The sequence below is a fragment of the Jiella avicenniae genome, from assembly GCF_021390325.1.
In the GTDB taxonomy this organism is placed as follows: domain Bacteria; phylum Pseudomonadota; class Alphaproteobacteria; order Rhizobiales; family Rhizobiaceae; genus Jiella; species Jiella avicenniae.
On sequence record NZ_JAJUWU010000019.1, the window covers coordinates 57672 to 159751 of the forward strand.

Annotated in this window: 86 protein-coding genes, 2 tRNA genes and 1 pseudogene (1 of these 89 only partly in view); 66 read left to right on the forward strand and 23 right to left on the reverse strand. The window is 66.0% G+C overall.

Features of this window, described 5'->3' with window-relative positions; translation table 11 throughout:
- The 21 genes from LZD57_RS18065 to LZD57_RS18165 all read left to right on the forward strand — a co-directional run.
- Positions 1-345, forward strand: the final stretch of a protein-coding gene (locus LZD57_RS18065) for an ABC transporter ATP-binding protein (RefSeq protein ID WP_233720883.1). Its footprint begins 648 nt before the window's first position; only the last 345 of its 993 coding nucleotides appear in the window; its start codon lies off the left edge, out of view; the stop codon is at positions 343-345.
- A 50-nt stretch (positions 346-395) separates the two neighbouring features.
- Positions 396-1679 (forward strand): ABC transporter substrate-binding protein, encoded by a 1284-nt coding sequence (locus tag LZD57_RS18070; RefSeq protein WP_233720884.1) that lies wholly within the window; start codon positions 396-398, stop codon positions 1677-1679.
- Positions 1680-1695: 16 nt separating this feature from the next.
- The gene (locus LZD57_RS18075; RefSeq protein ID WP_420844832.1) at positions 1696-2646 is read left to right on the forward strand and encodes an ABC transporter permease; all 951 of its coding nucleotides are present in this window, start codon (positions 1696-1698) and stop codon (positions 2644-2646) included.
- Between the two features lie 4 nt (positions 2647-2650).
- Positions 2651-3550 (forward strand): ABC transporter permease, encoded by a 900-nt coding sequence (locus LZD57_RS18080; RefSeq protein WP_233720886.1) that lies wholly within the window; start codon positions 2651-2653, stop codon positions 3548-3550.
- A 163-nt stretch (positions 3551-3713) separates the two neighbouring features.
- Positions 3714-4466, forward strand: a complete 753-nt coding sequence (locus tag LZD57_RS18085; protein WP_233720887.1) for an aspartate/glutamate racemase family protein — start codon at positions 3714-3716, stop codon at positions 4464-4466.
- Entirely contained in the window at positions 4463-5332 is an 870-nt protein-coding gene (locus LZD57_RS18090; RefSeq protein WP_233720888.1) for a GNAT family N-acetyltransferase, read from the forward strand. The genes LZD57_RS18085 and LZD57_RS18090 overlap by 4 nt, the downstream gene beginning before the upstream one ends.
- Positions 5333-5357: 25 nt before the next feature.
- Positions 5358-6605, forward strand: coding sequence for an amidohydrolase family protein (locus tag LZD57_RS18095; protein ID WP_233720889.1), 1248 nt, complete (start codon positions 5358-5360; stop codon positions 6603-6605).
- A gap of 84 nt (positions 6606-6689) precedes the next feature.
- On the forward strand, positions 6690-7862 hold the full coding sequence (locus LZD57_RS18100) for an amidase (protein WP_255700033.1): 1173 nt from the start codon (positions 6690-6692) through the stop codon (positions 7860-7862).
- 69 nt (positions 7863-7931) lie between these two features.
- Complete coding sequence (locus tag LZD57_RS18105; RefSeq protein WP_233720890.1) at positions 7932-9689, forward strand: sensor histidine kinase; 1758 nt, start codon at positions 7932-7934, stop codon at positions 9687-9689.
- A 7-nt stretch (positions 9690-9696) separates the two neighbouring features.
- On the forward strand, positions 9697-11088 hold the full coding sequence (locus LZD57_RS18110; protein ID WP_233720891.1) for a sigma-54-dependent transcriptional regulator: 1392 nt from the start codon (positions 9697-9699) through the stop codon (positions 11086-11088).
- Between the two features lie 172 nt (positions 11089-11260).
- Entirely contained in the window at positions 11261-11656 is a 396-nt protein-coding gene (locus LZD57_RS18115) for a hypothetical protein (protein ID WP_233720892.1), read from the forward strand.
- Positions 11657-11660: 4 nt separating this feature from the next.
- Complete coding sequence (locus tag LZD57_RS18120) at positions 11661-12230, forward strand: type II toxin-antitoxin system VapC family toxin (RefSeq protein ID WP_233720893.1); 570 nt, start codon at positions 11661-11663, stop codon at positions 12228-12230.
- Positions 12231-12709: 479 nt separating this feature from the next.
- Positions 12710-13723, forward strand: a complete 1014-nt coding sequence (locus tag LZD57_RS18125) for a DctP family TRAP transporter solute-binding subunit (RefSeq protein WP_233720894.1) — start codon at positions 12710-12712, stop codon at positions 13721-13723.
- A gap of 148 nt (positions 13724-13871) precedes the next feature.
- Positions 13872-14552, forward strand: a complete 681-nt coding sequence (locus tag LZD57_RS18130; RefSeq protein ID WP_233720895.1) for a TRAP transporter small permease — start codon at positions 13872-13874, stop codon at positions 14550-14552.
- A 7-nt stretch (positions 14553-14559) separates the two neighbouring features.
- On the forward strand, positions 14560-16185 hold the full coding sequence (locus tag LZD57_RS18135) for a TRAP transporter large permease (RefSeq protein ID WP_233720896.1): 1626 nt from the start codon (positions 14560-14562) through the stop codon (positions 16183-16185).
- A 249-nt stretch (positions 16186-16434) separates the two neighbouring features.
- Positions 16435-17493 carry a sugar phosphate isomerase/epimerase family protein gene (locus LZD57_RS18140; protein ID WP_233720897.1) on the forward strand — a complete coding sequence of 353 codons (1059 nt, stop codon included), beginning with the start codon at positions 16435-16437 and terminating at the stop codon, positions 17491-17493.
- A 14-nt stretch (positions 17494-17507) separates the two neighbouring features.
- A complete protein-coding gene (locus LZD57_RS18145) occupies positions 17508-18677 on the forward strand; it encodes a Gfo/Idh/MocA family oxidoreductase (protein ID WP_233720898.1) in 1170 nt (389 codons plus the stop codon).
- Positions 18678-19218: 541 nt separating this feature from the next.
- Positions 19219-20760 (forward strand): sugar ABC transporter ATP-binding protein, encoded by a 1542-nt coding sequence (locus LZD57_RS18150; RefSeq protein WP_233720899.1) that lies wholly within the window; start codon positions 19219-19221, stop codon positions 20758-20760.
- Entirely contained in the window at positions 20750-21748 is a 999-nt protein-coding gene (locus tag LZD57_RS18155; protein ID WP_233720900.1) for an ABC transporter permease, read from the forward strand. Before LZD57_RS18150 ends, LZD57_RS18155 begins: the two co-directional genes overlap by 11 nt.
- 25 nt (positions 21749-21773) lie before the next feature.
- A complete protein-coding gene (locus tag LZD57_RS18160; protein WP_233720901.1) occupies positions 21774-22739 on the forward strand; it encodes an ABC transporter substrate-binding protein in 966 nt (321 codons plus the stop codon).
- 163 nt (positions 22740-22902) lie between these two features.
- Positions 22903-23541: a protein-L-isoaspartate(D-aspartate) O-methyltransferase gene (locus LZD57_RS18165; protein ID WP_233720902.1), complete on the forward strand. Its 639-nt coding sequence runs from the start codon at positions 22903-22905 to the stop codon at positions 23539-23541.
- 202 nt (positions 23542-23743) lie between these two features.
- On the opposite strand, the gene LZD57_RS18170 is transcribed toward LZD57_RS18165, so the two are convergent.
- The 3 genes from LZD57_RS18170 to LZD57_RS18180 all read right to left on the reverse strand — a co-directional run bounded on the left by LZD57_RS18170 (position 23744) and on the right by LZD57_RS18180 (position 26866).
- A complete protein-coding gene (locus tag LZD57_RS18170; RefSeq protein WP_233720903.1) occupies positions 23744-24232 on the reverse strand; it encodes a chemotaxis protein CheW in 489 nt (162 codons plus the stop codon).
- Positions 24232-26019, reverse strand: coding sequence for a methyl-accepting chemotaxis protein (locus LZD57_RS18175; protein WP_233720904.1), 1788 nt, complete (start codon positions 26017-26019; stop codon positions 24232-24234). The genes LZD57_RS18170 and LZD57_RS18175 overlap by 1 nt, the downstream gene beginning before the upstream one ends.
- A gap of 571 nt (positions 26020-26590) precedes the next feature.
- Positions 26591-26866, reverse strand: coding sequence for a hypothetical protein (locus LZD57_RS18180; protein WP_233720905.1), 276 nt, complete (start codon positions 26864-26866; stop codon positions 26591-26593).
- A 121-nt stretch (positions 26867-26987) separates the two neighbouring features.
- On the opposite strand from LZD57_RS18180, the gene LZD57_RS18185 reads away from it, so the two are divergent.
- Entirely contained in the window at positions 26988-27890 is a 903-nt protein-coding gene (locus LZD57_RS18185; RefSeq protein WP_233720906.1) for a LysR substrate-binding domain-containing protein, read from the forward strand.
- Positions 27891-27962: 72 nt separating this feature from the next.
- Here LZD57_RS18185 and LZD57_RS18190 read toward each other — a convergent pair whose 3' ends face one another.
- On the reverse strand, positions 27963-28748 hold the full coding sequence (locus LZD57_RS18190; RefSeq protein ID WP_233720907.1) for a cell wall hydrolase: 786 nt from the start codon (positions 28746-28748) through the stop codon (positions 27963-27965).
- Positions 28749-29006: 258 nt separating this feature from the next.
- Here LZD57_RS18190 and LZD57_RS18195 point away from each other — a divergent pair, with 258 nt between their 5' ends.
- Positions 29007-29453, forward strand: a complete 447-nt coding sequence (locus LZD57_RS18195) for a host attachment family protein (RefSeq protein ID WP_233720908.1) — start codon at positions 29007-29009, stop codon at positions 29451-29453.
- A 63-nt stretch (positions 29454-29516) separates the two neighbouring features.
- Here the strand turns inward: LZD57_RS18195 and LZD57_RS18200 are convergent, their stop codons facing one another.
- From LZD57_RS18200 to LZD57_RS18210, 3 genes are read right to left on the reverse strand one after another with little or no spacing between them, the layout of a single operon-like run.
- Complete coding sequence (locus LZD57_RS18200) at positions 29517-29975, reverse strand: GNAT family N-acetyltransferase (RefSeq protein ID WP_233720909.1); 459 nt, start codon at positions 29973-29975, stop codon at positions 29517-29519.
- Between the two features lie 8 nt (positions 29976-29983).
- Positions 29984-30448, reverse strand: coding sequence for an NUDIX hydrolase (locus LZD57_RS18205; RefSeq protein WP_233720910.1), 465 nt, complete (start codon positions 30446-30448; stop codon positions 29984-29986).
- A gap of 5 nt (positions 30449-30453) precedes the next feature.
- The gene (locus LZD57_RS18210; protein WP_233720911.1) at positions 30454-31290 is read right to left on the reverse strand and encodes an AAA family ATPase; all 837 of its coding nucleotides are present in this window, start codon (positions 31288-31290) and stop codon (positions 30454-30456) included.
- A gap of 353 nt (positions 31291-31643) precedes the next feature.
- Between LZD57_RS18210 and LZD57_RS18215 the strand changes: the two genes are divergently transcribed.
- A complete protein-coding gene (locus LZD57_RS18215; protein WP_233720912.1) occupies positions 31644-32840 on the forward strand; it encodes an MFS transporter in 1197 nt (398 codons plus the stop codon).
- Here the strand turns inward: LZD57_RS18215 and LZD57_RS18220 are convergent.
- Together LZD57_RS18220 and LZD57_RS18225 are read right to left on the reverse strand one after the other, a co-directional pair.
- A complete protein-coding gene (locus LZD57_RS18220; RefSeq protein WP_233720913.1) occupies positions 32810-33490 on the reverse strand; it encodes a DapH/DapD/GlmU-related protein in 681 nt (226 codons plus the stop codon). The two genes, LZD57_RS18215 and LZD57_RS18220, sit on opposite strands and share 31 nt — an antisense overlap.
- Positions 33465-34655, reverse strand: coding sequence for an OpgC family protein (locus LZD57_RS18225; protein ID WP_233720914.1), 1191 nt, complete (start codon positions 34653-34655; stop codon positions 33465-33467). The genes LZD57_RS18220 and LZD57_RS18225 overlap by 26 nt, the downstream gene beginning before the upstream one ends.
- Positions 34656-34779: 124 nt before the next feature.
- Here LZD57_RS18225 and LZD57_RS18230 point away from each other — a divergent pair, with 124 nt between their 5' ends.
- From LZD57_RS18230 to LZD57_RS18245, 4 genes are all read left to right on the forward strand, one after another.
- Positions 34780-34998: a hypothetical protein gene (locus tag LZD57_RS18230; RefSeq protein WP_233720915.1), complete on the forward strand. Its 219-nt coding sequence runs from the start codon at positions 34780-34782 to the stop codon at positions 34996-34998.
- A gap of 79 nt (positions 34999-35077) precedes the next feature.
- A complete protein-coding gene (locus LZD57_RS18235; protein ID WP_233721004.1) occupies positions 35078-35668 on the forward strand; it encodes an SCO family protein in 591 nt (196 codons plus the stop codon).
- Between the two features lie 149 nt (positions 35669-35817).
- Entirely contained in the window at positions 35818-37728 is a 1911-nt protein-coding gene (locus LZD57_RS18240; RefSeq protein WP_233720917.1) for a cation:proton antiporter, read from the forward strand.
- 2 nt (positions 37729-37730) lie between these two features.
- Positions 37731-38618, forward strand: a complete 888-nt coding sequence (locus tag LZD57_RS18245; protein ID WP_233720919.1) for a 50S ribosomal protein L11 methyltransferase — start codon at positions 37731-37733, stop codon at positions 38616-38618.
- A 123-nt stretch (positions 38619-38741) separates the two neighbouring features.
- On the opposite strand, the gene LZD57_RS18250 is transcribed toward LZD57_RS18245, so the two are convergent.
- Positions 38742-38945: a hypothetical protein gene (locus LZD57_RS18250; protein ID WP_233720921.1), complete on the reverse strand. Its 204-nt coding sequence runs from the start codon at positions 38943-38945 to the stop codon at positions 38742-38744.
- A 253-nt stretch (positions 38946-39198) separates the two neighbouring features.
- Between LZD57_RS18250 and LZD57_RS18255 the strand changes: the two genes are divergently transcribed.
- A complete protein-coding gene (locus LZD57_RS18255; protein WP_233720923.1) occupies positions 39199-41019 on the forward strand; it encodes an aminopeptidase P family protein in 1821 nt (606 codons plus the stop codon).
- A gap of 134 nt (positions 41020-41153) precedes the next feature.
- On the opposite strand, the gene LZD57_RS18260 is transcribed toward LZD57_RS18255, so the two are convergent.
- The gene (locus LZD57_RS18260) at positions 41154-41579 is read right to left on the reverse strand and encodes a BA14K family protein (RefSeq protein WP_233720925.1); all 426 of its coding nucleotides are present in this window, start codon (positions 41577-41579) and stop codon (positions 41154-41156) included.
- A 272-nt stretch (positions 41580-41851) separates the two neighbouring features.
- Here LZD57_RS18260 and LZD57_RS18265 point away from each other — a divergent pair, with 272 nt between their 5' ends.
- Positions 41852-42490: a DsbA family protein gene (locus LZD57_RS18265; RefSeq protein ID WP_233720926.1), complete on the forward strand. Its 639-nt coding sequence runs from the start codon at positions 41852-41854 to the stop codon at positions 42488-42490.
- Between the two features lie 603 nt (positions 42491-43093).
- On the opposite strand, the gene LZD57_RS18270 is transcribed toward LZD57_RS18265, so the two are convergent.
- The gene (locus tag LZD57_RS18270) at positions 43094-43999 is read right to left on the reverse strand and encodes an ATP-binding protein (RefSeq protein WP_233720927.1); all 906 of its coding nucleotides are present in this window, start codon (positions 43997-43999) and stop codon (positions 43094-43096) included.
- 267 nt (positions 44000-44266) lie between these two features.
- Between LZD57_RS18270 and yajC the strand changes: the two genes are divergently transcribed.
- The 5 genes from yajC (at position 44267) to LZD57_RS18295 (ending at position 50613) form a co-directional block, all read left to right on the forward strand.
- Entirely contained in the window at positions 44267-44611 is a 345-nt protein-coding gene (yajC, locus tag LZD57_RS18275) for a preprotein translocase subunit YajC (protein WP_233720928.1), read from the forward strand.
- A 125-nt stretch (positions 44612-44736) separates the two neighbouring features.
- Complete coding sequence (secDF, locus tag LZD57_RS18280; RefSeq protein ID WP_233720930.1) at positions 44737-47334, forward strand: protein translocase subunit SecDF; 2598 nt, start codon at positions 44737-44739, stop codon at positions 47332-47334.
- Positions 47335-47337: 3 nt separating this feature from the next.
- Entirely contained in the window at positions 47338-47721 is a 384-nt protein-coding gene (locus LZD57_RS18285; RefSeq protein ID WP_233720931.1) for an Mth938-like domain-containing protein, read from the forward strand.
- 124 nt (positions 47722-47845) lie between these two features.
- Positions 47846-48700, forward strand: coding sequence for a phytoene/squalene synthase family protein (locus tag LZD57_RS18290; RefSeq protein ID WP_233720933.1), 855 nt, complete (start codon positions 47846-47848; stop codon positions 48698-48700).
- 92 nt (positions 48701-48792) lie between these two features.
- Complete coding sequence (locus LZD57_RS18295) at positions 48793-50613, forward strand: DUF4153 domain-containing protein (RefSeq protein ID WP_233720935.1); 1821 nt, start codon at positions 48793-48795, stop codon at positions 50611-50613.
- A gap of 64 nt (positions 50614-50677) precedes the next feature.
- Here LZD57_RS18295 and trmFO read toward each other — a convergent pair whose 3' ends face one another.
- Together trmFO and LZD57_RS18305 are read right to left on the reverse strand one after the other, a co-directional pair.
- The gene (gene trmFO / locus LZD57_RS18300; RefSeq protein WP_233720937.1) at positions 50678-52099 is read right to left on the reverse strand and encodes a methylenetetrahydrofolate--tRNA-(uracil(54)-C(5))-methyltransferase (FADH(2)-oxidizing) TrmFO; all 1422 of its coding nucleotides are present in this window, start codon (positions 52097-52099) and stop codon (positions 50678-50680) included.
- A gap of 608 nt (positions 52100-52707) precedes the next feature.
- A complete protein-coding gene (locus LZD57_RS18305) occupies positions 52708-52851 on the reverse strand; it encodes a DUF1127 domain-containing protein (protein ID WP_163461090.1) in 144 nt (47 codons plus the stop codon).
- 409 nt (positions 52852-53260) lie between these two features.
- Here LZD57_RS18305 and LZD57_RS18310 point away from each other — a divergent pair.
- The 7 genes from LZD57_RS18310 to LZD57_RS18340 all read left to right on the forward strand — a co-directional run bounded on the left by LZD57_RS18310 (position 53261) and on the right by LZD57_RS18340 (position 62849).
- A tRNA-Leu gene (locus LZD57_RS18310) sits at positions 53261-53345 on the forward strand.
- An 86-nt stretch (positions 53346-53431) separates the two neighbouring features.
- On the forward strand, positions 53432-54793 hold the full coding sequence (gene tig / locus LZD57_RS18315; protein ID WP_233720938.1) for a trigger factor: 1362 nt from the start codon (positions 53432-53434) through the stop codon (positions 54791-54793).
- 183 nt (positions 54794-54976) lie between these two features.
- Positions 54977-57391, forward strand: a complete 2415-nt coding sequence (locus LZD57_RS18320; protein WP_233720939.1) for a mechanosensitive ion channel domain-containing protein — start codon at positions 54977-54979, stop codon at positions 57389-57391.
- A gap of 214 nt (positions 57392-57605) precedes the next feature.
- Positions 57606-58238 (forward strand): ATP-dependent Clp protease proteolytic subunit, encoded by a 633-nt coding sequence (locus tag LZD57_RS18325; protein ID WP_233720940.1) that lies wholly within the window; start codon positions 57606-57608, stop codon positions 58236-58238.
- Between the two features lie 233 nt (positions 58239-58471).
- Positions 58472-59740, forward strand: a complete 1269-nt coding sequence (gene clpX / locus LZD57_RS18330) for an ATP-dependent Clp protease ATP-binding subunit ClpX (protein ID WP_233720942.1) — start codon at positions 58472-58474, stop codon at positions 59738-59740.
- A gap of 239 nt (positions 59741-59979) precedes the next feature.
- The gene (gene lon, locus LZD57_RS18335) at positions 59980-62400 is read left to right on the forward strand and encodes an endopeptidase La (RefSeq protein WP_233720944.1); all 2421 of its coding nucleotides are present in this window, start codon (positions 59980-59982) and stop codon (positions 62398-62400) included.
- Positions 62401-62573: 173 nt separating this feature from the next.
- Entirely contained in the window at positions 62574-62849 is a 276-nt protein-coding gene (locus LZD57_RS18340; RefSeq protein ID WP_233721006.1) for an HU family DNA-binding protein, read from the forward strand.
- Between the two features lie 606 nt (positions 62850-63455).
- On the opposite strand, the gene LZD57_RS18345 is transcribed toward LZD57_RS18340, so the two are convergent.
- A tRNA-Val gene (locus tag LZD57_RS18345) sits at positions 63456-63531 on the reverse strand.
- A gap of 512 nt (positions 63532-64043) precedes the next feature.
- Between LZD57_RS18345 and LZD57_RS18350 the strand changes: the two genes are divergently transcribed.
- The 6 genes from LZD57_RS18350 to LZD57_RS18375 all read left to right on the forward strand — a co-directional run bounded on the left by LZD57_RS18350 (position 64044) and on the right by LZD57_RS18375 (position 71139).
- Complete coding sequence (locus tag LZD57_RS18350) at positions 64044-64982, forward strand: PDR/VanB family oxidoreductase (RefSeq protein ID WP_233720946.1); 939 nt, start codon at positions 64044-64046, stop codon at positions 64980-64982.
- On the forward strand, positions 64972-66162 hold the full coding sequence (locus LZD57_RS18355; RefSeq protein WP_233720947.1) for a Gfo/Idh/MocA family protein: 1191 nt from the start codon (positions 64972-64974) through the stop codon (positions 66160-66162). The genes LZD57_RS18350 and LZD57_RS18355 overlap by 11 nt, the downstream gene beginning before the upstream one ends.
- On the forward strand, positions 66159-67151 hold the full coding sequence (locus LZD57_RS18360; RefSeq protein WP_233720949.1) for an ABC transporter substrate-binding protein: 993 nt from the start codon (positions 66159-66161) through the stop codon (positions 67149-67151). Before LZD57_RS18355 ends, LZD57_RS18360 begins: the two co-directional genes overlap by 4 nt.
- A gap of 10 nt (positions 67152-67161) precedes the next feature.
- Positions 67162-67608, forward strand: coding sequence for a hypothetical protein (locus LZD57_RS18365; protein WP_233720950.1), 447 nt, complete (start codon positions 67162-67164; stop codon positions 67606-67608).
- A gap of 263 nt (positions 67609-67871) precedes the next feature.
- Positions 67872-69353, forward strand: coding sequence for an aldehyde dehydrogenase family protein (locus tag LZD57_RS18370; RefSeq protein ID WP_233720952.1), 1482 nt, complete (start codon positions 67872-67874; stop codon positions 69351-69353).
- Between the two features lie 22 nt (positions 69354-69375).
- The gene (locus LZD57_RS18375; RefSeq protein WP_233720954.1) at positions 69376-71139 is read left to right on the forward strand and encodes a thiamine pyrophosphate-binding protein; all 1764 of its coding nucleotides are present in this window, start codon (positions 69376-69378) and stop codon (positions 71137-71139) included.
- 358 nt (positions 71140-71497) lie between these two features.
- On the opposite strand, the gene LZD57_RS18380 is transcribed toward LZD57_RS18375, so the two are convergent.
- The 4 genes from LZD57_RS18380 to LZD57_RS18395 form a co-directional block, all read right to left on the reverse strand.
- Entirely contained in the window at positions 71498-71677 is a 180-nt protein-coding gene (locus tag LZD57_RS18380; RefSeq protein WP_233720956.1) for a putative antibiotic biosynthesis monooxygenase, read from the reverse strand.
- A 256-nt stretch (positions 71678-71933) separates the two neighbouring features.
- Complete coding sequence (locus LZD57_RS18385) at positions 71934-73790, reverse strand: TRAP transporter permease (protein ID WP_233720957.1); 1857 nt, start codon at positions 73788-73790, stop codon at positions 71934-71936.
- A gap of 50 nt (positions 73791-73840) precedes the next feature.
- Positions 73841-74824, reverse strand: coding sequence for a TAXI family TRAP transporter solute-binding subunit (locus tag LZD57_RS18390; protein WP_233720959.1), 984 nt, complete (start codon positions 74822-74824; stop codon positions 73841-73843).
- A gap of 391 nt (positions 74825-75215) precedes the next feature.
- On the reverse strand, positions 75216-75746 hold the full coding sequence (locus LZD57_RS18395; RefSeq protein ID WP_233720960.1) for a MarR family winged helix-turn-helix transcriptional regulator: 531 nt from the start codon (positions 75744-75746) through the stop codon (positions 75216-75218).
- A gap of 310 nt (positions 75747-76056) precedes the next feature.
- Between LZD57_RS18395 and LZD57_RS18400 the strand changes: the two genes are divergently transcribed.
- Complete coding sequence (locus LZD57_RS18400; RefSeq protein WP_233720962.1) at positions 76057-77346, forward strand: Rieske 2Fe-2S domain-containing protein; 1290 nt, start codon at positions 76057-76059, stop codon at positions 77344-77346.
- Between the two features lie 172 nt (positions 77347-77518).
- On the opposite strand, the gene LZD57_RS18405 is transcribed toward LZD57_RS18400, so the two are convergent.
- Positions 77519-78079, reverse strand: a complete 561-nt coding sequence (locus LZD57_RS18405; protein WP_338034719.1) for a MarR family winged helix-turn-helix transcriptional regulator — start codon at positions 78077-78079, stop codon at positions 77519-77521.
- A gap of 162 nt (positions 78080-78241) precedes the next feature.
- Here LZD57_RS18405 and LZD57_RS18410 point away from each other — a divergent pair, with 162 nt between their 5' ends.
- From LZD57_RS18410 to LZD57_RS18420, 3 genes are all read left to right on the forward strand, one after another.
- Positions 78242-80152 (forward strand): FAD-binding monooxygenase, encoded by a 1911-nt coding sequence (locus tag LZD57_RS18410; protein WP_233720964.1) that lies wholly within the window; start codon positions 78242-78244, stop codon positions 80150-80152.
- Positions 80153-80259: 107 nt separating this feature from the next.
- Entirely contained in the window at positions 80260-81714 is a 1455-nt protein-coding gene (locus tag LZD57_RS18415; protein WP_233720966.1) for an aldehyde dehydrogenase family protein, read from the forward strand.
- A gap of 11 nt (positions 81715-81725) precedes the next feature.
- On the forward strand, positions 81726-83468 hold the full coding sequence (locus LZD57_RS18420) for a thiamine pyrophosphate-binding protein (protein ID WP_233720968.1): 1743 nt from the start codon (positions 81726-81728) through the stop codon (positions 83466-83468).
- On the opposite strand, the gene LZD57_RS18425 is transcribed toward LZD57_RS18420, so the two are convergent.
- Positions 83426-84475, reverse strand: a complete 1050-nt coding sequence (locus LZD57_RS18425; protein ID WP_233720970.1) for a LysR family transcriptional regulator — start codon at positions 84473-84475, stop codon at positions 83426-83428. The two genes, LZD57_RS18420 and LZD57_RS18425, sit on opposite strands and share 43 nt — an antisense overlap.
- On the opposite strand from LZD57_RS18425, the gene LZD57_RS18430 reads away from it, so the two are divergent.
- From LZD57_RS18430 to LZD57_RS18470, 9 genes are all read left to right on the forward strand, one after another.
- Entirely contained in the window at positions 84474-85220 is a 747-nt protein-coding gene (locus LZD57_RS18430; RefSeq protein WP_233720971.1) for a class II aldolase/adducin family protein, read from the forward strand. The two genes, LZD57_RS18425 and LZD57_RS18430, sit on opposite strands and share 2 nt — an antisense overlap.
- A gap of 62 nt (positions 85221-85282) precedes the next feature.
- A complete protein-coding gene (locus tag LZD57_RS18435) occupies positions 85283-86236 on the forward strand; it encodes a TAXI family TRAP transporter solute-binding subunit (RefSeq protein WP_233720973.1) in 954 nt (317 codons plus the stop codon).
- 10 nt (positions 86237-86246) lie between these two features.
- The gene (locus LZD57_RS18440; RefSeq protein ID WP_233720975.1) at positions 86247-88226 is read left to right on the forward strand and encodes a TRAP transporter permease; all 1980 of its coding nucleotides are present in this window, start codon (positions 86247-86249) and stop codon (positions 88224-88226) included.
- Between the two features lie 331 nt (positions 88227-88557).
- Complete coding sequence (locus tag LZD57_RS18445) at positions 88558-89361, forward strand: DeoR/GlpR family DNA-binding transcription regulator (protein ID WP_255700036.1); 804 nt, start codon at positions 88558-88560, stop codon at positions 89359-89361.
- 104 nt (positions 89362-89465) lie between these two features.
- Entirely contained in the window at positions 89466-90965 is a 1500-nt protein-coding gene (gene glpD, locus LZD57_RS18450) for a glycerol-3-phosphate dehydrogenase (protein WP_233720977.1), read from the forward strand.
- A 39-nt stretch (positions 90966-91004) separates the two neighbouring features.
- Positions 91005-92081: an ABC transporter ATP-binding protein gene (locus LZD57_RS18455; protein WP_233720979.1), complete on the forward strand. Its 1077-nt coding sequence runs from the start codon at positions 91005-91007 to the stop codon at positions 92079-92081.
- 12 nt (positions 92082-92093) lie between these two features.
- Entirely contained in the window at positions 92094-93170 is a 1077-nt protein-coding gene (locus LZD57_RS18460; RefSeq protein ID WP_233720981.1) for an ABC transporter ATP-binding protein, read from the forward strand.
- A gap of 11 nt (positions 93171-93181) precedes the next feature.
- On the forward strand, positions 93182-94069 hold the full coding sequence (locus LZD57_RS18465; RefSeq protein ID WP_233720982.1) for a carbohydrate ABC transporter permease: 888 nt from the start codon (positions 93182-93184) through the stop codon (positions 94067-94069).
- A gap of 77 nt (positions 94070-94146) precedes the next feature.
- A complete protein-coding gene (locus LZD57_RS18470) occupies positions 94147-94959 on the forward strand; it encodes a carbohydrate ABC transporter permease (RefSeq protein ID WP_233721010.1) in 813 nt (270 codons plus the stop codon).
- A gap of 269 nt (positions 94960-95228) precedes the next feature.
- Here the strand turns inward: LZD57_RS18470 and LZD57_RS18475 are convergent, their stop codons facing one another.
- Positions 95229-95585, reverse strand: coding sequence for a helix-turn-helix transcriptional regulator (locus LZD57_RS18475; protein WP_233720984.1), 357 nt, complete (start codon positions 95583-95585; stop codon positions 95229-95231).
- 602 nt (positions 95586-96187) lie between these two features.
- Between LZD57_RS18475 and LZD57_RS18480 the strand changes: the two genes are divergently transcribed.
- The 5 genes from LZD57_RS18480 (at position 96188) to LZD57_RS18500 (ending at position 101927) form a co-directional block, all read left to right on the forward strand.
- Positions 96188-96472 carry a DUF2160 domain-containing protein gene (locus LZD57_RS18480; protein WP_233720986.1) on the forward strand — a complete coding sequence of 95 codons (285 nt, stop codon included), beginning with the start codon at positions 96188-96190 and terminating at the stop codon, positions 96470-96472.
- Positions 96473-96559: 87 nt separating this feature from the next.
- Positions 96560-98371: an ABC transporter substrate-binding protein gene (locus tag LZD57_RS18485; protein WP_233720987.1), complete on the forward strand. Its 1812-nt coding sequence runs from the start codon at positions 96560-96562 to the stop codon at positions 98369-98371.
- Between the two features lie 81 nt (positions 98372-98452).
- Positions 98453-99940 (forward strand): glycerol kinase GlpK, encoded by a 1488-nt coding sequence (gene glpK, locus LZD57_RS18490; protein ID WP_233720989.1) that lies wholly within the window; start codon positions 98453-98455, stop codon positions 99938-99940.
- 254 nt (positions 99941-100194) lie between these two features.
- Complete coding sequence (locus tag LZD57_RS18495) at positions 100195-101226, forward strand: LacI family DNA-binding transcriptional regulator (RefSeq protein ID WP_233720990.1); 1032 nt, start codon at positions 100195-100197, stop codon at positions 101224-101226.
- 149 nt (positions 101227-101375) lie between these two features.
- A complete protein-coding gene (locus LZD57_RS18500; RefSeq protein WP_233720992.1) occupies positions 101376-101927 on the forward strand; it encodes a DUF3291 domain-containing protein in 552 nt (183 codons plus the stop codon).
- 16 nt (positions 101928-101943) lie between these two features.
- Here the strand turns inward: LZD57_RS18500 and LZD57_RS18505 are convergent.
- Positions 101944-102080 (reverse strand): annotated as a pseudogene (locus LZD57_RS18505) (IS5/IS1182 family transposase); the annotation flags it as partial.

Sequence of the window (102080 nt, forward strand, 5' to 3'; positions counted from 1 at the left end):
GAGCAGGTCGGATCGCCGCGCGAGGTCTTCAACGCGCCGAAGACGACCTTCGTCGCCAAGTTCATGGGCGGCCACAACGTCGTGCCGGAGGGCGGCCGGAAATACGCCGTCAGAGCCGATCGCCTGAAGCTCGCCGCTCCGGCGTCCGCCGGGGCCGCCGACACCGCGACGGTCACCGACGTCGAATATCAGGGCATGACCGTCCATGTGGCGATGACCCGCAGGGACGGCACCGAACTTCTGGCGACCCTGCCGGAAAGCGAATTCGACCGCGCGCCGGTCAAGGTCGGCGACGAGGTCCATGTCGCCTGGCAGCCGTCCGACAGGCACGAACTGGCCGCCTGACCTTCATCCCCTCCCAGTTTTCCAACCATCAGACGGAGTAACCCCGAATCATGACTATCCTGAAGGAAACCCGTGGCGGCATCACCCGCCGGTCGATCCTGAAAGCCTCGGCGGCGCTCGCCGGGGCCGGGGTCGTCACCAAGGTCACCGGCTTTCCGGCGATCGCCCAGGAGAAGGTGACGCTGCGCTATCTGTCGACGGCGGTGAACCAGTCGCCGGCCATCGCCGCGAAGGCCGGCGAGGATCTCGGCATCAACATCGAATACATCGCGGTGACGACGGACGACGTCGCCAAGCGCGTCATCACCCAGCCGAACTCCTTCGATCTCGTCGACACCGAATATTTCGCCCTGCCGAAGCTGCTTCCCTCCGGCAACATCATGGGTCTCGACGCCTCGAAGATCAAACTGTCCGACAAGATCGCCTCGGTGATCCGCAACGGCACTGTCGACGGCAAGAAGGTCGGCCTCGACGGCACGGCGCCGACGGAGGTGCTGTATCTGCCGGACGAGGAGGCGACCGAGTTCGCCGGCGAGGAGACCGGCTTCCTCACCCTCATCCCGACCACCTACAACGCCGATACGCTCGGCATTCGGCCCGATCTCATCGACGGACCGGTCGACAGCTGGGCGGCGCTGCTGGATCCGAAGTTCAAGGGCAAGGCGGCGACGCTGAACATTCCCTCGATCGGCATCATGGACGCGGCGATGGCGATCGAAGCCCGCGGCGACATGAAATACGGCGACAAGGGCAACATGACCCGCGAGGAGATCGACAAGACCATCGCGGTCCTGATCGAGGCCAAGCGCAACGGCCAGTTCCGGGCCTTCTGGACCGACTTCAACGAGAGCGTCAACCTGATGGCCTCCGGCGAGGTGGTCATCCAGTCGATGTGGTCGCCGGCGGTGACGGCCGTGCGCACGCAAGGGATCGAGTGCAAGTACCAGCCGCTGAAGGAAGGGTATCGCGCCTGGGCGTCCGGCTTCGGCCTGCCGGTGGCGATCGGCGACCGCGAGAAGGACGCCGCCTACGAGTTCATCAACTGGTTCCTCTCCGGCTGGGCCGGCGCCCATCTCGCCAAGCAGGGCTACTACACCGCCGTCCTCGAGACCACGAAGGAGGCGATGGAGCCTTATGAGTGGGCCTATTGGTTCGAGGGCAAGCCGGCCGAGAAGGACATCATGAGCCCCGACGGCAAGCTTCTCGAAAAGGCCGGCGCCACCCGCGACGGCGGCTCCTACGACGAGCGCATGGGCGCCGTCGCCTGCTGGAACGCCGTCATGGACGAGAACATCTACATGATCCGCAAGTGGAACGAGTTCATTGCCGCCTGAGGTCATGACCGACACGATGGACGCCTCGACCCGGGTCGGGGCGTCCAATGCCGAAAAAGGCATTTCGAGCGGCGCGAGGAAGCGCCGCACGAGCTGGACTCCTGCCTGGGTGCCCTATGCCCAGGCGGCGCCGCTGGCGCTCGTCTTCTTCCTGTTCTTCATCCTGCCGCTGGTCGCGACCTTCGTCGTGTCCTTTTGGAACTACACCGAATATTCGATCGAGCCGGCCTTCGTCCTGTCGAACTACCAGGACGTGTTCTATGGCTGCTTCTCGGGTTCTCCGGCCCTCTGCACCACCTTCGCGACCTATCTCTCGACGTTGAAATTCGTCGCCATCGTCTGGGTGGCGACGCTTCTGATCGGCTTTACGGTGGCCTATTTCCTGGCCTTCCACATCCGCACCCTGCCGATGCAGATCGCTCTCTTCATGGTCTGCACCATCCCGTTCTGGACCTCGAACGTCATCCGGATGATCTCCTGGATTCCGCTTCTCGGCCGCAACGGCCTCGTCAACGAGATGCTGACCTCGATCGGTCTCGTCGATGCGCCGATCGAGTGGCTGCTCTATTCGGACTTCGCCGTCGCGCTCGCCCTCGTCCACCTCTACACGCTGTTCATGGTGGTGCCGATCTTCAACTCGATGATGCGCATCGACCGCTCGCTGATCGAGGCGGCCTACGACGCCGGCGCCTCCGGCTGGCAGACGCTGACCAACGTCATCATCCCGCTGGTCAAGCCGGGCATCCTGATCGGCTCGATCTTCGTCGTCACCATCGTGACCGGCGACTATCTGACCATCGGCATCATGGGCGGCCAGCAGATCGCCTCGGTCGGCAAGACCATCCAGACCCAGATCAACTTCCTGCAGTTCCCCATCGCTGCCGCCAACGCCATCGTGCTCCTCGCCGTGGTGCTTCTGACGATCTGGGGCATGCTGCGGCTCGTCGACATCCGCAAGGAGCTCTAGAGAGATGACTGCGGGATCCGCTTACCGCGAGGAGAGAAGGCCGCGCTCGTTCTATGCGCTGGCGGTGTTCTTCGCACTCTTCGTGGTCTTCCTCTACGGGCCGGTGGTGACGATCCTCACCCTGTCCTTCCAGGGGCCCTCGGGCGGGCTGACCTTCCCGATGAACGGCTTTTCCTTCTACTGGTTCGAGCGCCTGTGGAGCGGGCGGGGCACGGTCGACATCGGCAGCGCCTTCGAGCGCTCGCTGATGCTGGGGCTGACGGTGATGGTGCTGACCGTCGTCGTCTCGGTGCTGGCGGGGCTCGCCTTTCGCAAGAAGTTCGTCGGCGCGACGCCGCTCTTCTATGTCGCGATTGCCAGTCTCATCGTTCCCTCGATCGTCGTTTCGCTCGGCATCGCGCTGGAATTCCGCATTCTCGACGACGTCTTCCGGCCGGTCCTCGCCTCGATCGGCCTGGTCTCCCGGCGCGGCAATTCGCTCGGCCTGTTCACCTCCGGCCTCGGCGCGCATCTGTCCTGGACGCTGCCCTTCGGCCTGCTGATCATGTTCGCGGTCTTCAACCGGCTGGACAAGAGCTACGAAGAGGCGGCGCGCGATCTCGGCGCCTCGAACTGGCAGAGCTTTTGCCATGTCATCCTGCCGATGATCGCGCCGTTCCTGATCGGCATCTCGCTCTTCGGCTTCACGCTGTCCTGGGACGAGATCGCCCGGTCCAGTCAGGCCATGGGCTCGACGAACACGCTGCCGCTCGAACTGGCGGCGCTGACGACGACGGTGACCACCCCGGAAATCTATGCTCTCGGAACGTCCGTCACCGCGGTGTCCTTCACCGTCATCTTCGGGACGCTCGCCGCCTTCGTGCTTTTGCAGAGGCGCAGACGGCTGCGCGCGCTCGCCGAATGAGCGTGCGACCGGGTCTTTGCGAAATCGGATCGCCCGCGTGACAAATTCGCCGCCCCGAAATCGTGCGGATGCCGTATGAGTTTCCTCGTCGCGACTTGCCGGCGGGCCTAACGCCTTGGCGGCGAAGGTCGGACTGGGACCATCAGCCATCTGAGGAGGCCCCTTGCGGATCTCGATCGTCAATCCGAACTCCACCCGGTCGATGACCGAGACGATCGCCCTCGCGGCGCGCCAAGCGGCGGCGCGGGGCACTGAAATCCTCGCCTATCAGAACGACGCCGGGCCTGTCTCGATCGAAGGCCACGTCGACGGCGCGCTCGCCGTACCGGGGCTCCTCCACGCCCTCGCCATCGCCGAGCGGGACGGGGCCGACGCCCATATCATCGCCTGTTTCGACGACACCGGCCTCGAGGCGGCACGCTCGGTGCTCGAATGCCCGGTGATCGGCATCGGCGAGGCGGCGGCGCGGATGGCGACGCTGGTGGCCCGGCGCTTCTCGGTGGTCACCACCCTGTCGGTCTCCGTGCCGATCCTCGAAGACAACCTCGTTCGAGCCGGCCTCGCCTCCCTCTGCGCCAGCGTGCGCGCATCGGAACTCCCGGTGCTCGCCCTCGAAGCCGATCCCGGGGCGGCGATGGCGAAGATTTCCGAGGAGATCGCCCTCGCCATCACCGAGGATGGCGCGGAGGCGATCGTGCTCGGCTGTGCCGGAATGGCGGACTTCGCCGAAGCCTTGTCGCGGGAGCATGGCGTGCCGGTGGTCGAGGGCGTTTCGGCCGCGGTCAAGCTCATGGAGGGGGCGGCGGCCCTCGGCCTGAAGACCGCCAAGCGCGGCGGCTACGGCGCGCCACGCGAAAAGCACCAGGGATTCGCCTATCCGGAAGGCATGGTCGCGCAGGCGAGGGAGCCCGCATGAGAGCGGTCGAAGCGGGCTCGCCCCGCCTCGACGTCCGCGTCATGAGCGAGGCCGAGGTGGCGCTCGCGGTGGAATGGGCCGCCGCCGAGGGATGGAACCCCGGCCTCTGCGACGCCGAAGCCTTCCGCGCCGCCGATCCCGACGGGTTCCTGATGGCTTTCCTCGACGGCCAGCCGACCGCCGCGATCTCCGTCGTGGCCTATGGCGAAACCCATGGCTTCCTCGGCTTTTTCATCGTCCGTCCGGAGCTACGCGGTCGCGGCATCGGCTTTTCGCTCTGGCAGGCGGGCATGGCGCGGCTGGCCGGACGCTCCGTCGGTCTCGACGGCGTCGTCGACCAGCAGGCGAATTACGCAAGATCGGGCTTCGTCTTCCGGCATCGGAACGTCCGATACGAAGGCCCGGTGCCGCGTGCCGTCGAGGCGCCCGATGATACGCGGCCGGTGACGCAGGACGATTTCGAGCGACTGGCGCACTTCGACGCCGCTCGTTTCGGCACCGAGCGCCCGCAGTTTCTGGCGGCCTGGCTCGCCGCTCCCGGCCACGTCGCCAGGATCGTCGAGCGACCGGATGGCGCGTCGGCCGGCTATGGCGTCATCCGTCCATGCCGTGTGGGTTTCAAGATCGGGCCGCTCTTCGCAGAGACGCCCGAAATCGCCTCCAGCCTCTTCGATGCGCTGGTGCGCAGCGTCCCGCCCGACGAGGCGGTCGTCCTCGACGTTCCCGAGCCGAACGGCGCCGCCGTCGCCTTGGCGGAGACACGCGGCCTTGCACCGGTCTTCGAGACGGCCCGCATGGTCAGGGGCGCGGCGCCGTCCCTGCCGCTCGACGAGATCTTCGGCGTCACCAGTTTTGAGCTCGGCTGAGCGTCCGGCGGGCCAGGCGGAGAGAATGGCGACGTTCGACTTCATCCTCAGAAAGGCCCGGATCGGCGGACGCGACGAGCCGGTCGACATCGGCGTCGCGAAAGGCCGGATCGCCGCGATCGAGACGGCCCTGCCGCAGGGCGCGCCGGAGCGCCCGGCGAACGGACGGTTCGTCTGCACGGGCCTCGTCGACGCCCACATCCATCTCGACAAGGCCGGGATTCTCGGCCGCTGCCCGATCTGCGACGGGACGCTGAAGGAGGCGGTGTCGCTCACCGCCGAAGCCAAGGCCGATTTCACGCCGCAGGACGTCTACGCGCGGGCCGAGACGGTCCTCGAAGCGGCGATCGTCAACGGCACCGTGGCGATGCGCAGCTTCGTCGAGACCGATCCGCGCGTCGGCCTCGCCTCCTTCGAAGCGCTCGTCCAGCTGAAGCGCGACCATGCCGCGATGATCGACCTCGACCTCTGTGCCTTCGCGCAGGAGGGGCTCACCCAGGAGATGGCGACCCACGACCTGCTGATCGCCGCGCTGGAGCAAGGGGCGTCGAGCGTCGGCGGCTGCCCCTATACCGATCCCGATCCGGTCCGGCACATCGATCTGATCCTCGACCTCGCCGAGCGGTTCGACGTGCCGGCGGACTTTCACATCGACTTCGATCTCGATCCGGACGGTTCGGACCTTCCGAGCCTGATCGCGGCGACCCGCCGGCGAGGTCTTCAGGGCCGCGTCTCGATCGGCCATGCCAGCAAGCTGTCGGCGATGGCGCCGGACGAGTTCCAAGACCTCGCGGAGCAACTCGCCGGGGCGGATATCGGCGTCGTCGTCCTGCCGGCGACGGATCTCTATCTGATGGGTCGCGGCGCCGACCGCCTCGCCCCCCGGGGCATGGCGCGCGCGGATCTCCTCGCCGCCGCAGGCGTCCGCACCGCGGTCGCCACCAACAACGTCCTCAACCCCTTCACGCCCTTCGGCGACGCCTCGCTGATCCGCATGGCCAATCTCTTCGCCAACGTCGCGCAGATCGGCGCCGACGAGGAGATCGCCCGGAGCTTTGCCATGGTGAGCGACGGCGCCGCGTCGGTGGTCGGCCTATCGCGGCCGTCGGCACCGGCGGTCGGCGCCCCGGCCGATCTCCTCATCCTCGACGCGGCGAGTGCGGTCGATGCGGTCCGCCGCATCGCCCAGCCCGTCGCCGGCTGGAAGGCCGGCCGGCAGACCTTCGAACGGCCGCTGCCGCGACTGTTTCGCGGCGACGCCGACGGTGGGTGACGGCCGGCCACGGCGGCGGTCCGACGTCCTTCCCGCCGCCACTTCCCATCCTCGTCTTCCATCCCCATGAAAGGTTGCCCTCAGATGCTCATCGACGCCGATCCGGTCCGTGCCTTCATGCCCTATCCGGCGGTCGCCGTGCCGTCCGCCGAAGCCGGGCCGCTGGCTGGGCTGCGACTGGCGGTCAAGGATCTCTTCGCGGTCGCGGGCTACCGGACGAGCTGGGGCTGCCCGACGAAGCTCGCCATGAGCGAGGCCGAGAGCGGGACGGCTCCGGCCGTGCAGGCGCTGCTCGATGCCGGCGCGAACTTCGTCGGCAAGACCCATACCGACGAACTCGCCTGGGCGCTCTACGGGCTGAACGCCCATTTCGGCGCGCCGATCAATCCGGCGGCGCCGGACCGCATTCCCGGCGGCTCGTCGTCGGGTTCGGCCGCGGCCGTCGCCGCGGGCCTCGCGGACATCGGCATCGGCACGGACACCGGCGGTTCGGTGCGGGCGCCGGCGAGCTTCTGCGGTCTGTGGGGCATCCGGCCGACCCACGGGCGGGCGTCGCTCGCGGGCTGCATGGAACTCGCCGCGAGCTTCGACACCGCCGGGCTCTTCGCCAGGGATGCCGGGACGCTGGAGCGCGCGGCGGCGGTTCTGCTCGGGCCGGACGTTGCCGACGCGCCGGCCGAGCCGCGCTGGCTGATGCCCGTCGACATGGTGGCGCGACTGGGTCCCGAACAGCGTGCGATCTACGACGCGTCCTTCGGGTCCCTCGTGGCCGAGCCGGTCTCGGTCTATCCCGACGGCGGAGCCGAGGCGCTCTACGACGGCTTCCGCGTCCTGCAGAGCTGCGATGCCAAGCGCTCCATCCTGCCCTTCATCGATGCGACGGGGATGCCGCTCGCCGCCGGCCTCGACGAACGCGTCGCTTTCGCGCGGGGGCTGACCGAGGCCGACGAGGCGGCCGCCAATGCCGTGCGGGAGCCCTTCGCCGCCGCCATGGACGCGATTCTCGGTGCCGACGGCGTGTTGCTGGCGCCGGTGGTGCACGACGCGCCGTTCCGGCGCGACGCCGGGCGGGCGGTGTTCGATGCCTTCCGGCACGAGGCGATGAAACTCCTTGCCGTCGCCGGCATGGCCCGGCTGCCGCAGGTCGTCTTCCCGGCCGGCACCCTCGACGGGGCGCCGTTCGGCCTGTCGCTGATCGGGCCGCGCGGCTCCGATCGCCGGCTGCTGGAAATTGCCGGTCGCTTCTTCCGGCGGTAGATCACCGAGGGCCTGTGTCGGAGCGGCGTTCTTCGCTAGGATCGCGCGCAGAACGACGATCGAGACGAGATGGCGAGCAGGCGAGGGATCAGAGAGCGGTTTCGGCGCGTCCGGCTGGGCGCGGCGCTGGTGGTGACAGGCCTGTCTCTCGCCGCGATCTGGCTGGTCGCCGGCATCCAGGCCGATGCCGCGCGGATCGCGGTCGGCCGCGAGGCCGCCGAGACGCTCGCCGTGCAGCGCGAGACGCTGACCGGCGTTCTGGACAAATACCGGCTGCTGCCGCCGCTCCTGTCCCGTCAGCACGACGTCGCCGCGCTGTTTCGCCAGGAGCCCGACACCGGCGAGCGCATGCGCGCACGGGCAAAGGCGCGGGAGGTGGCGAGCCTGTCCGGCGCCAAGGACGTCGCCTTCCTCTATCCCGACGGCGAGGTTCTCGCCTCCGCCCACGGTTTCTTCCTCGACCGCTCGCCCGACCGGGAAGCGCTGATCGAGGCCGTCCGCCAGGGCCGGCTCGGCCGCGCCGCCATCGCGATCGACAGCGACGAGCGCGCCTACGCCTTCGCGTCGGGCGTCCGCGACGACTTGAGGCTGACCGGGATCGTCGTCGTCTATGTCGGTTTCGACGAAATCGAGGCGACGTGGTCGTTGTCGACCAATCCGATCTTCGTCACCGATCCGGCGGGGACGATCTTTCTCACCAACCAGCCGCAATGGCGGCTGCGGCCCCTGCATGAGATCGCCGACGACGGGCTGCCAGAGCGGCGCTTCAAGGTCGGGGCGATGGCCGTTCCCTATCTCGATCTCGTTCGCGATCTGCCGCTTCTCGACTGGCGGCTGCACGTCCTCGCCGACGCCCGGCCGGTGATGGAGGCGCAGCTGACCGGCGGTCTGATGGCGGCGCTGGCGGCGCTGCTGGCCGCAGCCCTCGTCGCCCTCGTCGTCTGGCGGCGGGAGCGCGCCGTGCTCGGCCGGCGGGCCGAGCGGGTGGCGGCGCTGCGGCTCGAACGGTTGGTGCGCGACCGCACCCGGGCCCTCAATGCCACCAACCGCTCGCTGTCGTCGGAAATCGCCGAGCGGCGCCAGGCCGAGGAAAGGCTGCGCAAGGCCCAGGCCGATCTCGTCCAGGCCGCCAAGCTCGCCGCGCTCGGCCAGATGTCGGCGGCGCTCAGCCACGAGTTCAACCAGCCGCTGGCGGCGATCGCCACCTATGCGGAGAATGCCGGCGAGTTTCTCGCCCGCGGCCGGGACGACCTCGCGGGCGACAATCTGAAGCGCATCGGCCAGATGGTGGAGCGCATGGCCGAGCTGTCGCGCACGCTCCTGTCCTTCGCGCGCAAGCCGGGGACGAGCACCATGCCGGTGCCGCTCGCGGCGGTGCTCGACGAGGCGATGATCCTCGTCGGCCCCCGCGCCCGCAAGGAAGGCGTCGCGCTCGTCGTCGACGAGCGGCTGCGGGCGATCGACGTCGTCGGCGGGCGGACTCGGCTGTCGCAGATCTTCGTCAACCTCGCGAACAACGCCATCGACGCGCTGGCCGGGCGACCGGGCGCCGAGATCCGCGTCGAACTGGAGGGGGCCGGCGACGTCGTCGTCGTGCTGGTGTCTGACAACGGCCCCGGAATTCCGGCGGAGATCGGCGGCACGGTGTTCGAGCCGTTCTTCACCACCAAGGAGGTGGGATCGGGTATCGGCATCGGCCTGTCGATCGCCTACAGCATCGCCAGGGATTTTGGCGGCAGCATCGCGCTGCGCGACGGCCCGCAGGGCGGCTGCGTCTTCGCCGTCTCGCTGCGGGCCGCCGCGGCCGGGCGCCAGGCGGCGGAGTGAGGGTTTCGTGGCAGAGGATTTCGAACGGGCGGTCGTTCACCTGATCGAGGACGACGAGGATCTGCGCCATGCCCTGGAGCAGGGGCTGGAACTCGGCGGCTTTTCCGTCTCGCCCCATCGCACGACCGAGGAGGTGCTGACGCGGATCGGCACCGAATCCTATGCGGTGATCGTCAGCGATATCCGCATGCCCGGCATGGACGGGCTGTCCTTTCTCAAGGCGGCGCTTTCGATCGACCCGACGATGCCGGTCATCCTCATCACCGGCCATGGCGACGTGCAGATGGCGGTCGATGCGATGCGCGCCGGCGCCTACGACTTCATCGAGAAGCCGTTTTCGGTCTCGCGGCTGATGGCGGTGGCCGAGCGGGCGCTGGAAAAACGCCGGCTCGTCCTCGAAAACCGCATCCTGCGCTCGACACTCGACGGGGGCGACGAACTCGCCGGGCGCCTCGTCGGGCGCACGCCCGGCATCCAGCGGCTGCGCCAGCAGATCCAGGCGCTCGCCGACACCGACGTGGACGTCCTCGTCCTCGGCGAGACCGGCACGGGCAAGGAGGTCGTGGCCCGGGCGCTGCATGATTGCGGCGGCCGGGCGAAGGGCAATTTCGTCGCCATCAACTGCGCGGCGCTGCCGGCCGACATCATCGAATCGGAGCTGTTCGGCCACGAACCCGGCGCCTTCACCGGTGCGGCGAAGCAGCGGATCGGCAAGCTCGAACACGCCAATCGCGGCACGATCTTTCTCGACGAGATCGAATCCATGCCGCTCGACCTGCAGGCCAAGCTCCTGCGCGCCATCGAGACCCGTTCCGTGGAGCGCCTCGGCTCCAACCGGCCGATCCCGCTCGACGTCCGCTTCGTCGCCGCGACCAAGACCGACCTCGCCGAGGCGGGGCTCCGCGGGCGCTTCCGCCTCGATCTCTATTACCGCCTCAACGTCGTCACCCTGACCATCCCGCCTTTGCGGGAGCGCCGCGAGGACGTGCCGCTGCTGTTCTTCCATCTCGCCCGCGAAGCCCGGGCACGCTTTCGCCGCGAGATCCCGGCGGTCGGCCACGCGCTGGAGATGCAGCTGATGGGCAGAGACTGGCCCGGCAACGTCCGCGAACTCAGGAACTATGCCGACCGCTTCGTCCTCGGCATGTGGCCGGGCTTCGAAGAGGACGAAGGGCAGGGGCCGCGGCAAGCCGCCGGGCCGGCGACAGGCGGGAACGGCGCCTCCGGATCGCTGTCCGATCGCCTCGCGGCCTACGAGCGCTCCGTCATCGAGGCCGAACTCGCCCGCAATGGCGGCGCCCTGAAGCCGACCTACGAGGCGCTGCAGATCTCCCGCAAGGGCCTCTACGACAAGATCAGGAGGCTCGGGATCGAAGGCGGCGACGGGTTGGAGGATTGAGGTGGAGGTCATGCAGAGCGTGAGAGAGGATGCGGTGAAGGTGTTTCGAGCGTTCGGTAAACGGCAACTGGGACCGCTTGCCCGTCTCGGAGCGAAAACACTCGCGTTGAACGCCAAGAAAGAGTCTTTATGTTAAACGAAATCCGAAACGGTTGAACAAGGAGGCTGTGAAATGACGAAGAGCCACCGGACGTCCGGTTCGGGCATGGCATCCGGGGGAATTGGGAAGCGCGGCCGTCCCGCCGAGACCGAGGTCAGTGGCCATCGAGTCATCGGCGAGCCGGTTGTCGATGAAGACCGTCTCGTTCGGCCAATCAGGAGCGGCAAAATGGTCGAGGCCGTCATGCAAGCCGCGACTGACGAAGGTCTTACCGTGGCCAAGGACGGACGCATCGCGGGCCGCATTAGCAGCGAACTGATCGCGAAGGCGAAGGCCAAGACGGGGCTTACCTCCGACACCGAGCTTCTGGAATTCGCGCTGGCGACCGTCGCGATCGAGGACGACTTCGCCGAAGCCTTCCATGCCGTGCGCGGAACGATCGATCCCACCATCGACTTCGGATCCTGACTTCGTGGGCTTCGACTTCGGCACGGCGGAGCGTGTCAAGAAGATCGACCCGGGCCGGACGCTTGCCCGACGCCCGGACGACCGGTTGCCTTACCTTGGAGACGAGGCCGTCGCCGGCGGTCCGCTGCTCCTCGATACCTGTGTCTACGTCGACCAGATGAAGGGCATCGCCCCCGACGCTGTCGACAGGCTGATGGACATCCGGATCGTCAACCATTCCATGGTCGCGATAGGGGAGTTGATGTTCGGCCTCGGGCAACTCCGTGAGGACGATCGGCGCACTCCGGTGGTGAAGGCCGCGGTCGAGCGGCTCGTTCGGGGGATGCCGGAGCACCGCCAGCTCTTGCCGGACGCCGATGTGATGGGCCGGGCCGCGGTCCTCGCCGGTATTCTCGCGCGCACCCAGAGCTATGCCAATGACGACAAGATGAAAGCGTGGAACGACTGCATCTTGTGCCTTCAGGCGGAGAAGTTCGGACTTACGCTGTTGACGGCCAACGTAGCCGAGTTCGACATCCTGCTCCAACTCCGCCCCCAGTGCCGGGTGCTTCTGTACCGTTCCGCCGCATCATGACGGGCCACGTCGCAAACCCGGCCGGCTCCGCGCGAGATCATCGCGTGGATGGGCGGGCGCCTTGGGGATCCAAGCGCCGGTTCGCTATTTCATAACAGTGACGGACCATGTCACCGCCGGCACCCATCCGCATCTCGATGATGGGTAGCTGACGATACGCCGTGTCGGTTTCCCGTACATGTGCTCTCGGCCCTCGGCTGGTCGCCACGCCCCGTGGCCAGCGGGTCGCGGCATTTTCGCTGCGTTTCGTCCGGGCTGGCACGCCGCTTGCTCATCATGCGTCGTCGCGACGGCGGGAGGCGCTGCGGCGGAGGACGTGTCCGTCACGGACCCGTCGAACGGGCGTGCCCGAGGCATGTCGGCAGTTCGCTCCCGCAAACCGGAGCATTCCGGCGCCGCGTCGCGGTCCGCCATTCGGCGGATTGCAGCATCGTCCAATTCACGCGGGCCGAAACGGTCCGCCGCGGAGGAGAACACGCATGAATAAGCTTTTGCTCGGTAGCGTCTCGCTGATCGCTTTCGGCCTCGCCTCGGGCGCAGCCAGCGCCGATCCGACGGGGTGCGACGACGGCGAGATGGTCATCAAGTTCAGCCATGTCGTCGCCGCCACCGGCCATCCGAAGGGCGATGCGGCGACGCTGTTCGCCGAGCGCGTCAACAAGGAGATGGACGGCAAGGCCTGCATGCAGGTCTTCGCGAACTCGACGCTGTTCGACGACGACAAGGTGATGGAGGCGCTGCTGCTCGGCGACGTCCAGCTCGCCGCGCCGTCGCTGTCGAAATTCGAGGCCTATACGCTGAAGTACCGGCTGTTCGATCTGCCCTTCCTGTTCGAGAGCCTCGACGCCGTCGACAACTTCACCCAGTCCGACGCCGGCAAGGGCATGCTCACCCTGATGGAGGATGTCGGCTACACCGGCCTCGGCTACTGGTCGTCCGGACTGAAGCAGTTCTCCGCCGACAAGCCGCTGCTCGTTCCCGAGGACGCCAATGGCCTGAAGTTCCGCATCCAGACCTCCGACGTCGCCGAGGCGATGATCGAGGCGATGGGCGGCTCGGCCCAGAAGCTGGCCTTCAAGGAGGTCTACGGCGCCCTGCAGACCGGCGTCGTCGACGGCCAGGAGAACACCTGGTCGAACATTTACACCCAGAAGTTCTTCGAGGTGCAGGACGGCGTCACCGAGACCAACCATCAGCTGCTCGCCTATCTCCTCGTCACCTCCACCGAATGGCTGAACGGCCTCGACCCGGAGATCCGCGACCAGTTCGTCAAGATCGCCGACGAGGTGACGCAGTCGGCCAATGCCAGCGTCGCCGAAACCGAGCAGAAGAACCGTCAGAACATCATCGACGCCGGCGGTACGGTGCGCGAGCTTTCGCCCGAGCAGCGCAAGCAGTGGGTCGATACGATGAAGCCGGTCTGGGAGAAATTCACGGACGACATCGGTCAGGACCTCATCGACGCCGCGGTGGCCTCGAACTCGGGCAACTGATCGCCTCCTTTCCCGCCCCTGCAACCGGCCCTCGCGCGTCGCGAGGGCCGTCATGCGGCCGCTATCCCGCGGCCGTGGACGATTTCCCGACCCGCATTCTTCCGTCGCCCGAAGGCGCATTCGTTTCGCCGCTCGAAAGGTCCCGTCCGTGTTGAGCCTGTGGCCGTATTTCGCGATCCTCGGCCTGATCGCGCTACTGTTTCTCATCGAGCGCCGCTGGCCGGACGCCGTCACCCGCTTCGAGGAAAACGTCCTCGCCATCCTCCTGGCGACGATCACCCTCGTCTCGTTCTTCCAGGTGATCGCCCGCTACGGCTTCTCGACCGGCTGGGGCGGGGCGCTGGAATTCAACCGCATCCTGTTCGCCTGGCTGATCCTCTTCGGCATGGGCTACGGCCTGAAGACCGGCCTTCATCTCGGCGTCGATGCGGCGATCCGAACCTTTCCGAAGCCGCTGTTCCGCGTGGCGGCGATCTTCGGTGCCTTCGCGACGCTCCTCTACGCCGCGATCCTCCTCTCGGCCGACTGGCTGCAGATCTTCGGCGCCCACACCTCCGGTGGCGCCGTCTTTTACTGGGAGCGCTTCTTCAAGGTCGGCATCGGGCTCGACGACCTGCGCTATCCCGAATGGTTCCAGGAGGCCTTCGGGGTGCAGGAGCGGGTGCAGCGCTGGATCGCCTATCTGATGCTGCCCGTCGGCCTCGCGCTTCTCGGCTTCCGCGCCATCGAGGCGATGGTGGCGATCGCCACGCGCCGGCGCGAACTCGTCATCGCCGGGCACGAGGCGGAAGACCTCGTGGCGGAAAACAAAGACGTCCTGAAGGACTGACGCCACGATGGAAGCCCTCATTCTCCTCCTTCTCGTCCTCGGGCTGTTGTTCCTGGGCGTTCCCGTGGCGATCTCGCTCGGCCTTTCGGCCGTCATCATGATCGCCTTCTTCTCCACCGATTCGATGTCCTCGGTGGCGATCCAGCTGTTCACCGCGGCCCAGAACTACACGCTGCTCGCGATCCCGTTCTTCGTCCTCGCTTCGGCCTTCATGTCGACGGGCGGCGTCGCCAGGCGGCTGATCGATTTCGCCATCGCCACCGTCGGCCACTTCCGCGGCGGTCTCGCCATGGCCTCGGTGCTGGCCTGCATGCTGTTCGCCGCGCTCTCCGGCTCCTCGCCGGCGACCGTCGTCGCCATCGGCACCATCGCGATCGCCGGCATGCGCAAGGTGGGTTACACCAAGGAGTTCTCGGCCGGCATCATCGCCAATGCCGGCACCCTCGGCATTCTCATTCCGCCGTCGATCGTCATGGTCGTCTATTCGGCGGCGACGAACGTCTCGGTCGGGCGGATGTTCCTCGCCGGCGTCATTCCCGGACTTCTCGCCGGGCTGATGCTGATGGGGGCGATCTACGTCGTCGCCCGGTGGAAGAACCTTCCCTCGGAGCCGTGGCACGGCTTCCTGCCGCTCTTGCGAAGCGGCAAGGCCGCCGGCTTCGGCCTGTTCCTGATCGTCATCATTCTCGGCGGCATCTATGGCGGCGTCTTCACGCCGACGGAGGCAGCGGCCGCGGCGGCGGTCTATGCCTTCCTCGTCGCCGTCTTCGTCTATCGCGACATGGGCCCGCTGAAGGGCCGGCCATGGGTGGCGGACACCGACGCGCCGCGCGCCCGCACCGGCTTCTCGGCGCTCGCCTACGGCATCTCCTTCTTCGTCGTCGCGCTGATCCTCGTCTATTTCGTCACCGCCGGACCGGGCGGCGAGTCCACCCTGTCCTTCGCCGAGCGCAGCGTCATCTGCGGCGTGCCGGCGATCCTCCTCGCCATCGCCTACGGCCTGTGGCGGGGCGAGGGCGGCCTTGCCGCGCTGCCGGCGACGTTTGCCGCCGGCCTGCCGATCTTCGGGCGGAACTTCGCGGCGATCGGCCGGGCATTCTTCCCCGCCTGCTTCCACGGCGAGACGCGCAAGGTCCTGGTCGATGCGGCGCGGACCACGGTGATGCTGATGTTCATCATCGTCAACGCGCTGCTCTTCGCCCATGTCCTGACGTCCGAGCGCATTCCCGACGCGATCACCGCACTGATGCTCGACTACGGCTTCAACTGGTTCACCTTCCTGATCGCCGTCAACGTGCTGCTCTTGATCGGCGGCCAGTTCATGGAGCCGTCGGGCCTGCTCCTCATCGTCGCGCCGGTGGTCTTCCCGATCGCGATCGAACTCGGCGTCGATCCGATCCATCTCGGCATCATCATGGTGGTGAACATGGAGATTGGCATGATCACGCCGCCGATCGGGCTGAACCTCTTCGTCACCTCGGGCATCACCGGGATGAGCCTCGTCAAGGTGGTGAAGGCGGCGATGCCCTTCGTCGGGGTGCTGTTCGTGTTCCTGATCCTGGTCACCTACGTGCCCTGGCTGTCCACCTGGCTGCCCTATGGCCTGATGGGGCCGGAAATCGTCACGCGATAGTGACGCGGTCCGAGGGGCGAGGACGGCCCCCCGGACGCTTCCATCTGTCCTCCATGCGACCTTCGGGGCGCCCGCACCGTGCCGGGAGACCCCGGCGAGCGGGCTTGCCGATCGCATGCCGGCATCGGCCGGCCACCTGCTTCAAATCCGCCGCGGCCTATGCCACCATGACGCGCGACAAAGACGTCCGCCTCGATGCAGACGTCCTGACGGCCGGGACGAAGGTGGCCGCCAGACCGGGAGGAAAGCATGAAGACGATGAAGGGGCCGGGGATCTTCCTCGCCCAGTTCGCGGGCGATTCCGCGCCGTTCGACGATCTGAAGTCGATCGCCGCGTGGGCGGCTGGCCACGGCTACAAGGGCGTGCAGATCCCGACCTGGGACGCCCGGCTGTTCGACCTCAAGAAGGCTGCCGAATCGAAGGACTATTGCGACGAGGTCTCCGGCATCTGCCGGGAGGCCGGTGTCGAGATCACCGACCTGTCGACCCATCTCCAGGGCCAGCTCGTCGCCGTCCATCCGGCCTTCGACGAGGCTTTCGACGGCTTCGCGGCGCCCGAGGTGCGCGGCAATCCCAAGGCGCGGCAGGAATGGGCGGTCGAGCAGCTGAAGATGGCGGCGAAGGCGTCCGGCCATTTCGGCTTCGGGAGCCACGTGACCTTCCCCGGCGCGCTCGCCTGGCCGTTCCTCTATCCCTGGCCGCAGCGCCCGGCCGGGCTGATCGACACCGCCTTCGAGGAACTGGCGAAGCGCTGGGTGCCGATCCTCGACGCCTTTGACGCGGTGGGCTGCGATGTCGGCTACGAGATCCACCCGGGCGAAGACGTCTTCGACGGCGCGACCTTCGAGATGTTCCTCGAAGCCTGCAAAGACCACCCGCGCTGCCAGATCAATTACGACCCCTCGCATTTCGTCCTGCAGCAGCTCGATTACGTCGAATTCATCGACATCTATCACGAGCGGATCTGCGCCTTTCACGTCAAGGACGCCGAGTTCAACCCGACCGGCCGGCAGGGCGTCTATTCCGGCTACCAGCCCTGGCTGAAGCGGGCCGGCCGCTTCCGCTCGCTCGGCGACGGGCAGGTCGACTTCGCGGCGATCTTCTCGAAACTCGCCGAATACGACTACGATTCCTGGGCCGTCCTCGAATGGGAATGCGCCATCAAGGATGCCGAGCAGGGCGCCGCCGAGGGCGCGCCCTTCATCGCCAGCCACATGATCACCGTGACCGAAAAGGCCTTCGACGACTTCGCGAGCGGTGGCACGGACGAGGCGGCGAACAAGCGCATGCTCGGCATCGACGGCTGAGAGAGGGGCGAGAGATGGCTATCGAAGGACGCGACGAGAGACACGCTGGCCGCATCCGCCTCGGCATGGTCGGCGGCGGCGAGGGGGCCTTCATCGGCGGCGTGCACCGCATTGCGGCGCGGATCGACGACAAGTTCCAGCTCGTGGCCGGCGCCCTGTCGTCGACGCCGGAGAAGGCGGCCCGCTCGGCCGCCGCGATCGGCCTCGACCCCGAGCGCAGCTATGGCTCCTACGAAGAGATGGCCGCGAAGGAGAAGGCGCGGGACGACGGCATCGAGGCGGTTTCGATCGTCACGCCCAACCACATGCACTTTCCGGTGGCGAAGACTTTCCTCGAGGCGGGCTTTCACGTCATCTGCGACAAGCCGATGACGACGACGCTGGCCGAGGCCAGGGATCTGGCAGCAATCGCAAAGACTTCCGGAAAAGTTTTCGTCCTCACTCACAACTATACCGGCTATCCCATGATCCGCCAGGCGCAGGCCATGGTGGCGAATGGCGACCTCGGCGCGATCCGCGTCGTCGTCGCGGAATACGCCCAGGACTGGCTGGCGGAGAGGGCGGAGGACGCCGGCTCCAAGCAGGCCGGCTGGCGGGTCGATCCGGCCAAGGCCGGAGCCGGCGGGGCGATCGGCGACATCGGCACCCATGCCCACAATCTCGCCTGCTATGTCACCGGGCTGAAGGTGGAAAAGCTGTCCGCCGACCTGTCGGCCTTCGTTTCCGGACGCCAGCTCGACGACAACGCCTCGATGCTCCTGCGCTTCGAAGGCGGCGCCAAGGGGATGCTGTGGGCGAGCCAGGTGGCCGTCGGCAACGAGAACGGCCTGAGCTTGCGGATCTACGGAGAAAAGGCCGGGCTGGAATGGCGGCAGGAGGAGCCGAACCGGCTGTGGTTCACGCCGCTCGGCGAGCCGAAGCGCCTGTTGACCCGCAACGGCGCCGGCGCGACCGCCCCGTCGACGTCGGTGAGCCGCATCCCGGCGGGCCATCCGGAGGGCTATCTGGAAGGCTTCGCGACCATCTACGCGGAGGCGGCCGAGCTGATCCGCGCCGCCGGCGAAGGCCGGGAGCCGCCGGCCGGCATCGCCCTTCCGACGATCGAGGACGGTATCGACGGCCTCGCCTTCATCGAAGCCTGCGTGAAGTCGTCGAAAGAGGATGGCGCTTGGGTGACGCTCTGATTTCCATCGGCGACGTGTGCCGGGGTTTGCGGGGGCTCGACGGAAAATGTCTTGCGTTGGCGCCGGGTAACCCCGCTCTGCTCGGCCGGGCATCTCCCCCTCGAGGGGGGAGATCGGCCGCTGGCATGGCTCACCCCAGCGGGCAACCGCCGCAGGACATGCTCCCGTCGCCGGGCATGGGTGCCCGTCGATCTCCCCCCTCGAGTGGGAGATGTCGCCGAAGGCGACAGAGGGGGGTGAGCGGCGGGTCTCGTCGAACATCTGCGTGGACAGGCGGGCGAGAGCACTGCCACATCGTCGTTCTCGGGCCCCGTCCCGAGAATCCAGGAGCCCCAGCCGGAGCTTCGGCGGCTCGCGCCGAGAACGCCGAAGGAAGACGTCCGCTCGCGTCACTGTCCGGTAGACGTCCTTACCTGTCGATCTCCAGCACACGTTCTCGCCCTGCGATCCCTGCACTCTCGGGACGGGGCCCGAGAATGACGGCCGCGTGTGTAGCGGTCTTTGCGGCTCCTGCCGATACGCTCGGAAGGAACGTCGCCGCATGACGACTTCCCGTCCCGCCCCCATTCTCGAAGCCCGCCGCGTCACCAAGTCCTTCGGCCCCATCGAAGTGCTGCATGGCGTCGATTTCGCGCTCCGGCCCGGCGAGGTGCATGCCCTCGTCGGCGAGAACGGCGCGGGCAAGTCGACGCTGATGAAGTGCCTCGCCGGCTATCAGCCGGTCTCGGGCGGGGAAATCGCCCTGAAGGGCGAGCCGGTGGTCTTTGCCGACAGCGAGGCGGCGGAAAACGCCGGGGTCGTCCTCATCCATCAGGAATTCAACCTCGCCGAACAATTGTCGGCCGAGGAGAACGTCTTCCTCGGCCGCGAGCTGAAGCGCGGGCTGTTCCTCGACCGCAATGCGATGCGCGCGAAGGCCGAGAGCCTCTTGAAGGAGCTCGCGACGCCGATCGACACGCGGCTGCCGGTCTCGAAGCTCTCGGTGTCGCAGAAACAGATGGTGGAGATCGCCAAGGCGCTGGTGCGCAACGCCCGCGTCCTGATCATGGACGAGCCGACGGCGGTTCTGACCGGCCGCGAGGCGGAAGTGTTGTTCGCTCAGATCGCGCGGCTGAAGGCCGAGGGCGTCGCCATCCTCTACACCTCCCACAAGCTCGACGAGATCGCCCGGATCGCCGACGAGGTGACGGTGCTGCGCGACGGATCGCTGGTCGAAAGCGCCCCGGCCGCGACGATGAACCCGAACCGGATGGCCGAACTGATGGTCGGGCGGGAACTGAGCGATCTGTTTCCCGAAAAGCTCGGCGCCGGGGATCGCGACGTCGTGCTGGCGGTGCGGGACTTCTCCGTGCCGGGCCATGTCGAAACGGCGAGCTTCGAACTCCATCGCGGCGAGATCCTCGGCTTTGCCGGGCTCGTCGGCGCCGGGCGCACCGAGCTGATGGAAGGGATCATGGGGCTGCGCCCGGCATCGGGCATGATCAGCCGCAATGGCGAGACGGTGCGCATCCGCGACCCGAAGGAGGCGACGCGCCAAGGTCTCGCCTATCTGACCGAAGACCGGAAGGGCCGGGGGCTGCTCTTGAGATACGGGCTCAGGGAGAACCTGACGCTACTCGGCCTCGATCGCTTTTCCGGCATCTTCGTCGACGAAAAGGCCGAGGAGGAAGCGCTCGACGCGGCGATCTGCCGCTTCGACATCCGTGCCGGTTCGCGGACGATGCCGGTCGGCAATCTGTCCGGCGGCAACCAGCAGAAGCTGCTTCTCGCCAAGACCATGCTGGTCGAACCGGAGATCGTCATTCTCGACGAGCCGACGCGGGGCATCGACATCGGCACCAAGCAGCAGATCTACGCCTTCATCAACGAGTTGGCGCGCGAGGGGCGGTCGGTGATCGTCATCTCCTCGGAGATGACCGAGGTGATCGGGCTCTCGGACCGGGTGATCGTCATGCGCTCCGGCCGGATCGCCGGCGAGGTGTCGGGTGCGGATATCACGGAAGAGGCGATCGTCCGGCGGGCTATGGGACTGGAAGTGGGAGAGAGGACGGAAATGGCGGGGCAGGCGGTTCATGTCGGCTGAGACCAGGGTCGAGCCGCAGCGGCGGCGCTTTGCCGTCGACCTTCACGTCGTCGGGCCGCTGCTCGCCCTGCTGGCGCTCGTTGTGCTGGGCATGTCCCTGAACGACCAGTTCCTGTCCGCCGGCAACGTCACCAACGTGCTGGCCCGCTCGGCCTTCATCGGCGTCATCGCGGTGGGCGCGACCTTCGTCATCACCATCGGCGGGCTGGATCTGTCGGTCGGCTCGATGTCGGCCTTCCTCGCCGGGGTGACGATCATCGTGCTCAACGCATTGATCCCGAACACCGGCGGCGGCTGGGGAACGATCGTCATCGGCATGGTCGCCTGCCTGGCGCTCGGCCTCGCCGCCGGATTTCTGAACGGCATCCTGATCACCAAGGGCCGGATCGAGGCCTTCATCGTCACCCTCGGCACGCTCGGCATCTTCCGCTCGCTGGTCGTCTGGCTGGCGAATGGCGGCACGCTGTCGCTAGACTTCAACCTGCGGGAGGTCTATCGGCCGGTCTATTACGGCGGCGTCGCCGGCATCGCCTGGCCGATCGTCGTCTTCGCTCTCGTCGCCATCATCGGCGAGATCGTCATGCGCCGCACGGCCTATGGCCGGCACTGTGCGGCGATCGGCTCCAACGAGCAGGTGGCGCGCTATTCGGCGATCCATGTCGACCGGGTCCGGCTCGCCACCTACATGCTGCAGGGCCTGCTCGTCGGCGTCGCCACCGTCATGTACGTGCCGCGCCTCGGCTCGGCCTCCTCGACCACGGGCATCTTGTGGGAGCTCGAGGCGATCGCCGCGGTGATCATCGGCGGAACGGTGTTGAAGGGCGGCTTCGGCCGGGTCTGGGGGACCGTCGTCGGCGTCGTCATCCTCAGCCTCATCGACAACATTCTCAATCTGACGGACCTCGTCAGCCCCTATCTCAACGGGGCGATTCAGGGCGTCATCATCATCCTGGCCGTCGTTCTGCAACGCGGCCGGAAAGGCGCATGACGCGCCATCATTCGGGAGGAGTGACATGAAGAAACTAATGACGATCGCGGCCGGCGCGCTGTTCGCCGCAGCGCTCGCGCTGCCGGGCCAGGCGTCCGCGCAGGACGGCGAGGCGAAGGCGACCATCGGCGTCTCGATCCCCTCGGCGACCCATGGCTGGACGGGCGGGGTGAACTTTCATGCCCAGCAGGCGATCGACGAGCTGAAGACCGCCTATCCGAACCTCACCTTCGTGCTCGCCACCGCCGGTGATCCGGGCAAGCAGGTCTCCGACATCGAGGACATGATGGCGACCCGCAACATCGACGCGCTGGTCGTCCTGCCCTTCGAATCCGATCCGCTGACCGGCCCGGTCAAGCGCGTCGCCGATGCCGGCAAGTTCGTCACCGTCGTCGACCGCGGCCTGTCGCAGCCGGGCATCCAGGATCTCTACGTCGCCGGCGACAATGCCGCTTTCGGCCGCGTGGCGGGCGAGTACTTCAAGGAGAAGATGCCCGACGGCGGCAAGATCGTCGTCCTGCGCGGCATTCCGACGACCATCGACAACGAGCGCGTCGAGGCCTTCCAGGCAGCGCTCGAAGGCTCGAACATCGAGATCGTCGGCATGGAACACGGCGATTGGAACCGCGACAAGGCCTTCGAGGTGATGCAGGACTTCCTGTCGAAATATTCCGAGATCGACGCGGTCTGGGCCTCCGACGACGACATGGCGCTCGGCGTCATCGAGGCGATCAAGCAGGCCGGCCGGGAGGACCAGATGTGGGTGCTCGGCGGCGCCGGCATGAAGCAGATGATCGAGCGCGTGAAGGCCGGCGACGAGATGGTTCCGGCCGACGTCACCTATCCGCCGTCGATGATCGCGACGGCGATCCGGCTGACCGCCGACCGCTTCGTCTCGCGGGCGCCGATGGCCGGCCGCTTCGTCATCGACTCGGTGCTGGTGACGCCGGAGAATGCCGACGAGCACTATTTCCCCGACTCGCCGTTCTGAGCCGTTCCGGCCACCCGATCTTCGGGTGGCGTCATCGGATGGGGCTCGCGCGCTCATCGCGCGCGAGCCTTTCGAAACGGAAATGCCGCGGCTGTGCCGGGGGTTGTCTTCATCCGCGATCGATCTTGCGGCGTCAGCCGTAGCGAGAAGGGAGGTGGACCCCATGACGAGCGACTTCCAGCAGAGCCGCGAACGGATGGTCGACCTCATCGCCTCCCGCGGCGTCGGCGACGAGCGCGTTCTCGCGGCGATGCGCGAGGTGCCGCGGGAGAACTTCGTGCCACCGCACATGCAGGATCTCGCCCATGAGGACGCGCCCTTGTCGATCGGGGAAGGGCAGACGATCTCCCAGCCGACGATCGTCGCCATGATGATCGAAGCGGCCGGGCTCGGCCCCGCGTCCAAGGTGCTGGAGGTCGGCGCCGGCTCGGGATACGTGGTGGCCGTCCTCAGCCGCATCGCGGGAAAGGTCTACGGCATCGAGCGCCATCGCTCGCTGGGCGAGGCGGCGGCCGAGCGGCTGGAGCGGCTCGGCTACGGGAATGCCCAGATCCGCGTCGGCGACGGGTCGAAGGGTTGGGCGGAGGCAGCGCCCTTCGATGCGATCGTCGTCTCGGCCGCCGCGGCCAGGGTGCCGGAGGTGCTCCGGCGGCAGCTCGCCATCGGCGGCCGGCTGATCGTTCCCGTCGACGAAAGCATGGCCGGTCAGGCACTGAAGCGGATCACCCGCCGGGGCGAGGACGATTTCGAGGTCGAAATCCTCGCGAAAGTGCAATTCGTCCCGCTGATCGCCGAGGGATGAGGGGCGATCGGTTCGAAGTTCCGGTTCGGGACACCGGCTCCCGTCGTCCGAGACGAACCCAGCGTCTTTTCGGCCGGACGTGCCGTTCGAACGCGAAGAGACCGTCCGATACCGGTTGATCGGATGAGAAGACGTTTGCAAGGCCGTGGTCGCGATGCGAAAACGGGCGCCCGAATTTCTTGCCGACCTACGGTCGGTCCCGTCAGGCGGCCTCTTCTTCCAGGGAGAAGCCCGCGAACATCTTGCCGAGATCGAGGAAGCAGATCATGCCCTGGCCGGTGGCCAGCACGCCGGTGACGTAGCCGCCGGTGAAGCTGCCCCGCATTTCCGGCGTCGGCTGAACCATCTTCGCCTCGACCGTCAGAATGTCGGCGACCCGGTCGACGAGCAGGCCGATCACCGCGCTCTGCACCTCGGCGACGATGACGGCGCTGCGGGCATCCGGCTCCGACGGCGGCATACCGAGCTTGGAGGCCATGTTGACGATGGGAATGATCGAGCCGCGCAGATTCATCATTCCCATGATCTCGTGCGGCGAGCCGGGCAGGGGCGTCGACTTGCTCCAGCCCCGGATTTCGCGGACGGCCGTCGTGCGCACGCAGAACTGCTGGCCGCCGATTTCGAAGGCGATGATCTCGATGGCGGCGTCGCCGAGATCCGTTTGAAGTGCATCGAGGGTCTGAGCCAGCATCAGAAGTCTTCCCAGTTGTCCTGCTTGCGCGCAGCGTTTCCGTCGGTCGAAAATGCCAGATTGAGGTTGCTTTGAAGTTTACGAGCCGGCGAAGCCTTCGGCGCGGGGTTCCGGGCCGGGGTCGATGCGGACTTCGAAGAACGGCCGAGCGAAAACTGCGAGAGGAGGCGATCGAGTTCGACCGTCTGCGCTTCGAGGTTGTGGCAGGCGGCGGTCGATTCCTCGACCATGGTGGCGTTCTGCTGGGTGCCTTCGTCGATCGAGGCCACCGCCTTGTTGATCTCGGCGAGAGCGATGGACTGATTGCGGGCGCCCTCGACGATGGCGCGGACGTTCTCGTCGATCGTCTGGACCTCGGCGACGATCGTCCGCAGCGCCTTGCCGGTCTCGCCGACGAGCAAGACGCCCTCTTCGACCTGCGAGGTCGACCTCTGAATCAGACCCTTGATCTCCTTTGCCGCTTCCGCCGAGCGCTGGGCCAGCGCCCGCACTTCCTGGGCGACGACGGCAAAGCCCTTGCCGGCCTCGCCGGCGCGTGCCGCCTCGACGCCGGCGTTGAGGGCGAGGAGGTTGGTCTGGAAGGCGATCTCGTCGATGACGCCGATGATCTGCGAAATCTGGGTCGACGAGGCCTCGATCTGGCCCATCGCCGCAACGGCGCGCTGCACGACTTCACCGGACGTCTCGGCGCCGGTCTTGGTCCGGGCGACGAGCATTCCCGCCTCTTCGGCTCTGGCGGCCGATCCGCGGACGGTATCGGTCAGTTCGCCGAGAGCGGCAGAGGTTTCTTCGACCGAGGCGGCCTGCTGTTCGGTGCGCCGGGCGAGATCGTCCGAAGCCACCCGGATTTCCTCGGTCGCGAACGAGATCGTCGAAGCGGTCTCGCCGACGGCCTCCAGCGTTTCGCGCAGCACGGTCACCGCGGCGTTGAAGTCGGTCCGCAGTTTGTCGAGCGTCGGAATGAACGGCTTGGTCAGCTCCAGGGAGACGTCTCCGCCGGCAAGGCGGTCGAGGCCGTTTGCGATGGCGTTCACGGCTTCGACGCGGCCGGTGACGTCGGTGGCGAACTTCACCACCTTCAGGAGCTTGCCGTTCATGTCGAAGATCGGGTTGTAGGAGGCCTGAATGTAGACCTCCTTGCCGCCCTTGCCGATCCGCTTGAATTCGTCGGCGATAAACTCGCCGCGGCCGAGCCTGGCCCAGAACTCGCGATAGTCGGCGCTGGCGGCATGGGCGGGCTCGACGAACATCGAATGATGCCGTCCCTTGATTTCGTCGAGGCCGTAGCCGATCGCGTTGCAGAAATTGGCGTTGGCCGCGAGGATCGTGCCGTCCGGGGTGAATTCGATGATCGCCTGGGCGCGGCAGATTGCATCGAGCTTGCCGGCGTTTTCGGCGCCCTGCAGCTTGGCGGCCGTGACCTCGGTCGCGACCTTGACGACCCTGACCACCTCGTTGCCGGAAAATACCGGGTTGTAGGAAGCCTCGATCCAGATCTCCTTGCCCCCCTTGCCGAGGCGCTTGTACTGTCTGGCGTCGAATTCGCCGCGGCAGAGTTTGGCCCAGAACTCGCGATAGGCGACGGACTGGGCTTCTACGGGATCGACGAACATCGAATGGTGCTTGCCGGCGATCTCGCCGAGTTCGTATCCCATCGCCGAACAGAAATTCGCATTGGCCTTGATGATCGTGCCGTCGGGCTTGAACTCGATGATCGCCAGCGACTTGTCGAGCGCTCGCAGGATCGCCGTGGAACTCGCGCTGGCCTTGCTCTGTATTCCGAACATGCTCTCCTCCATCCCTCCGCGGGCTGTTTTTTCTTTGGCTGCTCAGACGCGCCGACGAGCGGAGCCGTGCCGGCCGTCGCGGCCGATTTCACGGCGCCGGCCGGGATCTGCGCAAACTTAGTCATTCGGTCTGAATTACGTGATGAATTTATAGGCTGCGGCTGATTAACGATTTGCGAATGGTTCAGTCATGATCGGTTTTAAGTCTATGATTGTGTTATGGTTTGAACACGACTTTATAAATCACCGCGGATTAGGTTTCCGCGCTTCGGAAAACCATGCCGTAACGGCCTCCGGTCTCGATCTACGGCATATAGCTAAAGCGCTAATTCAACTGCTAATTCCGACCTCATGAACTTGGATCTTCGCGGTCACGGTTCGAGAGATGATCAGTAATTCCATAACGCTTACCTTCCCCGGGCATTACGTCACGATACGATCAAGGGGTGTGCATGAGGTGCGTTTGCGTGCTGCTTGGCGTGGGCAGATCGATGCGATTTACGCGTGCCGCACAACCTTCGAAACCGTTTTCGAGGGTTGTGTGGCCGCCCGGCATTCGCGTCTCACCGGCTCATGGCCGTGACTGGGCCTCCTGCAGCCGCCGCAGCCGTTCGAGGGCATCCACGTCGAGAGGCAGCCGCGCCGCGGCCTCGACCTGGTGCCGCTCGAGCCCGGTGACGTCTCTGAGAATGTCGTCGTCGACCCGCAGGAGCGTCGCGATCGCCTCGCGCCGCAGCTTCTGGCGCCTGCGCTCCCGTGTCCACGAGCGAAGCCATCCCGTCCATCCACTTCGAACGCTCGTGATCGCGGTCTCCCCGACGCGCGGCAAGTAAACCCACTGAAGCATCACGCTCTCCTTCGTTTTGCGTGTCTGCATCATGAGTGGCCTTGCGCTATTGATGAGTCCAACGAAATGCACTAATCTGATTGTTGAGATTGGCTCAAATATAACGGGAAAGGTTAGCGATATGAACCAGATGGCGCCGGTGGTGACCAATCTCGACGTCGATCTCGCACGAACCTTCGTGGCGATCTGCGAGACCGGCAATTTCAGCCGAGCCGCCGAACGGGTGTTCCGCTCCCCCTCGGCGGTCAGCCTGCAGGTGAAGAAGCTGGAGGAGATTCTCGGCCGTCCGCTGTTTCGCCGCGAGACGCGGCTCGTCGAGCTGACGAGCGACGGCGAGCATCTGCTCGGCTTCGCCCGCAAGATGCTGAAGCTCAACGACGACGCGCTGGCCTATTTTCGCCGGCCGGTGATGGAGGGCCGGGTTCGCTTCGGGGCGCCGAACGATTCCGGCGTCTTTGCCGTCCCGGAGATCCTCAAGCGCTTTGCTTCGACCCATCCCCATGTCGAGGTGGAAGTCCGCCTCGACACCAGCGCCGAACTGAGACGCCGGTGTCTCGCGCGCGAACTCGACGTGGCGCTGTTCACGGGTGGGGAGGGCGGGGGCCTTCCGGTCCGCGAGGTGCACACGGAGATGCTCGTCTGGGTCGGGCTGAAGAACGGCTGTGCGGTCACGCGCGATCCCCTGCCGCTGGCGCTGGCCGAGCAGGGCTGCTTCTGGCGGTCTCTGGCACTGGAAGCTCTCGACCGTGCCGGGCTGGATTATCGCATCGCCTATTCGAGCGAGCAGTGCCAGGCACAGATCGCCGCCGTCGAGGCCGATCTCGCCATCGCCGCCTTGCCGGCGAGCGTTCTTTCGCCCCGCCTGGTGAGGCTCGACGGGCCCGGCGGGTTGCCGCCGATCGGCTCTTACCGGGTCGATATGATGACGCGGGAGGAGGCCGGTCCGGTCGCCGCGGCGCTCGCCGAACACGTCGCCGAGAGCTTCCGGGAACACGCGGGGCAGGGGATGCGGCTCTTCGCCTGACGGCGAGCCGCTCTCACGCGGCCGGAGGCCTCGGCGGCATCCGGCGATCGCCGCAGGGCATGGCGGCTGCGGTCAGAAGCCGCCATTGGCGGCGATGACGTCGTCGAGGCTGATCGGCTCCATCATGGCGTCGCCGGCGCTGGGCGGAGCGGAAGCGGCATAGCTGTCCTCGCCGGCCGGCGGGGTCGCGGGCAGCGGAACGGCCTGCGGCTGCCGGGGGGCGACGGGCGCCAGCCGCTGCGGCGCCCGGGCCTGGATCGCCTCGACGGGTGCGGAAGCGTAGCCGCCTTGCGCCGGCGTGGTCTGATAGCCCATCAGCATCACCCGGGCCGCCCGGTTCGCCGCTTCGAGGCCCGGCGGGTTGACGAAGGCCGGGTCGCTCTTGCGGCGGGCGTTCTTGCGCTTCTCGTAGAAGACGTTGCCGCCCGCTTCGACGAGGTAGTGCATGTTCGTATAGGGAAACGTCATGCCGGCGGTGTGGAAGAACTTGGCATCGCGCACGTAGCTGTGGCGGCCGCCTTTCAGCACCTTCGTGGCCATCTGCGCCGCGAGCCTGCTTCCCTTGCCCATTTCACGGGTGAGGACGCCCGGTGCGAACTGGCTCTTCTGGCCGACGACGGCGCAGACGCTGTTGGGATACTGCTTGCTCTCGACCCGGTTCATCACGACCGTGCCGACGGCGAGCATGCCCTCGGGGCTCGACCGGTTGGACTCGAAATACATCACCCGCGTCATGCACTCGTGTTCGCTCATGACGCGGCGGCCGAACAGCGACGACGAGGCGCAGCCGGACAGGCTGGCGACGAGGAGAAGGAGCGTGGTGGTTCTGAGAACGCGAACTGGCTTCGATGACGACATTGCAGAACTCGGATGGTTGTATCCATTCGGGCATTTCGAACCTGCAATATCCTCCGCGCGAGCTTAACGGGTGGTGCCGATCCGCCATGAATCGCGGTTTATTGGCAAACACGGTTAACATTTTCGCCAAAGTCGAACGACTTCTCCGCCCGGCGCCGGCGCTTTCCGGATTCGAGGAAACGCAAGTGGCCCGGTCGGCGTTGTGGGTCGAGGCCGGCCGATCGAAGCCGGTCGCGGACAGACTGAAAGGGCAATGTCATGTTGGACAAGCCGATCGACTACAAGACCTGGATCCTCGTCGCCGACGGCGAGAAGGCGCTGTTTCTGGAAAACGTCGGCGATGGCGAACTGCCGAATTTCGAGATCCGCCGCGTCGAGGAGCACGAAAATCCGCCGGCTCGCGAGCAGGGCGCCAACAAGCCGGGTCGGATGTCCGATGCCGGCTCGGGCCATCGCTCCGCCGTCGAGGACACCGACTGGCATCGTCTCGAAAAGGAGCGCTTCGCGGCCGAGATCGCCGACATCCTCTATCGCATGGCCCATCGCGGCCGGTTCGAGAAGATCGTCATCGCCGCGCCGCCGCGGATCCTCGGCGAGATGCGCCAGCACTACCACAAAGAAGTCGTGGCGAGGATCGTCGGCGAGGTCGACAAGGACTTCACCAACCATCCTCTCGACCAGATCGAGAAGCGTCTGGCGGCCTGAGCCGCGACGCGAACGCAAGGGTGCGCGCCGGCGTCCGGCGCGCACCCTTCCCGGGCCCTCGCGTCACCCTGCGGGGCGCTGATATTTGATGAAGGGCGTCTTTTCGCCGACGCGGTCGTAGAGCATGCGGCCGGCATAGTTGAATTCCTGGGTCATCCAGTAGACCGTCGGGCAGCCCGCGTCCTCGGCGACACGGTAGACCGCCTCGATCAGCGCGCGGCCGATACCCTGGCCGCGAAGGTCCTGATCCGCGAAGAGATCCTGCAGGTAGCAGACGTTCTCGATCCGCGAGCAGTGACGATGGAAGAGATAATGGACGAGGCCGACGGGCCGGCCGTCCAGCACGGCGAGCAGACCGCCCGGATCAAAGGGCTCGTCCCCCAGCAGCCGCGCGAAGGTCGAGGCATAGACGGGTTCCGGCACCTTCGTCCCGTAGAACGTCAGATAGGCGGTCCACAACCGCCGCCATTCGGGCTCGTCGGCGGCGACGATCGGACGGACTTCGAGGGCGGGACGGGACATGGGTGCCTTCAAGGTTCGAGCCGCGATGGTCGCGAGGAAAAGAATGGAGCCGACAGCGTTTCGGCCATGCCGTAGCCGAGGCGCGTTTTCGCCTCCTCGATCGAAATCCAGAACAGTCGGAAGAGGACCGGCTCGCCCTGGCTCGGCTGTCCCTCCAGATGGGTCCATTCGTCCGGCAGATCGCTCGGAGCCTCGAAGGCGAAGCAGTGGCGCTCATGGTGGATGACGCGGTCGTCGACGCGGTAGCGATAGCCCTGAATGCCGAGTTCCTCGATCGGTGCGGTGATCTCGAAACCCGTTTCCTCGGCAAACTCCCGGTGGGCCGCGGAGCGTGGGCTTTCGCCCGGCTCGACCGACCCGCCCGGGACCTGAGTCAGCACCTCGGGATAATCCGGCTCCTCGAAGACGAGCAGTTCCAGGCCACGGCGGGCGTAGACCAGGACTTTGGTCTCGTCGAAATGGAAATGCATCATCGCGGTCAGCCGCGCCGCGCCAGGAAGGCCAGCCGCTCGAACAGATGCACGTCCTGTTCGTTCTTCAGGAGCGCGCCATGAAGCTTGGGCAGGACACTGGTCGCGCTCTCGCGCAGGTCCTTCGCCTCGACGTCCTCGGCGACGAGGAGCCGGATCCAGTCGAGCGCCTCCGAGGTCGAGGGCTTCTTCTTCAGGCCCGCCTGTTCGCGGATCTCGTAGAACTGGGTGAGGGCGGCCCGTACCAGATCCTGCTTGATGCCGGGATGGTGGACGTCGACGATTTTCTGCAGGGTCTCCGGATCGGGGAACTGGATGTAGTGGAAGAAGCAGCGGCGCAGGAAGGCGTCCGGCAGCTCCTTCTCGTTGTTCGAGGTGATGACGACGATGGGCCGGTGCCGCGCCGAAACCGTCTCGCCGGTCTCGACCACGTCGAAGCTCATCTTGTCGAGCTCCTGGAGGAGATCGTTCGGAAACTCGATGTCGGCCTTGTCGATCTCGTCGATCAACAGGACGACGCGCTCCTCGGAAGCGAACGCGTCCCACAGCTTGCCGGGCCGGATGTAGTTGCGGATGTCGTGGACGCGTTCGTCGCCGAGCTGGCTGTCGCGCAGCCGCGACACGGCGTCGTATTCGTAGAGGCCCTGCGCCGCCCGCGTCGTCGACTTCACCGTCCACTGCAAGAGCCGCAGGCCGAGCGCCTCGGCGATCTGGAAGGCGAGTTCGGTCTTGCCGGTGCCGGGCTCTCCCTTGACCAGCAACGGCCGCTGGAGCGTGATCGCCGCGTTGACGGCGACCATCAGGTCCTTGCCCGCGACATATGACTGGGTTCCGGTAAAGCGCATCGAAGGTCCTGAAGATCTGTGTCTCGCGAGGGGAGATGGGCCGGTCCCGGCGAAGGCGCTCCCGCCGGCCTCGTCGACGCCGACGCCGTCACCCGCCAACGATAGGCATCGGCGGCGGGCTTGCAAGGCCGAAGGGGGAGCGGGAGTTGACTGTGTGTCGCCGCTTTCGGCGTTTTCGCTCTCTGGATTCTTTCGCACCTGCGAATAGATACCGCTGGCGCCGCTGGCGGCCCTCCCATGCCGGCGCGCACCGTTCCAAGCGGTCCCTCTCGATGGCCCTTCGGAAAGATGGCAGGCAGGCGCTCGCGCCCCGCCGCCTCGAACGGCCGATTCTAAGACGGAAACGGACATCGATGAGCCAATCCGCGACCAAAGCCGCGCCGGCAAGCGACACTGCCGGCCTCGGGCCGACGCTGACCTTCCTCTTCGCCCTGTCCTGCGGGGCGCTGGCGGCGAATCTCTACTACGCGCAGCCGCTGGTCTCGATGATGGGATCGGACATCGGCCTGCCCGTCGCGGCGGAGAGTTCGATCGTCACCCTCGGCCAGATCGGCTATGCCGTCGGGCTGGTCTTTCTCGTCCCGCTCGGCGATCTTCTGGAAAACCGGACGCTCATCCTCGCGACCATGGCGGCGAACGTCGTCAGCCTGGCGGGACTCGCCCTCGCGCCGGGGCTTGCCACACTGTTCGCCGGGATGCTGGTCGTCGGTGCGACGTCCTGCGTGGCGCAGATGCTCGTTCCGCTCGCCGCCAATCTGGCGCCGGAGGATCAGCGCGGCGCCGTCGTCGGCAATGTCGTGAGCGGTCTTCTCGGCGGCATCCTCCTCGCCCGCCCGATCTCGAGCTTTCTCGCCGATTACGTGGGATGGCGGGGTGTCTTCGGCCTGTCGGCCGGGCTGATCGCCCTTCTGGCGCTGGTCTCGGTGGCTCTGTTGCCGCGGCGCGTTCCCGGCGGCGAGCGCGGCTATTGGAGCCTCATTCGCTCGCTCGGCAAGCTGTTCCTCTCGGAACCGGTTCTGCGTCGACGCGGCCTCTATCACGCCGCGATGTTCGCCGCCTTCTCGCTGTTCTGGACGGCGACGCCGATCGTCCTCTTGCACGATCCGTTCGACTTCACGCCGAGCGGCGTCGCGCTTTTCGCACTTGCCGGGGTTCTCGGGGTCTTCGCCGCACCGGTCTCGGGCCGGCTTGCCGATCGCGGCCATTCGCGGATCGGTACGGCCGCGGCGCTGTCGATGGTGATCGTCGCCTTTCTCCTCGCCACCGACGGCACGTCGCTCATCGCCCTGGTCGTCGCCGCCGTAGCCATCGACCTCGGCGTTCAGGCGAATCTGGTGTTCGGCCAGCGCGAGATATTCCGGCTGGCGCCGGACATCCGCAATCGCCTCAACGCCGTGTACATGACCACGTTCTTCCTCGGCGGCGCGATCGGATCGGCGCTGGCGAGCCCCGTTCTGACGCATTTCGGCTGGCTCGGCGTCTGCGTGATCGGCATGGCTCTGCCGGCAGCGGCGCTCGTCTATTTCGCGTTGGCCGAATCGGGAGACTGACCTTCCCATTTGTCGAGAAACGCCTCGATCGGCAGCGCCTGCATGTCGGGGATTGCGTCGAACAGCGTCTCCAGCGGCCAGTCCCACCACGAAAGCCCCGCGATCCGCGCGGCGATCGGGCCGGGAAACCGGTCGCGGATCGGCCTCGCCGGCACGCCGGCGACGATCGTATAGGCCGGTACGTTGCCGGTGACGACGGAACCGCCGCCGATCACCGCCCCGTCGCCGACCGAAACGCCCGGCATGAGGATCGCCCCGTGGCCGATCCACACGTCGTTGCCGATCGTCACCGTGCTCGCCCTGCGGCTCTCGGCGACGCTCTGATCGACGGGAAGCCAGCGGAAATATTCGTTGGGCCGATAGCTGATCTTGTGGGTCGTCAGCCGTTCCATCGGGTGGGCGAGGGCGTTGATGCGAACGTTCGCCGCGATCGAGCAGAACTTGCCGATTCGCGTATGGGCCGCCTCGCCGCCGCGCTCGAAATAGGAAAAGTCGCCGACCTCGACGTCGCGCAGCACGACGCGCGGTCCGATTTCGGCATAACGGCCGAGCCTGGTCTTCTTCAATTCCGCCGTCGTCGCGATCCGCGGCTCGGACGGCCGAAAGCGCAGTTCCTCGAAATTTTCAGGTCGCGGGGTCTCTGGCGGCATCGCTCATCGGGTTCAGAACGCTCGGCTGCTGCCAATCGTAGTCTCGATCGCCCGACGACGCCACCAGCAGCGACCGGTTCGGGACCGTCGCCGATCTGCGCTTGCGGCGGTCCAGCCGGAAGGCCAGGGCGAGCTGAATTGTGATGCCGAGCACGACGAGCATGACCTCCAGCGGCAGCCCGAGGCCGCCCGACCCGATGACGGACGCCGCAACGACGTCGGACAGGATCGTGCCGGTAACGAAGACCGGCAGACTGTTCCGGCCGGCGGCAAACACGGGCCCCAGCCAGCCTTTGGGGTCGATCCGCTTCAGGGCGTCGAGATTGAAGACGACGTAGACCACCGCCAGCGCGTTGATCAGCCGCAAGGGGCCCTCGCTCGTCTTCGACACCAGCGACCGCAGCGGCCCTTCGGTGGCATGGCCGCCGAAATGGCTGAGGAGATTGGCCGGCACGGCGATGGCGCAGAAGGCGAGGGCAGCAAGGAACAGCCAACGCCGGTAGGGGAACGGCACCAGTCCCTGCCGGACCCGGAGACCGGCGAGAATTCCGACGAGAAAGACGATCTGCCAAGAGAAGGGGTTGAAATACCAGACGCCCTTCGGCTGGGAGAAGTCCGTCGGATCGAGGTGGAAAAACCCTGCCGCGAGCCACAGCAGGGTCGACGCCGCAACGGCCAGGCGGGGCGATCGGCCGATCAGGGCGAACCAGAGCGGCACGGTGGGAATGAGGACGATATACAGCGGCAGGATGTCGAGTTCGGCGGGCAGATAGCGCAGAAGAAGCACCTCCATGGCAAAGCGCGTCGGATCCTCCGCAAGCGGGCGCAACGACCAGTTCGACACGAGCGCGTCGCGGTTGGGAAGCGGCAGGACGAAGACGGCTGTCGCCAGCACCAGGAGCAGGGTAAGGTGGATCCGGTAGAGCTTGAAGCTTCGCGCCAGCGTGCGGGCGGCGACGGTGACGAAGTCGGCACGGCCGGTGGCGGGGTGATAGGCGAGCGCCGCCGACATCCCCGCCATCATCACGAAGAGTTCGGCGGCGTCGGAAAAGCCGCGGCTTTGCTGGAGCGCTTCGGAAAACGAGACACCGGCATGATCGACGAAGATCAGCAGCAGCGAGATGCCGCGGACGAGATCGATGCGATTTTCGCGCAGGGGCGACATCGGGTTTGGTCCGGATCAGACGATGACGTAACGTCGCTTCGCGTTACGCCGGCGTTCGCGCGAGAGACATCCTCGTCAGGTTGCACGGGCCGCGAAAATTGCTGGCAGCTTTAACGGATCGCAAATGCCGTTCGTCGATTTTTACGGAGTTTCTCGTCGCGATGACGCCATCGAAACCGTTTCCGGGACGGTGACGACCAAACCCTCCCTTCCACGCCTCGGTGCCGTTGCCGGCGTCGCCGCGCTGCTTTCGCTGGCGGCGCTCGGTTTCACGCTGTGGCTTGATCAGGGCGAGGCACTTTTCGTAAGGCTGGCGGCGGACGCCTGGGCGAGCTGCTTCTGACGCAGGCGCGGCATCGCGCCGACGGCCCGCAAGAGGCCGGTCCGCCTGGCTCATGCGAAGGATTTCCGGAGTGGCGAAGATGAAGACCGGCACGATCATCCAGGCCGGCCTCTGGGCCATGGTGGCGCTCGTCGCGGGGGCGCTCGCCTTCACCTACCTGTCGATTTCGCGGCAAGGCGGGGCGGCCGATGCGCCCTACGGGACGCCCTTCACCCTCGTCGATCAGAACGGCGAGCCCTTCGCGTCGTCGAAGCTTTCGGGCAAGCCCTTCGCCCTGTTCTTCGGCTACACCCATTGCCCCGACGTCTGTCCGACGACGCTCTACGAACTCGCTTCCCATCAGCAGGCGATCGAGGCGGAGGGCGGCGACTTCAGAATCGTCTTCGTCACCGTCGATCCCGCCCGCGATACCCCCGGCGTCCTGAAGGAATATGTCGAGGCGGTGTCGCCGCAGATCGTCGCCCTGACCGGCGATCAGGCCGACGTCGCCAAGATGGCGAAAGGCTGGGGCGCCTTCTTTCGCAAGTCGGGCGAGGGCGAGGACTATCTGATGGACCATACGGCGACGACGTTCCTGATCGACGAAGACGGTCGGCTCGCGGGCACCATCGCCTATGGCGAGGATCCCGAGACCGTGACGGCCAAGCTCGAGCGGCTGGCCGGCGTCTGAGGCGGTCAGGGGCCACCGGCCGGATCGCCCGTCGAAGACCGGAACGAGGGCAGACCATGGGCGGGTGCGGTTTCCGCCATATCTTCCGTCTTGCCGAATGACTCTGCCGGGACGAAACTTCCGCGCGTAACCGACAGGATCAGACATCCATGCACGATCTTGCCATGCAGCTCGCCGTCATCGGCGTGGCCGGCATCGCTTCGCAATGGCTGGCGTGGCGTTTCCAGATTCCCGCCATCGTCATGCTGCTCGGCGTCGGCCTCCTCTTCGGCCCGATCACCGGCCTGATGAATCCCCGCGAGGACTTCGGCGACCTCTACACCCCGCTCGTATCGACCGCGGTCGCCATCATCCTGTTCGAGGGCGGGCTGACGCTGAACTTTCGCGAGATCCGCGAGACCTCGACGGCGGTGCGACGCGTGGTCCTGGTATCGGGGCCGATGGTCTGGTTCATGACGGCGCTCGCCGCCCACTATGTGGGCGCCATGTCATGGCCCGTGTCGATCATTCTCGGCGCGCTTCTCATCGTCACCGGCCCGACCGTCATCATGCCGCTTCTGCGTCACGCGCGGCTGCGCAGCCGGCCGGGATCGATCCTGCGATGGGAGGCGATTCTCAACGATCCCGTCGGCGCGCTCTTCGCCGTCGTCGCCTTCGAAGCCTACCTGGTGCTTCGCGGCGCCCACGACGCCGAGCACCTGATCTTCACGACCGTCCTCGCTCTCGTCGTCGCGGTCGCCGGGGGCATCGTCGCGGGGCGGGCTCTGGCGCGGTTCTTCACCCATGGCCATGCGCCGGAATACCTCAAGGCGCCCATTCTCCTCGCCGTCGTCGTGGCGATGAACGCCCTGACCAACCTTCTGCTCGAGGAGGCCGGTCTCCTGACCGTCACGGTCATGGGCGTCACCATGGCCAACACCCGGCTTGCCAGCCTCACCGAGCTGCGGCGCTTCAAGGAGACGATCACCGTCCTGCTCGTTTCGGGCCTGTTCATCATCCTGACGGCTTCGCTGCAGCGCTCGGTCATCCTCAGTCTCGAATGGCGGGTGGTGGCTTTCCTCGCCCTGGTCCTCTTGGTCATCCGGCCGATCGCCATCTTCCTCTCGACCATCGGCGCGGGGCTCGGCTTCCGGGAAAGGCTGCTCGTCTCCTGGATCGCGCCGCGCGGCATCGTCGCCGTGGCGGTGGCGGGGCTGTTCGGGGCGACGCTGTCGCGCTTCGGCCTGCCGGACGCCGACCGGATGGTCGCCTACACCTTCGCCGTCGTGGCGGCGACGATCATCCTGCACGGCTTCACGCTGCAGCCGCTCGCCCGCCTCCTCGACCTGCGCGTCACCAACCGTCCGGGCATTCTCATCGTCGGGGCCTCGCGCTTCTCGATCGCCCTGGCGCAGCGGCTGAAGGCGCAGAGCGTTCCGGTGCTGATCGCCGACTCCAACTGGTCGCACGTTTCGGAGGCGAGGCTCGCGGAGGTCGAGGTCTGGTTCGGCGAGATCCTGTCGGAGGAGGCGCATCACTCGCTGGATCTATCGCGATTCGACCACATGATCGCCGCCACCGACAACGATGCCTACAATGCTCTCGTCTGCACGGATTTCGGTGCCGAGATCGGCCGGTCGGAAGTCTTCCAGATCGGCTCGGCGACCGGCAGCCCGCAGACGAGCAGCGCACGGCACACCATGCATTTCGCCCTCGGCGGCACGCCCCTGTTCAAGCCGCCGCGATCCTACAACCAGGTACGCGACCACATCATCGACGGCTGGGCCTTCCAGGCGACGCGCCTGTCCGAGGAGTTCGGCATCGCGGAGTTTCACGAGACGCGTCCGGACGGCACCCAGCCGATCCTGTGGATCCGCCCCTCGCAGGAAATCGTCTTCGCCGCCGGGGAGGGGGTCGGCGAGCCCCTCGCCGGCGACGTGATCGTCTCCTTCGGCCCGCCGCGCGCCGAGCGCGAACAGGAGAAGATCGTCCGCGGCACCCTGACCGAGCGCGAAGCACGGCGTGAAAGGGCCCGCAAGACGAGCGAAGAAGTGTCCAGACAGGCTGAAGGGACGAGTTGACCGTGCAGGTTCGATACTTCGCGACGGTGTCGCGCAGCGAGGCCGAGAGCGCATATTCCCGGTTGGAGGTCGCGTTCGAGGAGGACGGTTCGCCGGTCGCCATCACCGAGATCGACGAGGCGACGGACCGTTGGGAGATCGCGGCCTATCTCGGGGGTGGCGACGACGCCGAAGAGAGCTTCGACCGGCGAGAGGAGTTTCGCGCCGCCGCAGGGCTTGCGGCGGACGTCGAGATCGGCCGCGAGGAACTGCCGGACCAGGACTGGATGGCCTCGGTGCTCGCCGAGCTGAAGCCCGTGCGGGCGGGCCGCTTCGTCGTCCACGGGGCCCACGATCGCGACAAGATCGGCGCCCACGAACTTTCGATCGAGATCGAGGCGGGTCTCGCCTTCGGCACGGGCCATCACGGCACGACGGCCGGATGCCTGACGATGCTGGGTCGCGTCGTCCGGCTGAGAAGGCCGCGCTCGGCGCTGGATCTGGGGACCGGCAGCGCGGTGCTCGCCATCGCGCTGGCCAAGCTGGCGCGGGTCGGCGTCGTCGCCACCGACGTCGATTCGGTCGCCGTCGCCGTTGCGGCGGGAAATGTCGGCGCGAACGGCGTCTCGGCTCGGGTCGAGACCGCGCGCGCCGACGGCTTCGCGGCGGTCGCCATCCGGCGACGCGCGCCTTACGACCTGATCGTCGCCAACATTCTCGCCGGGCCCCTGATCGCTCTCGCGCCGGGCTTTCGCCGCCATGCCACGGACCGTGCGGACGTCATTTTGTCCGGAATTCTGACCGGTCAGGCCGCAGCCGTCCGGGCGGCATTCCGCTCCCAGGGCTTCGTCCATGTGGAGACCCTGACGCGCGGCGACTGGGTGACACTGCATCTGCGCCGCGCCTCCTGAGCCCCGCTGAACGACGAACGGCCCGGCCGCTCGCAAAGAGCCGCCGGGCCGCCGTTGAAAGAGTCGTTCCTGCCGCGGTGGGCGCGGCCCTGCGTCGTCGGCGCGTCGGGGCGCGCGGCCGGCTCAGGCGCGCCGCGGCGCGCTGCTCTCGAACTGCGACGGCATCTCGCCGTCGAACAGCTCCGGTCCGAAGCGCTTGCCGTAGTGGGTGGTGATGTAGCGGCGCGCCTCGCGCTCCCGGGCTTCCATCATCCGGTTGAGGACGTTGCGCATGATGCCGACGCTCTGCTGGCGCGGGCGGGTGGTGTTGGTCTCGTTGCTGGCCATTTGCTATCTCCTTCGGAAAGCTGCTTCAGGCCTCCCCTTGCATCGCAATATGCCCTTGCCGCCCGCAGGCCGGTAGCCCGTTGGCCGCATAGGACCTTTCCACTTATTGCAATGCAGCATGAGCGCCTCGTTCATCGAACGGTAAGGACCGGCTCCTGAACGTCTGCCGGCAGACAAAGGCCGCTCTTGCGATGCGGGGGAAAATGCCGGACACAGGCGGAAAGGGGCGCGGCGAGCCCCGGGAAGAGGCGGCATGTTCCAGAATTTCGACGGTTCCAGCGATTTTTCGAAAAGCGCCGAGCGCGTCGCGGCATTGCGCGCGCGCCTGAAAGACGCGGGCGTCGACGGGTTCGTGGTGCCGCGCGCCGACGAGCACCAGGGCGAATACATTCCACCCTCCGCCGCGCGGCTCGAATGGCTGACCGGCTTTTCCGGCTCGGCCGGCGTTGCCGTGGTGCTTCGGGATAGGGCGGCGATCCTGGTCGACGGGCGCTATACGCTGCAGGTGCGCGAGCAGGTCGATCTCGCCGTCATCGAACCGCTCTCGTCGATCGAGACGCCACTGTCGGCCTATCTCGAACGCGAGGCCGCCGGTCGGCGGATCGCCTACGATCCGTGGCTTCACACCATCGCCGAGGTCGAACGGCTGCGCGGCGTCATGGCGGCGACGGGCGGCGAACTCGTCGCCCTCGACCACAATCCGATCGACGCGGTCTGGCCGGAGCGTCCGGCGCCGCCGAAGGGCCGGGCCTTCCTGCATGGCGACAATCTCGCCGGCCGCGCGTCGCGGGACAAGCTCGACGCGATGCGGGCGGAGATCGGCAAGGCGAAGGCGGACTTCACGGTTCTCACCGATCCGTCCTCGATCGCCTGGACCTTCAACATCCGCGGCGCGGACGTCGAACACACGCCGCTCGTGCTCGCCTTCGCCATCGTGCCCACGGAGGGAAAGCCGCGCCTCTACGTCGATCCCGACAAGCTGGACGAGGGCGTCGCCGGGCATCTTTCGACCCTCGCCGAGATTCGCGAGCCGGGGGCCTTCGAAAGCGATCTCGGCGCCATGGCGAAGGATCGTGCCGCCGCCCTCGATCCCGGCCTTGCCGCTGCGCGGCTCGCGGAGATCGTCGAGGCGGCCGGCGGCAGGCTGGTCACGCTCGCCGACCCCGCCCGGCTGCCGCGCGCGATCAAGAACGAAGGCGAACTCGCCGGCAGCCGGGCGGCTCACCGCCGCGACGGCATCGCCATGGTCCGGTTTCTCGCCTGGCTCGACCGCCAGGCGCCGGGATCGACGGACGAGATCACCGCCGCCGAACGGCTCGAGGCCTTCCGGGCCGAGGCCGGCAAGGCCGCCGACATGGCGCTGATGGACATCTCCTTCGACACGATCTCCGGTGCCGGGCCGAACGGCGCGATCGTCCACTACCGGGTCAATCGGCAGACCAATCGGACGCTCGGCGCGGGCGAACTCTTCCTGGTCGACTCGGGCGCCCAGTATCTCGACGGGACGACGGACATCACCCGCACGGTCCCGGTCGGCGAACCGGAGCCGCTGATGCGCACCCGCTTCACCCAGGTGCTGAAGGGCATGATCGCGATCTCGCTGGCGCGGTTTCCGAAGGGAACCCGCGGCGTCGACATCGACGTCCTCGCCCGCATCGCCCTGTGGAAGGCCGGCTGCGACTATGCCCACGGCACAGGCCACGGCGTCGGCGCGTTCCTGGCCGTCCACGAGGGCCCCCAGTCGATCTCGCGGCGCGGCATGGCGGTGTTGCAGCCGGGCATGATCGTCTCCAACGAGCCCGGATATTACAAGGAAGGCGCCTTCGGCATTCGCATCGAGAATCTCCTCGTCGTCACCGAGACCGAAGCGATCGACGGCGGCGATGTGCCGATGCATGGCTTCGAGACGCTGACCCTGGCGCCGATCGACCGCCGGCTGATCGACCGGACGCTGCTCGGCGAAGACGAGCGCGACTGGCTGAACGCCTATCACGCCAGGGTTCGCGAAACCCTGTCCGCCGATCTGCCGGCCGAAGATGCACTGTGGCTGGAGGCGGCGACCCGGCCCGTCTGACGCGAGCCCGCGCAGGCAAGCCGGCCGGCCCGGGCGGCGCTCCAGCCGTCGCCGCCGTCAAGCCGGTGGCAGGTCGTTCCGTTGCCCCGGTCGGCTCCGGGCTTGCTCCGTCTCCTGTCGTCAGGGGCAACCCGTCAGCGGCAGAGGCGCCGGCGGCCGTGATGGGGCTGATAGGTTCCCGTGCGCGCGTCGAAGGAGCGGTATTTCGCGTGGCAGTAGCGGTACCACGCCCGCGTGTGGGGCCGGGGGGCGAAGCGAACCCGGTGAGGGTGGACCCGGTAGAGCGGCCGGGGGCCGTAATCGTAATACGGGTCATAATACGGCGGTTCGGCGACGGAAAGTCCGAGGCCGAGCCCGATGATGCCGCCGATCAGTGCCGCCGCCCCGGCGTCGAAGCCGCGATGATGATGGCGATGGCGCCAATGCCCGGCCTCGGCCGGGGTCGCGCCGATCATCGGCGTCCCGACTGGAAGCGTCACCGGCGCGACGGTAAGGGCGACGGCTGTCGCGAGCACCATTGCCGAAAGCCTCGACAAGAAGTGCTTCGGGGCGAATGCCATGGCGATTTTCTCCCGGTTGTTCGAGACCGGCCGCACGGTGTGCGGCGCCCGGCGATGCGGATGTCTTGCTCCCCGCGCGTGCCGGTCGCCGTTTCCAGGGCCGAAATCTCTCGAATTTTGACTGAAACGAACCTGCCGGTGCATCATGACCCATCAGATCGCCATGCGCAACCTGAGGTAGATCATTTGGCAGCTTTGCATCTCGCTCCCTTCGCCCGCGCCGCCGAGGCGCCGCGCGCCCGGTCTGGCCGGGTCCGGCGTGACGGTCGTCGATGATCCCGCATCTCGTCTACTTCGCCGATCCGATGTGCTCGTGGTGCTGGGGCTTTGCGCCGGTGATCGACGCGATCGCGGCGCGCCATCCCGATCTGCCGGTCCGCCTCGTGCTCGGCGGGCTGCGCCCCTTCACCGAGACGCCGATGGACGAGCAGGCGAAGGCGAAGACGCAGGAGCATTGGCGGCATGTCGAGGCGGCGAGCGGCCAGCCCTTCGACTACGGCTTCTTCGACCGCGAAGGCTTCGTCTACGACACCGAACCGGCGGCCCGCGCGGTCGTCGCCGCGCGGCGGCTGGATGCCGGCCACGCCTTTCCGCTGAACCGACGCATCGCCGAAGCCTTCTATGCCGGGAACCGGGACGTCACCGATCCGGACGTCCTGATCGCGCTCGCCGCCGACGAGGGGCTCGAAGCCGAGGCTTTCGCCGAGGTCCTGCACGACGATGCGACGCGAGAAGAGACCCTGGCGGATTTCGCGGTCACCCAGGCCTCCGGCGTCACCGGATTTCCGACGCTGGTCGCCGGTCCCGCCGGAAAGGACGATGCCGGCTACCTCGCCATCGCCGTCGGGTTTCGCCCGGCCGCGGCCGTGCTCGATTCGGTCGGGCAATTCCTCCGCCGCAGTGGTTCATGAAGCCGGTCGATGCAATTACAAACTATGCCATGCGGCGAAATCGACCCTCGACATGCTCGATGAACTATGCTGTCCTTACGTCAGGGCGGCTGGATGTCTGCCGCCCCCCTCCAGTCGTCGCGTCTTCTCGCGCCCCCGTCCGGCCTTGGCCGTCGAGGGCGGTGTGACCGATATCGGCCGGGCGAAAGGTCGGTTCCGGCATGTCGCGCTCGGGTCGGCGGCTTCCTGTTCGGCTCGTCGGCCCGGTGACACGACCGGGCGCGCGTCTTCAGATCCGGCGTTGGGTCAGCGGCCATTGCGGAACCCATCGTCATCGTCCGCCGGCTCCTCGGACCACCGGCGTGCCGAAGGGCTTGGCCGGCAGGTGGGGCGCCTGCCGGCCAAGCCTCCGACCGGTTGCCCGAAGAGCAAGCGCGGGGAAGCGGACTCGACGGGGCGGCCGATCCCTACCGTCCGGCACCGGTCGGGGAGCGATCGCGGTTCTGACGCGCTCCAATGCGTCCACTCATTCCCGTCGATCGAGCGGTCGAACATCTCCGGCCGATCGTTCCCGGCGTGCGGAACCTCGAGGCCGCCCGTCACGGTCGCCGCACGAAGGGATCGTCAGCCGCCGGCACCGTCCGCGATCCGCAGCGGCCGGCCGAAGCGGCCGGCGAGATCCATGATGAACTGATGGGCGACACGGCCCGAGCGGCTGCCGCGCGTGGTCGCCCATTCCAGCGCCTCGCGGCGAAGCTCCCCGTCCGCGACCATGTCCTTCAGGCCGTAGGCTTCGACATAGCCCTCTATCATCGCGAGGAATTGATCCTGGCTGCAGTTGTGAAAGCCGAGCCATAGTCCGAAGCGGTCCGAGAGAGACACCTTTTCCTCGACCGCTTCGCTGGGATTGATCGCCGTCGAGCGCTCGTTCTCGATCATGTCCCGCGGCAGCAGGTGGCGCCTGTTCGACGTCGCGTAGAACAGGACGTTCTCCGGGCGCCCCTCGACGCCGCCTTCGAGCGCCGCCTTCAGCGACTTGTAGGCCGTATCGTCGTGATCGAAGGAAAGATCGTCGCAAAACAGCAAAATCGGGTAGGGCGCCTCCACCAGGAGATGCATGAGGTCCGGCAGATGGGCGATGTCCTCGCGCGGTATCTCGACGAGCTTCAGCGCCGCACGCCCGGTCTGCCCGATCTCGGCGTTCACCGCCGCATGGACGGCCTTGACCAGCGACGACTTCCCCATGCCGCGCGCGCCCCACAGGAGCGCGTTGTTGGCGGGAAGGCCGTTGGCGAAGCGCGCGGTGTTGTCGAACAGCGTGTCGCGCGAGCGATCGATCCCCTTGAGAAGCACGATCGGCACGCGGTTGACCCGGGGCACCGGTTTCAGACCCGTCTGCGGTTCGAAGACGAAACAGTCGGCCGCGGCGAAGTCCGGCTCGGGCATCAGGCGGGGGGCCAGTCGGCCGAGCGCCGCCGCGACGGCCTCAAGGCTCGCGGCAATGCGGGCAAGTTCGCTCTCGTTGGTCATCACTCGTTCCGTCTCTTCGGGATATGGCGGGAAAAGTTGTCGGTGCCCTCGACCAGCCGGCCGGCAACGGGCGAGGGGGCGATGGGGCGATACTGATAGGCGCTCGGGCATCGCGCCGCAAATGCCGCGCCTTGTTGCAATGAGGGGGGGCGTTCGTATATTGCGGCCACGTCCGGCGGGCCTGTCGAAAGGCCATCGGGCGCCTTCCGATGGCCGTGTCCTGCCATTGCGCCCTTTGCCGAAGAACTCTTTCTAGCGAGGTTGATGATGTTCGTGTCCGAGGCTTTCGCCCAGACCCCCGGTGGTATTGCCGGCGGCGGAAGCGAATTGTTGATCAGCATTCTTCCGTTCATCGCGGTCTTCGCGATCATGTATTTTCTCATAATCCGCCCGCAGCGGACCCAGATGAAGAAGCGCGAGGAGATGCTGAAGAACATCCGGCGCGGCGATACCGTCGTCACGGGCGGCGGCATCGTCGGCAAGGTGACGAAAGTCCTCGACAACGGCGAATTGGAGGTCCAGATCTCCGAACAGGTTCGTATTCGCGTGGTGCAAGGCACGGTGAGCGACGTCCGCGTCAAGGGCGAGCCGACGGCGGCGAACAACAAATAGTCAATTGCTTGAATGAACGTCACTTCGTGGCGTAATCTTGCCGGGTCCGCCTCATCGCGGCACTCGGCACATATGCTGAAATCGGACCCGGGCACGGCGCGAGGTCCGCCACTTCCGAGACCGCCATGCTGTATTTTTCGCGCTGGAAGACGATTCTCATCTGGCTGACGGTCCTCGTCGGGCTGGTCTACGCCGCACCGAACGTGCTTCCGCGCAACGTCACCGATTCCATGCCCGGCTTCTGGCCGAAGGACTCGGTGACCCTCGGTCTCGACCTTCAGGGCGGATCCTACATTCTCCTGCAGATCGATCGGGAATCCCTGATCCAGGAGCGGCAGCAGGCCGTGCAGGACGAGGTGCGCCAGCTGCTGCGCAACGAGCGGATCGGCTATTCGGCGATCTCCGCCAACGACCGGACGGTGACCGTCCGGCTGCGCGATCCCGCCCAGGCCGATGCCGCGCGCGAGGCGCTGAGCCCGCTGACCCAGTCGATCTCGAGCGGCCTGATCTCGGGCGGTTCGGTGGCCGAAGTCGCTCTCGCCGAGCCGCAACCGGGCGTCCTCACCGCGTCGCTGACCGACGAAGGCGTTCAGTACCGGGTGTCGACCGCCGTGACCCAGTCGATCGAGGTGGTCCGCCGGCGCGTCGACGAACTCGGCACCACCGAACCGGTGATCCAGCGCCAGGGCGACGACCGGATCATGGTGCAGGTTCCCGGTCTCGGCGATCCGCAGCGGCTGAAGGAACTGCTCAACCAGACGGCCAAGCTGACCTTCCAGCTCGTCGATCAGAGCGAAAATGCCGAGCAGGTCGCCAGGGGCGGTCGCGTGCCGCCGGGCTCGCAGCTGCTCTACACCACCGATGCCACGCCGCAGCCGATCCTCGTTCGCAACCAGGTCATGGTCTCGGGCGAAAATCTCACCGACGCCCAGGCCGGATTCGATCCCCAGACCAACGAGCCGGTGGTCAACATCCGCTTCGATTCCCAGGGCGCCCAGCGCTTCGGCCGCGTGACCCAGGCGAATGTCGGCAAACCCTTCGCCATCGTTCTCGACGACAAGGTCCTGTCCGCTCCGGTGATCCGCACCGCCATTCTCGGCGGCCAGGCACAGATCTCCGGCTCCTTCACCGTCCAGAGCGCCAACGACCTCGCCGTCCTGCTCAGGGCCGGCGCCCTGCCGGCGACCCTCGACATCATCGAGGAGCGGACCGTCGGACCGGGCCTCGGCGCCGACTCGATCGCCGCCGGCGAGATCGCCGGCATCATCGGCGCGATCGCCGTCGTCGTGTTCATGCTGGCGGCCTACGGCTTCCTCGGCATCATTGCCAACATCGCGCTTGCCGTGAACGTCATTCTTCTGTTCGCGATCCTCACCGTGATCGGCGCCACGCTGACGCTGCCCGGCATCGCCGGCATCGTGCTGACCCTCGGCATGGCGGTCGATTCCAACGTCCTCATCTACGAGCGCATCCGCGACGAGCGACGACAGGGCCGGTCCTTGGTGCAGGCGATCGATTCCGGTTTCACCAAGGCGTTGGCGACGATCCTCGACGCCAACATCACCACGCTGATCGCCGCCGTCGTCCTGTTCTTCCTCGGCTCCGGCCCCGTCCGCGGCTTTGCCGTGACGCTGGCGATCGGCATCGTCACGACGATCTTCACCGCCTTCACGCTGACCCGCTGGCTGGTCGCCGCATGGGTCCGCAGCCGCCGCCCGCGCGAACTGCCGAAGGGCTGGCTCCGTCTCGTGCCGGACGTCACCCGCATCCCCTTCATGAAGGTGCGGCTCAAGATCTTCGCCCTGTCGATGGCGCTCTGCGCCGCCTCGATCGTCTCCTTGTTCGCCATCGGTCCGAATTTCGGCATCGACTTCACCGGCGGTACGCTGATCGAGGTTCAGGCGAAGCAGGGCGAGGCCGACATCGGCGACATTCGCGAGCGGCTGTCCGCCGCCGGGATCGCCGATCCGCAGGTTCAGGAATTTGGAACCAACCGCGAGGCGCTGATCCGCATCGGCTCGGCGGGTGAGGTGTCCGATGCCTCCCAGCAGGCGCTGGTCGACACCGCCAGCCAGGCCGTCGCCGCCGATTACGACGTGCGGCGGACGGAGGTCGTCGGCCCGACCGTTTCGGGCGAACTCGCCTGGGCGGCGATCCTCGGCGTCTTCGCCTCGCTGGTCGCGATCATGGTCTATGTCTGGCTGCGCTTCGAATGGCAGTTCGCCATGGGGGCGATCATCGCGACGGTCAACGACGTCATCCTGACGCTCGGCTTCATCACGGTCACGCAGCTCGACGTCAGTCTGTCGACCGTCGCGGCGATCCTGACCATCGTCGGCTACTCGCTGAACGATACGGTCGTCATTTACGATCGCGTGCGCGAAAATCTCCGGCGCTACAAGAAGATGCCGCTCGGGCAGCTGCTCGATCTCTCCGACAACGAAATGCTGTCGCGGACGACCATGACATCGGCGACGACGCTGCTGGCGCTGGCCGCCCTGTTCGTCTTCGGCGGAGAGGTGATTCGCTCCTTCGTCGCATCGATGCTGTTCGGCGTCGCCATCGGCACCTTCTCGTCGATCTTCGTCGCCGCGCCGATCCTGATCTTCTTCAAGCTGCGGCCGACCGATGCGGCGGAGGCGGCCAGAGCCGCCGAGGAGAGGGAGAAGGCCGAGGCGGAGGACCCGACCGAGCGCGTCACGGTCAATCCGGGCCGAGCCTGACCGATGCCGAAGGGAATCGAGATCCGCGAGGCTCATTTTCCGGGCCGGGCGCCGATCGAAGCCTACGGCAACGGCGGCTTCCGCTTTGCCGCCATGTCGCATCGCGGCTCGATCCTCTGCCTGCCGTCCGGGATCTACGGCTGGACTGGGACCGAAGGCGAGCCGTTCACCGGCGAGAGGCTCGACCTCGTCTTCAAGGAGGAGATCAAGTTCCTCCTCTTCGGAACCGGCAGGGATATCCGGCGCCTGCCGCCGGGGCTCGCCGAGCGGCTGAAGCGGGCGGGAATTTCCTGCGATCCGATGTCGACCGGGGCAGCGGTGCGGACCTTCAACATCATGCTGTCGGAAGGCCGGCCGGTCGGCGCCGCCCTCGTCGCCGTCGACTGACGGTCCCGCTCGGCCTGCGGGGCCTTTTCCGTGGCAGATCGAGGCGTCGTGCGATCTGGGTAGCCGTCTGTGGCCGGGCGTCTCCTGTCGCCGGCCGAGATCAATGTGTCCGCGAGGAGCTCAAATGGCTCGCATCGAGAGCGACCCCTGCCGTGACCTCGTCGAAGAGGGCGATCGCGACCGTGCGCTCTCCCTGGCCTTCGCGCCCGAGGATTGTCGGGCCGATCTCGCCGCGCTCTACGCCTTCAACGTCGAGGTCGCGCGGGTCCGCGACCAGATCAGCCAGCCGCTGCCGGGCGAGATCCGGCTGCAATGGTGGCGGGACGTGATTGCGGGCGGCGCCACCGAAGACGCCGCGGCGGGCGGCGGCGAAGCGGGTCACCCCGTCGCGAGCCGGCTCGTCGACGCGATCGCCCGGCACCAGTTGCCCGTCGCGGCCTTCGATCGGATGCTGGAGGCGCGGATCTTCGACCTCTACGACGATCCGATGCCGTCTCGGGAAAACTTCGAAGCCTATGCCGGCGAGACGGCTTCGACGCTGATCATGCTGGCCGCCACCATTCTTTCGCCGCGGGACGCGGACGCCATCGCCGACGCCGCCGGCCATGCCGGTGTCGCCCAGACGGCGGCGGGCGTGCTGCGGCTGTTGCCGATTCACCGGGCGCGGCGCCAGGTCTTTCTTCCCGCCGACATTCTGGCTGCGGCCGGATGCTCGACCGAGGAACTGATCGCCGGCGAAAGCGAGGCGGCGGCGCGGGCGGTCGCGGCCATGGTCGCTTTCGGCCGGGAACATGTGGAGAAGGCGCGCCGACACTTTGCCGACATTCCGAAGCCTGTGCGCGCGGCCTTTCTGCCGGCGCTTCTCGCCACGCCATATTTGAACCGTATCGAACGCTCAGGAGCGGAGGTGTTGCGACATCCGCCGGACGTCTCGGCTCCCCGCAAGGCATTTCACTATTGGCGGTCGATGCGCAGGTGAGACCGCGTGCAGGCGGGCTTCCGTCGGCGTGAGGCGCCGCTGTGCCTGCCTTCGGACCGACTTCTCGCAGGGACGGGCGAATGGACGGCGACATGAAGACCGACACCGAACCGGGCCGTCCGCCGCGCTGGCGGGGCCGAGCCGGCCGGCTCGTCGGATCGCTCGCACAGGGCACGGAAACGGCGCTGACGCGCTTTCCCGTGGCCTGCCTCGGCGTGTGTCTGTTCGCGCTCTTCAGCAACATGGCCGTCGCCGGCGTCGAGCTTCCCGATCCGCGGCGGCTCGTCTGGCTCCTCGCCGCGCTCTACGGTGCCTCCGCGGCGGCCGTCGCGACGACCCTGGCGGCGGAATCGCGCGGCTGGCGGCGCCCGGCGTCGCAGGTTCTGTCGCTGGGGGTGGCGCTTGTCGCGGGCGCGGCTCTCTACTGGGGCGGACGGGCCGACAGCCATCTGCCGGCGCTCACCGCGGCGCTGACACTCGCCATTCCACTCGCGCCCTATGTCCGGCACGGCGGGTCCGACCGCTTCTGGACGTTCGCCTTGTGGGCGGCGGTCGGCGCAACGCTTGCCTTTCTGTCCGTGCTCCTCTTCGTCCTCGGCCTTTCGGCGATCCTCGAGATGATCCGCTTCCTGTTCGAAGCGGGTCTGAGCTCACGCGACTACGAGCACATCTACACGACGGCCTTCACCCTCGTCGGGCCGCTCTTCGCGCTCGGTCGGCTGCCGCGCGACTTCCAGGAGCGCGCGGAAATCGCCGAAGACCGTCTCGTCGGCGGCGTCCGTCTCCTGGTCGACTGGGTGGCCGCGCCGCTGGCCCTGGCGACTGCCTCCATCCTGCATCTCTACGCCGCGAAGATCGCGCTGACCGGAACGCTGCCGAAGAACGAGATCGGCTGGATCGTGACGTTCTACGCCCTCCTCGTGCTGGCGCTCAGAATTGCCGCCGAGCCGTTCCTGGCCGGTGGAGCGATGCCGACCCGGCTGTTTTCGCGGCTCTGGCACGTCAGCCTGATCGTCCCTCTGGCCCTCGGAGCGCTCGGCATTGCCATCCGGATCGGCGCCGAGGGGGTGACGCTGGAGCGCTATTACGTCGCCCTCGCCATCCTCGCGGCCGCGCTCGTCATCCTCGTCCAGTTGCTGCCCGGCCTTCGCCGGGACGTTCGCGTCATGGCGGCGATTCCCGTCGTTCTCCTGGCGCTTTCCGCCTTCGGACCCTGGGGCGCGTCGAGCCTCGTCGGCCGCAGCCAGACGGGGCGGATCGTCGCCGAATTCGGAGAGCGCGTGCCCGGCACGGAGACCATCGCCGTCAGGTCCGGCGCCCGACGCCCGGAGGCGCAGATCCGGCTTCGATCGCGGCTTTTTGCCCTCGAAGCGGCGGATCGTCTCGGTGCGCTGGCACCCCATCTCGAACCCGAACTGGCCGAACGGCTCGAGACGGCGCTGCGCAGCGAGCCGGAGCAGGCGATCACGATCGTCAACGAAGGCCTCGGGGCGGACGTGTCCGCCTGGGCGCAGGCCCGGCCGCGCGGTTTCGCGGCGCTGAAGCCGGGCGAGATCGACATCGGCGGCTACGACCGCGTCGCCATTGCCCGCATCGCGACGGCGGATACGCCGTCCGGTGACGCTTCGTCGCCGGCGCGGGTCGAAGGGATGAGCTTCATGCTCGAGGGGGACGATCTGGTCGCGGCGCAGGCGGGAGCGCAGGACCGGTTCCCGCTCGTCGCTGCGATCGGAGAACTTCCGCAGGAACTCTTCACGGCCGACGCGCGGGAAACCGTGCCACCGGTCGTCGATCTCCGCAGCGAGGCGGGCCGCAGCCTGCGGCTCGCCATCCGCCGTCTCGCCCGGGATGACGACGGCGCCGTCACCTTCCTGGAGTTCGACGCGTGCTACCGCCGGTCGGAATGGCCGTGAAGGGGCAGCGAAGACGCCGCCGTTCATGCCCGCAAACCGGACGACGTGAGCGGCGCGGCGAAGCCTACTCCGCCGCCTGCCGCGTCTCGGCGCCCGCGAGCCAGGCGGCAAAGTCGGCCAGCGCCCGGCGCGAAAGGGCGTTCTTCTTGGCTATGGCCTTTTCCTTGCCGCGGAAGCGTTTCTGGCCTTCCGGCTTCTGGATGGCGCCGGGCTCCAGCGGGGCGAACAGGCCGAAATTGACGTTCATCGGCTGAAAGGAGCGCTTGCCTCCTTCTTCCTGGTGGGCGAGGTGGCCGCCGGTGATGTGGGCGAGCAGCGCCCCCATGGCGGTGGTCTGCGGCGGCGCCGGGATCGCCTCGCCGCGCCGCTCGGCGGCGGTGAACCGCCCGGCCATCAGACCGACGGCAGCCGATTCGACATAGCCCTCGCAGCCGGTGATCTGACCGGCAAAACGGACATGCGGCCGCGCCTTCAGCCTGAGGAAGCCATCGAGCAGCACCGGCGAGTTCAGGTAGGTGTTGCGGTGCAGGCCGCCGAGACGGGCGAATTCGGCATTTTGGAGCCCCGGGATCATCCGGAAGATCTCCGCCTGCGCGCCGTATTTCAGCTTCGTCTGGAAGCCGACCATGTTGTAGAGCGTGCCGAGCGCATTGTCCTGCCGAAGCTGGACGACGGCATAAGGCTTCACTTCGGGATCGTGGGCGTTGGTGAGCCCCATCGGCTTCATCGGGCCGTGCCGCAGCGTTTCGGGCCCCCGCTCGGCCATCACCTCGATCGGCAGGCAGCCGTCGAAATAGGGCGTTCCCTCCCAGGACTTGAACTCGGCGCGGTCGCCCTCGACGAGAGCGGCGACGAAGCGCTCGTAGGTCTCCCTGTCGAGCGGGCAGTTGACGTAGTCCTTGCCGGTGCCGCCCGGCCCGACCTTGTCGTAGCGCGACTGGAACCAGGCCTTGTCCATGTCGATCGAATCGAAATGGACGATCGGCGCGATGGCATCGAAGAAGGCCAGCGCGTCCTCGCCCGTGGCCTTGCGGATCGATTCGGCGAGCGAAGGGGCGGTGAGCGGTCCGGTGGCGACGATGGTCGTGCCCCAGTCTTCCGGCGGCAGTCCGTCGATTTCGCCGCGCTCGATCGTGACGCGCGGATGCTCGCCCAGGGCCTGGGTCACGGCAGCCGAAAAGCCTTCCCGGTCGACCGCGAGCGCACCACCCGCCGGAACCTGATGCTTGTCGGCCGTCGCCATGATCAGCGAGCCGGCGAGCCGCATCTCCGCGTGGATGACGCCGACGGCGTTGGCCGTGGCGTCGTCCGACCGGAAGGAGTTCGAGCAGACCAGTTCGGCAAGGCCGTCGGTCTTGTGCGCCTCGGTGCCGCGCACCGGGCGCATCTCGTGCAGGATGACGGGAATCCCGGCCTCGGCGATCTGCCAGGCGGCTTCGGAGCCGGCGAGACCGCCGCCGACGACGTGAATGGGTTCGTTGCTCATCAGCGGTATTTAGGCGATGCGCCGGCGAAGCGAAACCGGGCCGTTTCCCCCTGGAAGGCTTCGGGTGCCGATTTCGATCCCGAGAACGACAAAGCCCGTCGGGGGAGGACCGACGGGCTTTGCTTTTCTGACCTGCATTTGGGAGGAGGATCTGCAGGTCGTATCCGCTCCGGCCCGGGAGGAGGTGGGCCTTTGCGAAACCTTGAAACTTTCGGGTTCCGGATGAGCCCGCCGGGGGAGGACCGGCGGGCTGCATCGGATGGTCTGCCAGTTGGGAGGAGGTCGGCAGACCGCTTTCGCCTCGGCCCGGGAGGAGGTGGGCTTCGGCAAACCTTGAAACTTGGGTTCCGGATGAGCCCGCCGGGGGAGGACCGGCGGGCTGCATCGGATGGTCTGCCAGTTGGGAGGAGGTCGGCAGACCGCTTTCGCCTCGGCCCGGGAGGAGGTGGGCTTCGGCAAACCTTGGAACTTTCGGGTTCCGAATGAGCCCGCCGGGGGAGGACCGGCGGGCTGCATCGGATGGTCTGCCTATTGGGAGGAGGTCGGCAGACCGTATTCGCCTTGGCCTGGGAGGAGGATGGCCTCGGCGAAACTTGGAAACTCTCGGATTACATAACCGTCCGGCGAGCGACGGTCGGGATGTCGGTGCGCGCGATGCCGAGATCGGCGAGCTCGCGCTGCGACAGACGGTTGAGCTCGTTGACGGTCTCGCGGTAGCGGCGCCAGCTCTGGTACGAACGAACAAGGTTCATGTCGGAACCTCCTTTCAGATTTCACTTCAGCCACTTCGGGAGAGCGTCTTGCCGCTCTGTCCCGTTTCGTTGAGAGCAAAATATGATGGCCGGGCGTCCCCCGCTAGACGGAAGTCTGCATGGCTGCTCTGCGCATTGTGCAATGCAGCAAAGCTCGGAGATCCTCCAGCAGTGCCAGACACTTGCAGGCGGATTCTGAAATTCGGGAGGACGTTTCGATGAGGGGGTTGGTCAACAACAGTGCTTTATCCGCTTCGCCCCGATGGTGCGGAGCGGAGGCGGTCGCGTCGCGGCTTTGGGCGGGAGATCGGGGAATTCTGCGGTCCAACCCCGCGGTTTTGCCCTTTCGTGGCCGAATTCACGATGATATAGAGGCCCGCGCTCGAGACCTCGGCGGCCGACGCGCTCTGCGGGTGTGGCGGAATTGGCAGACGCACTTGGTTTAGGTCCAAGCGCCGAGAGGCTTGGGGGTTCAAGTCCCTCCACCCGCACCATTTGCCGAATTCAATGAGAATGCGCCTGGCCGGGACCCGAAAGTGGCCGGCGGGCGCATCGGACAGGATCGAAAAGGTAATTCAGAATGCAGGTTACGGAAACCAAGGCCGAGGGCCTGAAGCGCGAGATCGAGATTGTCGTGCCCGCCTCGGACCTTGAGGCGCGCCTTCAGACCCGCCTCTTCGAGGCCAAGGACAAGGTGCAGCTGAAGGGTTTCCGGCCCGGCAAGGTGCCCGTCGCCCATCTTCGCAAGATGTACGGCAAGTCGCTGATGGCCGAGATCGTCAACGAGATCCTCAACCAGACGCCGGGCTCGGTCATTTCCGACCGCAAGGAGCGGGCGGCGATGCGCCCCGAAATCGCGATGACCGAGGACGAGGGTGAGGCCGACAAGGTCCTCGCCGGCCAGAGCGACTTCAAGTTCACCCTGTCCTACGAGACCCTGCCGGACTTCGAGCTCAAGGATTCGAGCGGCATCAAGATCGAGCGGCCGATCGTCGAGGTGTCCGAGGAGGAGGTCGACGAGCAGGTCGAGCGGATCGCCGAGAACGCCCGCACGTACGAGGACAAGGACGGCGCCGCCGAGAAGGGCGACAAGGTCACCGTCGACTTCGTCGGCAAGATCGACGGCGAAGCCTTCGAGGGCGGTTCGGCCGAGGACAGCGATCTCGTCATCGGCTCCGGCCGATTCATCCCCGGCTTCGAGGAGCAGTTGATCGGCACGGAGAAGGGCGGCGAGAAGGTCGTCGAGGTCACCTTCCCCGAGGATTACGGCGCCGCCCATCTGGCCGGCAAGGCCGCGACCTTCGACGTCACGGTCAAGGCCGTCCAGGCGCCGACCGACACGGCCATCGACGACGAGATGGCGAAGAAGCTCGGCCTCGACTCCCTCGACAAGCTCAAGGAGATCGTCCGCGACCAGATCCAGAGCCAGTACGGCATGGCGACGCGTCAGAAGGTCAAGCGCCAGCTGCTCGATGCCCTCGACAAGGAGTACGACTTCGCGCTCCCCGAGAAGCTGGTCCAGGCCGAGTTCGACAACATCTGGAATCAGGTCCAGCGCGAGCTGACCGAGAGCGGCAAGTCCTTCGAGGACGAGGACACCACGGAGGAGAAGGCGCGCGAGGACTATCGCAAGCTCGCCGAGCGCCGCGTCCGTCTCGGACTGGTACTGTCGCAGATCGGCGAGAATGCCGGCGTCGAGGTCGGCGAGGAAGAGTTGCAGCGTGCCGTCTTCGAGCAGATGCGCCGCTATCCGGGCCAGGAGCAGGAAATCCTGAAGATGTTCCAGGAAAATCCCGACGCCATCCAGAGCATTCGCGCGCCGCTCTACGAGGAGAAGGTCGTCGACCATCTGCTCGCCCAGGTCGAGGTCACCGACAAGACGGTCTCGAAGGAGGAATTGATGGCCGAGGACGAGATCGAGGAAAAGACCGTCGAGGCCTGATCGCCAGGACCTCCTCGACGCACAGGTTCTAAGGGCCGGCCCCGCGCCGGCCCTTTTTCGTTGGCTGCCGCACTCTCGTCAAAGCCGTCGGCGATAGGCCCCGGATATCGCAGCCGAGCGGCCCTGGTGCCGTCACGCCGGCCCACCGGCCGATCCGCCTTCCACGAGAGACTTCTCCAACCCATGAATTCCCTCTGCCCGCGCCACGCCGCCGCGAAAATGCTGGGCCTTCTGGCCGCCGTCGTCCTGTTCCTGGCCGTGTCGCCGCCGGTCGTCTTCGCACAGTCGATCCCCGGGCTCACCGGCGGATCGAGTGGCGCGGCGGAGAGTGAGACGCAGGCCGCGCCCGGCGAGCCGTCGCTCGACGATCTAATCGAGATTTTGGAGAACGACGACACCCGCAAGAAGCTCGTCGAGTCGCTCAAGGCGGCGGCCTACCAGGCGCCCGAGAACGCTCCGAAGGGTGCGGCGACGCCGGAAGACGCGGAGAAGCCGGCCGAGATCGTCCGCTCCTTGCCCGGCCGCATCGCGGAATACACACGCATGCTGATCGGCATGGCGGTCGAGAGCGTCGAGGAAGTTCCCGAGTATGTCGACTTGTCGATCGACATGCTGTCGGGCGCCGAATCGATCGACATTCCGAACATTCTCCAGGCGATCCTGCCGGTCGCGCTCGTCGCGCTCGTCGTCTTCTTCATCCTCTTCCTCGGACGTTTTCTCGAACGGGGATTGTTCCGGCGCCTCGCCGAGCGCGCCGAGCATTCCGGCCCGATCCAGAAACTCGGCTGTCTCCTTCTCTCTGGGGCGATCGAGGCCTTCGTCGTCGTCGTCAGCTGGGCCTGCGGCTATCTCGTCGCGACGCTCTACAGCGGCACCCGGCCGGTATTCAGCCAGGCGCTGTTCCTCAACGCGTTCCTTTTGATCGAACTGATCAAGGTGGGGCTATCGGCCTTCGTTGCGCCGAACTATCCGGGGCTGCGGCTGACGCCGTTTTCCAACCGGCAGGCGAGCTACTGGTATTTCTGGATCTCGAGGCTCGTCTCGATCCTCGGCTACACCTTCCTGTTCGTCGCGCCGATCGTCCAGTGGTCGTCGACGCTCGCCGCCGCCGAGGCCACCCAGTTCATCGTCGCCTTCGGCTCGCTGTGTCTGACCATCGGGCTCATCCTGAAGAACCGCGGCACGGTGCGCGAACGCCTGAAGCGGGCGCGCAAGAGCGGTGACAACAGCTTCCGGGCGATGGTCCACTCGTTCATCGGCCAGATCTGGTGGGGACTGGCGATCGCGGCGGCCCTCGCGCTCTTCATCGTCTGGCTGCAGAGCCCGGAGGACGGCCTGAAATTCGTTGCGATGGCGGCCGGCAAGTCGATCGCGGCGATGGCGCTGGGCGGCCTCGTCTTCTCGATCCTGGCGCGAATGATCGCCCATGGCGTGAAGATCCCGCAGGAGCTGAAATACCGCCTGCCGCTGTTGGAGCGGCGGTTGAACGGTTTCGTCCCCAAGATCCTCACGGTGATCAGCTTCGTCGTGATCGTGACGGTGATCATGTTCATCCTCGACAGCTGGGAGCTGACGAATTTCGACCTCTGGTTCGCTTCGGCCATCGGTCAGGATTTCGTCGCCGGCTTCCTCGGTGCGATGCTCATCGTCGTCGTCGCGGTGGCGATCTATCTCGGCGTCTCGTCCTGGATCGAATACCGTCTCAACCCGAACTACGGTACGGTGCCGACGGCCCGCGAGCGCACCCTCCTGTCGCTGTTCAGAAACGCCTTCACCATCACTCTGATCGTGGTCATCTCGATGCTGGTGCTCTCGCAGATCGGCATCGACATCGCGCCGCTTCTCGCCGGTGCCGGTGTCGTCGGCCTCGCCATCGGTTTCGGTGCGCAGAAGCTCGTGCAGGACATCATCACCGGCGCCTTCATCCAGATCCAGAACGCCATGAACGAGGGCGACGTCGTCGAACTCAACGGCGTCTCCGGCGTCGTCGAACAATTGACGGTGCGCTCCGTCGGCCTGCGCAGCCTCGACGGCACATGGTATCTCATCCCGTTCTCTTCGGTCGATCAGGTGGCGAATTTCTCCAAGGACTTCGCCTATTACGTCGCAGATCTCGGCGTCGCATACCGCGAGAACGTCGAGGACGTGAAGACGCTGATGATCGACGCGTTCGAGGAGCTGAAGACGACGAGCGTCGGCGAGAACCTGATCTCCGGCTTCGACATGTGGGGCGTGAACGAACTCGGTGATTCGGCCGTCGTCGTCAGAGGCCGGGTGATGACCAAGCCGGGGACCCAGTGGGGCGTCGGCCGCGCCTATCGCGAGATCGTGAAGCGGATGGCCGACGAGCGCGGCATCGAGATCCCGTTCCCGCACATGACGGTCTGGTTCGGCGAGGACCGCGGCGGCAAGGCGCCGCCGATCCGCCTGCGCAACGAGCCGCAGCCGCGGCCGAAGGTCGTGGACCAGAAGCCGGCGGAGCCGGGTCACGAGGGTTACGACCGGGACATGACGCAGCACGGCACCACCGAGCCGGACGGCCGTCCGATCCCGCCCGACGCGACGGACATCGACAGTGCCGGCGGCGGTCGCGGCTGAGGCTTCATCGACGATGGGCCGTCGCCGGCTCCCAGTCATCGCGAGGGATGGTTCGCCTGCCTCGGAATTTACCGCGAATGGCGCCGGCGGGGCGCCGGCGCGCCCGGCGGGTTGCGGAGCCCGGCCGCTACGCCCTATCTAGGACGAGCGGGCCCCTTGCTGATTCTCGGCGATGCGGGCCCACCCATTCTCTCGCGCGATTTGAGACACGATCATGAAGCACCCGACCGAAACCGCGATGAACCTCGTGCCGATGGTGGTCGAACAGACCAACCGGGGCGAGCGCGCCTACGACATCTTCTCGCGTCTCCTCAAGGAGCGGGTGATCTTCATCACCGGTCCCATCGAGGATTCGATGGCGACTCTCGTCTGCGCCCAGCTGCTCTTCCTCGAGGCCGAGAACCCGAAGAAGGAGATCGCGCTCTACATCAACTCGCCGGGCGGCGTGGTCACCTCCGGCATGGCGATCTACGACACCATGCAGTTCATCAAGCCGGCCGTCTCGACGCTGTGCATCGGACAGGCCGCGTCGATGGGCTCGCTGCTTCTGTGCGCCGGACACAAGGACATGCGCTTCGCCACGCCCAACGCGCGGATCATGGTGCACCAGCCGTCCGGCGGCTTTTCCGGCCAGGCCTCGGACATCGAGCGCCATGCCCAGGACATCATCAAGCTGAAGCGCCGCCTCAACGAGGTCTACGTCGAACACACCGGTCAGGACTACGAGACGATTGACCGGACGCTCGACCGTGACCATTTCATGACGGCAGGGGAAGCTCAGGCGTTCGGCCTGATCGACAAAGTCTACTCGTCCCGCGAAGCGCTGGAGAAGGAAATCTCCCGATAGCGGCAATTCGGCGCGATCCGTCACTTGTCGGCCACAGTTGAACGCCGATAATGAGGGACATCCTCGTTAAGGGCCGCATAAGCAATTGGCGATATGCCCTATGGTGTGGATTGCTGTGCGGGTTCCGGGAGGGACCGGTCGCTTCCGAGGCAGGAGAGCCTGCCATCCCGGGGCACCGGTCTGCGGACGAGACGTAAACGGGTGCGATACAACCCGATCGGAAGGAAAGACGAATGAGCAAAACGAGCGGCGGCGATTCGAAGAACACGCTCTATTGTTCTTTCTGCGGAAAGAGCCAGCACGAAGTCCGCAAGCTGATCGCCGGGCCGACGGTCTTCATTTGCGACGAGTGTGTCGAGCTCTGCATGGACATCATCCGCGAGGAGAACAAATCCTCGATGGTGAAGTCGCGCGAGGGTGTACCGACCCCGCAGGAAATCATCGCGGTGCTGGACGATTACGTCATCGGGCAGTCCTATGCGAAGAAGGTGCTCTCGGTTGCGGTCCACAACCACTACAAGCGCCTCGCCCATGCGGCGAAGAACAACGACGTCGAACTGGCGAAATCGAACATCCTGCTGATCGGGCCGACCGGCTGCGGCAAGACGCTGCTCGCCCAGACGCTCGCCCGCATCCTCGACGTGCCGTTCACCATGGCCGATGCGACGACGCTGACCGAGGCCGGTTACGTCGGCGAGGACGTCGAGAACATCATCCTGAAGCTTCTGCAGTCGGCCGACTACAATGTCGAGCGGGCGCAACGCGGCATCGTCTACATCGACGAGATCGACAAGATTTCCCGCAAGTCGGACAACCCCTCGATCACGAGGGACGTGTCGGGCGAGGGCGTCCAGCAGGCGCTGTTGAAGATCATGGAAGGGACCGTCGCGTCGGTGCCGCCGCAGGGTGGTCGCAAGCATCCCCAGCAGGAATTCCTGCAGGTCGATACGGCGAACATCCTGTTCATCTGCGGCGGCGCCTTCGCCGGCCTCGACAAGATCATCTCCGACCGCGGCCGCAAGACCTCGATCGGCTTTGCCGCCAATGTCGAGCGTCCGGAAGACCGGCGCACGGGTGATCTGCTCCGGCAGGTCGAGCCCGAGGATCTGCTCAAGTTCGGCCTCATTCCCGAATTCGTCGGCCGTCTGCCGGTCCTCGCCACCCTCGAGGATCTCGACGAGGTGGCGCTGGTGCAGATCCTGGAGCAGCCGAAGAATGCGCTGGTCAAGCAGTATCAGCGGCTGTTCGAAATGGAGAACGTCGAACTCAGCTTCCACGAGGACGCGCTGAAGGCCATCGCCCGCAAGGCGATCGAGCGCAAGACCGGCGCGCGCGGCCTGCGCTCGATCATGGAGGCGATGCTGCTCGACACCATGTTCGACCTGCCGACGCTGGACGGCGTGCAGGAGGTGGTGATCTCCGAAGAAGTGATCGATGGCAGCGCCCGGCCGCTCTACATCTACGCAGATCGGGCGGACGAGAAGGAAAACGTCTCGGCGTGAGCTGTCATTCCACACCCGAGCCGATGATTTGACGAGTGCCCGCTTCGGTCAGCCGAGGCGGGCATTTTCGTATCTTGCATGGATCTGATGCCGCATGCCGAAGCACGGCCCAAGCGCTTGAAAACGAGGGGCTGCGGGGCCAGATTGAGCGGTGGAAGGTAGCCTCTCGCGCAAGCGCTTCCTGTTAAGGTTTGCGCCGGAGGGCTGTAGACGGCCCCGGCCGTAGAAAGGAAAATATCATGTCCAACACGCCAGACCGCCCCGAGGTCGGAGAGACGGCCCTGTATCCGGTGCTGCCGCTTCGCGACATCGTCGTGTTTCCCCACATGATCGTGCCGCTTTTCGTCGGCCGCGAAAAGTCCATCAAGGCCCTCGAGGAGGTCATGGGCGCCGACAAGCAGATCCTGCTGGCGACCCAGAAGAACGCCGGCGACGCCGATCCGGCGCCGGACGGCATCTACCCCGTCGGCACGGTGGCGAACGTCCTGCAGCTTCTGAAGCTTCCGGACGGGACGGTGAAGGTCCTGGTCGAGGGCATGTCGCGCGCCCGCATCAATTCGTTCACACAGCGCGTCGACTGGCATGAGGCGGAAGCCGAGGTGCTCGGCGACGACGAGGACGATCCGGTCGAGGTCGAGGCGCTGGCGCGCTCGGTGGTCTCGGAGTTCGAGAACTACGTCAAGCTGAACAAGAAGATCTCTCCGGAAGTGGTCGGTGCCGCCGGCCAGATCGAGGACTATTCCAAGCTCGCCGACACCGTCGCCTCGCATCTGGCGATCAAGATCCCCGAGAAGCAGGAGATGCTGGCGCTGTTCTCCGTCCGCGAGCGGCTGGAACGGGCGCTCGGCTTCATGGAATCGGAAATCTCCGTCCTGCAGGTGGAAAAGCGCATCCGCTCGCGCGTCAAGCGCCAGATGGAGAAGACCCAGCGCGAGTACTATCTCAACGAGCAGATGAAGGCGATCCAGAAGGAGCTCGGCGACGGCGAGGACGGCCGCGACGAAATGGCCGAGATCGAGGAGCGCATCAAGAAGACCAAGCTGTCGAAGGAAGCGCGCGAAAAGGCCAATGCCGAGTTCAAGAAGCTCCGGCAGATGTCGCCGATGTCCGCCGAGGCGACGGTGGTCCGCAACTATCTCGATTGGCTGCTCGGCCTGCCGTGGGGCATCAAGTCGAAGGTCAAGATCGACCTGAAGAAGGCCGAGGAGGTCCTCGACGCCGACCACTTCGGGCTCGACAAGGTCAAGGAGCGGATCGTCGAATACCTCGCGGTGCAAAGCCGGCAGAACAAGCTGAAGGGGCCGATCCTCTGCCTCGTCGGACCTCCCGGCGTCGGCAAGACCTCGCTCGCCAAGTCGATCGCCAAGGCGACCGGGCGCGAATACGTGCGCATGGCGCTCGGCGGCGTCCGCGACGAGGCGGAGATCCGCGGTCATCGGCGGACCTATATCGGCTCGATGCCGGGCAAGGTCATCCAGTCGATGAAGAAGGCGAAGAAGGCCAATCCGCTCTTCCTGCTGGACGAGATCGACAAGATGGGCCAGGACTTCCGCGGCGATCCTTCCTCGGCGCTGCTCGAGGTGCTCGATCCGGAGCAGAACTCGACCTTCATGGATCACTATCTCGAGGTGGAATACGACCTCTCCTCGACGATGTTCGTGACGACCGCGAACACGCTGAATATCCCGGCCCCGCTGATGGACCGGATGGAGATCATCCGGATCGCCGGCTACACCGAGGACGAGAAGGTCCAGATCGCCCGCCGCCACCTGTTGCCCAAGGCGGTCCGCGACCACGCGCTCAAGGACGGGGAGTTCTCGGTTTCCGACGACGCCCTGCAGGAGATCGCGCGGCGCTACACCCGCGAGGCCGGCGTCCGCAACTTCGAGCGTGAGCTGATGACTCTCGCGCGCAAGGCGGTCACGACGATCCTCAAGGGCGAGACGACGACCGTCGAGGTGACGGCCGCCAACATCTCCGACTTCCTCGGCGTGCCGCGCTATCGCTTCGGCGAAGCCGAGCTCGACGATCAGGTCGGCGTGGTGACCGGGCTTGCCTGGACCGAGGTCGGCGGCGAACTGCTGACGATCGAAGGCGTCATGATGCCCGGCAAGGGCAAGATGACGGTGACCGGCAATCTGAAGGACGTGATGAAGGAGTCGATCTCCGCGGCGGCCTCCTACGTCCGCTCCAGGGCGCTCGACTACGGCATCAAGCCGCCGCTCTTCGACAAGCGGGACATCCACGTCCACGTTCCCGAAGGCGCGACGCCGAAGGATGGTCCGTCCGCCGGCACGGCGATGGCAACGGCCATCGTCTCGGTGATGACCGGCATTCCCGTTCGGCGCGACATCGCCATGACCGGCGAGATCACGCTGAGGGGTCGGGTGCTGCCGATCGGCGGCCTGAAGGAGAAGCTGCTGGCGGCGCTGCGCGGCGGTATCAAGAAGGTTCTGATCCCGGAGGAAAACGCCAAGGATCTGGCGGACATTCCGGACAATGTGAAGAACCAGCTGGAGATCGTACCGGTCTCGCGCATGGGAGAAGTGCTCCAGCACGCTCTCGTGGAGCCGCTGAAGCCCGTCGAGTGGTCCGAGGCCGACGAGCCTCTCGCCGGACCCGAACCGGTCGAGGACGGCGCGACGGCTGTGGCGCACTGACCTCACTCGTCGAAAGATATGGGAAAATGCCGCCCCGTGGGGCGGCATTTTTTTTACCAATTAGCGATTCGTCACCCGCGGACATTGCTGAATTCCGGGCTTTCCGCAAAAGTGCGCAATGGTTCTTGATTGGAATCAGATCGGCAACACGATCCCGCACAAGGAGGATGCCAATGAATAAGAATGATCTCGTCGCTGCTGTCGCCGAACAGGCGGAGCTGTCGAAACAACAGGCGGGTGCCGCCGTCGATGCAGTGTTCGATTCGATCGAAGCGGCCATGGCCAAGGGCGACGACGTTCGTCTCGTCGGCTTCGGCACGTTTTCCGTGTCGCACCGTGCCGCCTCGAAGGGACGCAACCCCTCGACCGGTGCCGAAGTGGACATCCCGGCTCGCAACGTTCCCAAGTTCGCTCCCGGGAAAGGTCTGAAGGACTCGGTCAACAAATAGTCGCAACGCCGCCCGAGTCCTGCCAGCCGCATCGGCTGGCGGACCGGACGCCGAGACACTGCGGCCTCTTCACGGCCGCATCTGCGGATATTGCCACGTCCCCGGCCGTCGCGCTTTCGTCGCGATCAATCCCTCGGGCAGGCACACCGAAAAAAAGCGTGGCGGACCGCCGTGGCCCGCTCGCGCGGAGCGTTTCCATTGCGTTAATGACGTAACGTAATGGTTTGGCTCGGTGACGTCAATGACCCTCCGCCCGGCGCATTCCCGTCGCTACGGCGGGTCTTGTCTGGCCGTCGATGGCCGTCGATGGCCGTCGTCGCTCGAGCGAACGACCGGCGGCTGCAGGCTAGCCGGTTCGCAGTCGGGAGTGGCCGGCGTCCGCGCCTCCGCAGCCGGTTTCCTCGGTCTTTTCGCGCGCGGAACCATTCGGGATTTCGCTGGCCTCCGTTCCCGGAGGTGGTCGCTGCCGTCGTCGGCGCAGCAAAGACGATCGACGCCAGCGCGATCTCACACTCGGCGAAACGCCGTCGTGCTCGCCCGCCAGGCTTGGTGGAGCCCACCAAAGAGCGGTCCCGTCCCGGTCTCCGCTCGGAATTCCGCAGGCAATGGTGGGCAGTGACGGGCTCGAACCGCCGACATCCTCGGTGTAAACGAGGCGCTCTACCAACTGAGCTAACCGCCCCCTGCTCGTCCTGTAAGGGGTGGTGCCGATTCTCGTCAAGTCCGGTCTGGCCGTTCGTTCTCGGCCATTTTTCCGTGCCGGGCCAGGTCGGATGGCGCGAATTCATCTGCTCATGCCGGCCGGGGACCTTCGGGCACACGGGACCAGCGGCGTCGATGACCCGCCGGAAAGTCGGAGACGCAAAAGCTCTCCGTTCCGCGTTTGTCGACGGGCAAGGGCTCCGCGACGCAGTTCGCCATCCGATAGGGCGCGCGCGTCGTCAGGGCTGTGGCCCGAGAATGTCCGACCGTCAAACCACACAGGCGATTCCCGACAGTCCCCGCGGGAGTTCGTTCGTTCGGAAACCCATCGCGAGGCCGTTCGGACTCGGCCAAAGGCCACGACCGTCGAGTCCGGAGGCGCAATGTCCATCGGTCTTGCCGAAGCTTGACATGATCTTAGCTTTCTAAGTATGTGAGTGCCGAACGGTTTGGCACAAAAACCGGGCGACGGGAGGAGGTCGTTTCATTTCCATGGAAAAGCTGAAGATGCGCGTCGAGAAGCGGCGTCCGCTGACCGAAGCGATCTGCGAATTCACGTTGAAGCCGGTGGACGGGGCGAGCCTGCCTTCGTTCGAGCCTGGCGCGCACGTCACCGTCGAAACGCCGTCCGGCGCGACGCGGCGGTATTCGCTGGTCAACGATGGTGCCAACCCCGAGAGCTACGTCATCGCCGTGAAGCGCGAGCGTGAATCGCGCGGCGGTTCGGCCTCGATGCATGACGAAGCCCAGGAGGGGACCGAGCTTCAGGTCGAGGTGCCGGAAAACACCTTCGCGCTGACGGACGTCGCCGAATACCTCCTGATTGCCGGCGGCATCGGCGTCACGCCGATCTATGCGATGGCGCAGGAGCTGGAGCGCCAGAACAAGCGCTTCAACATCATCTATTGCACGCGCTCGAAGGAAGAGACGGCCTATCTCGACGAATTCGTCGAGGCCTTCGGCGACCGGGTGCTGATCCATCACGACGACGGCGATCCGGAAAAGATCTACGATTTCTGGGACCACTTCGCCGAGCCCAGGAAGACCCATGTGTTCTGCTGTGGCCCGAAGCCGCTGATGGAAGAGATCCAGGCTGTTTCCGGCCACTGGCCCGAGGGCCGCGTCCATTTCGAGGACTTCAAGCCGGTCGACGTGGTGCGTGCCGACGACGTGGAATTTGAAGTCGAGCTGAAGAAGTCCGGCGAGACCGTGACGGTGCCCGCCAACCGCTCCATCCTCGAAGCGATCCGCGATCGTGGCCACAAGACCGTCAGCTCCTGCGAGAGCGGCACCTGCGGGACGTGCAAGACGAAGCTCCTCGGCGGCGAGGTCGACCATCGCGACATGGTGCTGATGGACGAGGAGAAGGGCGAGTTCATCATGATCTGCGTCTCGCGGGCGAAATCCGGGAACCTCGTTCTTGACCTCTGATCCCGTCCGCCTCGGCGTCGCCGGGCTCGGCCGGGCCTTCATGCTGATGGTGCCGACCTTCAAGACGGACGACCGGGTGAAGCTGGTCGCCGCCGCAGCGCCGCGCGCGGAGAGCCGCACCGCGTTCGAGGCGGAATTCGGTGGGAAGGGGCACGAGGGCGTCGAGGCGCTGGCGAACGACCCCGATGTCGAGGCCATCTACATCGCGACGCCGCACCAGATGCATGTCGAGCACGTTCTGGCAGCGGCGAAGGGCGGCAAGCACGTCCTCGTCGACAAGCCGCTTTCGGTGACGATGGAGGACGCCGACCGGATGGTCGAGGCGGCGGAGGCCGCCGGCGTTCATCTGATCGTCGGTCCGAGCCACAGCTTCGACGCGCCGGTGGCGCTCGCCCGACAGATGATCGAGAGCGGGGAGTTCGGCCAGGTCCGGATGGTCCAGGCGCTGAACTACACCGACTTTCTCTATCGCCCGCGCCGGCCCGAGGAACTGCGGACCGAGGAGGGCGGCGGCGTCCTCTTCAGCCAGGGCGTCCATCAGATCGACATCGTGCGCCTTCTCTGCGGCGGCATGGCCGAGCGCGTGACTGCGATGACCGGGGCCTGGGACCCGGCGCGGCCGACGGAGGGCGCCTATTCGGCGCTCATCTCCTTCGCCTCCGGAGCCTTCGCGACCATGACCTATTCGGGCTACGCCCATTTCGACAGCGACGTCTGGATGGGCGATATCGGCGAACTCGGCGCGCCGAAGGATCCCGCCGGCTACGGCAAGGCGCGCAAGGCGCTGGTCGGACTCGATGCGGAAGCCGAAGCCAAGCTCAAGACGACGCGGACCTTCGGCCAGGGCAGCGCGCCGGCGCCGGCGACCCGTCACGAGCATTTCGGTCCGATCGTCGTCCTTTGCGACCGTGCCGATCTGAGATTGACGCCCGAGGGCGTCGAGGTCTTCGCCGATACCGAGCGGCATTTCGTCGAGGCCCCAGTGCCCGCCGTTCCGCGCAAGACCGTGGTCGACGCGCTGGTCGCGGCGGTTCGCGAGAACCGCCCGCCGGCCCAGACCGGCGCCTGGGGGCGGGCGAGCCTCGAAGTCTGCCACGCGATCCTGCGCTCGGCCGAAAGCGGCGAGTCGGTGCGGCTCGAGCGGCAATGTTCGACAACTGGAGAGGAGAAGCCGGCGTGACGGATCTGAAACTGTCGCTCGCAATGGGCAATTACGACCGGACGCGCGCGATCGTCGACGGGCGGGTGAAGATCGACGGCGTCGATCCGATCCCGATGCTTTTGTCGCCGGAGGAGATGTTCTTCCGCGCTTTCCGGCATCAGGCTTTCGACATCTCCGAATTGTCGCTGTCCTCCTATTCGATCTCCGTCGCGCGCGGCGAACCGCACTATGTGGCGGTGCCCGTCTTCCTCAGCCGCGCCTTCCGGCACACTTCGGTCTACATCCGCACCGATCGCGGCATCGACCGGCCGGAAGATCTGAAGGGCAAGCGGATCGGCATCGCCGAATATCAGTTGTCGGCGAATGTCTGGGTGCGCGGCATTCTGGAGGAGGACTTCGGCGTCAAGCCGTCCGACGTCACCTGGGTGCGCGGCGGCATGGACACGCCGGGGCGGCCGGAAAAGATCAAGGTGACGCTGCCCGAGGACGTGACGGTCGAAGCCGCGCCCGAAGGCGCTACGCTGAACGGCATGCTGATGGCGGGCGAGATCGACGGTTTCGTCGGCCCGCGCTGGCCGCGCTGCTTCGCCGAAGGCCATCCGAATGTGGGCCGGCTTTTTGCCGACAGCATCGGCGCGGCCTCGGAATACTATCAGCGCACGAAGATCTTCCCGATCATGCATGTGCTCGGCGTGCGCCGGTCCCTCGTCGAGCAGTACCCCTTTCTGCCTTCGGCGCTTCTCAAGGCCTTTTCTGAGGCCAAGGCCATCGCGCAGGACGCGCTGCAGGATACCTCCGCGACCAAGGTGACCATGCCGTTCGTCGAGGACACGCTCAACCGTGCGCAGGCCCTGATGGGCCGGGACCTCTGGACCTATGGCGTCGGGGCGAACGCCCATGTGCTCGACCGCTTCCTCGACTATCACGCCGCGCAGGGGCTTTCCCCGCGCCGGGTCGGGATCGAGGAGCTGTTCCACCCGTCCACCCTCGAAGCCTACAGCCTGTGAGGACACGGCCATGAGCGATCTCGAACCCGGCGACGTCGTCGAAATCGGCACGGCGAGGGGCCGCGTCTACGCCCAGGTCACGCACGACCATCCGAGCTACCCGTCCGTGGTCCGCGTCCTCGAAGGCCATTTCGACGCGCGGCCGGACGATCTGTCGGCGCTCGTATCGGGCGAAAGCCGCTTCACGGCGATGATCCCGCTCGAAAGCGCGCTGACGCGGCTCGGGCGAGAGTTCGAGAAGGTCGGGAGCTACGACGTCCCACCCGCGATCAGCCGCTTCCCCACCTTCCGCATGCCGATCCGCGATAAGGTGGGCCAGATCGTCTACTGGTGGCTGTGGGACGGGCAGGGGCTCAGCTATGAGACCGATCTCGACGACGCGCAAAGCAAACTGCCGCTTCGCGAGGTGATGACGGCGAAGCGGTTCGGTGAGTTGCTGGACGGCGAGGGCGGTTGAGCGGGTGAAGCGCGAGGGGCCATCGAGCGCTCGAAGCCGGGCCCAGGCTGGCGGTTGGCCTGATCTCCCCCATTGCGGGGGAGATGCCGGCAGGCAGAGGGGGGTATCCATACGCCGAACCTTCGAACGATGGCGCCGGCCCCCCTCTGGATTTCCACCCATCTCCCCCGCAAGGGGGGATAGAAGCGTCGATGTCGGCGCTTGATCGCGATCGATTGCGCCGCCGATTGCAATGCGCCTGATTTCGGGGAGGAGGACCGGAGATGTCCAATAACGAAGTGCCAGAGCTGGAAACGGTCCTGCCGAGCCATCGCGACCTCTATTACGCCGGCGGCTGGCATGCGCCGGCGGGCGGCACATACGAGGATACCGGCAATCCCGGAACCGGTGAGACGCTCGGCGCCGTGGCGTCCGCCGGATCGGCGGATGTCGATGCCGCCATCGCGGCCGCGCGAACGGGCTTTCGCGAATGGCGCGACGTCCTTCCGCTCGAACGGGCGCGCATCCTGAAGGAGATCGCCGCGCTTCTGAGGAAGCATGGCGACGAACTCGCCCTCATCGACGCCGCCAATTGCGGCAACCCCTACGGCGAGATGCGCGGCGACGCGGTGATCGCGGCCGCGCAGATGGACTTCTTCGCCGGTCTCGTCACCGAGATGAAGGGCGACACGATCCCCATGGGCCCGGACCGGCTGAACATGACGGTCCGCGAGCCGCTCGGCGTCGTCGCCCGCATCCTCGCCTTCAACCACCCCTTCATGTTCTGCGGCGGCAAGATGGCGGCGCCGCTCGCAGCCGGCAACGCGGTGATCGTCAAGCCGCCGCTGCAGGCGCCGCTCTCGGCCCTGAGGCTGGCCGAACTCGTCGACGGGCTTCTGCCTGCCGGCGTCTTCAGCGTGCTCCCCGGCGGCACGGAGGCCGGCGCAGCGCTCGCCTCCCATCCGGGCGTCGCCAAGGTGACGCTGATCGGCTCCGTCGGCGCGGGACGCGCTGTGATGCGCGCCGCCTCCGACACGCTGAAGCCGGTGCTGCTGGAGCTTGGCGGCAAGAACGCCCTCATCGCCTATCCCGACAGCGACCCGGACAAGATTGCCAACGCCGTCGTCGCGGGCATGAATTTCGGCTGGTGCGGCCAGTCCTGCGGCTCGACCAGCCGCGCCTTCCTGCACGAGGACATCCACGACGCCGTCGTCGAGAAGCTTGCAAAGAGCGTTTCGCGTTACGTGCCCGGCAACCCGCTGGATCCGGCGACGAGCATGGGGGCGCTGGTCAGCCGCGCGCATTTCGACCGGGTGATGGGCTATATCGAAAAGGGCAAGGCTGAAGGCGCGCGCGTCGTCGCCGGCGGCCATGCGGTGACCGAAGGTCGGCTTGCCGAGGGCTGCTTCGTCGCCCCGACGATCTTCGCCGACGTGACGCCGGAGATGACGATTGCCCGCGAGGAGATCTTCGGCCCCGTCCTCGCCGTCCGCCGCTGGTCGGACGAGGCCGCGATGCTCGACGAGGTGAACGGCCTCGATGTCGGTCTCACCTGCGCGATCTGGAGCCGCGATCTCGCGACTGCTCACCGGGCGGCGTCCCGCGTCGAGGCCGGGTTCGTCTGGATCAACGAGGTCGGACGCCACTTCCTCGGCGCGCCATTCGGCGGGGTCAAGCAGTCCGGCATCGGCCGCGAGGAGGGCATCGGCGAGCTGATGTCCTTCACCCACGAGAAGAACATCCACGTCCATCTAGCCGGGCAATGACCTATCCGAAAAGGAAGCTTTGATGGCCGACGAGATCGATCGTCCGATCGCCTGCGAGGTCGCGCAGTTCTACGGCAGCGATGCGATCGCCGAGATGATGCGGCGGCTCGACATTCCATACGTCGCGCTCAATCCGGGATCGAGCTTTCGCGGCCTCCACGACAGCCTCGTCAATCATCTCGGCAACCGCTCGCCGCAGATGCTGCTGTGTCTGCACGAAGAGCACGCCGTCGCCATCGCCCATGGCTATGCCAAGGTCACCGAGCGCCCGCTCGGCGTGATTCTGCATGCCAATGTCGGGCTGATGCATGCGGCGATGGCGCTGTACAATGCCTGGTGCGACCGGGTGCCGATGCTGGTCTTCGGCGCGACGGGGCCTGTCGACGCCGCCAAGCGCCGGCCCTGGATCGACTGGCTCCACACCTCGCGCGATCAGGCGTCGATCGTGCGCCCCTACGTGAAATGGGACGATCAGCCGGCCTCGCTCGCCGCCTCTCTGCAGTCGATGATGCGGGCAAGGCTGCTCACCTCGACCGCCCCGATGGCGCCGACCTATGTCTGTTTCGACGTCTCGGTTCAGGAGCAGTCGCTCGACGAAATGCCGGCCTTCCCGGACCCCGATCGCAATGCCCTACCGCAATTCGCACGGCCGGGCGAAGCAGAGGCTTCGCAGGTTCTGACGTTCGTCGAGGCGGCCGAGGCGCCGGTCTTCCTCATGGGTCGGGTCAGTCGCGATCGGGCGGCCTGGGACCGCAGGGTGGCGCTCGCCGAGCATTTCGGCGCGAAGGTCGTCACCGACATCAAGCAGGCCGCCGCCTTCCCGACGCGCCATCCGCTGCATGCCGGCGCGCCGTCCTTCTTCCTGTCCGATGCCTCGGTGAAGACCCTTGCCGGGGCCGATCTCGTCGTCTGCTTCGACTGGGTCGATCCGGCTGGAGCGCTGTCTCAGGCCGGCATCGACCGCGATCGGACGAAGGTCGTGAACGTGACGCTCGGACCCCTTCTGCAGAACGGCTGGTCGCTCGACCATGGAAGCCTCTTGCAGGCGGACCTGTCTCTGCTCTGCGCTCCGGACGCCCTCATCGCGGCGCTCTGCGATCTCGCGGGGATCGGGGAAGGCAAGGCGTCGGACTGGGCCGTGAGGCTCGAGCCGGAGAGGCGGCAAGCCGCCAAAGGCCCGACCATCACGGTCAATGCGCTCGCCGACGAACTCGCGCGGCAGCTCGACGGCGTCGAGCGGACCCATATCCGCTTCACCCTCGGCTGGGACGGCGGTCGCTGCGATTTCCGGGTTCCGCTGGACTATCTCGGCTATGACGGCGGAGCCGGCATCGGCTCTGGGCCGGGCATGGCGGTCGGGGCGGCGCTGGCTTTACGCGACACCGGGCGGCTGCCGGTGGCCGTTCTCGGCGACGGCGACTTCCTGATGGGCGCGACCGCGCTCTGGACGGCGGCCCATCACAAGCTGCCGCTCCTGATCGTGGTCGCCAACAACCGCTCCTATTTCAACGACGAGGTCCACCAGGAACACGTCGCCCGCCACCGCAACCGGCCCGTCGAGAACAAGCATGTCGGCCAGGCGATCGAGGAGCCCGACATCGACATCGCCGCCATCGCCCGCGCCCAGGGGGCGACTGGCTACGGCCCCGTCGAGCAGCCGGGCGAGCTTGCGGGTGTTCTCGCGCAAGCCATTCAGGATACCCGCGCCGGCCACACTGTCGTCGTCGATGTCAGAGTGAAGCGCGGCTACAGCGAGGACATGGCCGAGGGCATGACGCAGGAGTGAGGGCCTGTCGCGCTCTCGATATTTTGGTCAAATCCGTCGACGGCCAAGAGCCTCCACGAGCCCTCATCTTGAGGTGCTCCGTCGCTCGGAGAGCGGATGAGCCTCGAAGGGCGAGGGGCGCGCCCCGACGCTGCCGCCAACACCCAGCCGCCTTGCCGGCATGATGATTTATCGGGATGCGTTCAACGTTCCAGCGACCTCCTCACCCTTCAAGGCAGACTGCGGCGGCACCTCAGGATGAGGGGACTGATAGCACAGTCGGGGGGTGAGGGAGACGGAGTGCGTCGTGTACGCGTAGTCCCGAAAAGCAGAAGTCCCGCCAAACTCCGATGCAATGCCGCCCGTTCTCCTCGACGGCCTATTTGCGCAGCCACCAGCCGAGCTTGCGGTTCAGGAACGGTGCGAGGAAGCCAGTGGAAAGGCCGGTCAGGAGAAGCGCGACGATGAACAGCGAGACCGGGGTCGGAAGGCCTTCGATGACAGGCCGCATGCCGTAGATCAGCGCGACGAGCGCCGGATAGACAGCCAGCATGCTCACCACCCATCGTTTCCAGAATGGCGGCACTCCGGTCGCATTCCGTGCTTCGTGCTTCGACACGATCACTCTCCGCATGTCATCGGTTGGCTGGTTTTGGCACCGGATCGGCCCGAACGGGCAATCGGTTTCGACGTCCGGGCGTCGACGAGGAGACGAGAAAACCGGGCGGCACGATCATGCCGCCCGGTCGATGGAGACGGGGCTGCCTTCGGCGGCGGAGCAAATGCCCGCGGCCTCGGGTCGGCCCCCGCGGCGATCAGCTCTGGCCCGCCGGCCTTTGCGCTTCGAGCATTCGCGACTGGAGGACGTGCCGCGCGAGCAGGGCAGCGATCCCAACAATCCCGACGATCGAGACCAGCGTCCAGGGCGCGATCGCGAGAACCGCGAGGGCCGCGAGCAACGGCCGCTCCACCTGCCGCACGTTCGGCATGCCGAAACCTTCGACCGAAAGGGCGACGGCTATCGTTCCTAGCGTGCCGCCGATGATCGCGACGACGTTGGTCAGCGGATCGGAAAGCAGAAGCAGGCCCGGGTTCCAGATGAAGGCGAAGGGAAGCAGGAAGCCGATGATCGCGAGCTTGACCGCCGTGAAGGCGATCTTGAACGGATCCTCGTCCGCGATCGCCGCCGCAGCGAGCGCCGCCACCGCGATCGGCGGGGTGAGTGCCGAAAGAACCGCATAGTAAAGCAGGAACATGTGGCTCTCGAGAACCGGATAGCCGAGCTTGGCGAGTGCCGGCCCGACCAGCACCGCCGCGAGGATGTAGGCGCTCGGCGTCGGCATTCCGAGGCCGAGGATGATGGTGACGACCGCCGCGATGACGAGCGTCAGGATCGGCTCGGAATTGCTGATCACGAGAATGACGTTCGCGGCCTTCATGCCGAGCCCGGTCATCGACAGGCCGCCGATGACGAGGCCCGCGGCGGCGCAGGCGCCCGCGACGGGCAGGATGCGCAGCGTCGTCTCGCCGAGACCCTCGACGATCTGCCAGGGCGACAGGCGCGTCGCCCGAAGCAGCATCGCCGCAAGGACCGCGGTCAGGACGCCGATGCCGGCGGTGAAGGTCGGCGAATAGCCCGACATCAGCGCCACGACGATGCCGACGATCGGAATGAGGAACACCCAGCCGACCCGGAAGGTCTCTTTCAGGCTCGGAATCTCGCCGTCGGAGGGGCGCAGATCGAGCCTCACGGCGCGCAGATGGACCTGGCTGAAGACGCCGAGATAGTACAGAAGCGCCGGAACGAGGGCGGCGATGACCACCTGGTTATAAGCGACGCCGGTATACTCGGCCAGGATGAAGGCAGCCGAGCCCATGATCGGCGGCATGGCGCTGCCGCCCGTCGAGGCCGCGACCTCGACGGCGCCCGCAAAGCGCGGCGAATAGCCGAGGCGCTTCATGACGGGAATGGTGATCGAGCCCGTCGCCACCACGTCCGAGGTCGGGCTTCCCGACATCGTGCCGTAGAGGCCGGAGGAGATGACCGCGATCTTGGCCGGTCCGCCGCGCGAACGCCCGGTGAGGAGCGCCGCGACGTTGAAGAAGAACTCGCCGCCGCCGGACTTCGACAGGAAGGTTCCGAACATCACGAACAGGAAGACGTAGCTCGCGACGACCTGGATTGGAACGCCGAAGACGCCGTCGGTGGTGAAGACGAGAATGTCGAGGAGATAGCTGTATTCGCTGATCCCGTGGCCGAAAGGCGGCGGCAGGAGATAGCCGAACAGGTTGTAGATCAGGAACAGGACGACGACGCCGGTGAGGCCGAGGCCCGTCGTGCGCCGCGTCGCCTCGAGCGTCAGGAAAAGCAGCATCGATCCGAAGAACAACTCGGCCGGGGTGAACGGATCGAGAAGGCTGATGCGATCGGCGATGGCGCCGGCATTCAGGAAGAAATAGAGCCCGCAGGCGACGCTGGCGAGCGACAGCGCCCAGTCGTAGATCGGCACGTGGTTCGGTGCCCTGGGCGTCGCGCCGATCGCCACGAACATGATCGCGTAGATGCCCGACACGAACAGGATGCCGAGAACCAGCGGATCGGAGATGGTGAAGAGGTTCGCGTAGACGACCCAGACGGAGAATGCCGCGGCCGCGACCGTGAGGACGCGCATGGCGGGGGCCGCAAGCTTGCGCTTGCGACCCGTTGCGACGAGAGCTCCGATCACTTGAGCAGCCCGGCTTCGCTGTACGCCTTGGCGGCGCCCGGATGGAACTCGATGACCGTCGGCTTGGCGAGGAGTTCCGGCGTCAGGGCCGACATCGAGCTATGCACCGCCTTGACCTCGTCGATGTTCTTGATGAGGGATTTGGCGAGAGAATAGGCGTTCTCCTCGCTCATGCTCTCGGTGGCGACGAGAACCGCGCCGAGCGCGACCGAACTCACGTCTTCCTTCTGGTTTTTGTAGCTTCCGGCCGGAATGACCATGGTGCCGGTGCCGAACTCCTCGTTCGTCGCGTCGATGACCTCCTGCGGCACGCCGAGGAGGACGACGTCGGTGTTCTCATCGACGGCGCGGAAGGAGGAGTGCTTGATGAAGATGCCGTTGGTGATCATGTCGAGCCGGCCGTCCTGGATCAGGTCCGCCTGCTCGTTGGCGCCGGCGCGCACGAACTGGCCGCCGTTCGACGTGACGACGTCTTCCGTGACGCCGGCTTCCTCGAGCATCTTCAGTGCGACGTTCGAGGTGATGTTGCCGGACCGGTTGATGCCGATGCGCACCGGGGCACCGCTGGTCGCGATGTCGTCGATGCTGTCGATCTTGTACTTCTCGGCCATTTCCTTGTTCAGGAAGAAGTGCATCGGCGCCCAGTTGTACATGTAGCCGATGGCACGCATGTTCTCGACCGGGGCGCGAAACGGCTCGCCGCCCTGAAGGCCGATCTTCGCCTCGGCGTCGTGGACGAGGCCGAGATCGGTCCGCTTTGCCGCGAGAAGGCCGATATTGGCGAAGCCGCCGCCGGTGGCCTGATAGGTGATGACCGAGTTCGGATCGTCGGCCTTGACCGCGCGGTCGATGCCGACGCCGAGGAGCGACCACAGCCCTCCAGGATTGCCGCCCGAAAGCGTCAGGTTCAGGGGATCGGCCGATGCGGAATGTGAAACCAGCATCATGCCGACCGCCGCTGCGAGCGTCAAAATTCTCATATTTCCTCCCAATTCGATCCGGTTTCCGACCTCCTCGGAACCCGGCCGGAGCCAGTTGCCGCCGATGCGCATGGCGATCGGTGGCAGGACTTAGACATCTATTTTTTTAAAACCTCTCCAAGTCAGCGTCAACGTCTTAGACATCTCATTTCTCGCTGGCGACGGAACGACGCGGCGCACGGCGGCGCGGCACGGGCCCGCAAGGGCCTGCGTTCCATGGGATGGGCCAGCGAAAGCGCTGAAGGAACGGCGACGATGTTTCGCCTCGCACGCCATTGCGGAAGACGAGCCCGCCGCCCTGATCGCCGCTTCGCCGACGATCGGCGCGGCGGCGCAGTTCAGGTCATGCTTCAGAGAGGCGGGCCGGCTCGAAGGACGCCGAGGCCGCGCCTCACAGTACCGAGGTCGTGATTCGGGTGGGCGGCATCCTCATGCCCCGGGCGGCCGCTTCGGCTTCGTCGCGCTCGAGATTGGTGATGATCACGTTGAGGGCGCGGCGCAGGATCTTCAACTCGTCGGCGCTCAGCCCCTCGACGGCGATATCGTTCGCCTCGATCGCCAGCGGCTCCAGCCTCTCGCGCAGTTCCCAGCCGCGCGGCGTCAGAAAGGCATGCTGCCGGCGCTTGTTGCCCTTGACGTTCTCGCGGGTGATCAGGCCCTGCTCGACCATGCGCAGCAGCGCCGTATGGGCGGTCGGTTCGGTCAGGTTCGCCCGCTCGCTCAATTCGCGCTGGGACAGCCCGTCTTCCTGCCAGAGAATCCGCAGGAAAATCCACTGGCCGAAGGTGACGCCTTCCGTCGTCAGGCGAAGCTGCAGCGACCGGTTGAAGGCGCGGGCTGCGAGCCGGATCAGGCGTGCGAGGCGCTCTTCCTGAACATCCGTCGCTTCGTTCGCGGAATCGGCGGGTCGTTCGTATTTCATCGGCATTCGGTCCAATCTGAAGGGCATCCGCATTCATGGGACCACCCACGCGTCTCCGGCGAGGCTTGTCTATGGACGCTCGCAAAAAGCCTGACAAGTAAACAGGGAGGGGGACGAAAACGCATTTGAATCCCCGGCGCGTCCGAGCCCCGCAAGAGTCGCGCCGTCGCTGCGATTTGCTCCGTTCTCCGAGTGGCCACCGTGCGGCGTGTCCGTGCTCGATCGCCATTCCTCTTGACGCACAAACTTAGAAAGCTAAGATAAAGCAACTGGACTGTGGTCCCGAAAACGATCGATGTGGAGGAACACGATGCTCACGACCGAAGAGAACGACCTGCTGACCCGCGTGACGGGCGACGCCCCCATGGCGCGTTTGATGCGCCAGCACTGGACGCCGGTCTGCCTCGTGGAAGAAGTGGCAGAGCCGGACGGGAAGCCGCTTCGCGTCGAGGTGCTCGGTGCCACCTATGTCGCCTTCCGCGACAGCAAGGGCCGCCTCGGCATGCTCGACGAGCTCTGCCCGCACCGGAAAGCATCGCTCGTCTACGGCCGCAACGAGGAATGCGGCCTGCGCTGCCTCTATCACGGCTGGAAGATGGACGTGGACGGCAATGTCGTCGCGATGTCGTCGGAGCCCGAGGGCAGCCCGCTGATGGACAAGGTCAAGGCGCGGTCCTACCCGGTGCGCGAATGGGGCGGCTTCGTCTGGGCCTGGCTCGGCGAGAAGGACGAGATGCCGGAGTTCCAGGCGCCGGCCTTCGCGCCGACCGAGGACACGCCGGTGGCGATTCTGAAGATCCGCATTCCGGCCAACTGGGCGCAGATCCACGAAGGCCAGATCGACAGCGCCCATTCCTCCTCGCTCCATTCCTCGACGATGAAGCCCGCGCGGGTGGAAAGCGCCGCCGCCGACGAGAAGTCCTGGTATCGCCCGTCGACCGACAAGTCGCCGCGGATGCAGACCGAGACGACGAGCTACGGCTTCCACTACGCGGCGATCCGCAAGCCGATCAAGAACGCGGCCACACACAACTATCTCCGGATCACCGAGTTCATCGCGCCCTACTACTCGCTGATTCCGCCGAACAACAATTACAAGGTCGCCAGCGTCATCGTGCCGATCAACGACGACGAGACCGCCTTCCACTTCCTCGCCTTCGGCGGCCCGAACGTGCCGACGACGGAGGAATGGCGCGCCTTCAACCACGCGGTCCCGGGCAAGGATGTCGACGAGAAGTGGCGCACCAGACGCACGCTCGAAAACGACTTCATGCAGGACCGCGAGATGATGAAGGACGGGCATTTCACCGGCGTCCTCGGCATCCCGAACGAAGACATCGTCATGTGGGTGTCGATGGGCTCGCGTGTGCAGCGGCAAACGGACGTTCTCGGTGCGTCGGATCTCGCGATCGTCGAATTCCGCCGCCTGATGGTCGATGCCGCCCAGAAGGTGGCCGAGGGCGGACGGGCGATCGGCACGAATTCCGACGTGCCGCAGGCCCAGATCGCCTCGAAGGAGGGCGTCTATCCGAAAGACGTCGACTGGCGCACCCTCGTCGCCCGTCAGAAGGCCGCGGAAACCGCGGTGGCCGCCGAGTAGTCGAGCCGCGGGAAGACGCGAGCATCATTTCCGGCGATGCTTCGAACGAGGCGGCTGCGGAGGACGACGGGTTCTTCGCGGCCGCCATGCTTTTGCGGTGACGCCGTCTCGTCGGGGGAAGTCTCGACGCATGCGGGCGGGTCCGAGGATCCCGGCCGCGTATCCGCCTCGCTCATTCCGGGTCTTTATTCAAAGTTCGACGCCGACGACGCTGGCAGCGTTGATGGATGCCGCCGCCCTTCGCGGCTGACGGCGCAGCGTCCTCGGCACCTTGCGATGCCGTTTGCGGGCGTTCGGGTCGACGCAGCGGGGCACGACCGCTTTCGTTGCTGGCATCGATCGCCTTGCGTAACAGCCGGATGAACTCCGCCGTTTCGGCTTCGTCCAATCCGCTCAGCATCGCCCTTTGTGCCTCAGAGACGCTCGGCGCGATCCTTTCGAGCAGATCGCGGCCTTTCGGTGTGATCGTCAGCACCCGCGCCCGCCGATCCTTCTTGCTGATCTCCCGCTCGATGACGCCCTTGAGGACGAGGCGCTCGATCACGCCGCCGATGGTGACTCGGTCGTAGGCGATGAAGGCAGAGACCGAAGCCTGGTCGAGGCCGGGGTGCTCGGAGATCGTCCGAAGCGCCGCGTACTGAACCGGCGTGAAGTCGCTGCCGACGGCGGAGAGTTCGTTCTGAAAGACGGCAACGGCGATCTGCTGGAGGCGCCGGATCAGATGACCGGGCATGGTTGCGAGTTCGGTCATCTATGCGCAGCCCTCCGAGGCGGAATTGACACGTATACTAATCATACGCATACGTATCATATTTGCGGATGGCGAGGGGTGGTCGCGGTCTTTCGCACTCGCCCGATACGGCAATGAGACGTAACGCATCACGGGAGGCACTTCATGCAATTCCATCTCGACGGATTCAACACCGGCGATCCCTCCATCAAAAAGGCCGTGGTTCGTCCGGCGGTGGTCGACGCCGACGGGGCGACCATGGTCGACGTCCTAATCGTGGGGTGTGGTCCGGCGGGGCTGACGCTCGCGGCGCAGCTCGCCGCCTTTCCCGATGTCCGCACCATGATCGTCGACCAGAAGGAGGGGCCGCTGGATCTCGGTCAGGCCGACGGCATCGCCTGTCGGACGATGGAGATGTTTCAGGCGTTCGGCTTTGCCGAAAAGGTCGAGAAGGAAGCTTACTGGGTCAACGAGACGACGTTCTGGAAGCCGGATCCCGACTGCCCGGAACACATCGCGCGAAGCGGCCGGATCCAGGACACCGAGGACGGCCTGTCGGAATTCCCGCATGTCATTCTCAACCAGGCTCGCGTTCATGATTTCTATCTCGAAACGATGGCCGATGCCCCGACACGCCTCCGGCCGGGCTATGGCCGCCGGCTCGTCGATCTCCAGATCGGGGACGATGCCGACGGCCATCCCGTCACGGCGCGCTTCGCTCTGGTCGGCGAGGGCCGAGAGGAGACCGTCGAAACCGTTCGCGCCCGATATGTGGTCGGTTGCGACGGCGCGCGCAGCGCAGTGCGTAGGTCTCTCGGCAAATCGCTGCACGGCGATTCCGCCAATCAGGCCTGGGGCGTCATGGACGTTCTTGCCGTGTCCGACTTTCCCGACATCCGTTTCAAATCCGCAATCCATTCGGCCAGCGAGGGCAGTGTCCTCATCATCCCGCGCGAGGGAGGCTACCTCGTCCGCCTCTATATCGAACTCGACAAACTGAACGAGGACGAGCGGGTGGCAAGCCGCAACATCACGGCCGAACAGCTCATCGCCGCTGCCCAGCGCATTCTCCATCCCTATACGCTGGACGTCAAAGAGGTCGCCTGGTGGTCGGTCTACGAGATCGGTCAGCGCCTCTGCGATCGGTTCGACGACGCGTCCGAAGGGTCGGGCGTGCCGCCCCGGGCGTTCATCGCCGGCGATGCCTGCCACACCCACAGCCCGAAGGCGGGGCAGGGGATGAACGTTTCCATGCAGGACAGCTTCAATCTCGGCTGGAAGCTCGCAGGCGTCATTCGCGGACTGACGGACGAGCGAATCCTCGCCACCTACTCCGAGGAACGGCAGGCCGTCGCCAAGGAACTCATCGATTTCGATCGCGCCTTCGCCAAGATGTTCAGCGCCCGCCCCAAGACGGGAGAGGGCGACGAGGACGGGGTCGATCCCGCCGAATTCCAGCGCTATTTCGTAAAGCAGGGCCGCTTCACGGCGGGAACGGCCACCCGCTACGCTCCCTCTTTGCTGACGGGCGAGGCCACGCACCAGGATCGTGCCGCGGGGTTCGGCATCGGCACGCGGTTTCACTCGGCGCATGTCGTTCGCTATGCGGACGCAAAGTCACTGGAACTCGGTCACACGGTGGAAGCCGACGGGCGTTGGCGGCTCTTCGCATTCGAGGGAACGGACGACGCCGCTGCCGTCCGAAAGCTCTGCGAATTTCTCGCGACGGATGAAACTTCGCCCGTAAGGCGCTTTACGCCAAACGATGCGGATGTCGACTCCGTCATCGACCTGCGCGCGGTTTTCCAGGGCGGACATCGCGAGCTCGATCGCGGCAAGCTTCATCCGCTGCTGCTGCCGCAAAAGGGGCGATACGGTCTGATCGACCATGAGAAGGTGTTCTGTTCCGAGCGGAAATCCGGCCCGGATATTTTCGAGCTGCGCAGCGTCGACCGCAGATGCGGATGTCTCGTGGTGGTTCGGCCGGATCAGTACGTCGCCCATGTCCTGCCGCTCGAGGCCCATGGCGAACTCGCCGGCTTTTTCGGCCGCTTCTTGATGGAGCAAAGATCGTGAACGAGCGCGCTATAGCGTAAAAGCTATATGCGCCGCCGCAAATAGATATTGGACTGATGGGATCGGGTGCGCGATTTCACCTTGAGTCACCATGGGGAGGAGAGACGATGGGGCGTGTGACCCAAGCGGAAAAGATGCTGATCGGCGGCGAACTGGTCGAGAGTTCGAGCGGCGAGTGGTCGACCTCGGTCAATCCGGCGACGGAAGAGCCGATCGGTCGCGTGCCTGCCGCGACGGCCGAGGACGTCGAGCGCGCCGTCGTCGCGGCCGAATCGGCGTGGCCGGACTGGGCCGCGAGAACCCCGATGCAGCGCGCCGGCATCATGAATGCCTTTGCCGACGCCGTGGCCGCGCGAGCGGATGAGATCCTTAATGTCGAAGTGACCGACACCGGCAACACCATCCGGCCGATGCGGATGATCGACGTGCCGACGGCCGTGGAATCGCTGCGCTACTATGCCGGGCTGGCCCCGGATCTGCGCGGGGAGACGATCCCCGCGACCCGCGACCACATTCATATGACGCTGCACGAGCCTTACGGCGTCGTGGCGCGCATCGCACCCTTCAACCATCCGGTCATGTTCGCGGTCGCGCGCACGGCCGCAGCGCTCGCGGCAGGCAACGCCGTCATCGTCAAGCCGCCGGAAACCTCGCCTCTTTCGGCGATGATCCTCGCGGAGATCGCGCGCGATGCGTTGCCGCCCGGCGTTTTCAACATCGTGACCGGCGACGGGCCGAATGTCGGCGACGCGATCGTCCGCCATCCGCGCGTGAAGCGGATCGCCTTCATCGGTTCGCCGACGACGGGCCGCGCCATCCAGCGCGCTGCGGCGGAGGTGACCGTCAAGAACGTCACGCTCGAACTCGGCGGCAAGAATCCGATGATCGTCTTTCCGGATTGCGATCCGGAAAAGGTCGCGGAGGCGGCGGTCGCCGGGATGAACTTTTCCTGGCAGGGCCAGAGCTGCGGCTCGCTCAGCCGGCTGCTCCTGCACGAGGACGTGCATGGCCGTGTGCTCGACGCGGTTGCCGAGCGCGTCGCGGCACTCAGGATGGGCGATCCACTGAGCGAGGAGACGGACGTTGGGCCGGTCAATTCGAAGGCGCACATGCAGCGCATTCTGGAACATTGCGCCGCTGCGGATCAGGATGGCGCGCGCCGCGTCCTCGGCGGTGGACGTCCGGTCGGCCCGCAGTTCGAAAAAGGCTATTGGGTTCAGCCGACGATCTACGCCGACGTGACGCCCAAGCTCAGGCTCTGGCAGAACGAAGTGTTCGGTCCGGTCCTCGCCGTCGGTCGCTGGAAGGAGTTCGACCAGGCGGTGGAAATGGCCAATTCGACCGAATACGGGCTGACGGCCGCGATCTGGACCAACGACATCAGGAACGCGCTGAAGATGGCGCGCCGGGTGCGCTCCGGCCATCTGTGGATCAACGGCTCCAGCATGCATTTCCTCGGCGTGCCGTTCGGCGGCATGAAGACCAGCGGTGTCGGTCGCGAGGAAGGCCGAGAGGAGCTTTACAGCTACACCGAAACCAAAACCATCAACATCATGCTGTGACGGGCCGATCCATGACCGAGAAAACCCACAATGTCGCGCCCGAATGGGGATCCGACGTGGTTGCACAGACGCTGCGCGACCTCGATCTTCGCTACGTCGCCCTCAATCCGGGCGCCAGCTATCGCGGCATTCACGACAGCCTGGTGAATTTCACCGGCAACGATCCGGAAATCCTGCTCTGCGTCCACGAAGAAGCCGCCGTTGCGATCGCGCACGGATGGGCGAAGATCACCGGACGGCCGATGGCCGTGGCGCTTCATTCCAACGTCGGGCTGATGCACGGGTCGATGGGCATTTTCAACGCCTTCTGCGACCGCGTTCCGATGGTCGTCGTCGGCGCGACCGGCCCGGTCGACGCGGCTCGCCGCCGGCCGTGGATCGAGTGGATCCATACCTCCCAGGATCAGGGCGCCCTGGTGCGCGACTTCATCAAATGGGACGATCAGCCGGGCAGCATCGCCGCCACCCGCGACGCCTTGATACAGGGTGCGGCCATCGCCGCCACGGCCCCGCGCGGGCCGGTCTACGTCAATGTCGACGCCGCGCTGCAGGAGGAGAAGGTGACGCGTCCGCTCGCAGACGCGGACATAACCCGGCGTGGCGCATCCATCGCAGCCGCACCGGCCGCCGATCTCGTCGAGCGAGCGGCCGCCTTCCTCGCCGACGGCAAGAAGATCGTCTTCATGATGGGGCGCATGTCGCGCGACCTGACCGACTGGAACCGGCGCATCGCCCTTGCCGAATGCCTCGGCGCCCGTGTCGTCGCCGACTTCAAGACGGGCGCGACCTTTCCGACGGGGCACGAACTGGCGGTCGGCCGCGCCGGCTACTTTCCCGATCCCGATGCCAAGGCAGCGCTCGCCGAGGCCGACGTCATCGTCAATTTCGACTGGGTGGATTTCGGCGGCACGTTGCGTTCGGTCTTCCCGGACCAAGCCGTTCCGGCGAAAGTCATCTCGGCCTCGCTCGACGGTTTTGCCCATCGCGGCTGGTCGAAGGACGGCGGGGCCCACTATCCTGCCGACGTCTCGTTCCTCAACGAGCCCGACCAGGTCGTCCACGTGCTTGCCGACGCACTCGAAGCCAAGGATACGGAGAACCCCGGCCTGCCTTCTCTCGGAGCCCTTCCCGAAGGCGAGACGCTGACCCCGCAGGACGTCGCCGTGCTGCTTCGTTCCAAGCTCGACGGCGCGAAGCCCTGTCTCATCCGCGGCCCGTTGAGCTGGACCGGCGCGGACTGGCCGGTCGATCATCCCCTGGCCGCGCTCGGCTATGACGGCGGCGGCGGCATCGGTTCGGGCTGCGGCATGGCCGTCGGCGGGGCGCTCGCACTGCGCGACATGAACAGCGACCGCCTGCCGCTCGCCGTTCTCGGCGACGGCGACTTTCTGATGAACGCCTCGGCGCTCTGGACCGGCGTCAACAAAAAGGTTCCCCTCCTCGTCGTCGTGCTCAACAATCGCTCCTTCTACAACGACGAGGTTCATCAGGAGACGGTCGCCAGGCACCGCGACCGGCCGGTGGAAAACAAGCATGTCGGCATCGTCATGAACGGCCCGGACATCGACGTCAGCTCGGTCGCACGGGGCTTCGGCGCCTGGAGCCCGGGCCTGATCAAGGGAAGCGACGCCCTGCTCGCGGCCGTGGATGAAGCGCTTTCGGTCGTCGGGAGCGGCGGAACGGCGGTCCTGGAAGTGGACACCGCGAAGGGCTACGCGCCTTCCATGGCCAACGCGCTGCGCGGAGCCTCCTGAGCCTTGAGGCCCTGCGAAAGGGTCTCCGCCAACGAAATCTGAAAATGGGACAGCTGCTTGCCCCGGCGCCGCACGAGGTAGACCGGGACGAGCAGCGTCATTCCGGGCGTTGCCAATACGCGGAGGCTTCCCGAGGCCAGCTCGTCGCGCACCGAGGACTGGAACAGGAACGCCGCTCCCGCTCCGGCCCGTACCGCCTGCTTGATCGACTCGGCGTGACCGAACTCCATCGCGATATGGCGACGCTGTACGCCGTGGGCGGCGAGACAATGCTCTTCGATCTCGCGCCGCGGGGTGCCGGATTGCGCGGTTATGAACGGCATGCCCGACAGTTTCGCTTTGTCGAAGCTCTCGCCGGCGATGTTCGAACGGTCGGATGTGACGAGGATCAGCCGCTCGTCCATGATCTTCTTGATCTCGAGTCCCGTCGTGACGTGGCGCGGATCGAGAATGGTGAAGGCGAAATCGCAATCGCCGATATGGACGGCATCGGTGACCGATCCGGGCGTCGCGATGCGGACCGATATCTCACCCTTCGGATAAGTCGTGTGGAACTGCGAAATCAGTCCCGGCAGCACGTAAGAGCCGATCGTCATCGAAGCGCCGACCGTCGCCTTTCCGACGAAGCCGCGCTGGAATTCGGCCATTTCCCGTTCCATCTCGCGGGTGCGGCTGACCATCTCCCGCGCCCAGCCGTAGACCCTTTGACCCTCCTCGGTGAGGACGATCTTCCGCCCCATGCGGCCGGTCAGCGACGCTCCGAATTTGTCGGACAGCGCCTTCACGTGAGCGGACACGACGGGCTGCGCGATACCCAGTCTCTCGGCGGCACGCGAGAAGCTGCCGAGCTCCACGACGAGGCAGAAGACCTCCAGCTTGTGGATCGATATCTGGGCGACGAGAGAACGCATCGATAGCCTGCATGCTATAATCAGAGGAGAAATATATATTAGTCGGTGGGAATGCCGCAAGCTAAGCTCTACCCACCAATGGAGGAGGGGACGCATGCTGGAAAAGGCTTCTCGTCGAAACGACGACATCATCCGCGACGCCACGGTGACCGAACTGGTCATGGCCAACCGCATTCTCGCGCGTGAGGACGTCATCGATGACTTCGGCCACATCAGCGTGCGCAACCCGCTCAATCCGGATACGTACTTCCTGTCGCGCTCGCGTAGTCCGGCCGTCGTCACGCGGGCCGACATCATGGAGTTCACGCTCGACGGCGAGCCGATCGGGAGCGATACGCGCCGGCCCTATGCGGAGCGGCACATTCACGGTGCGATCTACAAGGACAGGCCCGACGTCAACGCTGTGACGCACCATCATGCGAGGTCGGTCCTGCCCTTCACCATGGTGGACGTGTCGTTGCGGCCGATGTTTCACATGGCCTCGGTCATCGGCAAGGACATCAAAACCTGGGACAGCCAGGACGAGTTCGGCGACACCAACATGCTGGTCGACAGCATGGCGATGGGCCACTCGCTGTCACGGACGCTCGGCGACAACCGGGTCGCGCTCCTGCGCGGTCATGGCTGCATCTGCGCGGCGGCGGACGTCCGCTCCGTGATCATGGTTTCGATCGCCCTGAGAGACAACGCCGCCCTCATTCAGGAAACCCGGCAGCTCGGCGACGTCACCTATCTCACCGATGGCGAGATCGACATGGCGGGCAGGATGCTGTTGAGCGAAATGCCTTTGGCGCGTGCATGGGACTACTGGGTGGGGCGGGCCGGATTCCACGGCCTTTGAGGCCTTGACGGCCGACCGAGGTGGGGGCCTCGGGACACATCAAATCTAGGGAGGAGACAGTCATGCTGAAGCACACCGTCTACGGTTTCACCTTCGTCGCCGCATTGGCTCTTGCGGGGACGGCCAGCGCGCAGTCGCTCGGGATCGGCGCGGGCACGCAGGGTTCTCAGAACTACGCCGTCAATGCCGGTTTCGCGCAGTTCCTGTCCAACGAACTCGGCCTGGACGTTCGCGTGCAGGCCTATGGCGGATCCGGCCAGTCGATGCCGCTGATCGATGCGGGCCGCCTCGACCTTCAGCTCGTTCCGAGCCCCGACGTGGCGGCTGCGGTTCGCGGTGAAGAGCCGTTCGAAGGCCGGCCCCTGCAGAACCTTCGCGCCGTCGCCTCGCTCAGTTCGTCCGCATACGGCTTCATGGTGCGGGCCGACTCGGACCATACCAAGGTGTCCGACGTCAAAGGTCTGACGATCACCTACGGATACACCGCCCAGCCGACCCTGCGGGACCAGGTGGACGGCATTCTCGCCGCTGGCGGCCTGTCGATCGATGACATGAGCGTCGACAACGTCCCCTCGGTGCCGAACGGGGTCGACGACTTCATCGCCGGCAATGCCGACGTCGCCTTCTTCGCTCTGCAGGGCGGCAAGACGCGCGAGGCCGATGCCTCGGTCGGCATACGCTGGCTGGCGGTCGAAAATACCCCCGAAGCCGAAGCCGCGATGCAGAAGTTCGTGCCGACCTCCTACGTGAAGGTGGTGCCCGCGGGGTCCGCGCCGGGCGTCAAGGAGGACACGCCGATGATGGGCTACGACTACGTGCTTGCCGTCGGTGCCCATGTGCCGGACGAGACGGTACGCCAGATTCTGGAACTCGTTCACGACAATCCCGACAAGGTCCGCGGCATCCTCAAGACCTTCGCCGAGTTCTCGCCGGATGAGATGGCGCCTGACCTCAAGGGTATCATGTATCACCCGGCAGCTTCCGCCTATTTCAAAGAAATCGTCCTGACGAAATAAGGTAACGGCGATGATGTCGGAAGATGGTCGCGCGCCCGTCGTGGCGCGCGGGCCGATCGTGTGGCTGGAAAGCTTGGCCGGCACACTGATCGTCTTGCTCTCTGTCGCCTATGCCGGCGACCTGCACCGCTACATGGGCCTGTCGATCTACGACGCGCAGATTCTGGCTGCGGGCCTGACGCTGGCGCTCACCACCGGCTTTCTCGCCGTTGCGAGGAGATCGACGGGGCGGGTGATCCGTGCCTTGGCATTGGTGGCCGCGCTCGTCACGTTCGGTGTCGGCACCTATCTGTCCCTCGACTACATCCAGATCACGATGGAGGCCCCGTACCTGCCTTTCTGGTTGGTGCTTCTTTCCGGTGCGATCCTGGGCGCGCTGCTTCTCAACATCGTGCCGTCCGTCGGCTACGGCATCCTTGCGGTCGTTCTGGTCTTCATTCTCTACGGTCTCTTCGGCGACCTGATGCCCGGCGCTTTCCGCAGCCGCGAGACGTTGCCGTCGGAACTCTTGATCTATCTCGCGACCGATGCCAACGGCATGCTCGGCGCCGCACTGAAGGTCGCCGTCGTCATCGTGGTTCCATACCTGCTCTTCGGCAAGCTGCTGTCGGCCTGCGGAGCAGCGAACTTCTTCAACGACGGGGCGTTGGCGCTGATGGGCCGCTTTCGCGGCGGCCCGGCGAAGGTCGCCGTGACGGCGTCCTCGCTGTTCGGCTCGATTTCGGGCAATGCCGTCGGCAACGTCGTCGGAACCGGTGTCGTGACAATCCCGATGATGAAGCGGGCGGGCTTCCAGCCTGCCTATGCAGGGGCGGTGGAAGCGACGGCCTCGACGGGCGGTCAGCTCGTGCCGCCGGTCATGGGAGCAGCCGCCTTCATCATGGCCGACATGATCCAGGTCGATTACGTGGACATCATGCTGGCGGCCCTGCCGGCGGCGATTCTCTACTACGTGGCGATCTTCATCAATGTCGACCTGAAAGCCGGTCGGCGCAATCTGCGCGCCGTGCCGCGTGACGAGATCCCGAGCGGCTGGGGCGCGTTGAAGGCGGGATGGCATTTCATCATACCGTTCGTCGTGCTTTTCTACGCGCTCTTCGCGCTCAACATGCGGCCCGAACGTGCCGCCGTCCTCGCCACCGTGGTGCTGCTCTTCGCGAGTTTCGTCTTCGGCTACAAGGGCGAGCGCATGAAACCGCGCGAACTCCTGCCGCTGATTGCCGACACCGGACGCTCGGCGCTCGACCTCATCATCGTCTGCGCCGCCGCGGGCGTCATCATCGGTGTCCTCAACATCTCCGGCCTCGCCTTCAATCTGACGATGAACATCGTCGCGGCGAGCGGCAACAGCGTCGTGGTGCTGGCCGTCATCACGGCTTTGATCAGTATCGTCCTCGGCATGGGCATGCCGACCGTCGGCGTCTACATCCTGCTCGCGACCCTGGTCGCGCCGGCTCTGGTCGAGGTCGGCGTCCCGGTCATCGCGGCCCATCTCTTCGTCTTCTATTTCGGCCTTCTGTCGATGATCACGCCGCCGGTCGCGCTCGCGTCGTTCGCGGCTGCCAACATCGCGGGCGCATCTTCGTGGGCGACCAGCATCGAATCGATGAAACTTGCCTGGCCGGCCTACATCGTGCCGTTCCTCTTCATCTTTTCGCCGGCGTTGACCTTCGATGGCACATGGCTGCAAGTCGTCTGGACGTTGGCGACCGCGATCCTCGGCATCTACATGGTGACGGCTGCGATCGTCGGTTTCTTCCGTCGGGACCTCAATATGGGCGAGAGGGCGGCCATCGGTGTCGCCGGCGTGCTGGCTCTCATGCCGGCCGGCCTGATGCCGGGCTTCATCTGGACGGACGTCGTCGGCGTCATCGGGTTCGGCGCGCTGTGCGCGCTGATCCGCCCGTCCGCCTCGGCGGAAGGCTCCCGTCACGTCGCGCAAGGCTCCGAGCGGCCGGTTCGAGCCGGCCACCGATCGCCTTTGGGCTGACCGTCCTGCACGTCTGCCGCAATTGCCGGCTTTCGTTGCAGACGGTCCGGCCTTTCGCCTCGTTCACGGCGTCATCCTCCGCGATCGCCTCGTCGAGAGTGGTAAGGCCGGCGCCCTGAAGGGCCGGGGAGGCCGCCCGGGGGAGGGAACGGTCTGCGGACGGTACCGCCTCTGGCCGCCCCGCTGCGCTTCCGACCTCTTTCAGAAGCGGCGACCGCCGGGAATCCGGCTGCGGCGACGCTGGGCCGGTGCGGCGGGTCGCAGTTTCGTTCGTTGCGTTTCACTTTCGCTTTCCGCATGATCGGCTTCGCTTCAGGGGAGGAGCGCAATCATGCTGTCCGAGCGTCAACTGCAAATTCTCGAAGCCGCCAAGCGATCCGGCAGGGTCGCCGTCGACGATCTCGCGGCCCGCTACGAAGTGTCGGTCCAGACGATCCGCAAGGATCTCAACGACCTCTGCGACCAGCGGCTGCTCGCTCGCGTCCATGGCGGCGCGGTGTTGTCTTCCGGCGTCGAGAACGTCGGCTACGACGCGCGGCGGGTGATCGCGGCGGACGAGAAGGCGGCGATCGGCCGCGCCGTCGCCGATCTGATCCCGGACCGGGCGTCGCTCTTCATCAACATCGGCACGACGACGGAGGCGGTGGCGCATGCGCTGCTGCGCCATGCCGGCCTGATGGTGATCACCAACAACATCAACGTCGCGACCGCACTCCGGCCCTATCCGGAGATGGAGGTGGTGATCGCTGGCGGCGTCGTGCGGCGCTCCGACGGGGGGATCGTCGGCGAGGCGGCGGTCGACTTCATCCGGCAGTTCAAAGTGGATTTCGCAGTGATCGGCGTCTCGGCGATCGACGGCGACGGGTCGCTGCTCGACTTCGACTACCGGGAGGTGCGGGTCGCCCAGGCGATCATCGGCAATGCCCGCCACGTTATTCTCGCCGCCGATTCCTCGAAGTTCGAGCGTTCGGCGCCGGTTCGGATCGGCCATCTCGACCAGGTGCAGACATTCGTCACCGACCTGGCGCCGCCGGCCATCCGGTCGATCTGCGCGGCGGCCGAGGTGCGGATGATCGAGACGCGGCCGGAGGCGGCGGCACGCGGCAGCCCCGACGCGGATGACGCGAGGTCGTAACGGTTACGGAAATGCGATTTCGTTTGACCTTCGTTTCTGTTTCGTAATACCATCTCTCAAGTTCGCAATCGCAATTTAATTGCTGCAGTGCGAAGCGGGAGGCCATGAAGCGATTCGACATCTTCGTCATCGGCGGGGGCATCAACGGCTGCGGCATCGCGCGGGACGCCGCCGGCCGGGGCTATACGGTCGGCCTCGCCGAGATGAACGATCTCGCCTCCGGCACGTCCTCCTGGTCGACCAAGCTGATCCATGGCGGGCTGCGCTATCTCGAGCACTACGAGTTCAGCCTGGTGCGCCATGCGCTGATGGAGCGCGAAGTGCTGTGGGCGATCGCGCCGCACATCATCCGGCCGCTGCGCTTCATCCTGCCCCATCACGACGGGCTGCGGCCGAAATGGCTGCTGCGCACCGGACTTTTCCTCTACGATCACATCGGCGGCCGCAGGAAGCTGAAGGCGACGACCAAGGTCGATCTGTCCGGCCCGCTCGGCGCGCCGCTGAAGAGCGAATACCGCACCGGCTTCGAATATTCCGACGCGCGGGTGGACGATGCCCGGCTCGTCGTCCTCAATGCCCGCTCGGCTCGGGAAAAGGGCGCCGAGATCATGGTCCGCACCAAGGTCGTCGCCGCGCGGCGCGAGGCCGGCCTTTGGCAACTGACGTTGCGCGACGCCGCGAGCGGCGAGGAGCAGAGCGTCGCCGCCAGATTTCTGGTCAATACCGGCGGTCCCTGGGTGGACCTCATCCTGCGCAACACCGTCGGTCGCAACGAGGCGCATCACATCCGCCTCGTCCAGGGCTCGCACATCGTCACGAAGAAGCTCTACGAGCACGACCGGGCCTACATCTTCCAGAACGCCGACGGCCGCATCATCTTCACCATCCCCTACGAGGACGACTTCACCCTCGTCGGCACCACCGACCGGGACTTCGAGGGTGATCCGGCCGATGCGGCCATCACCGAGGAGGAGATCGACTATCTTCTCGCCGCGGCGAGCGAATATCTGGAAAAGCCGGTCCGGCGCGAGGACGTCGTCTGGACCTTTTCCGGCGTGCGTCCGCTCTTCGACGACGGCGCCTCCAAGGCCCAGGAAGCGACGCGCGACTACGTGCTCAAGGTCGAGGGCGGGGAGGGCGGTCCGGGCCTCCTCAACTGCTTCGGCGGCAAGATCACCACCTACCGCGTGCTCGCGGAAGATGCGATGAAGAGGATCGAAGACGTGCTCGGTCGCAAGGGCGGGCAGTGGACGGCCGACGCGCGGCTGCCCGGCGGCGATTTTCCGGTCGATGGCATCGCCGAACTCGAACGGACCCTCGCCGCCAAGGCGCCGGAGCTTTCCGCGTCGACGGTTCGCCGTCTGGTGCGGGCCTACGGCACCGACGCCGCCTCCTTCGTCGCGGCCGGCAGGCTGGGCGAGGATTTCGGCCACGGCCTTCACGCCGCGGAGGTCGATTTCCTGATTGCGCGGGAATGGGCGCGGAGCGCCGCGGACATTCTCTGGCGCCGGTCGAAGCTCGGCCTGCGCTTTACGTCGGCCGAGGCGGAGCGGCTGGCAGATTATGTGGACAAGGCAACGGCGAGGCGGCGGGCGGCGGCCTGAGTGGCCGTTCGCACCAGGTCTGCCGTTTGGGAGGACGGATTGCTCGAACTCATCAATGTCAGCCGCAAGGTCGGCGCCGAGGACCACATCGTCGACGTCTCGCTGAAGCTCCAGCGCGGCTCGATCAACGTGCTGCTGGGCCCGACGCTCGCCGGCAAGACCTCGCTGATGCGGCTGATGGCCGGCCTGGACGCGCCGACCGCGGGCAGGGTGATGATGGACGGCAAGGACGTCACCGGCATTCCGGTGCGCCGGCGCGACGTCGCCATGGTCTACCAGCAGTTCATCAATTATCCGACGCTGTCGGTCTACGAGAACATCGCCTCGCCGATGCGTGTCACCAAGAGGCCCAAGGCCGAGATCGACGCGGCGGTGAGGAAGGCCGCCGATCTCCTCAAGATGACGCCCTATCTCGACCGCACGCCGCTAAACCTGTCCGGCGGCCAGCAGCAGCGCACGGCGCTGGCGCGGGCGCTGGTGAAGAACGCCGACGTCGTCCTCCTCGACGAGCCGCTGGCCAATCTCGACTACAAGCTGCGCGAGGAACTGCGCGAGGAGTTGCCGAAGATCTTCGCCGAGACCGGCGCGATCTTCGTCTATGCGACCACCGAGCCGCACGAGGCGCTGCTGCTCGGCGGGCGCACGGCGACGCTGTCGAAAGGTCGCGTCACCCAGTTCGGCGAGACGACAACCGTCTATCGCCGCCCGGACGACCTTTTGACGGCGACGACCTTCTCGGATCCGCCGCTGAACGTGCTCGTCGCCGAAAAGCGCGGCGGCCGTTTTACCGGCGCCGGCGGCGTCGACTTTGCCGTGGCTCCCGTCCATGCGGGCCTTGCCGACGGGCGCTACAAGATCGGCGTCCGGCCCCACCGGCTGGAACTCGGCAAGGCGCATCCGGCGGGCTTCGATGCCCGGGTCACGCTGACCGAGGTGACGGGCTCGGAGACCTTCATCCACGCCACCCATGGCGGCTCCGACATCATCGCGCTCGTCCACGGCGTCAGGCGCGTCGATGCCGGCGACACCGTGCATCTGTCCTTCGATCCGGCCGAGATCCTCGTCTTCGGCGACGATGACCGCGCGGTCGCCGCCCCCGCCGCGATGGCGGCCTAGAGGAGACCCCCGATGGCCCGCATCCGGCTCGATCACATCCGCCACGCCTATTCGCCCGAACTCGCGAAAGCGAACAACTACGCGCTGCGCGAGGTCGACACCGTCTTCGAGGACGGCGGCGCCTACGCGCTGCTGGGTCCGTCCGGCTGCGGCAAGACCACGCTTCTCAACATCATCTCCGGCCTCCTGTCGCCGTCGGAAGGCCATGTCCGCTTCGACGACCGGGACGTGACGCTGCTCTCCCCGGAGGCGCGCAACATCGCCCAGGTGTTCCAGTTCCCGGTGATCTACGACACCATGACGGTGCGCGAGAATCTCGCCTTTCCCCTGAAGAACCGCAAGGTGCCGAAGGCCGAGATCGGTCCGCGCGTCGACGACATGCTGCGCCGCATCGGCCTCGAACGGAAGGCCGACCGCAAGGCCCGCGGCCTGACCGCCGACGAGAAGCAGAAGATCTCGCTCGGGCGGGGACTCGTGCGCTCCGACGTCGCCGCGATTCTCTTCGACGAGCCGCTGACGGTCATCGACCCGCATATGAAGTGGCAGCTTCGCTCGGAACTGAAGCAGCTCCACCGCGAGTTCCAGATGACCATGGTCTACGTCACGCACGACCAGACCGAGGCGCTGACCTTCGCCGACAAGGTCGTGGTCATGTATGCCGGCGAGGTCGTCCAGATCGGCACGCCGGAAGAGCTGTTCGCGCGCCCGCAGCACACCTTCGTCGGCTATTTCATCGGCTCGCCCGGCATGAACGTCCTGCCCTGCGATCTCGACGGCGGCGACGCCATCGTCTCCGGCGAGCGGGTCAAGCTGCCGGCTGGCCTGTCTGCGGCGACCCCGAAGAAGCGCGTCGAACTCGGCATCCGGCCGGAATTCGTCTCGCTCGTTCCCCGCGGCGAGGGCATTCCCGTAACGGTCGAGAAGGTCGAGGACATCGGCTCGGAGAAGATCGTGCGCGCGCGGCTCGGCGAGCACCGCCTCAGCGCCGTCGTGGCGGAGGATCGGACGATTCCCGCCGATGCCGACGTCGCCTTCGCCGCGGACCGGCTGAACCTCTACGCCGATTCCTGGCTGGTCGAGCGGGGCTGAGGGAGGAAACGATGGAAAAGACCTGGAACAACAAGGCCTGGTTCTTCGTCCTGCCGGTGCTTCTGCTCGTCGCCTTCTCGGCGGTGATCCCGCTGATGACGGTGGTGAACTACTCGGTGCAGGACAGTTTCGGCAACAACCAGTTCTTCTGGTACGGCGCCGACTGGTTTCGCGAGGTGCTCACGTCGGAACGCTTTCACGACGCGTTGCTCCGCAACCTGCTCTTCTCGGCCATCATCCTCGCCATCGAGGTGCCGCTCGGCATCCTCGTCGCGCTGGCGATGCCGAAAAAGGGCATCTGGGTGCCGGTCTGCCTCGTCCTGATGGCGCTGCCGCTGCTCATTCCCTGGAACGTCGTCGGCACGATCTGGCAGGTTTTCGCGCGGACCGACATCGGCCTGTTGGGCTATACGGTCGACGCGCTCGGCATCGACTACAACTACGTGCGCAACACCGTCGACGCCTGGGTCACGGTCGTCGTCATGGACGTCTGGCACTGGACGAGCCTCGTCGTGCTCCTCTGCTACGCCGGCCTCGTCTCGATTCCCGATGCCTATTACCAGGCCGCCAAGATCGACGGCGCCTCGCGCTGGGCGGTGTTCCGCTACATCCAGCTGCCGAAGATGGGCCGGGTGCTTCTGATCGCCGTGCTGCTGCGCTTCATGGACAGTTTCATGATCTACACCGAGCCTTTCGTCGTCACCGGCGGTGGCCCGGGTAACTCCACGACCTTCCTGTCGATCGACCTCGTGAAACTCGCCATCGGCCAGTTCAACATCGGCGAGGCGGCGGCGATGAGCCTGATCTACTTCCTGATCATCCTGCTCCTGTCGTGGGTCTTCTACACGGTGATGACCAATGCCGGAAACGACAAGCCGATGACGGGAGGCGGAGAATGAGCGACCACGCGACGACGGCCCATCCGAGCCTGCCGGGCGCGGCGCATTCCGAAAGCGCCATCGCGGCCCGCGCGCGGATGAAGACCGGGCACTTCCGCTTGAAGGCGCTGATCCCGATCGTCTACATCCTGTTCCTGCTCCTGCCGATCTACTGGCTCGTCAACATGAGCTTCAAGACCAACCAGGAGATCCTAGGCTCGCTGACGCTCTGGCCGCAGAATCCGACGCTGCACAACTACCGGGTGATCTTCACCGATCCATCCTGGTACATGGGCTACGTCAACTCGATCATCTACGTCGTCATGAACATGGTGATATCGGTCGCCGTCGCCCTGCCGGCGGCCTACGCCTTCTCGCGCTACCGGTTCCTCGGCGACAAGCACCTGTTCTTCTGGCTCTTGACCAACCGCATGGCGCCGCCGGCAGTCTTCGCGCTGCCCTTCTTCCAGCTCTATTCGGCCTTCGGCCTGATCGACACGCACATCGCGGTCGCGCTCGCCCACTGCCTGTTCAACGTGCCGCTGGCCGTCTGGATTCTCGAGGGCTTCATGTCGGGCGTTCCCAAGGAGATCGACGAGACCGCCTATATCGACGGTTATTCCTTCCCGACCTTCTTCTTCAAGATCTTCACCCCGCTGATCGCGTCGGGCATCGGCGTCGCCGCCTTCTTCTGCTTCATGTTCTCCTGGGTGGAACTCCTGATCGCCCGCACTTTGACCGTGACCGACGCCAAGCCGATCTCGGCAATCATGACCCGCACGGTGTCGGCGTCGGGCATGGACTGGGGCGTCCTGGCCGCCGCCGGCGCGCTCACCATCATCCCCGGCGCGATCGTGATCTGGTTCGTGCGCAACTACATCGCCAAGGGCTTTGCCCTGGGGCGGGTGTGATGGGGGGAGCTGCTTCAACGATGGCGCGGCGCCTCTTCGCCCTCCGAGGCGACCCGTCGACAAGCTCGGGGTCGCACCTCGGGATGAAGAGGCGGAGAGGTATGGCGCTGCCCTTCGCAGGATCGTCATCCTCGGGCTTGTCCCGAGGATCTGCTGCCGCCAGAGCGCAAAGACTCTCGGCCATTCGGCACCGAAGCGAAACGTCCGGCCCGGTAGATCCTCGGGACAAGCCCGAGGATGACGTCGCGGGCGAGGCAACCGTCGGCAGATCAGTCCACGATGTCCTCGATGCCGAGCTTCAGCGCGGATGCCAGCGCCTTCAGCGTCGACAGCCGCGGGTCGATCTTGCGGCTTTCGATGTCGCTGACCGTCGCCGGACGAAGGTCGGCCGCCTCCGCCAACTCGGCCTGCGTCAGCCCGACCGACTTGCGCCATGCGGCGAGCGGGTGGAGTTCGCCGTTCAGGGACGCCAGCACGAGTTCGGAAGGCATCGAGGGGGCGCCCTCGTATTCGACCATCGCCTGCTCGGCGATCGCCGCGTCGCCCGCGTCCTCGACGATGGTCCGATACTCTTCCTCTGTAAGGACGATGAGTTTATCGCCCTTCAGGTTGACCGCTTCGTTCATGGCGCTGTTCCCCAATTGAGGTTCGTCTACGCTTGTTTATTGATCTCCACATGGAGAGCTATCAACACAAGCGATAAGAGAGACGCAGTGGAATCTATTGGACCCAAAGAGTGGATCGCAATCTATGCAGCTTCCCTCTCCACCATCCTTGCTTTGATTAGCTTTGTGCGTTGGTTGACCTCCGGGCCCCGTCTAGCGGTTACCGTCTTCAATCCGAGCCAAGTATCGCTGGGAGCAAATAATTTTCTCGCGATCGTCTCGAATACCGGGCGAACTCCTGTCGTCGTTCAATCTCTCGATATTTCATTTAGAACTTCCCGACTGCCGTTTGGGAGTGAGGTCGGGCGAGCTATTTTCGATGAGAGCTCCCGATGGAAGCCGTCTGTTGAATTAGTTCCGGTTCCAGGAAAACCAAATCATTTTCATGAGATCCCGAAGTCTCTCGTTCCTTTCGGTGAAATTCGCGCGCCTGCAGCAGCCATAGACGCATACGACATCAAGTGCCACTGGATACGTGTGACGGCTCGACCCCGAAACAGCAGAAGAAAATTCACTGGTTGGGCTGCGCCAGAGCGCGGGCGCTTAGTATAAGGACCATCTTGATGATCGACCTATCCTGGATGGCCTGGACCTGGCCGACGGCGATCTTTTTCGTCGCCATCTTCGCTCTCATCGCGCTGATGGGCGTGTGGGAATACGTGGTCCCCGGCGGCGCGCCGCGGGTCGGCGTCCTGCGCTTCGAGACGACGCGAGGCGACCGGCTGTTCGTGTCGCTGCTCGGCTCGGCCTTCATCTGCCTCGGCTGGCTCTGGGCCACCGATCTTTCGCTCTGGTACGCGCTGATCGTCTGCGCGCTCTTCTTCGTTCTCGTCTTCCGCCTCGTCTGAGGCGGAGGGAACATGGATACGGGCCGCCGCCGGTCGGCTCGGATCTCGGGATGGATCGACCGGCCTGTCTCAACGGGAGGATACTTCATGAAACGCACACTCTGGGTCACCACGGCGACCCTCGCCATCGCGCTTGCCTCCGGTCCGGCCTTCGCCGACATGGACGCCGCGAAGAAATTCCTGGACACCGAGATCAAGGATCTCTCCTCGCTCTCGCGCGCCGACCAGGAAAAGGAGATGCAGTGGTTCATCGACGCGGCCAAGCCCTTCCAGGGCATGGACATCAAGGTCGTGTCGGAGACCATCACCACCCATGAATACGAGTCGAAGGTCCTTGCGCCGGCCTTCACCGCCATCACCGGCATCAAGGTGACCCACGACCTGATCGGCGAGGGCGACGTCATCGAGAAGCTGCAGACGCAGATGCAGTCGGGCGAGAACATCTACGACGCCTACGTCAACGATTCCGACCTCATCGGCACCCACTGGCGCTACCAGCAGGTCCGCAACCTCACCGACTGGATGGATGGCGAAGGCAAGGACGTGACCTCGCCGACGCTGGATATCGCCGACTTCATCGGCACCTCCTTCACCACCGCCCCGGACAAGAAGCTCTACCAGCTCCCCGACCAGCAGTTCGCCAACCTCTACTGGTTCCGCTACGACTGGTTCAACGACGAGAAGAACAAGGCCGACTTCAAGGAGAAGTACGGCTACGAACTCGGCGTGCCGGTCAACTGGTCGGCCTATGAGGACATCGCCGAGTTCTTCACCGGCCGCGAGATCGACGGCCAGAAGGTCTATGGCCACATGGACTACGGCAAGAAGGATCCGTCGCTCGGATGGCGCTTCACCGACGCCTGGCTGTCGATGGCCGGCAATGGCGACAAGGGCATCCCGAACGGCCTGCCGGTCGACGAATGGGGCATCCGCGTCAACGAGCAGAGCCAGCCGACCGGCTCCTGCGTCGCGCGCGGCGGCGACACCAACGGGCCCGCGGCGGTCTATTCGATCCAGAAATATCTCGACTGGCTGAAGGCCTACGCCCCGCAGGAAGCGCAAGGGATGACCTTCTCGGAGTCCGGCCCGGTTCCGGCGCAGGGCCAGATCGCCCAGCAGATCTTCTGGTACACCGCGTTTACCGCCGACATGGTCAAGGACGGGCTCCCGGTCGTCGACGAGGAGGGCAATCCGAAGTGGCGCATGGCGCCGTCGCCGCACGGCGTCTACTGGGTCGACGGCATGAAGCTCGGCTACCAGGACGTCGGTTCCTGGACGCTGATGAAGTCCACGCCGGACGACCGCGCCAAGGCCGCATGGCTCTACGCCCAGTTCGTCACGTCGAAGACCGTCGACGTGAAGAAGAGCCACGAGGGCCTGACCTTCATCCGCGAATCGACGATCCGCGACAAGAGCTTCACCGATCGTGCGCCGAAGCTCGGCGGCCTCGTCGAGTTCTATCGTTCGCCGGCCCGCAAGCAGTGGTCTCCGACCGGCACCAACGTGCCGGACTATCCGAAGCTCGCCCAGCTCTGGTGGCAGGCTATCGGCGATGCGGCCTCGGGCGCCAAGACCCCGCAGGAAGCCATGGACGCGCTCTGCGCCAACCAGGAGCAGGTGATGCAGCGCCTCGAGCGGGCCGGCATCCAGGGCGACATCGGCCCGAAGCTCAACGAAGAGCAGGACATGGACTACTGGGTCGAGCAGGCCAAGGCCAACGGCACGCTGGCGCCCCAGCCGAAGAAGGAGAACGAGAAGGAAGAGCCCCAGACCGTCTCCTATGACGAGCTGGTGAAGAGCTGGCAGGACGAAAAGGCCGCTATGCCGCAGGACGGCGGCCAGACGCCGGCGACGGCGACGCCCGCCTCCGCCGACGGTTCGATGCAGAAGTCGAACTGAGCCGCTGCCTTCGACAGACAGGAGAGCCGGGGTCCGCCCCGGCTTTCCGCCATCGCAATCGTAAGAATGGGAAGGGCACCCATGTCCGGCTACGTTCTCGCCATCGACCAGGGCACGACCTCGACGCGGGCGATCGTCTTCGACGACGGCTATCGCATCAAGGGCGTCGCCCAGCAGGAATTTCCCCAGCATTTCCCGCGCTCCGGCTGGGTCGAGCACGATCCGGAAGACATCTGGAACTCGGTCGTCGACACCGTCCGCGGCGCGATCGCCGATGCCTCCCTCTCGGCGTCGGACATTGCCGCGATCGGCATCACCAACCAGCGCGAGACGGTCGTCCTCTGGGACCGCGAAACCGGTAAGGCCCTGCACAACGCCATCGTCTGGCAGGACCGGCGGACGTCGGACTTCTGCCACAGGCTGGTCGCCGACGGCGCCGAGCCGACGATCACCGAAAAGACCGGGCTCATCGTCGATCCGTATTTTTCCGGCACCAAGATTGCCTGGCTGCTCGACCACGTCGAGGGCGCACGGGCGCGGGCCGAGCGGGGCGAACTCGCATTCGGCACGGTGGATTCGTTTCTCCTCTTTCGCCTCACCGGCGGCAAGGTGCATGCCACCGACGCATCCAACGCCTCGCGCACCATGCTCTTCGACATCTCGGCCAACGACTGGGACGACGATCTCCTGTCGCTCCTCAAGGTGCCGCGGGCGATCCTGCCTGAGGTGATGGACTGCGACGCCGATTTCGGCGCGACGGAGCCGGCGCTGTTCGGCGCGTCGATCGGTGTCCTCGGCATGGCCGGCGACCAGCACGCCGCGACGCTCGGCCAGGCCTGCTTCGAGCCGGGCATGCTGAAATCGACCTACGGGACGGGCTGCTTCGCCGTCCTCAACACCGGCGCGGAGCGCGTCGCCTCGAAGAACCGGCTGCTCACCACCATCGCCTATCGCCTCGGCGGCCGGACGACCTTTGCCCTCGAAGGCTCGATCTTCATTGCCGGGGCCGCCGTCCAGTGGCTGCGCGACGGGCTGAAGATCATCGACAAGGCCGACGTCAGCGGCCCCCTGGCGGCGAAGGCCGATGACGAGCAGGACGTCTATCTCGTCCCCGCCTTCACCGGCCTCGGGGCGCCCTGGTGGGATGCCGATGCCCGCGGCGCGATCTACGGGCTCAGCCGCAAGACCGGTCCGAACGAGATCGTCCGCGCGGCGCTCGAAGCCGTCTGCTACCAGACGGCGGATCTCTTGACCGCGATGAAGAAGGACTGGCCGCGGGCCGGGGACACGACGCTCAGGGTCGACGGCGGCATGGTCGCCTCCGACTGGACGATGCAGTGTCTCGCCGACCTTCTCGATGCCCCGGTCGACCGCCCGGTCGTGCTCGAAACGACGGCGCTCGGCGCGGCATGGCTGGCAGGCCAGAAGGCCGGCGTCTGGCCGGGAATGGAAGGCTTTGCCGAGCGCTGGCGGCTGGAGCGGCGCTTCGAGCCGCGGATGGACGCCGTCACCCGCGGCCGAAAGCTGGCCGGCTGGGCGGACGCGGTGAGGCGGACTTTGACGCCCTGAGGACGGGGCCCCCGCCGGCGACCGGCGGGATGAACCCTCTTTGATATGAGCGTCGCGGCCCGGTTGCTGCGTCGGCGTCGGTGCGAGAAATGCCGCCTGCAGCCAGACCGTCGTGGCCGGCCGGCCCAGCCCGCAAAAAACGCCGTCGAGGCCTTGGCCGTTTTTATCAAAATGTGAAGTTTGTAAAGTTTTTCCCCGGCGTGTAGAAGCGTCGGCGATGACGGGCGGCCCGCCGGATTCGCAAGGGGTGTGGAATGGCGCGCAGTGCCTTCAAATCGATGGAAGATTTTGCCAAGGCCTGCGGCGTCTCGCGCCCGACGCTGGCGAAGTATTTCAACAACCCGCAGGACGTGAAGCCGGTCACCCGCAGCCGGATCGAAACGGTGCTGCGCCAGTCGGATTTCGAGCCCAGTTCCTTCGTCCGGCATCTCAGCAGCAAGATGGTGGTGAATGTCGGGATCATCGTGCCGACGATCTACGACCCGTTCTTCGCCAAGTTCGTCTCCCATATCGAAGCGGCGCTGCGGGGGCGGGATCTGCGCCCCATCCTGATCTCGTCGCAGACCGCGCCGGATCTCGAGGAAGAGGCGGCCGAGCGGATGCTCGACTTCAAGGTGGCGGGCATCATCGTCGCGCCGCTCGGCAACCTGTCGCGGCCGGGCGTTTTCGATCGCCTGAAGAGCGAGATCCCGACCGTCAGTTTCGACGTTCCGCTCGGCGACGACGTTCCCTTCGTCAGCAACGACCACCGCTTCGGCATGACGGCGATGGTGCAGTATCTCTGCCGCTCGGGCGAGCCGCCGGTTCTGATCGAGGGGCCGCATCTCACCGACAACGTGCTGATCCGCCAGGCGGCCTATCGGGAGACGATGCAGGCGGAGGGCCACGAGCCCATGGTGGTGGGCTTCGGTTCCGAGGCCTCGTGGGACATGGAGCGCCTCGGCCGCGCCCAGATGCGGCGGCTCCTGCGCGAGGGCCTGCCCGGCAGGACGCTGCTCTGTTCCAACGACCGCATCGCCTTCGGCGTGATCTCGGCCGCCTGCGAAGCCGGTCTGAAGATCGGCCGCGAGCCCGGCGACGACATCCGCGTCGCCGGCCACGACGACCATCCGCTCAGCGAATATGTCTGGCCGCCGCTGACCACCACCGCCCAGGACACGGAGACGATCGCCTTCGAGACCGTGCAGCTTCTCGCCGACCTCCTCGGCGCCGAGGCGAGCGGCGAAAAACTCGTCCCCCGCCAGAAGCGAATCCGCTCGACGCTGATGATGCGCCGGTCGGCGTGAGGGCAGAGCGGTTCTGAGACGGAGTTAGCAATTCCGTTTCAGATTTGGTGACGCGGGCGATCGGCAACTCCCGACCCGTTGCCGCCCGAAGATGGTTGCAGTAGCCTTGCTTCAAAGTGGCCATTCAGAAGGATACTGTAGAGGAATGCATGCATCACCTCGCAATCTACAACTTCAATAATTTCCGTGTAGCCTCAAGCGAGCCTGTAAACCAAGGATTCCATGATCGGAACGACCTGAATTTCCGTGCGGCGGAGGTCAGCGAAGGATTTGTTGCCCGATCGGGTTACGATGGAGAAGAGGGGCCGGCCAGTTGGGGGCCTCAGGTATTTCCACGCTATTATATCGAAAATGGAGACGGTTGGGCTCCATCGTCGCTTTCCCTCTGGCGCGATCTGCCCTCGCTATTCGCCTTCTCATACTCTGGCATTCATATTGAGGCGATGCAGAATGCACGGCGATGGTTCGATCATCACACTTGGCCGCCTTACGTCCTATGGTGGGTGGCAGTGGGTCACTTCCCGCTTTGGCAGGAAGGAGTCGAACGCCTGGAGCACCTCCATGATCATGGGCCCACTTCTATCGCTTTTCATTTTAAGACGCCGTTCGATCCGCATGGTAGACCAACATCGATAAATCGAGCAGTGGTCGAGCAGCGAAGAGCAAAAAATGCCGCGGCTCAAGCCAGCTTGGTTTCTTAGTGCCCGATTCAAAAGTTCAGGTGTATATCCAATACCTTGCGATGCGTCGGGTGAGGAGGCGGATGTTGGCGATGAAGGCCCAAGCGGTCGCGCTTTCGGTGGATTTCTCCCAATCCTTGGCGAGACGTCGGCATCGGCCGAGCCAAGCGAAGG

Excerpts from the sequence above, each read along its gene's own strand:
- LZD57_RS18480 (WP_233720986.1), top strand. The coding sequence starts at position 96,188 with ATGATCGACCTATCCTGGATGGCCTGGACCTGGCCGACGGCGATCTTT.
- LZD57_RS18100 (WP_255700033.1), top strand. The coding sequence starts at position 6,690 with ATGCTCATCGACGCCGATCCGGTCCGTGCCTTCATGCCCTATCCGGCG.
- LZD57_RS18420 (WP_233720968.1), top strand. The coding sequence starts at position 81,726 with ATGACCGAGAAAACCCACAATGTCGCGCCCGAATGGGGATCCGACGTG.
- LZD57_RS18215 (WP_233720912.1), top strand. The coding sequence starts at position 31,644 with ATGAGCCAATCCGCGACCAAAGCCGCGCCGGCAAGCGACACTGCCGGC.
- LZD57_RS18370 (WP_233720952.1), top strand. The coding sequence starts at position 67,872 with ATGTCCAATAACGAAGTGCCAGAGCTGGAAACGGTCCTGCCGAGCCAT.
- LZD57_RS18325 (WP_233720940.1), top strand. The coding sequence starts at position 57,606 with ATGAAGCACCCGACCGAAACCGCGATGAACCTCGTGCCGATGGTGGTC.
- LZD57_RS18265 (WP_233720926.1), top strand. The coding sequence starts at position 41,852 with ATGATCCCGCATCTCGTCTACTTCGCCGATCCGATGTGCTCGTGGTGC.
- LZD57_RS18485 (WP_233720987.1), top strand. The coding sequence starts at position 96,560 with ATGAAACGCACACTCTGGGTCACCACGGCGACCCTCGCCATCGCGCTT.
- LZD57_RS18365 (WP_233720950.1), top strand. The coding sequence starts at position 67,162 with ATGAGCGATCTCGAACCCGGCGACGTCGTCGAAATCGGCACGGCGAGG.
- LZD57_RS18210 (WP_233720911.1), bottom strand. The coding sequence starts at position 31,290 with ATGCGCTTTACCGGAACCCAGTCATATGTCGCGGGCAAGGACCTGATG.
- LZD57_RS18250 (WP_233720921.1), bottom strand. The coding sequence starts at position 38,945 with ATGGCCAGCAACGAGACCAACACCACCCGCCCGCGCCAGCAGAGCGTC.
- LZD57_RS18125 (WP_233720894.1), top strand. The coding sequence starts at position 12,710 with ATGAATAAGCTTTTGCTCGGTAGCGTCTCGCTGATCGCTTTCGGCCTC.
- LZD57_RS18385 (WP_233720957.1), bottom strand. The coding sequence starts at position 73,790 with ATGCGCGTCCTCACGGTCGCGGCCGCGGCATTCTCCGTCTGGGTCGTC.
- LZD57_RS18225 (WP_233720914.1), bottom strand. The coding sequence starts at position 34,655 with ATGTCGCCCCTGCGCGAAAATCGCATCGATCTCGTCCGCGGCATCTCG.
- LZD57_RS18220 (WP_233720913.1), bottom strand. The coding sequence starts at position 33,490 with ATGCCGCCAGAGACCCCGCGACCTGAAAATTTCGAGGAACTGCGCTTT.
- LZD57_RS18390 (WP_233720959.1), bottom strand. The coding sequence starts at position 74,824 with ATGAGAATTTTGACGCTCGCAGCGGCGGTCGGCATGATGCTGGTTTCA.
- LZD57_RS18105 (WP_233720890.1), top strand. The coding sequence starts at position 7,932 with ATGGCGAGCAGGCGAGGGATCAGAGAGCGGTTTCGGCGCGTCCGGCTG.
- LZD57_RS18445 (WP_255700036.1), top strand. The coding sequence starts at position 88,558 with ATGCTGTCCGAGCGTCAACTGCAAATTCTCGAAGCCGCCAAGCGATCC.
- LZD57_RS18150 (WP_233720899.1), top strand. The coding sequence starts at position 19,219 with ATGACGACTTCCCGTCCCGCCCCCATTCTCGAAGCCCGCCGCGTCACC.
- LZD57_RS18155 (WP_233720900.1), top strand. The coding sequence starts at position 20,750 with ATGTCGGCTGAGACCAGGGTCGAGCCGCAGCGGCGGCGCTTTGCCGTC.
- LZD57_RS18475 (WP_233720984.1), bottom strand. The coding sequence starts at position 95,585 with ATGAACGAAGCGGTCAACCTGAAGGGCGATAAACTCATCGTCCTTACA.
- LZD57_RS18235 (WP_233721004.1), top strand. The coding sequence starts at position 35,078 with ATGAAGACCGGCACGATCATCCAGGCCGGCCTCTGGGCCATGGTGGCG.
- LZD57_RS18075 (WP_420844832.1), top strand. The coding sequence starts at position 1,696 with ATGGACGCCTCGACCCGGGTCGGGGCGTCCAATGCCGAAAAAGGCATT.
- LZD57_RS18285 (WP_233720931.1), top strand. The coding sequence starts at position 47,338 with ATGCCGAAGGGAATCGAGATCCGCGAGGCTCATTTTCCGGGCCGGGCG.
- LZD57_RS18160 (WP_233720901.1), top strand. The coding sequence starts at position 21,774 with ATGAAGAAACTAATGACGATCGCGGCCGGCGCGCTGTTCGCCGCAGCG.
- LZD57_RS18320 (WP_233720939.1), top strand. The coding sequence starts at position 54,977 with ATGAATTCCCTCTGCCCGCGCCACGCCGCCGCGAAAATGCTGGGCCTT.
- LZD57_RS18230 (WP_233720915.1), top strand. The coding sequence starts at position 34,780 with ATGCCGTTCGTCGATTTTTACGGAGTTTCTCGTCGCGATGACGCCATC.
- LZD57_RS18165 (WP_233720902.1), top strand. The coding sequence starts at position 22,903 with ATGACGAGCGACTTCCAGCAGAGCCGCGAACGGATGGTCGACCTCATC.
- LZD57_RS18395 (WP_233720960.1), bottom strand. The coding sequence starts at position 75,746 with ATGAAATACGAACGACCCGCCGATTCCGCGAACGAAGCGACGGATGTT.
- LZD57_RS18410 (WP_233720964.1), top strand. The coding sequence starts at position 78,242 with ATGCAATTCCATCTCGACGGATTCAACACCGGCGATCCCTCCATCAAA.
- LZD57_RS18095 (WP_233720889.1), top strand. The coding sequence starts at position 5,358 with ATGGCGACGTTCGACTTCATCCTCAGAAAGGCCCGGATCGGCGGACGC.
- LZD57_RS18175 (WP_233720904.1), bottom strand. The coding sequence starts at position 26,019 with ATGTTCGGAATACAGAGCAAGGCCAGCGCGAGTTCCACGGCGATCCTG.
- LZD57_RS18255 (WP_233720923.1), top strand. The coding sequence starts at position 39,199 with ATGTTCCAGAATTTCGACGGTTCCAGCGATTTTTCGAAAAGCGCCGAG.
- LZD57_RS18460 (WP_233720981.1), top strand. The coding sequence starts at position 92,094 with ATGGCCCGCATCCGGCTCGATCACATCCGCCACGCCTATTCGCCCGAA.
- LZD57_RS18185 (WP_233720906.1), top strand. The coding sequence starts at position 26,988 with ATGAACCAGATGGCGCCGGTGGTGACCAATCTCGACGTCGATCTCGCA.
- LZD57_RS18305 (WP_163461090.1), bottom strand. The coding sequence starts at position 52,851 with ATGAACCTTGTTCGTTCGTACCAGAGCTGGCGCCGCTACCGCGAGACC.
- LZD57_RS18495 (WP_233720990.1), top strand. The coding sequence starts at position 100,195 with ATGGCGCGCAGTGCCTTCAAATCGATGGAAGATTTTGCCAAGGCCTGC.
- LZD57_RS18435 (WP_233720973.1), top strand. The coding sequence starts at position 85,283 with ATGCTGAAGCACACCGTCTACGGTTTCACCTTCGTCGCCGCATTGGCT.
- clpX (WP_233720942.1), top strand. The coding sequence starts at position 58,472 with ATGAGCAAAACGAGCGGCGGCGATTCGAAGAACACGCTCTATTGTTCT.
- secDF (WP_233720930.1), top strand. The coding sequence starts at position 44,737 with ATGCTGTATTTTTCGCGCTGGAAGACGATTCTCATCTGGCTGACGGTC.
- LZD57_RS18180 (WP_233720905.1), bottom strand. The coding sequence starts at position 26,866 with ATGCTTCAGTGGGTTTACTTGCCGCGCGTCGGGGAGACCGCGATCACG.
- LZD57_RS18070 (WP_233720884.1), top strand. The coding sequence starts at position 396 with ATGACTATCCTGAAGGAAACCCGTGGCGGCATCACCCGCCGGTCGATC.
- LZD57_RS18205 (WP_233720910.1), bottom strand. The coding sequence starts at position 30,448 with ATGATGCATTTCCATTTCGACGAGACCAAAGTCCTGGTCTACGCCCGC.
- LZD57_RS18350 (WP_233720946.1), top strand. The coding sequence starts at position 64,044 with ATGGAAAAGCTGAAGATGCGCGTCGAGAAGCGGCGTCCGCTGACCGAA.
- glpD (WP_233720977.1), top strand. The coding sequence starts at position 89,466 with ATGAAGCGATTCGACATCTTCGTCATCGGCGGGGGCATCAACGGCTGC.
- trmFO (WP_233720937.1), bottom strand. The coding sequence starts at position 52,099 with ATGAGCAACGAACCCATTCACGTCGTCGGCGGCGGTCTCGCCGGCTCC.
- LZD57_RS18135 (WP_233720896.1), top strand. The coding sequence starts at position 14,560 with ATGGAAGCCCTCATTCTCCTCCTTCTCGTCCTCGGGCTGTTGTTCCTG.
- LZD57_RS18260 (WP_233720925.1), bottom strand. The coding sequence starts at position 41,579 with ATGGCATTCGCCCCGAAGCACTTCTTGTCGAGGCTTTCGGCAATGGTG.
- lon (WP_233720944.1), top strand. The coding sequence starts at position 59,980 with ATGTCCAACACGCCAGACCGCCCCGAGGTCGGAGAGACGGCCCTGTAT.
- yajC (WP_233720928.1), top strand. The coding sequence starts at position 44,267 with ATGTTCGTGTCCGAGGCTTTCGCCCAGACCCCCGGTGGTATTGCCGGC.
- LZD57_RS18440 (WP_233720975.1), top strand. The coding sequence starts at position 86,247 with ATGATGTCGGAAGATGGTCGCGCGCCCGTCGTGGCGCGCGGGCCGATC.
- tig (WP_233720938.1), top strand. The coding sequence starts at position 53,432 with ATGCAGGTTACGGAAACCAAGGCCGAGGGCCTGAAGCGCGAGATCGAG.
- LZD57_RS18115 (WP_233720892.1), top strand. The coding sequence starts at position 11,261 with ATGACGAAGAGCCACCGGACGTCCGGTTCGGGCATGGCATCCGGGGGA.
- LZD57_RS18400 (WP_233720962.1), top strand. The coding sequence starts at position 76,057 with ATGCTCACGACCGAAGAGAACGACCTGCTGACCCGCGTGACGGGCGAC.
- LZD57_RS18170 (WP_233720903.1), bottom strand. The coding sequence starts at position 24,232 with ATGCTGGCTCAGACCCTCGATGCACTTCAAACGGATCTCGGCGACGCC.
- LZD57_RS18415 (WP_233720966.1), top strand. The coding sequence starts at position 80,260 with ATGGGGCGTGTGACCCAAGCGGAAAAGATGCTGATCGGCGGCGAACTG.
- LZD57_RS18425 (WP_233720970.1), bottom strand. The coding sequence starts at position 84,475 with ATGCGTCCCCTCCTCCATTGGTGGGTAGAGCTTAGCTTGCGGCATTCC.
- LZD57_RS18200 (WP_233720909.1), bottom strand. The coding sequence starts at position 29,975 with ATGTCCCGTCCCGCCCTCGAAGTCCGTCCGATCGTCGCCGCCGACGAG.
- LZD57_RS18140 (WP_233720897.1), top strand. The coding sequence starts at position 16,435 with ATGAAGACGATGAAGGGGCCGGGGATCTTCCTCGCCCAGTTCGCGGGC.
- LZD57_RS18290 (WP_233720933.1), top strand. The coding sequence starts at position 47,846 with ATGGCTCGCATCGAGAGCGACCCCTGCCGTGACCTCGTCGAAGAGGGC.
- LZD57_RS18340 (WP_233721006.1), top strand. The coding sequence starts at position 62,574 with ATGAATAAGAATGATCTCGTCGCTGCTGTCGCCGAACAGGCGGAGCTG.
- LZD57_RS18080 (WP_233720886.1), top strand. The coding sequence starts at position 2,651 with ATGACTGCGGGATCCGCTTACCGCGAGGAGAGAAGGCCGCGCTCGTTC.
- LZD57_RS18430 (WP_233720971.1), top strand. The coding sequence starts at position 84,474 with ATGCTGGAAAAGGCTTCTCGTCGAAACGACGACATCATCCGCGACGCC.
- LZD57_RS18240 (WP_233720917.1), top strand. The coding sequence starts at position 35,818 with ATGCACGATCTTGCCATGCAGCTCGCCGTCATCGGCGTGGCCGGCATC.
- glpK (WP_233720989.1), top strand. The coding sequence starts at position 98,453 with ATGTCCGGCTACGTTCTCGCCATCGACCAGGGCACGACCTCGACGCGG.
- LZD57_RS18465 (WP_233720982.1), top strand. The coding sequence starts at position 93,182 with ATGGAAAAGACCTGGAACAACAAGGCCTGGTTCTTCGTCCTGCCGGTG.
- LZD57_RS18375 (WP_233720954.1), top strand. The coding sequence starts at position 69,376 with ATGGCCGACGAGATCGATCGTCCGATCGCCTGCGAGGTCGCGCAGTTC.
- LZD57_RS18145 (WP_233720898.1), top strand. The coding sequence starts at position 17,508 with ATGGCTATCGAAGGACGCGACGAGAGACACGCTGGCCGCATCCGCCTC.
- LZD57_RS18470 (WP_233721010.1), top strand. The coding sequence starts at position 94,147 with ATGAAGACCGGGCACTTCCGCTTGAAGGCGCTGATCCCGATCGTCTAC.
- LZD57_RS18195 (WP_233720908.1), top strand. The coding sequence starts at position 29,007 with ATGTTGGACAAGCCGATCGACTACAAGACCTGGATCCTCGTCGCCGAC.
- LZD57_RS18090 (WP_233720888.1), top strand. The coding sequence starts at position 4,463 with ATGAGAGCGGTCGAAGCGGGCTCGCCCCGCCTCGACGTCCGCGTCATG.
- LZD57_RS18295 (WP_233720935.1), top strand. The coding sequence starts at position 48,793 with ATGAAGACCGACACCGAACCGGGCCGTCCGCCGCGCTGGCGGGGCCGA.
- LZD57_RS18405 (WP_338034719.1), bottom strand. The coding sequence starts at position 78,079 with ATGCCCGGTCATCTGATCCGGCGCCTCCAGCAGATCGCCGTTGCCGTC.
- LZD57_RS18190 (WP_233720907.1), bottom strand. The coding sequence starts at position 28,748 with ATGTCGTCATCGAAGCCAGTTCGCGTTCTCAGAACCACCACGCTCCTT.
- LZD57_RS18500 (WP_233720992.1), top strand. The coding sequence starts at position 101,376 with ATGCATCACCTCGCAATCTACAACTTCAATAATTTCCGTGTAGCCTCA.
- LZD57_RS18270 (WP_233720927.1), bottom strand. The coding sequence starts at position 43,999 with ATGACCAACGAGAGCGAACTTGCCCGCATTGCCGCGAGCCTTGAGGCC.